Origin of the sequence: Roseomonas gilardii, from assembly GCF_001941945.1 — a bacterium.
Lineage (GTDB): Bacteria > Pseudomonadota > Alphaproteobacteria > Acetobacterales > Acetobacteraceae > Roseomonas.
Window position 1 is genome coordinate 908,471 of sequence record NZ_CP015583.1, and the last position, 113,468, is coordinate 1,021,938.

At 71.8% G+C, this 113,468-nt stretch carries 95 protein-coding genes and 1 riboswitch (2 of these 96 running past the window's edge); of the genes, 47 read left to right on the forward strand and 48 right to left on the reverse strand.

The annotated features are described in order from the left end of the window. Positions 1-640: the 5' portion of a cysteine synthase A gene (cysK, locus tag RGI145_RS03965; protein ID WP_075797319.1), read on the reverse strand. Its footprint begins 362 nt before the window's first position; 640 of the gene's 1,002 nt are visible here — the first part of the coding sequence; it begins with the start codon at positions 638-640; the stop codon falls past the left edge of the window. A 98-nt stretch (positions 641-738) separates the two neighbouring features. Between cysK and RGI145_RS03970 the strand changes: the two genes are divergently transcribed. Next, entirely contained in the window at positions 739-1,185 is a 447-nt protein-coding gene (locus tag RGI145_RS03970; protein WP_075797320.1) for an RrF2 family transcriptional regulator, read from the forward strand. A 153-nt stretch (positions 1,186-1,338) separates the two neighbouring features. On the opposite strand, the gene cobA is transcribed toward RGI145_RS03970, so the two are convergent. After that, entirely contained in the window at positions 1,339-2,178 is an 840-nt protein-coding gene (cobA, locus tag RGI145_RS03975) for a uroporphyrinogen-III C-methyltransferase (protein WP_075797321.1), read from the reverse strand. Between the two features lie 95 nt (positions 2,179-2,273). On the opposite strand from cobA, the gene RGI145_RS03980 reads away from it, so the two are divergent. From RGI145_RS03980 to RGI145_RS04000, 5 genes are all read left to right on the forward strand, one after another. Then, positions 2,274-3,998, forward strand: coding sequence for an NADPH-dependent assimilatory sulfite reductase hemoprotein subunit (locus RGI145_RS03980; RefSeq protein ID WP_075797322.1), 1,725 nt, complete (start codon positions 2,274-2,276; stop codon positions 3,996-3,998). A gap of 135 nt (positions 3,999-4,133) precedes the next feature. Beyond that, positions 4,134-5,156, forward strand: coding sequence for a sulfate ABC transporter substrate-binding protein (locus RGI145_RS03985; protein ID WP_156878427.1), 1,023 nt, complete (start codon positions 4,134-4,136; stop codon positions 5,154-5,156). Then, positions 5,153-5,992 carry a sulfate ABC transporter permease subunit CysT gene (gene cysT, locus RGI145_RS03990; RefSeq protein ID WP_075797323.1) on the forward strand — a complete coding sequence of 280 codons (840 nt, stop codon included), beginning with the start codon at positions 5,153-5,155 and terminating at the stop codon, positions 5,990-5,992. The genes RGI145_RS03985 and cysT overlap by 4 nt, the downstream gene beginning before the upstream one ends. Before the next feature lie 47 nt (positions 5,993-6,039). Next, positions 6,040-6,843 (forward strand): sulfate ABC transporter permease subunit CysW, encoded by an 804-nt coding sequence (cysW, locus tag RGI145_RS03995; RefSeq protein ID WP_075797324.1) that lies wholly within the window; start codon positions 6,040-6,042, stop codon positions 6,841-6,843. An 88-nt stretch (positions 6,844-6,931) separates the two neighbouring features. Continuing rightward, positions 6,932-7,978: a sulfate/molybdate ABC transporter ATP-binding protein gene (locus RGI145_RS04000; RefSeq protein WP_075797325.1), complete on the forward strand. Its 1,047-nt coding sequence runs from the start codon at positions 6,932-6,934 to the stop codon at positions 7,976-7,978. Positions 7,979-8,386: 408 nt separating this feature from the next. Here the strand turns inward: RGI145_RS04000 and RGI145_RS04005 are convergent, their stop codons facing one another. From RGI145_RS04005 to RGI145_RS04020, 4 genes are all read right to left on the reverse strand, one after another. After that, entirely contained in the window at positions 8,387-8,710 is a 324-nt protein-coding gene (locus tag RGI145_RS04005) for a chaperone modulator CbpM (protein ID WP_075797326.1), read from the reverse strand. After that, a complete protein-coding gene (locus tag RGI145_RS04010; protein ID WP_075797327.1) occupies positions 8,707-9,741 on the reverse strand; it encodes a DnaJ C-terminal domain-containing protein in 1,035 nt (344 codons plus the stop codon). Before RGI145_RS04010 ends, RGI145_RS04005 begins: the two co-directional genes overlap by 4 nt. 104 nt (positions 9,742-9,845) lie before the next feature. Further along, on the reverse strand, positions 9,846-10,967 hold the full coding sequence (locus RGI145_RS04015; RefSeq protein ID WP_075797328.1) for an anhydro-N-acetylmuramic acid kinase: 1,122 nt from the start codon (positions 10,965-10,967) through the stop codon (positions 9,846-9,848). 66 nt (positions 10,968-11,033) lie between these two features. Then, complete coding sequence (locus tag RGI145_RS04020; protein ID WP_075797329.1) at positions 11,034-11,843, reverse strand: MBL fold metallo-hydrolase; 810 nt, start codon at positions 11,841-11,843, stop codon at positions 11,034-11,036. 310 nt (positions 11,844-12,153) lie between these two features. On the opposite strand from RGI145_RS04020, the gene RGI145_RS26065 reads away from it, so the two are divergent. Then, positions 12,154-14,151 carry a DEAD/DEAH box helicase family protein gene (locus RGI145_RS26065; protein ID WP_075797330.1) on the forward strand — a complete coding sequence of 666 codons (1,998 nt, stop codon included), beginning with the start codon at positions 12,154-12,156 and terminating at the stop codon, positions 14,149-14,151. Between the two features lie 187 nt (positions 14,152-14,338). Continuing rightward, positions 14,339-15,061 carry a hypothetical protein gene (locus RGI145_RS04030; protein ID WP_237183198.1) on the forward strand — a complete coding sequence of 241 codons (723 nt, stop codon included), beginning with the start codon at positions 14,339-14,341 and terminating at the stop codon, positions 15,059-15,061. A 69-nt stretch (positions 15,062-15,130) separates the two neighbouring features. Here RGI145_RS04030 and RGI145_RS04035 read toward each other — a convergent pair whose 3' ends face one another. The 9 genes from RGI145_RS04035 to RGI145_RS04075 all read right to left on the reverse strand — a co-directional run bounded on the left by RGI145_RS04035 (position 15,131) and on the right by RGI145_RS04075 (position 25,864). Continuing rightward, positions 15,131-16,411 (reverse strand): aldehyde dehydrogenase family protein, encoded by a 1,281-nt coding sequence (locus RGI145_RS04035; RefSeq protein WP_075797331.1) that lies wholly within the window; start codon positions 16,409-16,411, stop codon positions 15,131-15,133. Positions 16,412-16,689: 278 nt separating this feature from the next. Further along, complete coding sequence (locus RGI145_RS26070; protein WP_075797332.1) at positions 16,690-17,817, reverse strand: glycosyltransferase; 1,128 nt, start codon at positions 17,815-17,817, stop codon at positions 16,690-16,692. Then, the gene (locus RGI145_RS04045) at positions 17,814-18,596 is read right to left on the reverse strand and encodes a lysophospholipid acyltransferase family protein (RefSeq protein WP_075797333.1); all 783 of its coding nucleotides are present in this window, start codon (positions 18,594-18,596) and stop codon (positions 17,814-17,816) included. Before RGI145_RS04045 ends, RGI145_RS26070 begins: the two co-directional genes overlap by 4 nt. A 23-nt stretch (positions 18,597-18,619) precedes the next feature. Further along, positions 18,620-20,215: a phytoene desaturase family protein gene (locus tag RGI145_RS04050; RefSeq protein WP_075797334.1), complete on the reverse strand. Its 1,596-nt coding sequence runs from the start codon at positions 20,213-20,215 to the stop codon at positions 18,620-18,622. Between the two features lie 14 nt (positions 20,216-20,229). Beyond that, a complete protein-coding gene (crtI, locus tag RGI145_RS04055; protein WP_075797335.1) occupies positions 20,230-21,822 on the reverse strand; it encodes a phytoene desaturase family protein in 1,593 nt (530 codons plus the stop codon). 152 nt (positions 21,823-21,974) lie between these two features. Continuing rightward, positions 21,975-23,108, reverse strand: coding sequence for an FAD-dependent oxidoreductase (locus RGI145_RS04060; RefSeq protein ID WP_075797336.1), 1,134 nt, complete (start codon positions 23,106-23,108; stop codon positions 21,975-21,977). 133 nt (positions 23,109-23,241) lie between these two features. Continuing rightward, positions 23,242-23,376, reverse strand: a complete 135-nt coding sequence (locus tag RGI145_RS04065) for a DUF2474 family protein (RefSeq protein ID WP_237183199.1) — start codon at positions 23,374-23,376, stop codon at positions 23,242-23,244. After that, positions 23,360-24,394, reverse strand: coding sequence for a cytochrome d ubiquinol oxidase subunit II (cydB, locus tag RGI145_RS04070; protein WP_075797338.1), 1,035 nt, complete (start codon positions 24,392-24,394; stop codon positions 23,360-23,362). The genes RGI145_RS04065 and cydB overlap by 17 nt, the downstream gene beginning before the upstream one ends. A gap of 6 nt (positions 24,395-24,400) precedes the next feature. Further along, a complete protein-coding gene (locus RGI145_RS04075; protein ID WP_075797339.1) occupies positions 24,401-25,864 on the reverse strand; it encodes a cytochrome ubiquinol oxidase subunit I in 1,464 nt (487 codons plus the stop codon). Between the two features lie 464 nt (positions 25,865-26,328). On the opposite strand from RGI145_RS04075, the gene RGI145_RS04085 reads away from it, so the two are divergent. After that, positions 26,329-27,057 (forward strand): class I SAM-dependent methyltransferase, encoded by a 729-nt coding sequence (locus tag RGI145_RS04085; RefSeq protein WP_075797340.1) that lies wholly within the window; start codon positions 26,329-26,331, stop codon positions 27,055-27,057. An 11-nt stretch (positions 27,058-27,068) separates the two neighbouring features. Here the strand turns inward: RGI145_RS04085 and RGI145_RS04090 are convergent, their stop codons facing one another. The 4 genes from RGI145_RS04090 to RGI145_RS04105 all read right to left on the reverse strand — a co-directional run bounded on the left by RGI145_RS04090 (position 27,069) and on the right by RGI145_RS04105 (position 34,158). Then, positions 27,069-28,460 carry a GntP family permease gene (locus tag RGI145_RS04090; RefSeq protein WP_208863926.1) on the reverse strand — a complete coding sequence of 464 codons (1,392 nt, stop codon included), beginning with the start codon at positions 28,458-28,460 and terminating at the stop codon, positions 27,069-27,071. A gap of 493 nt (positions 28,461-28,953) precedes the next feature. Beyond that, entirely contained in the window at positions 28,954-30,753 is a 1,800-nt protein-coding gene (gene thiC, locus RGI145_RS04095) for a phosphomethylpyrimidine synthase ThiC (protein WP_075797342.1), read from the reverse strand. 118 nt (positions 30,754-30,871) lie between these two features. Further along, a riboswitch (TPP riboswitch) is annotated at positions 30,872-30,993 on the reverse strand. Positions 30,994-31,084: 91 nt separating this feature from the next. Next, positions 31,085-31,381 (reverse strand): hypothetical protein, encoded by a 297-nt coding sequence (locus tag RGI145_RS04100; RefSeq protein WP_075797343.1) that lies wholly within the window; start codon positions 31,379-31,381, stop codon positions 31,085-31,087. A gap of 242 nt (positions 31,382-31,623) precedes the next feature. Next, positions 31,624-34,158 (reverse strand): mechanosensitive ion channel family protein, encoded by a 2,535-nt coding sequence (locus RGI145_RS04105; RefSeq protein ID WP_075797344.1) that lies wholly within the window; start codon positions 34,156-34,158, stop codon positions 31,624-31,626. A gap of 153 nt (positions 34,159-34,311) precedes the next feature. Here RGI145_RS04105 and RGI145_RS04110 point away from each other — a divergent pair, with 153 nt between their 5' ends. The 6 genes from RGI145_RS04110 (at position 34,312) to RGI145_RS04135 (ending at position 39,757) form a co-directional block, all read left to right on the forward strand. Beyond that, positions 34,312-34,506, forward strand: a complete 195-nt coding sequence (locus RGI145_RS04110) for a twin transmembrane helix small protein (RefSeq protein WP_075797345.1) — start codon at positions 34,312-34,314, stop codon at positions 34,504-34,506. A 162-nt stretch (positions 34,507-34,668) separates the two neighbouring features. After that, positions 34,669-35,418: an electron transfer flavoprotein subunit beta/FixA family protein gene (locus tag RGI145_RS04115; protein ID WP_075797346.1), complete on the forward strand. Its 750-nt coding sequence runs from the start codon at positions 34,669-34,671 to the stop codon at positions 35,416-35,418. A 28-nt stretch (positions 35,419-35,446) separates the two neighbouring features. Beyond that, entirely contained in the window at positions 35,447-36,385 is a 939-nt protein-coding gene (locus RGI145_RS04120; RefSeq protein WP_075799822.1) for an electron transfer flavoprotein subunit alpha/FixB family protein, read from the forward strand. 111 nt (positions 36,386-36,496) lie between these two features. Continuing rightward, positions 36,497-37,372: a 3-hydroxybutyryl-CoA dehydrogenase gene (locus tag RGI145_RS04125; RefSeq protein ID WP_075797347.1), complete on the forward strand. Its 876-nt coding sequence runs from the start codon at positions 36,497-36,499 to the stop codon at positions 37,370-37,372. Between the two features lie 94 nt (positions 37,373-37,466). Then, positions 37,467-38,597: a DUF898 family protein gene (locus tag RGI145_RS04130; RefSeq protein WP_083670385.1), complete on the forward strand. Its 1,131-nt coding sequence runs from the start codon at positions 37,467-37,469 to the stop codon at positions 38,595-38,597. A 2-nt stretch (positions 38,598-38,599) separates the two neighbouring features. Further along, positions 38,600-39,757, forward strand: a complete 1,158-nt coding sequence (locus RGI145_RS04135) for a M48 family metallopeptidase (RefSeq protein WP_075797349.1) — start codon at positions 38,600-38,602, stop codon at positions 39,755-39,757. Here the strand turns inward: RGI145_RS04135 and RGI145_RS04140 are convergent. Together RGI145_RS04140 and RGI145_RS04145 are read right to left on the reverse strand one after the other, a co-directional pair. Beyond that, positions 39,744-40,247, reverse strand: coding sequence for a pyridoxamine 5'-phosphate oxidase family protein (locus RGI145_RS04140; RefSeq protein WP_075797350.1), 504 nt, complete (start codon positions 40,245-40,247; stop codon positions 39,744-39,746). The two genes, RGI145_RS04135 and RGI145_RS04140, sit on opposite strands and share 14 nt — an antisense overlap. Before the next feature lie 85 nt (positions 40,248-40,332). Continuing rightward, entirely contained in the window at positions 40,333-42,186 is a 1,854-nt protein-coding gene (locus RGI145_RS04145) for an ArnT family glycosyltransferase (RefSeq protein WP_075797351.1), read from the reverse strand. Between the two features lie 187 nt (positions 42,187-42,373). Here RGI145_RS04145 and RGI145_RS04150 point away from each other — a divergent pair, with 187 nt between their 5' ends. Next, on the forward strand, positions 42,374-43,615 hold the full coding sequence (locus RGI145_RS04150; protein ID WP_075797352.1) for a transcription antitermination factor NusB: 1,242 nt from the start codon (positions 42,374-42,376) through the stop codon (positions 43,613-43,615). A 24-nt stretch (positions 43,616-43,639) separates the two neighbouring features. Here RGI145_RS04150 and RGI145_RS04155 read toward each other — a convergent pair whose 3' ends face one another. After that, positions 43,640-44,089, reverse strand: a complete 450-nt coding sequence (locus RGI145_RS04155) for a GNAT family N-acetyltransferase (RefSeq protein WP_075797353.1) — start codon at positions 44,087-44,089, stop codon at positions 43,640-43,642. Between the two features lie 206 nt (positions 44,090-44,295). Here RGI145_RS04155 and RGI145_RS04160 point away from each other — a divergent pair, with 206 nt between their 5' ends. From RGI145_RS04160 to RGI145_RS04175, 4 genes are all read left to right on the forward strand, one after another. Beyond that, a complete protein-coding gene (locus RGI145_RS04160) occupies positions 44,296-46,275 on the forward strand; it encodes an AsmA family protein (protein WP_156878428.1) in 1,980 nt (659 codons plus the stop codon). A gap of 206 nt (positions 46,276-46,481) precedes the next feature. Beyond that, the gene (rpe, locus tag RGI145_RS04165; protein WP_075797355.1) at positions 46,482-47,180 is read left to right on the forward strand and encodes a ribulose-phosphate 3-epimerase; all 699 of its coding nucleotides are present in this window, start codon (positions 46,482-46,484) and stop codon (positions 47,178-47,180) included. After that, entirely contained in the window at positions 47,177-48,982 is a 1,806-nt protein-coding gene (locus RGI145_RS04170; protein WP_075797356.1) for a heparinase II/III family protein, read from the forward strand. The genes rpe and RGI145_RS04170 overlap by 4 nt, the downstream gene beginning before the upstream one ends. 60 nt (positions 48,983-49,042) lie before the next feature. Further along, positions 49,043-50,152 carry a glycosyltransferase family 4 protein gene (locus RGI145_RS04175; protein ID WP_075797357.1) on the forward strand — a complete coding sequence of 370 codons (1,110 nt, stop codon included), beginning with the start codon at positions 49,043-49,045 and terminating at the stop codon, positions 50,150-50,152. A gap of 607 nt (positions 50,153-50,759) precedes the next feature. Here the strand turns inward: RGI145_RS04175 and RGI145_RS04180 are convergent. Genes RGI145_RS04180 through RGI145_RS04195 form a run of 4 tightly spaced genes read right to left on the reverse strand, consistent with a single transcriptional unit; the run spans position 50,760 to position 54,679 of the window. Further along, positions 50,760-51,575, reverse strand: a complete 816-nt coding sequence (locus RGI145_RS04180) for an ABC transporter permease (RefSeq protein ID WP_075797358.1) — start codon at positions 51,573-51,575, stop codon at positions 50,760-50,762. After that, on the reverse strand, positions 51,575-52,315 hold the full coding sequence (locus tag RGI145_RS04185) for an ABC transporter ATP-binding protein (RefSeq protein ID WP_075797359.1): 741 nt from the start codon (positions 52,313-52,315) through the stop codon (positions 51,575-51,577). The genes RGI145_RS04180 and RGI145_RS04185 overlap by 1 nt, the downstream gene beginning before the upstream one ends. 31 nt (positions 52,316-52,346) lie before the next feature. Next, positions 52,347-53,591 (reverse strand): hypothetical protein, encoded by a 1,245-nt coding sequence (locus RGI145_RS26075; protein WP_075797360.1) that lies wholly within the window; start codon positions 53,589-53,591, stop codon positions 52,347-52,349. After that, positions 53,588-54,679 (reverse strand): hypothetical protein, encoded by a 1,092-nt coding sequence (locus RGI145_RS04195; RefSeq protein WP_075797361.1) that lies wholly within the window; start codon positions 54,677-54,679, stop codon positions 53,588-53,590. The genes RGI145_RS26075 and RGI145_RS04195 overlap by 4 nt, the downstream gene beginning before the upstream one ends. A gap of 95 nt (positions 54,680-54,774) precedes the next feature. On the opposite strand from RGI145_RS04195, the gene rfaE1 reads away from it, so the two are divergent. Continuing rightward, positions 54,775-56,250 (forward strand): D-glycero-beta-D-manno-heptose-7-phosphate kinase, encoded by a 1,476-nt coding sequence (gene rfaE1, locus RGI145_RS04200; protein ID WP_075797362.1) that lies wholly within the window; start codon positions 54,775-54,777, stop codon positions 56,248-56,250. Between the two features lie 84 nt (positions 56,251-56,334). Here the strand turns inward: rfaE1 and RGI145_RS04205 are convergent, their stop codons facing one another. After that, on the reverse strand, positions 56,335-57,300 hold the full coding sequence (locus RGI145_RS04205; RefSeq protein ID WP_075797363.1) for a glycosyltransferase family 8 protein: 966 nt from the start codon (positions 57,298-57,300) through the stop codon (positions 56,335-56,337). Positions 57,301-57,713: 413 nt separating this feature from the next. Between RGI145_RS04205 and dgt the strand changes: the two genes are divergently transcribed. Beyond that, entirely contained in the window at positions 57,714-59,075 is a 1,362-nt protein-coding gene (gene dgt, locus RGI145_RS04210; RefSeq protein ID WP_075797364.1) for a dGTP triphosphohydrolase, read from the forward strand. 163 nt (positions 59,076-59,238) lie between these two features. Further along, positions 59,239-60,369, forward strand: a complete 1,131-nt coding sequence (locus RGI145_RS04215; protein ID WP_075797365.1) for an N-acetylmuramoyl-L-alanine amidase family protein — start codon at positions 59,239-59,241, stop codon at positions 60,367-60,369. Positions 60,370-60,415: 46 nt separating this feature from the next. On the opposite strand, the gene RGI145_RS04220 is transcribed toward RGI145_RS04215, so the two are convergent. Further along, positions 60,416-61,552, reverse strand: coding sequence for an acyltransferase family protein (locus RGI145_RS04220; RefSeq protein WP_075797366.1), 1,137 nt, complete (start codon positions 61,550-61,552; stop codon positions 60,416-60,418). A 517-nt stretch (positions 61,553-62,069) separates the two neighbouring features. Between RGI145_RS04220 and RGI145_RS04225 the strand changes: the two genes are divergently transcribed. The 3 genes from RGI145_RS04225 (at position 62,070) to RGI145_RS04235 (ending at position 67,270) form a co-directional block, all read left to right on the forward strand. After that, positions 62,070-64,625, forward strand: a complete 2,556-nt coding sequence (locus RGI145_RS04225; RefSeq protein WP_156878429.1) for a penicillin-binding protein 1A — start codon at positions 62,070-62,072, stop codon at positions 64,623-64,625. Between the two features lie 116 nt (positions 64,626-64,741). Then, a complete protein-coding gene (prfB, locus tag RGI145_RS04230; RefSeq protein WP_075797367.1) occupies positions 64,742-65,872 on the forward strand; it encodes a peptide chain release factor 2 in 1,131 nt (376 codons plus the stop codon). Positions 65,873-65,986: 114 nt separating this feature from the next. Further along, positions 65,987-67,270, forward strand: coding sequence for a DUF2254 domain-containing protein (locus RGI145_RS04235; protein ID WP_075797368.1), 1,284 nt, complete (start codon positions 65,987-65,989; stop codon positions 67,268-67,270). Between the two features lie 19 nt (positions 67,271-67,289). Here the strand turns inward: RGI145_RS04235 and RGI145_RS04240 are convergent, their stop codons facing one another. Beyond that, complete coding sequence (locus RGI145_RS04240; RefSeq protein ID WP_075797369.1) at positions 67,290-67,889, reverse strand: nitroreductase family protein; 600 nt, start codon at positions 67,887-67,889, stop codon at positions 67,290-67,292. Positions 67,890-68,071: 182 nt separating this feature from the next. Here RGI145_RS04240 and RGI145_RS04245 point away from each other — a divergent pair, with 182 nt between their 5' ends. The 3 genes from RGI145_RS04245 to RGI145_RS04255 all read left to right on the forward strand — a co-directional run bounded on the left by RGI145_RS04245 (position 68,072) and on the right by RGI145_RS04255 (position 71,467). Then, positions 68,072-69,178, forward strand: a complete 1,107-nt coding sequence (locus RGI145_RS04245; RefSeq protein ID WP_083670387.1) for an FUSC family protein — start codon at positions 68,072-68,074, stop codon at positions 69,176-69,178. A 232-nt stretch (positions 69,179-69,410) separates the two neighbouring features. Further along, complete coding sequence (locus tag RGI145_RS04250) at positions 69,411-69,773, forward strand: DUF485 domain-containing protein (RefSeq protein ID WP_237183200.1); 363 nt, start codon at positions 69,411-69,413, stop codon at positions 69,771-69,773. Further along, positions 69,773-71,467 carry a cation acetate symporter gene (locus RGI145_RS04255; protein ID WP_208863927.1) on the forward strand — a complete coding sequence of 565 codons (1,695 nt, stop codon included), beginning with the start codon at positions 69,773-69,775 and terminating at the stop codon, positions 71,465-71,467. Before RGI145_RS04250 ends, RGI145_RS04255 begins: the two co-directional genes overlap by 1 nt. A 106-nt stretch (positions 71,468-71,573) precedes the next feature. Here the strand turns inward: RGI145_RS04255 and RGI145_RS04260 are convergent, their stop codons facing one another. Then, the gene (locus tag RGI145_RS04260) at positions 71,574-72,365 is read right to left on the reverse strand and encodes a ferredoxin--NADP reductase (RefSeq protein WP_075797370.1); all 792 of its coding nucleotides are present in this window, start codon (positions 72,363-72,365) and stop codon (positions 71,574-71,576) included. 228 nt (positions 72,366-72,593) lie between these two features. Between RGI145_RS04260 and RGI145_RS04265 the strand changes: the two genes are divergently transcribed. The 4 genes from RGI145_RS04265 to RGI145_RS04280 all read left to right on the forward strand — a co-directional run bounded on the left by RGI145_RS04265 (position 72,594) and on the right by RGI145_RS04280 (position 75,986). Then, positions 72,594-72,953, forward strand: coding sequence for a hypothetical protein (locus RGI145_RS04265; RefSeq protein WP_156878430.1), 360 nt, complete (start codon positions 72,594-72,596; stop codon positions 72,951-72,953). A gap of 173 nt (positions 72,954-73,126) precedes the next feature. Continuing rightward, positions 73,127-73,738 (forward strand): GNAT family N-acetyltransferase, encoded by a 612-nt coding sequence (locus tag RGI145_RS04270; RefSeq protein WP_237183201.1) that lies wholly within the window; start codon positions 73,127-73,129, stop codon positions 73,736-73,738. Between the two features lie 115 nt (positions 73,739-73,853). Next, positions 73,854-75,266, forward strand: a complete 1,413-nt coding sequence (locus tag RGI145_RS04275) for an esterase-like activity of phytase family protein (protein WP_208863928.1) — start codon at positions 73,854-73,856, stop codon at positions 75,264-75,266. Between the two features lie 192 nt (positions 75,267-75,458). Continuing rightward, on the forward strand, positions 75,459-75,986 hold the full coding sequence (locus RGI145_RS04280) for a GNAT family N-acetyltransferase (protein ID WP_075799828.1): 528 nt from the start codon (positions 75,459-75,461) through the stop codon (positions 75,984-75,986). Between the two features lie 33 nt (positions 75,987-76,019). Here the strand turns inward: RGI145_RS04280 and RGI145_RS04285 are convergent, their stop codons facing one another. Both RGI145_RS04285 and RGI145_RS04290 read right to left on the reverse strand, forming a co-directional pair. Beyond that, complete coding sequence (locus tag RGI145_RS04285) at positions 76,020-77,522, reverse strand: MDR family MFS transporter (RefSeq protein ID WP_075797373.1); 1,503 nt, start codon at positions 77,520-77,522, stop codon at positions 76,020-76,022. A gap of 179 nt (positions 77,523-77,701) precedes the next feature. Continuing rightward, complete coding sequence (locus RGI145_RS04290) at positions 77,702-78,070, reverse strand: hypothetical protein (protein WP_075797374.1); 369 nt, start codon at positions 78,068-78,070, stop codon at positions 77,702-77,704. Positions 78,071-78,109: 39 nt separating this feature from the next. Here RGI145_RS04290 and RGI145_RS04295 point away from each other — a divergent pair, with 39 nt between their 5' ends. The 7 genes from RGI145_RS04295 to mdoH all read left to right on the forward strand — a co-directional run bounded on the left by RGI145_RS04295 (position 78,110) and on the right by mdoH (position 89,021). After that, positions 78,110-79,084, forward strand: a complete 975-nt coding sequence (locus RGI145_RS04295; protein ID WP_075797375.1) for an ArsR/SmtB family transcription factor — start codon at positions 78,110-78,112, stop codon at positions 79,082-79,084. Continuing rightward, positions 79,084-82,620 carry a methionine synthase gene (gene metH, locus RGI145_RS04300; protein ID WP_075797376.1) on the forward strand — a complete coding sequence of 1,179 codons (3,537 nt, stop codon included), beginning with the start codon at positions 79,084-79,086 and terminating at the stop codon, positions 82,618-82,620. Before RGI145_RS04295 ends, metH begins: the two co-directional genes overlap by 1 nt. Positions 82,621-82,644: 24 nt before the next feature. Continuing rightward, positions 82,645-83,538 (forward strand): cation diffusion facilitator family transporter, encoded by an 894-nt coding sequence (locus RGI145_RS04305; protein WP_075797377.1) that lies wholly within the window; start codon positions 82,645-82,647, stop codon positions 83,536-83,538. A 42-nt stretch (positions 83,539-83,580) separates the two neighbouring features. Continuing rightward, positions 83,581-84,516, forward strand: coding sequence for a TonB family protein (locus RGI145_RS04310; protein WP_156878431.1), 936 nt, complete (start codon positions 83,581-83,583; stop codon positions 84,514-84,516). 31 nt (positions 84,517-84,547) lie between these two features. Then, positions 84,548-85,108 carry a cob(I)yrinic acid a,c-diamide adenosyltransferase gene (locus RGI145_RS04315; protein ID WP_075797379.1) on the forward strand — a complete coding sequence of 187 codons (561 nt, stop codon included), beginning with the start codon at positions 84,548-84,550 and terminating at the stop codon, positions 85,106-85,108. Between the two features lie 206 nt (positions 85,109-85,314). Beyond that, positions 85,315-86,862, forward strand: a complete 1,548-nt coding sequence (locus RGI145_RS04320) for an OpgD/OpgG family glucan biosynthesis protein (protein ID WP_237183202.1) — start codon at positions 85,315-85,317, stop codon at positions 86,860-86,862. After that, positions 86,850-89,021, forward strand: coding sequence for a glucans biosynthesis glucosyltransferase MdoH (mdoH, locus tag RGI145_RS04325; protein WP_075797380.1), 2,172 nt, complete (start codon positions 86,850-86,852; stop codon positions 89,019-89,021). The genes RGI145_RS04320 and mdoH overlap by 13 nt, the downstream gene beginning before the upstream one ends. A gap of 22 nt (positions 89,022-89,043) precedes the next feature. Here the strand turns inward: mdoH and RGI145_RS04330 are convergent, their stop codons facing one another. The 3 genes from RGI145_RS04330 to RGI145_RS04340 form a co-directional block, all read right to left on the reverse strand. Then, positions 89,044-91,506 (reverse strand): putative bifunctional diguanylate cyclase/phosphodiesterase, encoded by a 2,463-nt coding sequence (locus RGI145_RS04330; RefSeq protein ID WP_083670389.1) that lies wholly within the window; start codon positions 91,504-91,506, stop codon positions 89,044-89,046. Between the two features lie 5 nt (positions 91,507-91,511). Next, positions 91,512-92,003: a putative pterin-binding protein gene (locus RGI145_RS04335; protein WP_075797381.1), complete on the reverse strand. Its 492-nt coding sequence runs from the start codon at positions 92,001-92,003 to the stop codon at positions 91,512-91,514. 95 nt (positions 92,004-92,098) lie between these two features. Then, positions 92,099-92,497 (reverse strand): 6-pyruvoyl trahydropterin synthase family protein, encoded by a 399-nt coding sequence (locus RGI145_RS04340; RefSeq protein WP_075797382.1) that lies wholly within the window; start codon positions 92,495-92,497, stop codon positions 92,099-92,101. Between the two features lie 236 nt (positions 92,498-92,733). Between RGI145_RS04340 and RGI145_RS25715 the strand changes: the two genes are divergently transcribed. Further along, positions 92,734-93,105 carry a hypothetical protein gene (locus RGI145_RS25715; RefSeq protein ID WP_237183203.1) on the forward strand — a complete coding sequence of 124 codons (372 nt, stop codon included), beginning with the start codon at positions 92,734-92,736 and terminating at the stop codon, positions 93,103-93,105. A gap of 113 nt (positions 93,106-93,218) precedes the next feature. On the opposite strand, the gene queE is transcribed toward RGI145_RS25715, so the two are convergent. The 3 genes from queE to RGI145_RS04360 all read right to left on the reverse strand — a co-directional run bounded on the left by queE (position 93,219) and on the right by RGI145_RS04360 (position 95,200). Then, positions 93,219-93,851, reverse strand: a complete 633-nt coding sequence (gene queE, locus RGI145_RS04350; RefSeq protein WP_075797384.1) for a 7-carboxy-7-deazaguanine synthase — start codon at positions 93,849-93,851, stop codon at positions 93,219-93,221. After that, entirely contained in the window at positions 93,848-94,408 is a 561-nt protein-coding gene (locus RGI145_RS04355) for a 6-pyruvoyl trahydropterin synthase family protein (protein ID WP_075797385.1), read from the reverse strand. Before RGI145_RS04355 ends, queE begins: the two co-directional genes overlap by 4 nt. Before the next feature lie 93 nt (positions 94,409-94,501). Continuing rightward, positions 94,502-95,200 carry an exopolysaccharide biosynthesis protein gene (locus tag RGI145_RS04360; RefSeq protein ID WP_075797386.1) on the reverse strand — a complete coding sequence of 233 codons (699 nt, stop codon included), beginning with the start codon at positions 95,198-95,200 and terminating at the stop codon, positions 94,502-94,504. A gap of 202 nt (positions 95,201-95,402) precedes the next feature. Between RGI145_RS04360 and RGI145_RS04365 the strand changes: the two genes are divergently transcribed. From RGI145_RS04365 to RGI145_RS04375, 3 genes are all read left to right on the forward strand, one after another. Further along, a complete protein-coding gene (locus tag RGI145_RS04365; RefSeq protein WP_083670391.1) occupies positions 95,403-96,023 on the forward strand; it encodes a DUF1194 domain-containing protein in 621 nt (206 codons plus the stop codon). 95 nt (positions 96,024-96,118) lie between these two features. Next, a complete protein-coding gene (locus tag RGI145_RS04370; protein WP_075797387.1) occupies positions 96,119-97,165 on the forward strand; it encodes an NAD(P)H-dependent flavin oxidoreductase in 1,047 nt (348 codons plus the stop codon). Positions 97,166-97,292: 127 nt separating this feature from the next. Next, positions 97,293-98,408, forward strand: a complete 1,116-nt coding sequence (locus tag RGI145_RS04375; RefSeq protein ID WP_075797388.1) for a 2-aminoethylphosphonate--pyruvate transaminase — start codon at positions 97,293-97,295, stop codon at positions 98,406-98,408. A 14-nt stretch (positions 98,409-98,422) separates the two neighbouring features. On the opposite strand, the gene RGI145_RS24635 is transcribed toward RGI145_RS04375, so the two are convergent. Next, positions 98,423-98,599: a DUF1289 domain-containing protein gene (locus tag RGI145_RS24635; protein ID WP_075823302.1), complete on the reverse strand. Its 177-nt coding sequence runs from the start codon at positions 98,597-98,599 to the stop codon at positions 98,423-98,425. A 255-nt stretch (positions 98,600-98,854) separates the two neighbouring features. Here RGI145_RS24635 and RGI145_RS04385 point away from each other — a divergent pair, with 255 nt between their 5' ends. Then, positions 98,855-100,519: a formate--tetrahydrofolate ligase gene (locus RGI145_RS04385; RefSeq protein WP_075797389.1), complete on the forward strand. Its 1,665-nt coding sequence runs from the start codon at positions 98,855-98,857 to the stop codon at positions 100,517-100,519. A gap of 59 nt (positions 100,520-100,578) precedes the next feature. After that, positions 100,579-101,739 carry a tetratricopeptide repeat protein gene (locus RGI145_RS04390; RefSeq protein ID WP_075797390.1) on the forward strand — a complete coding sequence of 387 codons (1,161 nt, stop codon included), beginning with the start codon at positions 100,579-100,581 and terminating at the stop codon, positions 101,737-101,739. Positions 101,740-101,746: 7 nt separating this feature from the next. Here the strand turns inward: RGI145_RS04390 and RGI145_RS04395 are convergent, their stop codons facing one another. The 9 genes from RGI145_RS04395 to RGI145_RS24640 all read right to left on the reverse strand — a co-directional run bounded on the left by RGI145_RS04395 (position 101,747) and on the right by RGI145_RS24640 (position 111,531). Beyond that, the gene (locus RGI145_RS04395) at positions 101,747-102,655 is read right to left on the reverse strand and encodes a flagellar biosynthesis protein FlhF (RefSeq protein WP_075797391.1); all 909 of its coding nucleotides are present in this window, start codon (positions 102,653-102,655) and stop codon (positions 101,747-101,749) included. Between the two features lie 63 nt (positions 102,656-102,718). Then, positions 102,719-104,782, reverse strand: a complete 2,064-nt coding sequence (flhA, locus tag RGI145_RS04400) for a flagellar biosynthesis protein FlhA (protein WP_075797392.1) — start codon at positions 104,780-104,782, stop codon at positions 102,719-102,721. Between the two features lie 4 nt (positions 104,783-104,786). After that, positions 104,787-106,196, reverse strand: a complete 1,410-nt coding sequence (locus RGI145_RS04405; RefSeq protein WP_075797393.1) for a sigma-54 interaction domain-containing protein — start codon at positions 106,194-106,196, stop codon at positions 104,787-104,789. Positions 106,197-106,198: 2 nt separating this feature from the next. After that, positions 106,199-106,489 (reverse strand): flagellar motor switch protein FliN, encoded by a 291-nt coding sequence (gene fliN, locus RGI145_RS04410; RefSeq protein WP_075799832.1) that lies wholly within the window; start codon positions 106,487-106,489, stop codon positions 106,199-106,201. 80 nt (positions 106,490-106,569) lie between these two features. Then, complete coding sequence (locus RGI145_RS04415) at positions 106,570-107,277, reverse strand: FliH/SctL family protein (protein ID WP_075797394.1); 708 nt, start codon at positions 107,275-107,277, stop codon at positions 106,570-106,572. After that, on the reverse strand, positions 107,277-108,260 hold the full coding sequence (gene fliG, locus RGI145_RS04420) for a flagellar motor switch protein FliG (RefSeq protein WP_156878433.1): 984 nt from the start codon (positions 108,258-108,260) through the stop codon (positions 107,277-107,279). The genes RGI145_RS04415 and fliG overlap by 1 nt, the downstream gene beginning before the upstream one ends. A gap of 14 nt (positions 108,261-108,274) precedes the next feature. Beyond that, positions 108,275-109,912 carry a flagellar basal-body MS-ring/collar protein FliF gene (fliF, locus tag RGI145_RS04425; RefSeq protein ID WP_237183204.1) on the reverse strand — a complete coding sequence of 546 codons (1,638 nt, stop codon included), beginning with the start codon at positions 109,910-109,912 and terminating at the stop codon, positions 108,275-108,277. 232 nt (positions 109,913-110,144) lie between these two features. Continuing rightward, the gene (locus tag RGI145_RS04430) at positions 110,145-110,795 is read right to left on the reverse strand and encodes a flagellar hook assembly protein FlgD (protein WP_075797397.1); all 651 of its coding nucleotides are present in this window, start codon (positions 110,793-110,795) and stop codon (positions 110,145-110,147) included. Positions 110,796-110,808: 13 nt separating this feature from the next. Continuing rightward, positions 110,809-111,531 (reverse strand): flagellar hook-length control protein FliK, encoded by a 723-nt coding sequence (locus RGI145_RS24640; RefSeq protein WP_075797398.1) that lies wholly within the window; start codon positions 111,529-111,531, stop codon positions 110,809-110,811. 1,103 nt (positions 111,532-112,634) lie between these two features. On the opposite strand from RGI145_RS24640, the gene flgE reads away from it, so the two are divergent. Continuing rightward, positions 112,635-113,468, forward strand: partial view of a flagellar hook protein FlgE gene (gene flgE / locus RGI145_RS04440; RefSeq protein WP_075797399.1) — the 5' portion only. The gene runs 471 nt beyond the window's last position; 834 of the gene's 1,305 nt are visible here — the first part of the coding sequence; the start codon lies at positions 112,635-112,637; the stop codon falls past the right edge of the window.

The window sequence follows — 113,468 nt, forward strand, 5'->3', positions numbered from 1 at the left end:
GCGCCCGGGCGATGCCGGTCAGCGTGCCGCCCGTGCCGATGCCGGCGACGATGGCATCCACCGCCCCGCCGGTATCGGCCCAGATCTCCTCGGCCGTGGTCGCGGCATGGATCTCCGGGTTGGCCTCGTTGTCGAACTGCCGGGGAATCCAGGCGCCCGGCGTGGCGGCGGCGATGGCCTCGGCCCGGGCGATGGCCCCCGACATGCCGCGCCGGGCCGGCGTCAGCTCCACATGCCCGCCCATCAGGCGGATCATCTTCTGCCGTTCCACCGAGGCGCCGTCGGGCATCACCACGGTCAGCGCATAGCCCTTGGCGGCGGCCACGAAGGCCAGGGCGATGCCCGTATTGCCGGAGGTGGGCTCGATCAGCGTGGAATGGCCGGGGCGGATCAGCCCCTGGCGCTCGGCGGCCTCCACCATGGCCAGGCCGATCCGGTCCTTCACCGAGCCGAGCGGGTTGAAGAACTCCAGCTTCAGCGCCAGGCGCGCGGGCAGGGATTCGGCGGCCTCCAGCCTCGGCAGGCGGACCAGCGGCGTCTCGCCCACGAGGTCGAGCACGCTGTCGTACAGGCGGCCCCTCCGGTGGCCCGGCCCGGCCTGGAACCGTTCCTCGGGGAGGGCGGGAGCGGGAAGCGTCATGTCTTCTTTCATCGCACCGTCTGGATTACCACGGTGCGGCGACGTATTTTAGGGGGCATCAGGGAAAGGAACGACCCCAACCCCATGTTGTTGCGCCCATGCTGCTGAAACAGGACCGAGCCCTCACCGCCATCTCCGTGATGCTGGATGTCGCCTTCCATGTCGGACGCGGCGCGGAAGTGGCGAGCGGCGGGGATATCGCCGATCGCCTCGGCGCGGCCAAACGGGGGATCGAGCCGGTCTTCCAGGCGCTGTCCCGTGCCGGGCTGCTGGACAGCAGCCGCGGCCCGCGCGGCGGCTACCGCCTCGCCCGCCGGTCGCGCGACATCCGCCTCTGGGACGTGGTGTCCGCCGTGGCCGAGGAGGATGAGAGCCCTGACATGACCGGGCAGCTCCAGGCCGCCGTGGTGTCGCCGCTCTGGGGCGAGATGGAGGGCCTGCTGCGCGAGCGGCTGGAGGGGATGACCCTGGACGACCTGCTGCGCCGCGCCCAGGCGCGCGGCCTCAAGCGCCCCTCCACGGAGCCGCTGAACTTCGCGATCTGAGGGGGCAGGATCAGAGCAGCGGCGAGATCCAGGTCATCATGGCCAGGATCGTCGCGGCGATGGCCAGGGCCAGTGGGGCCGTTTCGGCCTCCTGCAGCAACAGGGCCTCGATCTCCGCCTCCATGGCCTCTTCCTCCGGGTCCCGCACCGGGGTCAGGCCCGCTTTCCGGCCTGTAGCGCCGCTTCGGACCCGGCCACATCCTCCATGCCGGGCAACAGCGTAGCGGCAAGGCCGGCGACCTCCCCCACCACGACCAGCGCCGGCGTCGGCAGGCCGGCGGCCCGGGTGGCCAGGCTGCAACGGCCCAGCGTGGTGCGCAGCGTGCACTGGCCGGGCAGGCTGGCCTGGGCGACGATGGCCACCGGGGTTTCCGGCGCGCGGCCGGCGGCCAGCAGGCGCAGGGCGATCTCGTCCAGCCGGCTCAGCGCCATGAAGGCCACCACCGTGCCGCCGCCCCGGCCGAGCGCGGCCCAGTCCACGCTGTCCGGCAGGTTGCCCGCCTCGTCATGGCCGGTGACGAAGGTGACGGCGCTGGCGATGCCGCGCTGGGTGAGGGGGATGCCCGCCGCCGCCGGGGCGGCGAGACCGGCGCTGACCCCCGGCACCACGCGCCAGGGGATGCCGGCGGCGGTCAGCGCGGCGGCTTCCTCGCCGCCCCGGGCGAAGAGGAAGGGATCGCCCCCCTTCAGCCGCACCACGCGCTGCCCGGCCCGGGCCCCCGCCACCAGCCGGGCGTTGATCTTCGCCTGGGACAACGGCGCCGCGCCCTTGCGCTTGCCCACCGGCACCAGCGTGGCCAGCGGATTGGCCAAGCGCAGCACGCCGCGCCCCGGCAGGGCGTCATGGAGCACCAGATCGGCCCGGCGCAGCGCCTCCGCCGCGCGCAGGGTCAGCAGCGACGGATCGCCCGGCCCGGCACCGACCAGCCAGACCTCGCCCGGTCGCGGCGCATCGCCGGCGGCCAGTGCCGAGCCGCGATCCAGTTCCGTCATACGCGCACCGGCATGGAGGTTGACCTAAACTACGTTTGACAGGAGCTAATATTAGTATTTCACTCTGATCAAGAGGTTTAAGGCGCTTTTCGCATATGGCTCAGACCGGCACGACCCAGGCCAGCACCCAGAAGAAGCCGACGGGTGTGGAGATCAGCAAACTGGCGAGCCGCGGGCTGCGGGGTGGGATAGCGGCCGAGCTCGCCAGCACCGGAACCCGTGGCGGGGTCAGCGAGGACAGCTTCAACCTCCTGAAGTTTCACGGAACCTATGAGCAGTTCGACCGCGACACCGCCACCCCGCGCAAGCAGGCGGGGCTGGACAAGGAGTGGCAGTTCATGGTCCGCGTCCGCGCCCCGGCGGGGCTGCTGACGGCGGAGCAGTACATCGCCCTGGACGCGCTGGCCGACCGCTATTCCAACAGCACGTTGCGTGTGACCACGCGGCAGGCGCTGCAATTCCACGGCGTGGTGCGGGAAAACCTCAAGCCGACCATCGCGGCGATCAACCACACGCTGCTGACCACCATGGCCGCCTGCGGCGACGTGGTGCGCAACGTCACCACCACCCCAGCGCCGCGCCGGGACGCGGTCCACCGGCAACTCGTCGAGGATGCGCGGATGCTGTCGGAGCGGCTGCTGCCCCGGACCCGCGCGCATCACGAGATCTTCCTGGACGAGGAGCCGGTGTCCGCCGTGCCGGAGGAGGAGCCGCTCTACGGCACCACCTATCTGCCGCGTAAGTTCAAGATCGGCCTCGCCCATCCGGACGACAACACGGCGGACGTGCTGACCAACGACCTGGGCTTCATCGCCATCGGGGACGGGGCGGGGGGCATCGGCGCCTATCAGGTCTGCATCGGCGGCGGGCTGGGCCTGACGCACAACCGGCCCGACACGTTCCCGCGCCTGGCCTCCCCGGTGACGGTGGTGCCGCGCGAGCGGCTGCTCCATGCCGCCGAGGCGGTGGTGCGCTTCCAGCGCGACCATGGCGACCGCACCGACCGCCGCCGCGCCCGCCTGAAATACGTGATCGAGGATTACGGGCTGGACTGGGTGCGCGAGCAGCTTGCCCCCTATTTCGGCGGCGAACTGGCCGATCCCGGGCCGCTGCCGCGCCTGCGCCTGCCGGAGCTGCTGGGTTGGCACGAACAGGGCGACGGGCGCTTCTGGCTGGGCGTGCCGGTATCGTCCGGGCGGATCGCCGACCAGGGGCGGGTGCGGCTGCGCACGGCGCTGCGGGAGGTCGTGACGCGCTGGGGCGCCAATCCCGTGCTGACGCCGCAGCAGGACGTGATCCTGGCCGACCTGCCGGCCAATTCGCGTGAGGCGGTGGAATCGCTGCTGCGCGAGCATGGCGTGACCCTCACCGAATCGCTGTCGCCCCTGGCCCGCTGGGCCCTGGCCTGCCCGGCCCTGCCGACCTGCGGGCTGGCGCTGACCGAGGCGGAGCGGGTGCGCGACCCGCTGGTGGCGGAGATCGAGGCGGCGCTGGAACGGCAGGACCTGCTGGACGAGCGGATCAGCCTGCGGATCACCGGCTGCCCCAATGGCTGCGCCCGCCCCTATGCCGGGGATATCGGGCTGGTGGGCCGCGTGCCCGGACATTTCGCCATCTTCGTCGGCGGCGATTTCGAGGGCACGCGCCTGTCCTTCAAGCTGCACGAGCGGGTGCCGCAGGGCGAGATCGCGGCCCGGCTGGAGCCGCTCTTCGCCGCCTTCGCCGGCGACCGGCGGGAAGGGGAAGGCTTCGGCGATTTCTGCCACCGCCTCGGCCCCGACACGCTGCTGGCGCTGGGGGCGGAGCCCGTCCCGGCCTGATCCCGCGGCGGGACCCGGCTCGGCGGAGCCCCGCCGACGCGGACCTGAACAGGAGTTGAGCGGACACCGCTTGCCTTCGCCCATCCGGACGAAGCATCGTGCGCTTCGGTCCGAGAGAAGATAAGGAGTCGTGCCTTGCTTCGCCTGAACCGACGCCAAGTTCTCTCCACCCTGGCCGCCACGCCATTGCTGGCCGCGCGCCGGGCCTCGGCACAGCAGGTGCCGCCGCTGCTGAATGTCAGCTACGACCCGACGCGCGAGCTCTATCGGGACTTCAACGCCGCCTTCATCGCGCAATGGGCGAAGGATCATGGCGGGCAGAGCCTGCAGATCCGCACCTCGCATGGCGGCTCGGGCGCCCAGGCGCGCTCGGTGATCGACGGCCAGCCAGCGGATGTCGTGACCCTGGCCCTGGCCTATGACATCGATGCCATCGCCGAGCGCGGGATGATCGCCAAGGACTGGATCACCCGCCTGCCGCACAACAGCGCCCCCTATACCAGCACCATCGTGCTGCTGGTGCGGAAGGGGAATCCCAAGGCGATCCGGGACTGGGGCGACCTGGTCAAGGACGGCGTGGGCGTCATCACCCCCAACCCCAAGACCTCCGGCGGGGCGCGCTGGAACTACCTCGCCGCCTGGGCCTGGGCGAAGCGCCAGCCGGGCGGCTCCGACGCCACGGCGGAGGCCTTCGTGACGAAGCTGTTCCGCAACGTGCCGGTGCTGGACACGGGCGCGCGCGGCTCCACCACGACTTTCGTCCAGCGCGACCAGGGCGACGTGCTGCTGGCCTGGGAGAACGAGGCGCACCTCGCCTTCAAGGAGTTCGGCGCCGACAAGTTCGAGATCGTCTACCCCTCGCTCTCCATCCTGGCCGAGCCCTCGGTGGCGGTAGTGGACCAGGTGGTGGACCGCAAGGGCACGCGCGCCGTGGCGGAGGCCTATCTGCGCCATCTCTACACGCCCGAGGGCCAGCGGATCGCCGCGCGCAACTTCTACCGTCCGCGCGACGCCGCGGCGCTGACAGCCGCGGGCGGCATCTTCCCGAAGCTGGAGCTGATCACCGTCGATGACAGCTTCGGCGGCTGGGCAACAGCGCAGAAGGCGCATTTCGCCGATGGCGGCTCCTTCGACCGGATCTACAAACCGGGACGATGACCGCCGCCAGCCTCCGGATACCGCGTCGTGACCCCGTGGCCGGCTTCGGCCTCTCGCTCGGGGTCACGCTGGTCTGGCTGACCGCGATCGTGCTGGTGCCGCTGCTGGCGCTGGTGCTGCGGCCCTGGGAGATCGGGGTCTCCGGCGTGCTAGCCTCCCTCGCCGAGCCGCGCGTGCTGGCCGCGCTGCGGCTGAGCTTCGGCGCGGCCTTCCTGGCCACGCTGTGCAACCTGCCGCTGGGGCTGCTGCTGGCCTGGGTGCTGGTGCGCTACCGCTTTCCCGGGCGGCGGCTGATGGATGCGGTGGTGGACCTGCCCTTCGCCCTGCCCACCGCCGTGGCGGGGCTGGCGCTGACCGCGCTCTTCGCCACCAATGGCTGGCTGGGCGCGCCGCTGGCGATGCTGGGCATCAAGGTCGCCTTCACGCCGCTGGGCGTGATCGTCGCCATGGCCTTCGTCGGCCTGCCCTTCGTGGTGCGCACGGTGGAGCCGGTGCTGCGCGACCTGCCGCTGGAGGCCGAGGAGGCGGCGGCGACGCTGGGCGCCACCCGCCCGCAGGTGCTGCGCCGGGTGGTGCTCCCGGCCCTCGCGCCCGCGCTGCTGACCGGCTTCGGCCTGTCCCTGGCGCGGGCCGTCGGGGAATACGGCAGCGTCATCTTCATCGCCGGCAACATGCCGATGGTGAGCGAGATCGCCCCGCTGCTGATCGTCACCCGGCTGGAGCAGTTCGACTACGCGGGCGCCGCCGCGATCGGCCTGGCCATGCTGCTGATCTCCTTCGCCGTGCTGCTCTGCCTGAACCTGACGCAGCGCTGGCTGCGAAGGGGCCGCCGCTGAGCGGCCCCGGCACGGGAGGACGGCCGGCGGCGGAGGACCCGCGGCCGATGCGGGCCGTGCTGCTGCTGCTGGCGGTGCTCGCGCTGGGCCTGTTCCTCGTGCTGCCGACCGTGGCCGTCTTCGCCGAGGCCGGCCGGCGCGGCTGGCCGCCGGTCGCCGCGGCGTTGTCCGACCCGGACACGATCGCGGCGATGCGGCTCACCCTGCTGGTGGCCGCGATCGCCGTGCCGGTGAACACGCTGGGCGGGGTGGCGGCGGCCTGGTGCATCGCCAAGTTCGACTTCCCGGGCAAGCGCCTGCTCACCACGCTGATCGAGCTGCCCTTCTCCGTCTCGCCGGTGATCTCGGGCCTGGTCTGGGTGCTGATCTTCGGCGCTCAGGGCTGGTTCGGCCCCTGGCTGCAGGCCCATGGCGTCCAGGTCATCTTCGCCCTGCCGGGGCTGGTGCTGGCGACGGTCTTCGTGACCTTCCCCTTCGTGGCCCGCACGCTGATCCCGCTGATGCAGGAACAGGGGCGGGAGGCGGAGGAGACCGCCGCCACGCTGGGGGCCAGCGGCTGGCAGAGCTTCTGGCGCGTCACGCTGCCGGAGGTGAAATGGGCGCTGCTGGCCGGCATCCTGCTCTGCAATGCCCGCGCCATGGGGGAGTTCGGCGCCGTGGCCGTGGTGTCCGGCCATATCCGGGGGGAGACCAACACGCTGCCGCTGCATGTCGAGATCCTCTACAACGAGTACCAGTTCGTCGGCGCCTTCGCCGTGGCGGCGCTGCTGGCCTCGCTGGCCCTCGTCACCCTCTGCGCCAAGATCGTGCTGGAGCGCCTTTCCGGCCGCAGGACCCTGCTGGAGCATTGAATGTGGCGATGACACCGGGCGTGCCGACCGCCATGCCCTCCCCGTGCCGCCGCGCCGGCCCGCCGTCTCGCGGCAGGGTGGTCCGGGGATGAGCGTCGAGGTCTCGGGCATCACCCGCCGTTTCCAGGCCGGGCCGCCGGCGCTGGATTCGGTGGACCTGGCTGTCGGCGATGGCGAGTTCGTGGCCCTGCTGGGCCCCTCCGGCTCCGGCAAGACCACGTTGCTGCGGATCCTGGCCGGGCTGGACTTCCCCGATGGCGGGCAGGTGCGGATCGATGGCCGGGACGTCGCCTCGCTGCCGGCGCGGCTGCGCGGCATCGGCTTCGTGCCGCAGAACTACGCCCTGTTCCGGCACATGAGCGTCTTCGAGAACGTCGCCTTCGGCCTGCGCGTGCGCCCGCGCGCCACCCGGCCCTCCGAGGCCGGGATCGGCGAGCGCGTGCGGCGCCTGCTGTCCCTGGTGCAGATCGCCGAACTGGAGCGCCGCTATCCCGACCAGATTTCCGGCGGGCAGAGGCAGCGCGTGGCCCTGGCCCGGGCGCTGGCGATCGAGCCCGCGCTGCTGCTGCTGGACGAGCCCTTCTCGGCGCTGGACGCGCAGGTGCGCAAGAGCCTGCGCGGCTGGCTGCGGGAACTGCATGAGAGGCTGGGCCTGACCAGCATCTTCGTCACGCACGACCAGGAGGAGGCGATGGAGATCGCCGACCGGGTGGCGGTGCTGCGCGCCGGGCGGATCGAGCAGTTCGACACGCCCGGTGCCATCCTGGCCCGGCCCGCCAGCGCCTTCGTGGCGGGCTTCCTGGGAGAGGCGAACCGGCTCGACTGCGAGGTCCGGGGCGGGCAGGCGCATTTCGGGCCGCTGCCCCTGCCGCCAGTCGAGGCCGCGCTGCCGGACGGCCCGGCCCTGGCCTTCCTGCGCGCCCATGACCTTGTCGCGCAGCCTGGGGAGGGGCCCTGGGTGGTGCGGCAGGCGCGGCAGGACCCGCGCGGGTTGCGCCTCCAGGTCTCGGCGGGCGGGGAAGGGCCGGTGCTCGACGCCATGCCAGAGCCGGACTGGCGCGAGGCAAGGCGGGGGGATCGCTGCACGCTTCGCCTGCTCTCGGCCGCCGTCTTCCCCCGCTCCGCGAAGGGTTGAAGGCGGTCGGTGGTTCCTCCGGGGCCGGGCGTTGCGCTCCATGGCCGCCCACCGTGGGAGAGGCGCCGCCTCTCCCACACCCTCACCGCCGGGGACCGAAGCCGGTCCCCGGACCCCGGGCTTTCGCTGGCTCCCGTGGCAGCCGTCAGCCTGCGGCCCGATCCCTGGGAGCAGGTGGAACAGCGGGGCTCCCGAAGAAGAAAATCACCATTTCCGTGCTGGTGGCACCGGCAGTCCGCCGGAGAGCATGGCTCTCCGGCGCGATCCTGCGTCAGCCTGCGTCAACTCACCGGGTCCAGGGCGCGCAGCGTCCTGGCGGATAGGGGGTCCGGGGTGAAAGGCAGAGCCTTTCCCCCGGAGACAGCGCAACGCCCGATGCGCGGGATGCGCGTCCGGCCGGGGCGGCGGTCAGCGGCCTCCCAGCCGGCCGAGGATGTCGTGCACCTTGTCCTCGGGCCCGGCGGCGTCGAGCATCTCGCAGAGGCGGCGCATGTGGCGGCGGCTGGCATGGAGCTGATCGAGCAGGGAAAGCACCACGGGCATCGCCGTTTCCCCGACCTCCATCTGGTCGCGCAGCTCCAGGATCAGGTGCAGCCGGGCGATGTCGATCTCCTCGAACACGGGGTTCTCGCCGCGCCGTGCCGGGCGCACCCAGTCCTGCGCGATCCAGCGCCGCAGGGTCTGCTCGTCCAGGCCCCGGACCTGCTGCAGCACGGTGGTGACGGTGATCATGCCTGCCTCCTCATCTCCTGGCGGGCGTCGTCGCCGCTCCTGTCCTTCGCCCAGTCGCGCAGGAATTCCTCGATCCGGTCATCCACCGGCCCCAGCACGATGCGCAGCGTGGCGTAGAGGTCGCCGGCGGGCTGTCCGCCGTGCTCGGCCACACCGCGCCCGCGCAGGCGCAGGCGGGTGCCGGCGTCGGAACGCGGCGGCACGGTGAGCGTTACCTCGCCACGCGGCGTCGGCACGGCGATCCGTCCGCCCAGGATCGCCTCGGCGAAGGTGACAGGAACCTCCATCTCCAGGTCGCGGCCCTGGCGCCGGTAGAGCGGGTGGGGATGCACCGTGACCTCGATCAGGGCATCGCCGTCGGGGCCGCCATGGCGACCGGGCTGGCCCTTGCCGCGCAGGCGCAACACCTGCCCGTCCTCCAGCCCCGGGGGGATGCGGACATCCAGCGTGCCGCCTTCCGGAAGGGTCAGGCGCTGGGTCGCGCCGTTCACCACGTCCAGGAAGGGGACCTCCAGGTGGTAGCGGTTGTCCTGGCCCTTGCGCGGGCGGGGGGTGCCGCCGGATTCGCCGCCCCGCTGACGGAAGTACTGGCCGAAGATGTCGCCCAGATCCTCGGGGTCGATCTGTCCCCCGAAGTCACCCGCCTCGAAGCCGTGGCCGGTTCCGAAACCGGAGGCGCCGAAGCCCTCCCGCCCGGCCCCGGCCCCGGCCCCGGCCCCGGCCCCCGCTCCAGCCCCGCCCCGGTATCGGCCGGCCCCGGGGGCGTCGGCATAGTCGCGCCAGTACTGGCGCGGCGGGACCTCCTGGCCGGTGGCGTCGATCTCGCCCCGGTCGAAGCGGGCCCGCTTCTCCGGATCGGAGAGCAGCTCATGGGCGGCATTGGCCGCCTTGAAGCGCTCCTCCGCCACCGTGTCGCCGGGGTTGAGGTCGGGATGGTTCTTCTTGGCGATGGCGCGGAAGGCCTTGCGGATCTCGTCCGCGCTGGCCTGCCGGCTGACGCCGAGCGTGCTGTAGGGATCGTCTTGGGCCATGGCGCCATCGTAACGCCGGCCCTGGCCGGAAGTCTCCCCGCCGGCTCATGCGCGGCGGGAATGCGGGGTTTCCGCCCTTCGCGAAGGCCGGAGGGGGCGGTGGATCAGGTGGGGAGGGGGCGGCCCGGCACGGGGTGGTGCCGCCCGCCCGGCATCGGCGCCGGCGCGCCGGTGGTGGAGGGCAGGCTGAGCGGCAGGCCGCGCAGCGAGCGCAGCGCCAGGAAGCCGAAGCACTGCGCCTCCAGGAAGTCGCCGTTCCAACCGACCGTTTCCACCGCCTCGACCGGCACGCCGAGGCGCTGACGCAGGCCGTCCATCAGCACGGCGTTGTGGCGCCCGCCGCCCGCGACCAGCCAGCGGCGCGGCGGGCGGGGCAGGTGGCGCAGGGCGGCGGCCTGGGCCTCCACCGTGCAGGCGGCCAGCGTGGCCGCGCCATCGGCATCGGAAAGCGCCTCCACCCAGCCGAGCGTGGCGGCGAAGGCGTTGCGGTCCAGGGATTTGGGCACGGGCCGCCCGAAGAAGGGGTTTTCGAGGAAGCGCGCCACGATCGCCGCATCGGCCAGGCCGCTGCGCGCCAGCCGCCCGCCCTCGTCGAAGCCGCGGCCGGTGCGGCGGAACAGGAAGTCGTCCAGCATGGCATTGGCCGGGCCGGTGTCGAAGGCGATCACCGTGTCCCCGTCGAGATAGGTGACGTTGCCCACCCCGCCCAGGTTCAGCACGGCGAGCGGCCCCGCCTCCCCCAGCCCGGCTGCCAGGGCGCGGTGGTAGAGCGGCACCAGCGGCGCCCCCTGGCCCCCCGCGGCGACATCGGCGTCGCGGAAGCGGTCCACCACCGGCAGGCCCAGGCGCGCGGCGGCGACACCGCCGAAGACGAGCTGACGGGTGAAGCGCGCTTCCGGCCGGTGCAGCACGGTCTGCCCGTGCAGGCCGACCACGGCGACCTCCTCGCGCGGCAGGCCGGTCTCGGCCAGGAAGCGCTCCACCGCCGCCGCATGCGACTCGGTGACCGCCTGTTCCAGCGCCGTGAGCGGGTCGCGCAGCACCCGGTCCGGCTGCGCCGCCAGTTCCAGCAGAGCAGCGCGCAGGCCGGGCTCGTAGGGATAGGTGCGGCCCTCGCCCGGTTCCACCAGGGCGTCGCCGTCGCTGCGGATGGCGGCGACGTCGATCCCGTCGACCGAGGTGCCGCTGATGACCCCGATGGCGGTGGCGGCGGGATGGCTGGGCATGGGCGCACTCCGGGGCTGGGAAGGTGGGGCTGGGAGGGTGGGGCTGGGGCCGCGTGGCGGAAGCCGCTACGGGGTGCCGCCGAGAAGCTCGATATAGCGGGCCGCCGAGCGGGCGACGACCGCGTCGCCCTCCGCCATCACGTCCTGCCCCTGGAAGGCGCCATGGATGCGCCCGAAGGACCAGGGCGCCAGCCGGTCCGCGACGCGCCGCACCTCGGCGGCAGGCAGGGGCATCATGTTGGGATAGCTCCACATGAAGGAGACGCGCCGCGCGCCGGGCGTCACCTGCACGATGTCGCCGGCGAGCAGGACGCCCGTGCCATCCGCCGCGCCGCCCCAGTGCAGCACCGTCCCGCCGGGGAAATGGCCGCCGGCCCGGATCAGGGTCGCCGCCGGGGCGAGTTCCAGCGTCTCGCCATCCCAGAGCCGGATATGGGGGGAGGGGCGCATGATCCAGTCGCGGTCAGCCGCGTGCAGATGGATCGGTGCGTCGAAGGCGGCGGCCCAGTCCTGCATGGTGGTGTGGTAGTGCGGGTGGGAGATCGCGATGGCGCTCAGCCCGCCCAGGCCATGGACCAGCGCCTCGGTCGCCGGGTCGAGCAGGGCGATGCAGTCCCACAGCACGTTGCCGGTGGGGGTGGAGAGCAGGAAGGCGCGCTGGTTGATGGCGAAGGCTGGCACGGTCTGCAGGCTGAGCAGGCCGGGCTCGTGCCGGTGCCAGGCGTTGCGGTGGGTCCGGGGCAGATCCTCCCGCGCGATCCAGGCCTGTCCTTCCGCCGGGACGAACTGGCGCTCGTCCTGGCAGACCGGGCAGGCCGCCGGGGGCCTGGGGGCGGGCGGATAGGAAGTGCCGCAGGCTCTGCACAGGAAGACCATGCGCGCTTCGCTCCCTTTTCGCCGTTCCTGGGTTCTTGCGGGAAGGCTAGCGCCGGGGTCCGGGTCCGGGAAGTCCGGCTCCGCCAGCGGGCTGGTGGCGTGGTGGCCGGGATGCGCTGAAGCCTGCCGCATCGCCGCGCGGCCGGGGGAAGAGACGGGGAAATAATCCCCGTCATCCACAGAGAATCGGTGGACATGTGGATTTCTTCCTGCATGTTCATGGAATGTCTCAGGAACTTCTCGCAAACGCATGACGGTTCGCGCATGAAGGCCGCCTTCATGAAGGCTCCGGCGTGATCGTGGGGCGCTGATGCTGCCCGCGCGGCCGCTCCGCGACCACCAGCGGCGCATCCTGGCCATCGCCCGCGCCATCGCCGGCGGGGCGGAGGCGCAGGACCTGCTGGCCGCCGTGACGCCGGGAGGCGGCAAGTCGCTGCTGCCGGTGCTGATGGCGCATGAGCTGATCGAGGCGGGGATCGTCGAGCGCGTCTGCTGGGTGGTGCCGCGCGACAGCCTGCGCCTCCAGGCCGAGGAGGCCTTCGCCGACCCGCTCTGGCGGCAGGCGCTGGGGCACCGCGTTTCCGTGCGCGCGGCGGAGAACGCGCCGGACCCCTGCCGGGGCTTGCAGGGCTATGTGACCACCTATCAGGGCGTGGCGGCGGCGCCGGACCTGCATCTGGCGGAGTTCCAGCGGCACCGGACGCTGCTGGTGGTGGACGAGGTGCACCACCTGCCGGCCCTGGCGGAGCTGGACCCGGGCGGGCGGGCGCGGGGAGAGGGCGAGACGGTGGACGAGGCCGCTGCCTGGTCGGCCGCGCTGCTGCCGCTGCTGGAATGCGCGCCGGTGCGGCTGCTGCTCTCCGGCACGCTGGAGCGGGCGGACGGACGGCGGATCCTGTGGCTGCCCTATCGGCGCGGGGCGAAGGCGGCGACGCACGAGGTCGACCTGGATGCGCCGGGCTGGGCGGTGGTCGGCTATTCCCGCGCCCAGGCCCTGGCCGAGCGCGCCGTGCTGCCGGTGACCTTCGGCGCGCTGGACGGGGAGGCTTCCTGGCTCGACGCCGCCGGGCCGGACGGGGCGCGGGCCACGGTCGGGCCGCACCGGCTCTCGGCCAGCGTGCCGGGGGAGACGACGCGGCCGGCGCTGTTCACCGCGCTGCGCACCGGCTTCGCGGAAACCCTGCTGCGCTATGCCTTCGAGGCGACGCGGGACCTGCGGACGAAGCGGCGCCGCGCCCGCGGGCTGGTGTCGGGGGAGGGCGCGCGCGGCCTGGGCAAGCTGCTGGTGGTGGCGCCGGACCAGAGCTGCGCGCGGCTCTATCTCGACATGCTGCGGCGCTGGGTGCCGGCGCGGCAGGCGGAGAACCTGCGCCTCGCGACCTCCGACGAGCGGGACGCGCATGAGGTGCTGGCAGCCTTCCGCCTGCGGCCGGAGCCTTCGATCCTGGTGACGGTGGCCATGGCCTATGAGGGGCTGGACGCGCCCGAGGTCGCGGTGGTGGCGGCGCTGACGCATATCCGCTCCCGCCCCTGGCTGGAGCAGATGGTGGCGCGTGCCACGCGGGTCGATCACCAGGCCGGGCCCTATGAGGAGCAGCAGGCGCTGGTCTTCCACCCGGACGACCCTTTCTTCGGCCAGTTCCGCTGGCGGATGGAGGAGGAACAGGGCACCCGCGCCCGCGCGGCCAAGCCGCCGCGCCAGGGCGTGCTGCCGCTCTGGCTGAAGGAGATGCGGGAGGAGGCGCGGGAGCGGGAAGGCATCGTGCCGCTGGAAAGCAACGCTCTGGCGCTGCGGCTTTCCACCCTGCGGCCGGGGCCGGACCTGGCGCAGCGGCGCCCGGAATTCTCCGAGCCGCAGCAGGAGCTGTTCGAGGCGCCCTCGATCGCCGAGCGGCGGCTGCGGGCGCGGGTCGGCGAGCTGGTGGCGGCGCAGGTGGTGGAGGATGAGGGAGCGCTGCATGCGCCGCGCGGCCAGGGCACCTACCACGCCTACAACGCCGCACTGAAGCGCGTGCTCGGCAACAAGGGGCGGGCGGAGATGACCCTGCCGGAGCTGGAGGCGGCGGTGTCCTGGCTGGAGCGGAACCGGCTGTCCGACCACCTGCATCTGCTGGCGGGCGACCACCGCTATGACTGGGCGGCGCGGCAACGGCAGGACTGGCGGCCGCCGGTCGGGCGCCCCGCCGCGCGGCGCCCGATACGGGAGCCGGCCAGGGAGCCGGCCAGGGAGCCGGTTCGGGAGCCAGTTCGGGAGCCGGTCCGGGAGGACACGGCGATCGCGCGGCAGACCGGCCGCAAACAGGCTTGAGGCACGGCGCCGCTGGCTTTACCTCCCCTTCCGGAAACCCCCGGCGATGCCGGGGCGGTGTCGCGGCCCGGCCGGTGCGGGCCGCTTCCGGCCCCCTGGCCCCGGAACGGCCGGCCAGCGGGCGCCGGTATGCGATCACGATGGACCGACCGATGCCATGGGCCTTCCCGCCGGAATGCCGACGCTGATGCCGCGACGGCCTGCCCTGCTGCTCGCCCTTCTCCTGGCGGGGTGCAGCGCCGACTACACGCCCGACACTTATGCCACGCGGGCCGTGCAGCAGGCGAACAAGGTGGAACAGGGCACCATCGCCGGGCTGCGCCCGATCGGCATACGCGCCGATGGCGCCACCGGCGCGGCGGCGGGCGCGGCGGCGGGCGGCATCGCCGGTTCGACGGTGGGGCAGGGCAGCACGGCCGGGGCCTTCGGCGCGATCGGCGGCGGGCTGATCGGCGGGCTGCTCGGCTCGGCGGCGGAGCGCGCGACCGGGGACACGGATGGCTATGAGTACATCGTGCGCAAGGCGAACGGGGAGCTGCTTTCCGTCACCCAGGTGGACAAGGTGCCGCTGGCCCTCGGGCAGAAGGTGCTGGTGATCACCGGCAATCAGGCGCGGGTGGTGCCGGACTACACGGTGGCCGAACAGCCGGGGGGCGCGGCGGCTGCGCATGCGACGACAGGGCCGCAGCCCGCCGCACCGGCGGGGGGAAGCCCCGCGGCGAATCCGGTGCCGAGTGCCGCTCCGGGGGCCGCGCCGGCCGGCATGCCTGCCCCAGCCCCCGGGCCCGTGGAGACCGCACCGCTTTCGCCTCCGGCAGAGGAACCCGCCAAGCCGGCGCAGACCCCGGCGACCAGCCCGGCTCCCGCCGTGCGCTCCCTCTTCCCGGGCTTTCCGACCCTGGGAACCTGACGTTCCCAGGGGATGCATCCGGAGCACCGGGGCATCCCTCCCGGCGTCCCGGTGTTCAAGGGGCGGCGTTCACCGGACGAGCCGCCGTGCCAGGCGGCGGGCGAAATCGCCGCGCGGCGGATCGAGCAGGCGGGCCAGGGCGAAGGGCCCATGCCGCACCCGGGCGCGCCAGTCACTGAACTCCGCGAAACCGGCAAAGCCGTGGTAGCGCCCATGGCCGGAGCCCCCCATGCCGCCGAAGGGCAGGTTGGGGAAGCCCACATGGTCCAGCACCCGGCCGGTGACGATGGCGCCGGCCCGGCTTCCCGCCGCGATCCGCTCTTCCTCACTCCGGCTGGCGCCGAAGAGGGACAGGGCCAGCGGCGCCGGGCGGCCGCGCAGCCAGCCGAGCGCCGCGTCCAGATCGGCGCATTCCACCACGCCGAGCACGGGCCCGAAGCGTTCCTCGCCCGAGTCACCGCCGAGGCGCAGCGGCGGCCCCGCCGGCCCTTCCGCCAGGGCCTCGCTGCCCGGTGACAGGCGCGCCTGCCGTTCCGCCTGCCAGGGCACCACCCGGCTTTCCGGGGCGATGCCAGTGGCGCGGGCGACCTGGGCGAAGGCGTCGCGGGAATGGCCCACCAGCAGCACCGTGTCGGGGGCCACGCAGGTCTGTCCGGCATTCAGCGCCTTGGCGGCCAGGATGGCGTGGACAGCGCGGTCCAGCCTTGCCCCCGGCAGGACCAGGGCGGCGCATTGCCCGCCGAGTTCCAGGGTCAACGGCGTGAGGTTCGGCGCCGCGGCCTCGGCCACCCGGCGCCCGGTGGCCGTGCCGCCAGTGAAGACCAGATGGTCCCAGGCCTGCGCCGCGAAATCCGCCGCCACCGCGACATCGCCCTGCACCACCCGGGCGATGCCGGGGCCCCAGGCGCGGGCGACGATCTCCTCCAGCAGCGCGGCGCAGCGGGGCGTGTGCTCGCTGGGCTTGATCGCCACGCGGTTGCCCGCCGCCACGGCCTCCAGCGCCGGCCAGAGAGCGAGTTGGACCGGGTAGTTCCAGGGTGCCATCACCCCGACCACCCCCTTGGGCACAGGTTCCGTCCAGGCCAGGCAGGGCTGGAAGGGCAGGGGCGCCAGCACCGGGCGCGGCCGTGCCCACCAGCGCAGCCAGCGCCGCGCCCGCCGTGCCGCCTGCACCGTCACCAGCACGTCGCCCAGCAGAGTGTCCTCCGCCCCGCGCCCGCCGAAATCGGCATCCGCCGCCGCCACGATCGCCTCCGACCGCCGCACCAGTTCCGCCGCCAGCGCCGCCAGCAGCCTGCGCCGCTCCGCGATCGGCGGCGCCGGCCCGGCGGCCCGCAACGCTGCGAGCACCGCGGCGGGGGAGGCTTCGAATGATTGGGCCGTTGGACCGGGATGCTCTGCCTCCCGGACCCTTTGCTGAAGAAGGGGCCGCTCAGGGGCACAGTGTGCCCCCGAGACCCCGCCGTGAGCGCTCCGCGAGGAGGGGGATTCGACCGCCGTCGCGCCGTCTGGCGACCGGTGTCCCGCTCCCCCTCCTCGCGGAGCGCTCATAGGGTTCCCAGGGACTAACGTCCCTGGGCGGGTGGGGTCCGGGGAGGGCAGAGCCATTCCCGGAGCACCCGGCCCAATCACTCGAAAGCCCCGCCGCCGGCGGAGTAGGCGCGGCCTTTCCAGGCGGCGCGGTGGCCGAGGGCGGAGCGGACCAGGGCGGTCCACTGGATCGCCAGGGCAACCAGCACGGTGGCGGGGTGGAGGGGGATGGTCCAGGAGGGTTCGCGGGACATCCAGGTGATCAGCCCGCGCAGGGCGTAGCCCAGGAGCAGGGCCAGGGCGGCCAGCGGGGCGGGCAGCAGCAGCCAGGGCAGGACATGGCCGCCGAGGAGCACGATCGTCCAGACGGGCAGGCCGAGGGGGGTCGCCATGCCTTCGCGGGCGTTCTTGAGGAAGCCGTTCCAGCTTTCGCGGAAGCCCCGGTACATGCGGCAGGTGGCGAGATGCGCGCCCGCCACCACCTCCGTCCGGTGGCCGGCGGCGCGGAGGCGGCGGGCGAGGGCCAGGCCGTCATGCAGCACGCCGCGCAGCGCCGCGTGGCCGCCGCTGGCGCGATAGGCGCCGGCCTCCACCAGAATGAGCTGCCCGCAGGCGGCGGCGAGCGCCGGGTGGCGGGTGAAGGCGCGCCCGGCGCCGGGCAGGTAGCCCAGCATCAGCAGGTTGATCGCCGGGACCGTCAGCGCCTCGCCCAGCGTGCCGATCTCCTGACGGGGCACGCCGCTCGCGAGGGTCAGCCGGTGCCGGCGCGCATGGTCGGCCAGGGCGACCGCCGCCTGGGGGGCGAGGCGCACATCGGCGTCGATGAAGAGCAGGTGCCCACCCCGCGCCGCCTCGGCGAGGCGGGCGCAGGCATGGACCTTGCCGGTCCAGCCCGGAGGCAGGGGCGGGGCTCGCAGCAGGCGCAGGCGGGGGTCGCGCTCCGCCAGGGCTTCCACGATGGCGGCGGTGCCGTCGCGGGAGCCGTCGTCCATCACCAGCACCTCCACCGCCACGCCGGCCGAGGCCAGGGCGGCCTGGACGCAGGCGGCGATATGGGCGGCCTCGTCGCGGGCGGGGATGAGGATCGAGACCAGTTCACCCGCCGGTTCCGTGCCGCGATCCGGTGCCTTCGGGCGCGGAAGCAGGATGGCGTTGAGCAGGGCCATGCCGACCGGGAAGAGCACCAGCGCCAGGGCCAGGACCTGCAGGAACAGCGACAGGCTCATCGGGCGTGCCGCGCGTCGAAGCCCTGCCCGCTGGCCAGGGCGCGCAGGCGGCGCCAGAGGTCGTAGGCGCCACCCATGCCCTCCCGCCCCTGCAACAGGGTGGTGAAGCGGTCGCCGTCGCGCGCGACGGCATCGCCCGCCAGGCGGTCCATGGTGGCGGTGAGCGCCGCGCGCAGCCGCTCCGCACGTTCGTCGCGGGTCATCGCCGCCAGCTCGGCGCCGGGGATGGGGGGGCCGAAACCGGCGAGCATCTCGGGCTTGCGCTCCGTCCAGAAGGGGTATTCCAGCGCCAGCGGCAGGAAGCGCGCGGCGGGGGCGATTTCCGGCAGGCGCAGCAGGCCGGGCACGATGCCCACGGGCCGTTCCCGCACATCCTGGAAGCGGCCGGGCGCGTTGATCCACAGGGCATGGCCCGGCACGGCCAGCACCCCCCGCGCCGTGCGCAGGAAGGAGGCCGCGCCGCGTGGCGTGCCGCTTTCCACGCCGAAGACGCCGAGCCGGCGCATGAAGCGGTAGCGGGACAGGGCCTCCGCCTCCATCGGGATGAAGGTGCGCTGCCGGGGGAGCAGGGCGGTGGAGAGCAGCATGAAGGCCACGCCGTCCCACCAGGAGGGGTGGTTGGCGAAGACCACCAGCGGCGTGCCGGGCGGGCCGGGATCGGGCTGCCCCCAGCGGGCGAGGCGCAGCGCCCGCATATGGCGGCGGCCGAAGCGGGTGAAGGCCCGGCGGAAGAAGCCGTGCCAGCGCGCGTCGTAGAGCGCGAGCGGGTCCTCCGCCATGCCGCTTCCTGCCGGCATGGCGGCTACTCGGCCGCCTGCGGCATGTCGGCCTCCCGCAACCCGGCCCGCTCCGCCGCCGCACCCATGCCGCGCCCGCCGAGGTCGCGGTCCAGCGCATCCGCCGCGATCCAGCCGGACATCATCACCATCGGCATGCCGGGCCCCGGATGCGCGGTGCCGCCGGCGAGGTAGAGCCCCTTCACGGCGCGCGAGCGGTTGCCGGGCTTGAAGGCGCCGAGGAAAGTGCCGTGCGAGGCGAGGCCATAGATGGCGCCGTTCAGCACCTTGTAGCGGTCGTGGATGTCCTGCGGTGTCAGGGCGCGCTCCACCACGATGCGCTCCTCGATATCCTCCATCCCGGCGCTGCGCTTCAGCTTGTCGAGGATGGTCTGCCGGTAGGCGGGCAGCATCCGCGACCAGTCGTGATGCGGGCGCAGATAGGGGGTGTGGACGAGGACGTAGAGCGCCTCGCCGCCTTCCGGCGCCACGGAGGGATCGCTGGCGGAGGGCGCGGCAAGATAGGCGGTCGGGTCCGGCGCGGGCTCGCCCCGGCGATAGATGCTGTCGAACTCCTCCTCCGCGTCGCGGGAGAAGACGAAGTCGTGGTGGGCCAGGTGCTCGTAGCGCTTCCGCAGGCCCAGATAGAGCACCACGCCGGAACAGGCGGGCTCGTAGCCCTTGCGCGCGTATTTCCGGCCGGTGTCGCCGCCCACCAGCTCCTTGTAGGTGCGGATGGCGTCCATGTTGGAGATGACGGCGTCGCAGGCGATGTGCTCGCCATTGGCGGTGACGCCCTTCACGCTTTTCCCCCCTGGACCGTCCTGGATGTCGAAGCCGGTGACCTCCACGCCCGGGCGCAGGTCGGCGCCGAGGTCGCCCGCCAGCTTCGCCAGCCCTTCCGCCACGGCGCGCGTGCCGCCGACGGGATACCAGACACCCTCGCTCGCCTGCATGTCGCCGATCGAGCAGAGCACAGCGGGCGCCTTGTAGGGGTTGGAGCCGACATACTGGCAGTAGTGGTCCAGCATCTGCGCCAGGCGCTCGTCCGGCACGTGGCTGCGGATGATCTTCGCGACGTTCTGGCCCATGCGGAGGCTCAGCACGTCCTTCATCGTGCCGGGCTGCATGTTGCTCCGCCAGTCGATCGTGTCGAAGAGGTCCTCGACCGGCTTCCAGAAGAAGAACTTCTCCGACACGCCGTGCAGGTGGCGCGCCAGCTTCTGGAACTTCTCGTAGCCGGGGCCGAGATCGCGGCCCGGCGCGAAATCCTCCATGGCGCGGGCCATGGCAGGCACGTCCTCCCGCAGGTCGATGCGCGTGCCATCCCCGAAGAAGCAGCGCCATTGCGGGTCGAGGCGGATCAGCGGCAGCTCCGCCTGCTGGTCGCGCCCGGCCTCGGCGAAGATCCGGCGCAGCACGCGCGGCACGGTCAGGATGGTCGGGCCCATGTCGAAGCGGAAGCGGCCGGAGCCGTCCGGCGCCTCCAGCTCCAGCACCGCCGCCTTGCCGCCGAGCCAGGGGTTCTTGTCGAAGAGCGTCACCTGATGCCCGCGCGCCTGCGCCACCGCCGCCGCGGCGAGGCCGCCCAGGCCGGAGCCGATCACCACCACCCGTGCCATCGTTCCCCTCCCCCTCAGGCTTCCGCCGGCGTGGCGGCCACCGCGCCGTGCAGCCGCGTGTCCACGCCGTGCAGGCCCATGTCGCGCAGGCAGAGATCGGCGCTGATGCGCGCCCCTTCGTAGATCACCGGCAGGCCGGAGCCCGGATGCGTGCCACCGCCGACAAGATAGACGCCCTGCACGTCATTGAAGCGGTTGCCGGGGCGGAAGGCCAGCATCTGCCGCAGGTCGTGCGCGAGGTTGAAGGTCGCGCCGAAGCCCACGGAGAACTCGTCCCGCCAGTCCATGGGCGTCACCATGCGCTCGTGCCGGATGCGGGGGCGCAGGTCGCCGATGCCGAGCTTCTGCACACGGTCCAGTGCCAATTCCCGGTAGTGGCTGGCCGCCCGGGACCAGTCCAGGCCGCGGGCATCGCCCTCCCGCAGGTTGGGCACGGGGACGAGGAGGTAGAGCGCGCTGTGCCCGGGCGGGGCCATGCCGTCCTCCGTGGCGCCGGCATGTTGCAGGTAGATCGAGGGCGTCTGCGGCAGCGTGCCCTCGCCGACCTCGCGCAGGTTCCGCTCGTAATCCTCGGCCAGCAGGATGCTGTGGTGCGCGAGTTGCGGAAAGGTGCCCTCCACGCCGAGATAGAGCATGAAGGTGGAGCAGGAATAGCGCGCCGTCTCGATCTTGCGGTCCGGCCAGCGGCGGCGGAGATGGTCGGGGATCAGGCGCGGCGCGGCATGGGCGAAATCCGCGTTCATCACCACCGCATCGGCGTCGAAGCTGCGGCCGCCGCTGTCCACGCCGCGCGCGCGCCGGCCCTCGAAGCGGATGCGGTCCACCGGGCTGTCGAGGCGAATCTCCGCGCCCAGGCGTTCCGCCACGCGCGCCATGGCCAGCGCCACCGCGCCGCAGCCGCCGCGCGGGTGGAAGACGCCGTGCTCGTATTCCAGGAAGCTCAGGATGGTGAACAGGCTCGGGCAGCGATAGGGGCTCATCCCGAGGTACTTGGTCTGGAAGGAGAAGGCGAGGCGCGTGCGCGGATCGCGGAAGAAGCGCCGCATGTCGCCATCCACGGATTTCGCCGGGCGCAGATGCGGCAGGGCGCGCAGCAGGTCCGGCGCCATCATGTCGGCGGCGCGGGTGAAGGCGCGTTCCAGCACCGGGCGGAAGCTCTTCAGCTTGGCGCGGTTGTCGGCCAGGAAGCGGCGCAGGTTGCCCGCGTCACGCGGGTCGAGCTTGGCGATCTCCGCCTCCATCCGGTCCAGGTCGGAGGTCGCGTCGAGCGTGACGCCGCCGTCGCCCTGCTCGAACAGCAAGCGGTATTGCGGGTCGAGGCGCAGGAGCTCCACCTCGTCGCGAAGCTCGGCACCGCAGTCGCGGAAGATCTCCTCCAGGATGCGCGGGTAGAGGAAGAAGGTCGGCCCGAGGTCGAAGCGATAACCGCCCGGGGCTTCCAGGCGCCGGTTGCGGCCGCCGACCATGCTGTCCTTCTCCAGCACGGTGACGCGCACGCCCCGCGCGGCCAGGAGCATCGCGGCGGCGAGGCCGCCCGGTCCGGCCCCAATGACCACCGCCTGCGGACGGTCGGACCGGATCGAAGGAGCGTAGAGAGGAGCATTCATCGTGTGGCGCTGGATCCGGTCAGGCGGGGGGAACGGGTGGCGAACTGTCCATGTTCGTGCGAACCGCCGGCCCGCAAGGCCCGCGACGCCACGGGACGGGCCATGCTCCGGTTTTCGTGACCATTCCGGTGCGGCCGGGCGCGGCCCCGCCTTCAGCCTTCGGGGAGCAGGTGCGGCGGGAGATCGGCCCGCCCGGCCACCCAGGCGGCCAGGGCGGGGAGGTGTTCCGGCCGGGCGGCCGCGGCAGCCAGCGCCTCGCCCAGGACCGGGCCGAACTTGAAGCCATGGCCGGAGGTGCCGCAGAGGGCGAGGCAGCGCTCCCCGGGCCGGGCCAGCGTGATGCGCTCCTCCGGCGCGACCTCGTAGTAGCAGGCGCGGGCGCCCAGCACCCGGTAGCCCGCGGCATCGCGCAGGCGCGGGCGGGCGAGGGCCAGGATCTCCTCCGCCTCCGCCGCGCTGGCCTCGCGCGGGTCCTCCGGATCGCCGCGCATCGAGAAACGGTGGTCGCCGATCTTCAGCGGCGTGCCGGCCACCGGCGGCACGGCGTAGAAGCCGCCGCTGGGCGAGAGGTCCAGCAGCATCGGCCCGGCCTCCCAGGCGGCACGATGCGCGGCGGGCGGTTCCAGGAAGACCACGATCTGGCGCGAGGGCGTGGCGCGCGGGGCGAGTTCCGGCAGCAGGGCGGCGGTCCAGGGGCCGGCGGCCAGGACCAGCAGGTCGGCCTCCGCCACCCTGCCGTCCGCGAGCCTCGCCTGGCCCCGCGCCGGGTCCACCGCCTCCACCCGCGCCCGGCGCAGCGTGACGCCGGCGGCCTCCAGATGGCGCGCCAGCCCGGCCACGATGCGTTCCGCCAGCAGCACCCCGCCCGTGGGCACCAGGGTCGCCTCGGCGAGTCCGGCCGGGTCGAGCATGGGGAAGCGGGCGGTGAGGCCGGCGGGCGGGATCTCCTCCATCCGGTGCCCTGCCGATCCCAGGGCGGTGCGGCTGGCGGCCAGCCAACTGTCCTGCGCATCCGCCAGCATCAGCGTGCCGGTGGGGATGTAGGGCGCCTCCCCGATGGCGGCGAAGAGGCGGTCCCAGGCCCGGTGGGCGCGGTCCACCATCCGCATATAGACCGCCTCCGCCCCATAGGCGTGGCGGATCAGCCGGTGATGGTCCACCGAGGAGCCGCGCGGGTTGGGGCAGGCATCCTGTTCCAGCAGTTCCACCGCCCAGCCCGCCCGGTGCAGCGCCCGGGCGGAGCAGAGCCCCATGATGCCACCGCCGACCACCAGCGCCTTGCCCATGCCCCCACAACCCTCCTCGCCTTTCCGGCGAATCATCGCCGGGGCGGGGAAGGCTGGACCAGGACCGGGCGGGACGGAAGCCGGGTGTGGCGTGCCGCGCCCCGCCGGTTGCGCCGGACGGGGCGCGGGACGCTCAGGGATGCAGCACGCCGCGAATCAGGAAGCCCACGGCGCCGACCGCCAGCACGCCGCAGGCCCAGAGCAGCACGAACCAGCCGAGGCGGCGCCAGCGGCCGGGCGCCGCCGCCATCTCAGTGATACCCGGCACCGGCCCGGACCTTGCCCCGGAAGAGCCAGTACACATAGCCCGTGTAGCCCAGGATGATCGGCAGCAGCACCACGGCGCCGACCAGCAGGAAGATCTGCGAGGAGGCCGGGGCCGCCGCCTGCCAGATGGTGACCGAGGGCGGCACGATATGCGGGTACATGCTGATGCCGAAGCCGACATAGGTGATCAGGAAGATGCACAGCGCCAGCACGAAGGGCTTCGCATCCGCCCAGAGCCCGTGCTGGTCCGCATCCCGCACCGCGCGGAAGTACAGCCAGGCCAGCGCGACCACGATGACCGGCACCGGCGCGGCGAGGACGATGTTGGGGAAGCCCAGCCAGCGCGCCGCGAAGGCGGGTTGCAGGAAGGGCATGGTGACCGACACCACGAAGATGAAGCAGAGCAGCACGGCCATCATGCTGCCGGCCTGGTGCCGGGCGCGGTCGTGCAGCGCGCCCTCGGTCTTCCACAGCAGCCAGCAGGCGCCGAGCACGCCATAGCCGGTGACGAGCGCCAGGCCGGTAAGCAGGGAGAAGGGCGTCAGCCAGTCCCACCAGCCGCCGGCATAGGCGTTGTTCTCGACATGGATACCCTGCACGAAGGCGCCGAGCGCGATGCCCTGGCAGAAGGTGGCGACGTAGGAGCCCCAGGAGAAGGCGCGGTCCCACCATTTCTGCTGCGTCTCGTTGGCGGCGCGGAAGCGCATCTCGAAGGAGACGCCGCGGAAGACCAGGGCGAGCAGCATCAGGATGACGGGCAGGTAGAGCGCCGGCAGGATGATCGAGAAGGCGAGCGGGAAGGCGGGCATCAGCCCGACGCCGCCCAGCACCAGCCAGGTCTCGTTGCCGTCCCAGACCGGGGCGATGCTGTTCACCGCCACGTCCCGGTCCTCCTTGCGCGGCATGACCGGGAAAAGGATGCCGATGCCGAGGTCGAAGCCGTCGAGGCAGACATAGACGAAGACCGCGACGGCGATGAGGAAGGCCCAGATGAAGGCCAGGACATGGGGGTCGAGCATCGCGCCTCACTCCGCCGGTTGGGTCTGGGGACGCGGGTCCGGCCCACGCTGGGCCGAGGGAGCGGGGGTGGTGCCCGCCGAGCGGATCGGCTTGTCGGTGGGCGGCCCTTCCTCGTGCGCCTGCGGCGTCTGCGAGAAGAGGCGGAAGAGGAACCAGATCCCGGCGCCGAAGACGATGAAATAGACGATGGCGAAGGCCACGAGCGAGGTGGCCACGGCCGGCGCGCCGATCGGCGCGACGCTGTTGGCCGTGGTCAGGTGGCCATAGACGGTGAAGGGCTGCCGCCCCGCCTCGGTTACGATCCAGCCCGCCGTGACCGCGACCAGCCCGGCCGGGCCCATGGCGATGGCGGCGCGCAACACCCAGGGCGTGTCATAGAGCCGCCCGCGCAGGCGCAGCACGAGGCTGCTCAGCCCCAGCCCGATCATCAGCAGGCCGAGCGCCACCATGATGCGGAAGGCGAAGAAGACCAGCGGGATGTTGGTGGGCCAGTGGTCGCGCGGCAGGTCCTTCAGCCCGCGCACCTCGCCGGTCCAGCTATGGGTGAGGTAGAGGCTGGCGAGGTTGGGGATGCCGACCTGCAGCCGCGTGCGCTCCTCCTCCGCCGAGGGGATGCCGAAGAGGATGGCGGGGGCACCGCGCTCCGTCTCGAAATGCCCCTCCATGGCGGCAAGCTTGGCCGGCTGGTGGTGGAAGGTGTTGCCGCCATGCAGGTCGCCCAGCACCGCCTGGATGGGCGCCACGATGGTGAGCATCCACATCGCCATGGAGAACATCACCCGGGCGCGCGGATTGGCCTCCCGCGTGCCGAGCGTGTCGTTGCGCCGCTCCCGCAGCACGTGGAAGGCGCCGACCGCGCCGACGATCAGCGCGGTGGTGAGATAGGCGCCGGTGACGGTGTGCAGGAAGCGGTAGGGGAAGGAGGGGTTGAAGATGATCGCCCACCAGTCCTCCGGATGGAAGCTGCCGTCGGGGGCGATGCTGAAGCCCTGCGGCGTCTGCATCCAGGAATTGGCGGCGAGGATCCAGAAGGCGGAGAAGCAGGTGCCGATCGCGACCAGGCAGGTGGCGGTGAAGTGCAGCCCCTTGCCCACGCGCTCCAGCCCGAAGAGCATCACGCCGAGGAAGCCGGCCTCCAGGAAGAAGGCGGTCAGGACCTCGTAGCCCAGCAGCGGCCCCAGGATCGGCCCGGCCCGGCGCGAGAGCTCCGACCAGTTGGTGCCGAACTGGTAGGACATGACGATGCCCGAGACCACGCCCATGGCGAAGGCGATCGCGAAGATCTTCAGCCAGTAGCGGAAGGTATCGAGATAGACGGCATTCCCCGTCCAGAGCCAGCGCGCCTCCAGCACCGCGAGATAGGAGGCGAGGCCGATGGTGAAGGCGGGGAAGAGGAAGTGCCAGACCACCACGAAGGCGAACTGGAAGCGGGCGAGGTCCAGCGCGCTGGGCAGCAGGGACTCGATCATGGGCGGGGGCTCCACGGATTCGGGCGTCGCGCTCCAACAGTTGAGCGCGGTGGGCGGTGCAGGATGGGTCACAAACGCGAGGGCTGGCGCATCATCTCTCTTTCCCTGGAATGGCTGCCCTGGGCGGGCGCGGGCCGCGCGCGATGGAAACCAGCCGGTCCTTCGCATCCAGAAGGCGGGTGACGCGCGCGCCGGGCGACAGGAGCATGGCAAGGCGCTCCGTCTCCGGCGTCCTCACGTCATCATACCAGCGGCTGAATGCGCAGAACCGGGAGAAGCCAAGTCCCCTTTGCAGCGGCCGGAGCGGACCTGGATATCCCCTTGTCCCCGGGGTTAGCCTTCGCATTCCGGCGGCCTCGTCGATCCGTCGCTCTCCGGGTTGGCCTTGCCGTGCGGTGCCCCTCGCCACGGGCCAAGGGGCGCGGCGCCCTGGGGGCACCACCCGCCATCCCGATGGAAGAGACATGGCCCAGAACATCTATGACAAGCCGGAGTTCTTCGCGGGCTACAGCCGCCTGGACCGTTCCGTCCACGGGCTGGACGGGGCTCCCGAATGGCCGGCCATCCAGGCGATGCTGCCGGATCTGCGCGGGCGGCGCGTCGTCGATCTCGGCTGCGGCTTCGGCTGGTTCGCCCGCTGGGCGGCGGAACAGGGGGCCCGCCAAGTGCTGGGGTTCGACCTGTCGGAGCGGATGCTGGAGCGGGCCAGGGCGGAAACGTCGCATCCCGCCGTGGCCTATGAACGGGCCGACCTGGAAAGCCTGGAACTGCCCATGGCGGGCTTCGACCTCGCCTACAGCTCACTCGCCTTCCACTACATCGCGGATTTTCCGCGGCTGGTCCGGATGCTGTTCCATGCCATCGCGCCCGGCGGGCATCTCGTCTTCACCATCGAGCACCCGATCTACATGGCCTCCCTGAATCCGGGCTGGCTGCTCCGGGACGACGGCACCCGCTACTGGCCGGTGGACCATTACGCAGTGGAGGGGGAGCGCCGCACGGACTGGCTGGCGGACGGGGTGGTGAAGCAGCACCGGATGCTGGGCACCACGGTGAATGCGCTGATCGGAGCCGGCTTCACGCTCCGGGCGCTCCGGGAATGGTCCCCGGCGCCGGAACAGCTCGCGGCGCGGCCCACCCTGGCGGAGGAGATGGACCGGCCGATGATGGCGCTCCTCGCCGCGCAACGGTAGGCGCGCGCGGGTCAGCCCATCCAGCCCGCCGGGCCCCAGAGCAGGGCGGTCAGCACCAGCCCGGTCACGGAGACGATGGTCTGCAGCACCGACCAGGCCCAGACGGTCTGGCCGAGGCGCAGGCCGAAGAACTCCCGGATCATCCAGAAGCCCGCATCGTTGACGTGGCAGAAGAAGACCGACCCCGAGCCGATCGCCAGCACCAGCAGGGAGGTCTGCGCCGGGGTCAGGCCGAAGCCGCCGACCAGCGGGGCCATCAGCCCGGCCACCGCCGTGGTCGCCACCGTGGCAGAGCCGGTCGCCTGGCGCAGGCAGACGGCGATCAGCCAGGCCAGCAGCACCAGCGGCATGCCGGTGTCCTGCGCGATCTTGCCAAGCGTGCCGGTGATGCCGGCCTCCACCAGCACCTGCTTGAAGCCACCGCCCGCGCCGATGGTCAGCAGCAGGATGGCGATGGGCGGCAGGGCGGCGCTCATCACCTTGCCCACCTCCGTCCGCGTGGCGCCGCGGGCCCAGCCCAGGGCGATGGCGGCGAAGACCACGCTGGTCGCCAGAGCCACGATGGGGGCGCCGACGGCCTCCAGCAGAGTCCGCGCCGCGCCGGGCGGCAGCGCCACCTGGGCCACGGTGCGGCAGAGCATCAGCGCGACCGGCAGCAGCAGCACCACCAGCGACAGGGCGAAGGAGGGGCGGGCGCCCGGCGTGACCCAGCTCTCGCCATGCTGCTCCTCCTTCCGCCGCGTCGCGGCCTGCCCGGCCTCCCGCATCGAGGGGATGCGCACGATCACATGGCTGTAGAGCGGCCCGGCCAGAGCCACCGCCGGCACGGCGATCAGCAGGCCGAAGCCCAGGGTCAGGCCGAGATCCGCGTGGAGCTGCGCGATGCCGATCAGCGGTCCGGGATGCGGCGGCACCAGCGCGTGCAGCGTCGTCATGCCGGCCAGAGCGGGGATGGCCACCTGCATCACCGGCAGCTTCGTCTTCTGCGCCATGGCGAAGATGATCGGGATCATGATGACCAGCCCGACCTCGAAGAAGAGCGGCAGGCCGATCAGCATGGCGACCAGGGCCAGCAGCCAGGGCAGGCTGCGCGCCGTGGCATGCTGCAGCACGCCGTCCACGATGCGGTCGGCCGCGCCCCCGGCGGTGAGCAGCCCGCCCAGCATGGCGCCGAGCGCGATCACCACGCCGATATCGCCCAGCACGCCGCCCGCGCCATGTTCGAAGGCGGGGGTGAGCTTTTCGATCGGCAGGCCGGTGATGGCGGCGAAGACGCCGGCGCCGAGCATGATGGCGAGGAAGGCGGCGATCCGGCCCCAGGCGATCAGCAGGACGATCACAGCGAGCGCGACCGCCACGGCAATGAGAAGAAGCGTGTCGCCGCTGTTCCAGGCTGCCGTCATAGGCATCACTCCACCAGTCCGGGTGGAAGCTCCCGCAGCGCGGAATCCCTGTCAAAGCAGGGCAGGCATGTGCCCGCCTGCGGGACGATCCGGACGGCCAATGATCGCGCGGATCGGGGGGGACGTTGCGCTGCTGGGCCGGCCCCGGGGGAGAGGCGCCGCCTCTCCGCCCGGACCCCCTCACCGCCGGGGACCGAAGCCGGTCCCCGGACCCCTGGCCCGAGTTGGCGCCTGTGGTGGCCGTCAGTTTCCAGGGTCGATCCCGCGGGGCCGACGGATACGGCGGGTGCTGCAGGAAGAAGACATGCCGGTCGCGCTGGTGGCGCCCGCAGCCGCCGGAGAGCCATGCTCTCCGGCACGATCCGGCCGCAGCAGGAGCCAGTGAAAGGCAGGTCCAGGAGCCACCGGCTCCTGGCGGATGGGGGTATCGGGGGTAAGGCGGAGCCTTCCCCCGGGCCACAAGTGCCGCGACGGCCGGCGCGGCTTGCCGCAGCTACTCCGCGGCGGGGCTGTAGATCTGGCTGCCGCCGTCGCGGAAGCGTTCCGCCATCTCGGCCATGCCTTCCTCGGCGGCGGCGCGGATGGCCTCGTCGCGGATGTCCTGGCTGATCTTCATGGAGCAGAACTTGGGCCCGCACATGGAGCAGAAATGCGCGACCTTGTGCGCTTCCTTGGGCAGGGTCTCGTCGTGATAGGCGCGCGCCGTTTCCGGATCGAGGCCCAGGTTGAACTGGTCCTCCCAGCGGAACTCGAAGCGCGCGCGGCTCAGCGCGTCGTCCCAGGCCCGTGCCGTGGGGTGACCCTTGGCGAGGTCGGCGGCATGGGCGGCGATCTTGTAGGCGATCACGCCGGCCTTCACGTCGTCGCGGTCAGGCAGGCCCAGATGCTCCTTCGGCGTGACGTAGCAGAGCATCGCCGTGCCGAACCAGCCGATCATCGCCGCGCCGATGGCCGAGGTGATGTGGTCGTAGCCCGGCGCCACATCGGTCGTGAGCGGGCCGAGGGTGTAGAAGGGTGCCTCGCCGCAGACCGCGAGCTGCTTGTCCATGTTGGCCTTGATCTTGTGCATCGGCACATGGCCGGGGCCCTCGATCATCACCTGGCAGTCGTGCTTCCACGCCACCTGGGTCAGCTCGCCCAGCGTTTCCAGCTCGGCGAACTGCGCCGCGTCGTTGGCATCGGCGATGGAGCCGGGGCGCAGGCCGTCGCCCAGCGAGAAGGCGACGTCATAGGCGCGCATGATCTCGCAGATCTCGTCGAAGCGCGTGTAGAGGAAGCTCTCCCGGTGATGCGCCAGGCACCACTTGGCCATGATCGAGCCGCCGCGCGAGACGATGCCGGTGACGCGCCGCGCGGTGAGCGGCACATGGGCGAGGCGCACGCCGGCATGGATGGTGAAGTAGTCCACGCCCTGTTCCGCCTGCTCGATCAGCGTGTCGCGGAACACCTCCCAGCTCAGCTCCTCGGCCACGCCGCCGACCTTCTCCAGCGCCTGGTACAGCGGCACGGTGCCGACGGGGACGGGGGCGTTGCGCAGGATCCATTCGCGCGTGTCGTGGATGTTGCGGCCGGTGGAAAGGTCCATGATCGTGTCGGCGCCCCAGCGGATCGCCCAGACCATCTTGTCCACCTCCTCCGCCACCGAGGAGCTGACCGCCGAGTTGCCGATATTGGCGTTGATCTTCACCAGGAAGTTCCGCCCGATCGCCATCGGCTCGGATTCCGGGTGGTTCACGTTGTTCGGGATGATGGCGCGGCCGCGGGCGATCTCGTCGCGCACGAATTCCGCCGTCACCACGTCCGGGATGCTGGCGCCGAAATCCTCGCCGTCGCGGATGACCTCGCGCAGCATCTCGCGGCGCATGTTCTCGCGGATGGCGACGAATTCCATCTCCGGCGTGACGATGCCGCGCCGGGCATAGGCCATCTGCGTCACCGCCGCGCCGGCCCTGGCGCGCAGCGGGCGGATGCGGCCCGGGAACCGCGGCACGCGGTGGCTGTCGGAAACGTTGCCGTTGTCCTCCGGCCGGATGGCGCGGCCCTCGGTCTCCTCCACGTCGCCGCGGGCGCGGATCCAGGCGTCGCGGGTGCGGGCGAGGCCGCTCGCGATGTCCACCTTCGCCTCGGGGTCGGTATAGGGGCCGGAGGCGTCGTAGAGCGTGACGGGCGGCTCCTTGGCGGAGGGGTGCACCGCGATCTCGCGGAAGGGCACGCGGAAGCCGCGCGCCGGGCATTCCACATAGACGCGGCGGGAGCCCGGGATCGGGCCGGTCACGACCTCGCCGATCTGCATGGGGGATTTCGGGGGAAGGCTGTCTGGCACGGTCGGATCTCCTGAACCTGCTTTCGGTCGGAGACCCGGGTCGTCTGGTGTGACGTCGGGGTGGGGCGCCTACGGATGATTCCCGGCCCGTGGCGGCCCGTTCCTGTCCCTTCGCCGGCATGACCCGGATCAGGTTCGAAGGGTCAGCGCGGCGGGCGGAAGCCCCAGCGCTATCTCAGCCCCTGAACCGGGACCCCCCTTGGAACATGCGCGCATCAGGGCCACGCGGCGCCGCGGCTGTCAACGGCCGAGGCGGCCCTCGCGGCTTCGTGCGCCCGGTCTGGTGTGCGGCTTCACGCGGTCAGGCGGCGACGGCGAGCACCGCAGGGCCGCGCTCCACCGCGCCCTGCTCCACCTGGAGATCGAGCAGGCCGACGAGACGGGCGAGGTCGCCGCGGACGAGGTGCACCATCTCCGCCGGCATGGACTTCATGCCGAAGGACAGGCGCAGGGTGCCATCCTCGCGGTGCGAGGCGAAATGGTCAGGCACCAGGTCGCGCTTGGCGAAGGGCTGCATCACGCGCGGCAGCAGGCCGGGAGAGGGCTCGGCGAGCAGGCTGAAGCGGGCGGCGACGGTGGCGGAAACGAGGTCGGACATGGCTCTGGAGGCCTCCGGAAAAGCACGGCGAAGAGGGGGTGACGGATCAGTGTCCCGGCCGCTCTTCGCCCGCCTCGGAGGGGAAGCCCCCTCGGGCGGCGCTCAGGCGACCGGGCGGATAATTCGCCGCGTGGAGGTCCAGACCGTCATGCCGGCGAGCCTAGGACGCGCTTCGGGTGGCTGTACAGGCAGCCCGGTGAAAACCGGCGCGGATCTGATCCGCGCCGGGTGCATGACGGGCCTCAGGCACTCGCGCCCGCCGCATGCATCTGGTCCTCCTCCGTGACGGTCTTGCGCCAGGGGGAGGGAATGACGATGCCCAGCTCCTCGAACCTCGCCTGGATGCGGCGGTTCAGCTCGCGCGCCACCGGGGCGCGCTGCGAGGGCTCGGTCTTCAGCCGGGCGCGCAGCACCACGCCGGTCTCCAGCAGCCGCTCCACGCCCATGACGTCCATGTCGTCGCGGATCGCCGCGCTCCAGCGCGTCTCGCCCCGCATCTCCTTCGCGATCTGGCGCAGCACCTCGGCCACGCGATCCGTGTCCTCGCCATAGGAGAGCGAGAATTCCAGCATGGCGAAGGCGAAGTCGCGGGTCATGTTGGTGACGGAGGTGACGGAGGAGAAGGGGATGATGTGCACCGACCCGTCCACCGCGCGCAGCCGGATGGAGCGGATCGAGAGCCGCTCCACCACCCCGGTCTGAGGCGGCGTGCCGAGGGTGACGCTGTCGCCCACCGCCACCGCATCCTCCAGCAGAAGGAAGAGGCCCGTCACCACGTCCTTCACCAGAGTCTGCGAACCGAAGCCGATGGCGACGCCGACGACCGAGGCGCCGGCGATCAGCGGCGCGACGTTCACCCCGATCTCGCTCAGCACGTTCAGCACCAGGAAGATCAGGATCACGATCATCAGCGCCGTGCGCATCATCGGCAGCAGGGTGCGCACGCGGGCGGAACGCGCCGCCTGCCCCTCGCGCGAGGCCCGGGTGAGCTGGCGGGCGATGGCGCTGTTCGCCACCTCCCAGACCAGGATGGCCACGAGCACGCTGACGCCGATGGAGCCCAGCGCCGCCAGGATGCGCGAGCCCAGCCTGCCCTGGGTGAACCAGGCGAAGGCGCCGATGCCCCAGGCCTCCAGCAGCAGCAGCAAGGCCGCCACGGTCAGCACGCCGCTCACCAGGCCGCGCAGCAGGGGGCCGTAGCGGGTGGCGCGCAGCTCCAGCCCCGGATAGCGGGCGGCGAGGCCGGCGGGGAGCGCCATGGCACGGTCCAGGAGCTGGCGCAGGCCCACATCGAGCCCCTTCGCCACGCCGAGGATCAGCAGCGTCGCCCCGGTGCCGCGCAGCAGGCGCGTGAAGCCGTCCGGCACCTCCAGTGCCCAGACGCCCCAGAGCGCGAGCAGCCAGAGGATGACCACCACGTGCCAGATCCCGGCCAGCCGGTTGCGCAGCGTGCGCAGCACGGCGCGGGAGCCCGAGGGCTCCTCGCCCGGCGCCAGTTCCGGCGCGCGCAGCAGCCCGGCCACCACCTGCCGCTTCTGCACCACGACGATGACCAGCATCAGCGAGACCAGCAGCATGATCAGCCGGATGATGCCGTCATGCACCGCCCAGGGGACGCCGAACTGCAGGCTGGCCTCGGCCAGCGCATAGCCGAAGACCGAGAGCCCCACGATGCGGCGCAGCCAGCGGGTGAAATAGGCCGCCGTCTCGTCCGGCATGCGGATCAGCCGCAGATGCGCCGAGGCGGGCGAGAGCAGCATGCGCGAAGCCATCATGATGGCCCGGCACAGCACATAGGCGTTGTTGACGGTGAGCAGCACCAGCTCCGTGGTGGGCAGGGGATGCACCGCATCCACCATCGGATAGGCGACCAGCGCGAAGCCCAGCACCGGCAGCAGGTCGAGCAGCAGGCGCCCGGCCACGATGGGCACGCGGCGCAGCCAGTTCCAGCGGTCGCCCGGCGCCGGGGCCATGGCGTCCAGCCGCCGGCGCGGCGCGCGCAGCAGGTGATAGACCGCGATTTCCGCCAGCACGCCGAGGCCGAAGGTCAACAGCATCTTCCAGGCGGCGTCGGTGATGCGGACCCGCGCCACCGGGTCGCGCGCCACGCCGGAGGCCCAGGAGGCCACGGCCGGCAGGTCGGCGAGCACCCGTGCCCCGGCCATGACCTGGGCCACCGCGTGGCGCAGGCGTTCGGCCGCGCCGCTGGCGATCTGGCCGACCAGGTTGTTCGGCACCACGACGGAGCTGGCGGGGGCGGTCTCGGCGGCGGGCGGGGCGGCGGCCGCTGCCTCCGCGGGCGCGGCAGAGGGGGCGGCAGAGGGGGCGGATGCGGGCGCCGGGGAAGGGGCCGTCGAAGGGGCCGTCGAAGGGGCCTCGGCCGTGGCGGGGGCACCGCCCTCGCGCCTTGCCCGCTCGGCCGCGTTCAGGGTCTCCAGGCTTCGGATCAGCTCGTTGCGCCGGCTCTCGTCGCGCAGCACGCCGAGCATGCGCTCGGCCTCGCCCGGAGGCAGGCCGGCGGCGCGGCCCGGGCTGGCGGTCTGGCTGCCGTTATGGGCGGCTGGCGGCGTGGCCGGGCGTGGCGTCGGGGCGGGCTCGGCGGGCCGGGGCGGCGTTGGGGCCGCCGGGGCGGGGCTCACGGGCTGTGCCGGCGGCAGCGGCTCGGCCGGCGCCATCTGGGCCAGCGCCTCCGGTCCGGCCAGGGGAAGCGGCAGGGCCAGGGTCAGGCTGGCCAGGAACAACAGGGCCAGAAGTCTGGCGAGGGGGCGGCGAGGCATGGTGGCGCCTTGGACCGCGCCGCGTGGCGCCGGTCAATCGGGTACCGTCAATCGGGTGTCCCGCCGGGCGCCCGCGCCAGCCATGAGAGTGCCCCGGCGGCGATGCGGGCCAGGGGCGTTGCGCTCCGGCCGTTCCGGCACAACTCTGATCGCATGATCACGCTCCTCACCATCCTGACGGCACTCGCCATGCTGGCCACGCTCGGCGTCCTCTTCGCGGGCATGATCGGCATGGTGGGCGGACGCGAGGATGGGGCGCGGTCCAACCGGCTGATGCGCTGGCGCGTCGGGCTCCAGGCGCTGGCGCTGGGGCTTTTCGCGCTGCTCCTGCTGCTGACGCGCCGCTAGGGCGGGCCTCGCGGCGGCGGGATGCCCCCCATGGGAGGAGGCTGCCTTGCCAGCCCGTAATGCCCCGCCTTATGGTCCGCGGCGCCTGGTCCGCCGATGCGCGGGCCGATCCTCCGGCGGGCCATGGTCCCGTCATCGTCTCGGGAAACGGCTGGAAACACGATGAAGCTACTGGTGCCCGTGAAGCGGGTGGTGGACTACAACGTGAAGGTACGCGTGAAGTCGGACGGGAGTGGCGTCGAGACGGCGAACGTCAAGATGTCGATGAACCCGTTCGACGAGATCGCGGTCGAGGAAGCGGTGCGGCTGAAGGAGCGTGGCATCGCGAGCGAGATCGTGGCGGTCTCGGTGGGCCCGGCGCAGGCGCAGGAGCAGATCCGCACGGCGCTGGCGATGGGGGCTGACCGCGGTATCCTGGTGGAGCAGGAGGGCGCGGTGGAGCCGCTGGCGGTGGCGCGGATCCTCAAGGCGCTGGCCGAGCGCGAGCAGCCGGGGCTGATCGTGCTGGGCAAGCAGGCGATCGACGACGACATGAACGCCACGGGGCAGATGCTGGCGGCGCTGCTGGGCTGGGGGCAGGGGACCTTCGCGAGCAAGGTGGAGGTGGCCGACGGCGTGGCGAAGGTCACGCGCGAGATCGATGGCGGGCTGGAGACGGTGTCGCTGAAGCTGCCGGCGGTGGTGACCACGGACCTGCGGCTGAACGAGCCGCGCTATGCCTCGCTGCCCAACATCATGAAGGCGCGCAAGAAGCCGATCGAGACGGTGAAGCCGTCGGATCTGGGGGTGGATGCGAGCCCGCGGCTGACGGTGCTGAAGGTGGAGGAGCCGGCGAAGCGCCAGGCGGGGGTGAAGGTGGGCTCGGTGGCCGAGCTGGTGGACAAGCTGCGCAACGAAGCAAAAGTCATTTGAGCGGGGGTGATCTGAGATGAGTATCCCGGTGAGCATCCTGGTCCTGGCCGACCATGACGGCAGCCACGTCAACCAGCCGACCCGCTCGGCGATCGCGGCGGCCCGGAAGCTGGCCCAGGCGGCGGGCGGCGAGGTGCACCTGCTGGTCTCGGGGGCGGCGGCGGTGGCGCAGTCCGCCACAGCAATCGCGGGCATCGCGAAGGTGCTGCATGCCGAGGGCGACGGGCACATGCTGGCCGAGCCGCTCTCGGCGCTGCTGGTGGAGCTTGCGCCGGGCTACACGCACCTGCTGGCCCCGGCCACGGCGGTGGGCAAGAACGTGATGCCGCGCGCGGCCGCGCTGCTGGACGTGCAGCCGGTCTCCGACATCTCGGACGTGGTGGATGCCGAAACCTTCGTGCGGCCGATCTATGCGGGCAACGCGCTGGCAACCGTGCGCTCGGCGGATGCGAAGAAGGTGGTGACGGTGCGGGCGGCCTCCTTCGACCCGGTGGCGGCCGAAGGCGGCACGGCGTCGGTGGAGAGCGTGGCGGCGGTGGCCGATCCGGGGGTGTCGTCCTTCGTGGGCGCCGAGATCGCCAAGAGCGAGCGTCCGGAGCTGACGGCGGCGCGGGTGGTGATCTCGGGCGGCCGGGCGATGGGGTCGGCGGAGAACTTCGCGATCCTGGACAAGCTGGCCGACCGGCTGGGGGCGGCGGTGGGGGCGAGCCGGGCCGCGGTGGATGCGGGCTATGCGCCCAACGACCACCAGGTGGGCCAGACCGGCAAGATCGTGGCGCCGGAGCTCTACATGGCCTTCGGCATCTCAGGGGCCATCCAGCACCTGGCGGGGATGAAGGACAGCAAGGTGATCGTGGCCGTCAACAAGGACGAGGAGGCGCCGATCTTCCAGGTCGCCGACTACGGCCTCGTCGGCGACCTCTTCTCCGTCGTCCCGGAACTCGAAGCCGCTCTCGGCAAGGGCTGAGCCGGCCGCGCGTCCGGGGCCACGCCCCGGACGCGCCATTCCGGAACGGGGCCGGTCCGCCTTCCTGCGGGACCGGTTTCCGCCGCAACACCACGTGAGGGAGAAGAGGCTGTGGAGATCGCTTCCGTCGGCGTGATCGGTGCCGGGCAGATGGGCAACGGCATCGCGCAGGTCTGCGCCGTGTCCGGCCTCGCCGTCACCCTGGTGGATGTCAACGAGGCGGCGCTGGAGAAGGCGCGCGCCACCATGGCGAAGAACCTGGACCGGCAGGTCGCCAAGGGCACGATCCAGGCCGCCGACAAGGAGGCCGCGCTGGGCCGCATCGCCGCCGGCACCGACATGGCGGCACTGGGCGGCTGCGACATCGTGATCGAGGCCGCGACCGAGCGCGAGGAACTGAAGCGCAAGATCTTCGAGAGCCTCTGCCCGAAGCTGAAGCCCGGTGCGATCCTCGCCACCAACACCAGCAGCATCTCCATCACCCGCCTTGCCACGGCGACGGACCGGCCGGGGCGCTTCATCGGCATGCACTTCTTCAACCCCGTGCCGGTGATGAAGCTGGTGGAGGTGATCCGCGGCATCGCCACGAAGGAGGCCACCGTGCAGGCGGTGGAGGCGCTGGCGAAGCGGCTCGGCAAGACGGTGGCGACAGCCGAGGATTATCCGGGCTTCATCGTCAACCGCATCCTGATGCCGATGATCAACGAGGCCATCACCACCCTGCAGGAAGGGGTGGGCGGCGTGGTGTCCATCGACACGGCGATGAAGCTCGGCACCAACCAGCCGATGGGGCCGCTGGAACTGGCCGACTTCATCGGGCTGGACACCTGCCTCGCGATCATGCGGGTGCTGCACGAGGGGCTGGGCGACAGCAAGTACCGGCCCTCGCCGCTGCTGGTGAAGTATGTCGATGCCGGCTGGCTGGGCCGGAAGACGGGCAAGGGCTTCTACGACTATTCGGGCGAGACTCCGAAGCCAGCGCGTTAGGCAAAATCCAGAAAAAGAGATTTTGTCTGTACACCTTTGGGTTGCACCAATGCGATAATTCTCCGGACGAACGGTTCGGAGAGCGATTCGAAAGATGTCCAGCCAGGGACCAGTGCCGGAGCATGCCCCGGGGGCCGTGCCCGGCCACCGCCTGCGCTATGACGGGCGGCTGGGGGATCTCTACCGGATCTTCTTCCTTAATCTTCTCCTGACCGTGCTGACCCTCGGCATCTGGCGCTTCTGGGCCCGCACGCGGCTGCGCCGCCATGTCTGGCAGCACCTCAGCCTGGATGGGCAGAGGCTGGAATATACCGGGACGGGCGGGGAGCTGTTCCGGGGCTTCCTTCTCGCCCTTCTCGTGATCGTCCCGCTCCTGTTCGCCATGGGCCTGACGCAGATGCTCGCGCCGGAGGCCGCGCGGCTGGCTTCCTTCGCCCTCTACCTGCCCGCCGGCCTGCTCGGCTTCGCCGGTGCCTTCACCGCCCGCCGCTATCTGCTGAGCCGCACCCTGCTGAACGGGGTCGCCTTCCACCTGTCCGGCTCGCCCTGGCGCTATGGCGCCGGGATGCTGGGACGGATGTTCCTGAGCTTCCTGACCCTGGGCCTCTCCCTGCCCTGGATGGCCGCGACCTCGCTGCGCTGGACGCTGGGCGAGACCTCCTATGGCACGGCGCGGTTCACCTTCACCGGCCGGGGCGGTCAGCTTTTCCCGTGGTATCTGCTGGCGGCCCTGCTGGCCGCCATCCTGACCTTCGCCGCCGTGGCGGCCTTCCTGCTGCCGCCCATCCTGCAGAACGCGGCGCTCTTCCAGGGCGGGGGCCGGGTGGACCCGGCGGTGCAGGATGCGCTCGGCAAGCGGCTCATGGTGCTGATGCTGCCCGTGGGCGGGGTCTTCCTCCTGTCGCTCCAACTGGCCGGGTCGCTGATCCAGGCTGCGCAGTGGCGCCTGACGGTGCGGAGCACGAGCCTGGAGGAACTGCGCTTCCGCAGCCGGCACGGCACCCTGCGCGTCGCCCTGTTCCTGTTCGGCAATGTGCTTCTCGTCTGGCTCAGCCTGGGGCTGCTCTGGCCCCTGGCGCAGCACCGCTCCCTCCGCTTCTTCGCGGACGACCTGCTGCTGTCCGGGGAGATGAGCCTGGCGCGGGTGCGGCAGGCGGAAGGCTACCGCCCCGGCCATGGCGAGGGGCTGGCGGATGTCCTGGGCGCCGGGGCCTCGGTCTTCTGAGAATGGGCGCGGACAGGCCGGGCGACGAGGAATGGGCCGCCACCCTTTATGACGGGCGGAGCGCGGCCGGTTCCCCCGCGACGGTCCGCCTCGCCGATGGAGAGCTTCACATCCGGGTGGAGGGCGGAAACGGGCATGGGTTGGCCTGGGCGCTTTCCGGGCTGCGCGTGACCCTGGATCTGCCGGGCGAGTTCGGGCTGTCCTGCGCCCAGGGCAGTTCCCGGGACGGCATGCGCCTGCTGCTGTCCGGCGACCGGGCAAAAGCCCTTCGTGACGCCTTGCGGCGCGAGCGGGGCTGGACCCGGCAGCACCGGCGGCGACGGGTCGTGGCCGCGCTCGGCGTGCTGGCCGCCTGCCTGGTGCTGCCCGCCTTCCTCTTCGGCGGCCCGGTCCTGGCGGATATGGCGGCTCGCCTCGTTCCGGCGGCGACAGAACGGTCGCTGGCGGACCGGATCCTCGCGGACCACCTGTCCATGCCGCGCTGCACGCAGCCGCAGGGGCAGGCCGCGCTGGACGGTCTGGTGCGAAGGCTGGCGCCGGATCTGGCGAATGTCGAGGCGATGGTGCTCGATGGCCCCGCGGTGAACGCCTATGCCCTTCCCGGCGGGCGCATCATGCTGATGCGGGGGCTGCTGGACCAGGCCGGGGACAGCGCCGAGGTGGCGGGAATCCTGGCGCACGAGTTAGGCCATGTGTCCAGGAATCACGCCATGCGGGCCCTGGCGCGTGCCATGGGGCTGCAACTGCTCACCGGCTACGTGACCGGCTATGCCGGGCTCAGCGCCCCGGCCGCGGGGGCGGCCGTCCTGTCCGGAAGCCGGGGTTTCGAGGCCGAGGCGGATGCCTGGGCCGCCGCCGCGCTGGAACGCAGCGGGATCGGCACCGGGGGGCTGCGCGATTTCCTGACGCGCATCGCCGACAGGGAAGGGAGGGAGCCGGCGATCCTCGGCTATCTCGGCACGCACCCGCCCACGGGCCGGAGGTTGTCCGACCTGCCGCCGGTGCCGGCGCGTGGCCCAGTCCTGGACGATGCCTCCTGGGCGGCGCTTCGGGGGATCTGCGGATCGCGCCCGCCGGGAAGCCGGCCCGTGGCACCGTCGCGGGACGGCTTCCGGGACCGGGCCACCCTGGATCACCCGGAGGAGATCAGGCGAAGCTGACCTTGGCGTTCTCGCCGCCCTGGGGCGGCTTGCCCGTGGCCATGGCCTTCACATAGCCATAGGCGTGCAGCATCTTGGAGGATGGCGCGTCCCAGTACTCGGCGCCCGCCACCTCCACCGCGATGAGCGTGAGCGAGGGGTCCTCCGGCCCTTCCGGGAACCAGGCGCGCATGCCTTCGCTCCAGAGTTCCTTCTGCTTCGCGACATCGGTGAAGCTCTTCGCCTCCCCGGAAAGGCTGACATAGTCCTGCTTGCCCGGCTCGGCATAGGCGAGCAGCACCCGCGCATCGGCGGCGATCTCCCGCACCACGGGGGAGTCCTTGCGGGCGAAGAACCACAGAGTGGTGTCGAAGCTCTCCTGCTGCGCCCACATCGGCCGGCCGCGGAAATGGCCCTGGGCGTCCAGCGTCACCATGGTCGCCACCTTGATGTGCCGGATCATGTCCCAGACCTTGTTCTGGGCATCCCGGTCGGTGCGGGTCTCGGCCATGCGCGCTCTCCTTGGAAATCCGGATATGCGCGCTAACGCCTGCCCGGAGCCGGGGTTCCCCCCGGCCCAGGCCGCAGGGCCCCCGTCAGGGCGCCACGGTCACCAGGGCGAGGCGCACCCGCCGCCCGCGCGTGTAGTTGTAGCCCTCCACGGTTCCGGCCTCATGCGCCTGCAGCCCGGCCGCGGCCATGGCGGCCTGGAAGGCCGGCGCCTCGCGGGCCTCGACGGCCACGAGCCGCGTCTCCCCCGCATTGCGCCCGGCCGCCAGGAAGGCCACCGCCGCCTGGCCACTGTCCAGCAGGGCGACGCGCGTGCCCAGCGAGAAGATGGCGGAAGGCTCATGGAAGCCGAGCAGCCCCACGCGTTCCGGCGGCAACCCGCCGGGGATGCCCCGCCCCGCCTCGGCCACGGCCTGGGCCAAGTGCGGTGCCACCCAGGGGGCCTCCAGCCGGGGGAGGGTGGCCTGCATCACGATCCATTGCAGGGGGATCGACCAGAGCACGGCCGCCAGGGCGGCGCGCGGCCAGCCCTGGCTCCAACCCTGGGCACCACCTCGGGCCCCTCCAGCGGGCCGTGGCGCCGGGCGCGCGGAGCGCGGCGGATGGCCGTTCCCGCGCCCGGACATGCCCGCACCGGCACCGGAGGCAGCCGCGAGGCTGGCGACGTTCCCAACGGGCACGCGGTCCTCCGCGCCAGCCCTGCCGCCACGGGCATGGTGCAGCACGCGCCAGACCAGCACCGCCGCCGCCGGGATGGCGAGCAGGGCGAAGGGGTCCACCCGCCGGTCGGACAGCCAGAACACCACCGAAGGCGCCACCGCCAGCCCGGCGGCCACCACCACCAGGGCGGCCCAGCCCAGCCCGGCCAGCCAGCGCGGCGCCGGGCGGCGCAGCGGGTCCATCGCCCAGGCCCCGGCCAGCAGCATCAGCGCCGGGAAGGCCGGAAGGACGTAGTGTGGCAGCTTGGTGGAAACCGCCTCGAAGACGATCCAGGTCGGCGCCGCCCAGGCAAGCAGGAAGCGCGTGCCGGGCTGGAGGCGGGAGGCCCAGGCTCCCGCCAGGGCGCGCAGCACCAGGAAGGCACCGGGAAAGGCGGTCAGGCCGAAGATCAGCAGGTAGGTGCCGGGCGGCGCGCCATGCGCCTCCTCGCCCGAGCCGACCTTGGCCAGCATGTCGTTGCCCACGGCCTCGGAGAAGAAGCGGCCCTGGGTGGCCACGCCGATCGCCACCAGCCAGGGCACGCAGAGCAGCAGCATCAGCGGCACGCCCCAACCGGGGCGCAGCGCCCGCAGCCAGGGCGCGCGCCGGTCGGCCACGGCCAGGGTGATGCCGGCCAGCAGCGGCACCATCGGCCCGATCGGCCCCTTGAGCAGGATGCCCGCCCCCAGCGCCAGCCAGAAGCCGGCGGCCTGCCGGGGGGTGAAGGTGCCGGGCGAGAGATAGGCCCGCCCCATCAGCCCCATCGAGGCCGCCACCGTGGCGAGCAGCGCCGCGTCGGTCTTGGCGATGTGCACCTCGACGCAGAGCAGGATGCTGGCGGCCAGCAGCGCCGCGCCGAGGAAGGCCGCGCGCCGCCCGACCAGCGCCCGGCCGAACTGGAATGTCGCCAGCACCGCCAGCCAGGCCCCCAGGGCGGAGGGGATGCGGTAGGCCCAGATCCTGCCCTGGGCCGGGATGCCCACCGCCTGCAGCGCCGTGACCGCCCCGGCCTGGGCCCAGTAGATGCCGACGGGCTTCTTGTTGCGTTCCTCGTCCTGCACGCGGATGCGCACCCAGTCGCCGCTTTCCACCATCTGGCGGGAGGCCTGGGCGAAGCGGCTCTCGTCCCGGTCACCGGGTGGCAGGGTGAAGAAGCCGGGAAGCCAGAGGAGCAGGCAGAGAAGGCTCAGCAACAGCCGGGGCCGCCGCGTTTCCGGCAGCCTGTCGAGGAGATGCTGCACCAGTCGATCGATCCCTTGGGGCGACGGGATGCCGGAGGCCGGGGCCCGTCCAACGAGGCATGGTTCTTCCGCGTTCCTGCCCGGGGACCGCGCGCGGCGCCGGGACAGGGGCGGGCGCGGGGAAAAACATTCCGCGGCCCTGCCGCCTCTAGCATGCGCGGCACGGCGGGGACATACGGAGCGTGACATGCCACTCAATCCGACCCGAGACACCGCAGCGACGCTGCTGACCGCCGTGCTGGAACGCCACCGCCCGCTGGAGGAGGCGCTGGACGCGCTGCCGCCGCTGGAGCCGCGCGACCGGGCCGCCGCGCACCGCCTCGCCTCCCATGTGCTGCGCCGCCTGGGCACGATCGACGCGCTGCTGGAGCCCTGGCTGCGGCGGGAGCCGCCGGCGCCGGCGCGGCTGGCGCTGCGCATCGGCACGGCGGACCTGATCCTGCTCGGCACGCCGCCCCATGCCGCCGTCTCCGCCGCGGTGGGGCTGGCGCCGAAGCCGCTGGCGGGGCTGGTGAACGCCGTGCTGCGCCGCGTGGCCGAGGCCGGGCCGGCGGCGCTGGAAGGGCTGGATTCCGAGCGCTTGGACACGCCGGGCTGGCTCTGGAGCTCCTGGCACGCTGCCTATGGCCCGGCGGTGCGCGCCATCGCCCGCGCGCATCGCGAGCCCGCGCCGCTGGACCTCAGCCTGATGCCGGGCGCCACCCCGCCGGAGGGCGGCGAGATGCTTTCCACCGGGACGCTGCGCTTTCCCGCCGGCACCCGTTTCTCGGACCTGCCCGGGGCGGGCGAGGCGCGGTTCTGGGCACAGGACGCCGCCGCCGCCCTGCCGGCACGCCTGCTGGCGGCCCGGCCGGGCGAGCGGGTGGCCGATCTCGGCGCCGCGCCGGGCGGCAAGACGGCGCAGCTCGCCGCCGCCGGGGCGAAGGTCACGGCGGTGGAGAAGGATGCGAAGCGCGCCGGCCGCCTGGGCGAGAACCTGCGCCGCCTGGGGCTGGAGGCGGAGCTGGCGGTCGCGGACGTGCTGGACTGGGCGCCGGCGGAGCGGTTCGACGCCATCCTGCTGGACGCGCCCTGCACCGCCACGGGCACCATGCGCCGGCACCCCGACGTGCCCTTCCTGAAGCGTGCTTCGGACGTGGCGCCGCTGGCCGACCTGCAACGCCGGATGCTGGCGGCGGCGGCGCGGCAGTTGAAGCCCGGCGGGCGGCTGGTCTTCGCCACCTGCTCCCTGCAGCCGGAGGAAGGCGAGGCACATCTGGCCACGGCCGCCACGCTGGGGCTGGAGCCCGATCCGGTGCGGCCGGAGGAACTGCCCGGCCTCGCCGAAGCCGTCACGCGGGATGGCGCGGTGCGGACCCGGCCCGATCTGTGGCCGGAACGCGGCGGGCTGGACGGGTTCTTCGCCGCCCGCTTCGTGGCCAGGGGCTGAGGCCCCGCTCCTCGACCCGGCCCGTCAGCCCGCTTCGCTCCGGGGCTCGCGGCCGAGGGTCTTGCGCAGGAAGTAGCGGGAATGGCCGGCCGGATAATCCTCCAGCGTGCCGAAGACGCTGTAGCCGAGCTTCTCGTAGAAGCCCCGCGCCTGGAAGCTGAAGGTGTCGAGCCAGGCGTAGCGGCAACCGCGCCGCACCGCCTCCTCCTCCGCCGCGATCAGGATGCGGCGGCCGGTGCCCTGGCCGCGGGCTTCCTCCGGCAGGTGGAACATCTCCACGAAGAACCAGTCCCGGGCGGTGCGGCCGATCAGCCCGCCCAGAGGCTGGCCCGTCCCCGGGTCGCGCAGGATCACGGCCAGGGGGCGCATCTCCAGCGGCCCGGCGCGTTCCGTGTTGAAGGCGATCAGCCCCCGGAGGACGGTTTCGCGCTCGGCCTCGGCCGGCGAGTCGGTGACGGCGATCTGGGCATCCATGCGCCAGCGTGGCCGTCCCGGCCCCCGGGGGCAAGGCCGCCGCCATGGCGCCGGGCGCGCGGAAGCGTTCCCGGGGCGCCGCCGGGGCCCTTCCAGGAACGGCTTGTGGCCGGGTGTCTTGTGGCTGGGCGTGCCGATCCCCTACCTCTGCTGGCGCGGAACGGCGGAACCAGGCACGCGATGACGGGCGGAGTTCGGGCAGGATCATGATTCGCTGGGCCATACGGATCATGCTGTCGCTGGCGGTCCTGCTGCTTCTGGCGCTGGCCGGCGGCTGGTGGCTGCTGCCGCGCCTCGACCTCGGCTCCGTGGCGGGCCGGATCGGCGGCACGCTGCTGGGGCGGGACCTTTCCTTCACCGGGCTGAAGGTGGTGCCGGGGCACTGGACGCGTCTGGAGGCGCGGGGCCTGCGGCTGGCCGGGCTTCCCGGCGCGGCGCCCATGCTGGAAATCGCCCAGGCCGAGGGGGAGCTGGATATCCTGTCGCTGTTCCAGGGGCCGCCCGTGCTGCGGCACCTGTCGGTGTCCGGCGCGAGGCTGCGACTGGAGCGGACGCCGGACGGCACCGGCAACTGGCATTTCGGCGCGAAACCCTCGGTGGCCTCCTCAGGGGGCGCCTCCGGGGAAGTCCGGACGGCTTCCCCGGAGGCGCCCCGCGGCGCCGGCCGGCAGGCGGCCCCGGAGGCACGGGGGAACGGGCCGGAGGCCCTGCCGCCGGTCGATCCGTCCGGCCGGGCGGGCATCCCGGTGCTGCTGGACCTCGCCCTGGCCGATGGCGAGGTGGAGATCGCCACCTCCAGCGGCAACCGGCTGCATGTCCGGCTGGACCGCGTCTCCCTCGGCGCCGAGGATCTGGACCAGCCGGTGCGGCTCGGCGCCCAGGGGGCCTATAACGGCCTGCCGCTGCGCTTGCAGGCCGATCTCGCCTCCTTCCTCGCGCTGCGCGACACGGGCGAACCCTGCGCCGTCACGTTGCGCGTGAGTTCCGGGGATACCAGCCTGGGCTTCGGCGGCACCATGGTCGATCCGCTGAACCTGGACGGCGCGAAAGGGCAGCTCGTGCTGGAGGCGGCGTCGCCGGATGTCCTGCTTTCCATCGTGGGGTCGCCGCCGGCGCAGCCCGGGCAGGGCCCGGCGCTCCGCCTCGCGGGCATGCTGGAACGGTCCGGCGATCATTGGCGGCTGCGCGATGCCACGGGCAGCCTGGGCGGCGCGGCCATCACGGGCGGGCGGCTGCGGCTCGACGAAGGCGCCCGGGGCCAGCCGGACAGCCTCGCCCTCGACCTGCCCTTCGGCCGCCTGGACCTGAACCGGCTGCTCGGTGGCGCGTCCTCCGGCCGTTCGGGGGAGGCCGACCTGTCGCTGGAGGTGGACCGCTCCCCGGACATGCTGGTCTCGGCCCGGCTCAGCGCGGAACAGCTCGACTATGGCGCGCTGCGCCTCACCGGCGCGCGGCTCGCCGCCAGGCTGGAGCCGGGCCGCGTGGTGCTGGAGGATCTTTCGGGGGGCTATCTCGGCGGCAAGGTGGAGGGCGAGGGGACGGTGGAGAACCGTGCGGAGCCCGGCGGCACGGGCGGCACGGGCGGCGTCATCTCCGCCCGGCTCAACGCCAGTGGCCTGGATGTCCAGGCCCTGCGGCGGGAGCTGGGCATCGGCCAGATCGACCTCCAGGGCCGGATGGACGGGCATGTCACGCTCAGCGCCGGCGGGGAGACGCTCAACGGCGCCATGCGGGCCGCCCATGCCTCGGCCGTGGTGAGCATGGCGGGCGGCAGCATCGCGCGTGAGCTGATCGAGCTCGCCTCGCAGGACCTGCGGGGCCTCTTCCGCACCGCCCGGGGCCAGAGCGCGATTTCCTGCCTGCTGGGGGTGGTGGACCTGCGCGGCGGCGTGGCCACGGTCGCGCCCTTCCGTCTGCGGGCCGAGCACGGGACCGTCGCCGGCAATGGCCGCTTCGACCTGGGCCGCCGGCAGATGGACCTGACCTTCGGCAGCGTGGGATCGACCACCGGCGCCCTGGCGCTGGACATCCCGGTGCGGGTCAGCGGCGCCTTCGCCGCCCCCGCCATCCGCCCCGCCCGCTGGACGGCGGAAGGACGCGCCATGCTGGCCGCCGGCAACGTGCTGGGGCGCATCCCGCCGGAACTCCGGGACTTCGCCCGCCGCAGCCCCTGTCTCTCCGGCTGACCGCCGCGCCCGCCGCCTTGGGGGAGGGCACGGCTCCGCCCCGTCTCCGCTCCCGGGCCATTGCGCGGGTCCGGCACGCCGGGGCGCGGCGAAGGGCGGTTTTCCCGGGAACGTGAGCCCGCATGGGGCGGGACTCGTGGCAATCGGCCACGGCAAACCTATCTCTGGCGGTTGCCCGCCGCCGGACCGGCTGGCAAAACGGCCTCGTGTCCAGACCCGTCCGCATCGCCCCATCCCTCCTGGCCGCCGACTTCGCCCGATTGGGCGAAGAGGTCCGCGCCATCGAAGCCGCCGGCGCCGACTGGCTGCATCTCGACATCATGGACGGCCATTTCGTGCCGAACATCTCCTTCGGCCCGGCCCTGGTGCGCGCCCTGCGCAAGCACTGCACGCTGCCCTTCGACGTGCACCTGATGATCGCGCCGGCCGATCCCTACCTGGTCGCCTTCGCCGAGGCCGGGGCGCATGTCATCTCGCTGCATCCGGAGGCCGGGCCGCACCTGCACCGCTCCCTGCAGACGATCCGCAGCCTGGGCTGCAAGGCAGGGGTGGTGCTCAACCCCGCCACGCCGGTCTCGGCGCTGGAAAACGTGCTGGACCTGCTCGACCTCGTGCTGGTGATGACGGTCAATCCGGGCTTCGGCGGCCAGTCCTTCCTGACCTCGCAACTGCCGAAGATCGAGGCGCTGCGCCGCATGATCGACACCTCCGGCCGCGACATCGCGCTGGAGATCGACGGCGGCGTCACCGACCAGACCGCGCCGCTCTGCCTCGCGGCCGGCGCCGACACGCTGGTGGCCGGCACCGCCGTCTTCGGCAAGCCGGATTACGCCGCGGCCATCGCCGCGCTGCGCCCCGGGGCCACGCAGGGCGGGGGCGGCGAGACGTTGCGGAGACCGGAATGAGCGGCTGGCTGCGCGGCGCCAAGCGCACCCTGGCCGGGCTCAAGCCGCTGCGCGTGCCCGAGGCGCCGGCCCGCGCCTTCCGCGACCTCTGGCCGGGTGACGCGGCGCGCGGCCAGCGGCTGCTGAAGGGCGAGTTCGAGGTGCTCGGCACCACCGGCCTGCTGCTGCCCGCCGAGGCCGCGCGCGCCACGCCCGGCGCGCCGGAGGCGATGGGCGGCGGCAGCCCCTGCTGGCGCGCCGCGCTGCACGGCTTCGCCTGGCTGCGCGACCTGCGGGCGCTGGGCACGGACAATGCCCGGCTGCGGGCGCGGGCGCTGACCCAGGACTGGCTCTCCCGCACCGGCAACGAGGCCCTGGCCGATGCGCCGGAGGTGGTGGGGGCGCGGCTCTCCGCCTGGCTGGGGCACTGGGACTTCCTGGCCGCCACGGCGGAGGACGGCTTCCGCAAGGCGCTGATGCAGCGGCTGGCGCAGGATGCGCGGGGCCTGGTCTCTGCCCTGCCGGCGCATTGCGAGCACCGCGGCGCGCTGGTGGCGCTGAAGGGTGCCATGGCGGCCGCCGTGGCGCTGGAGGAGGAAGGCTGGCTCACCCGCTGCCTGAAGCTCCTTCCCGCCGAGCTGGAGCGGCAGTTCCTGCCCGACGGCTGCCACGCGGAACGCTCCCCGGCGGTGCATCTGGCCGCGCTGCAGGACCTGATCGAGCTGCGCAACCTGCTGCACGGGGCCGAGCTGGAGGCGCCGCCGCACCTGTCGCTGGCGCTGGACCGCGCCGGGCCGGCGCTGCGCGTCTTCCGCCATGGCGACGGCGGGCTGGCCTGCTTCAACGGCACGCGGGGGGAGGCGGCGCCGCTGCTGGACCTCGTCCTCACCCAGGCCCAGGCGCGCGGCCGGGCGCCGCTGATCCTGCCCGACAGCGGCTTCCAGCGCCTGCTCGCCGGGCGGACGCTGGTGATCGTGGATTGCGGCCCGCCGCCGCCGCACGAGTCCGGCCCCGGGCCGCTGCCGCGCGGCGCCGACCGCTGGCACCATGCCGGCACGCTCAGCTTCGAGATGTCGGTCGGGCGGGACCGGCTGATCGTGAACTGTGGCGCCTCGCCCCTGGCCGAGCCCGCCTGGCGCGACGCGCTGCGCTCCACCGCGGCGCATTCCACGCTGGTCCTGGCCGACACCAACAGCGCCGAGCTGCGCGAGGACGGGCTGGGCCGCCGGCCCGAGACGGTGGAGGCCGAGCGGCAGGAGGCCGAGGGCGCGCAATGGCTGGATGCGACGCATGACGGGTGGAAGAAGATCCTCGGCGCCGTCCACCGCCGCCGCCTCTGGCTGTCCGAATCCGGCGACGACCTGCGCGGCGAGGACGCGGTCGAGGCCGAGAGCCCGCCCGGCGGCTTCGTGGTGCGCTTCCACCTGCACCCCACGGTGAAGGCCTCGATGCTGGAGGATGGGCGCGGCGTGCTGCTCCGCCTGCCTTCCGGCACGAGCTGGCGGATGCGGGCCGAGGGCGCCGCCCTGACGCTGGAGGAAAGCCTCTACGCGGCCGGCGAGCCGCAGCCGGCGCGGCAGGTGGTGCTGCAGGCGGAACCGGGGGCCCTGAGCGTGCAATGGGCGATCCGCCGCGTGCCGCCGGGCGAGCTGCGCGGCGACACGGCTGGCAAGGTGGAAGGGGCCGCCCCGGCGGGCCAGAGGGGCATCCCGGGCACGCCGTCCCGGCCGCCCCAGGGGAGTGGCCAGGGCGCGGCACCCGGAGGAACCTCTCCGCCGGGACCGGCGCCGGCTCCCACGACGGGCGCCCCGCGAGAGGACTGAGACGACCGCCATGCATCATCCGTCCGGCCCTGCCGGCAGCCGGGCAGAGGACCGCCCGGCGTGAAGGTCCTGTTCGTCGCCAATGTGGACTTCGCCCTGCGGCACTTCGTGCTGCCGCTGATGCGCGCGGCGCGGGAGCGGGGGCACGAGGTGGTGGGTGCCTGCGCCGAGGGGCCGCTGCTGGACATTCCCCGCGCCGAGGGGTTCCGCGTCATCGGCCTGCCCATGGCCCGCTCCCTGTCGCCGGGCGCCAACTGGCGGGCGCTGCGGGCGCTGCGGGCGCTGATCCGGGCGGAGAAGCCCGATCTGGTGCACGGGCATTTCCCGATCAGCGGGCTGCTGGCGCGGCTGGCGGCGAAGCTGGAGGGCGTGCCGCGCATCGCCTATACGGGCCATGGCTTCCTGTTCAACCAGCCGGGCCGCCCCTGGCGCCGGGGGCTGTCGCTGGGCATGGAATGGCTCGGCGGCCGCATGACCGACGTCTTCATGACGGTCAGCACCGAGGAAGCGGGCGATGCCCGGCGCCTGGGGATTTCCCGCCATGCCGTGGCCTGCGGCAATGGGCGCGACCCCGCGCTGTTCCACCCCGATGCCGTCACCCGGGCCGAGGTCCGGGCGGAGCTGGGCGCCGCGCCGGAGGACTGCGTGGTGGCGGTGGTTTCCCGCCTCGTGCGGCACAAGGGCCATCCGGAGCTGCTGGAGGCCATGGAATCCGTCCCCGGCGCCACGCTCTGGGTGGTGGGGGAAAGGCTGGCCTCCGACCATGGCGAGGATCTGGGGCCGGCCTTCGCCCGGGCGGAGCGGGAGCTGGGCCCCAGGCTGAAGCGCCTCGGCTATCGCCACGACGTGGCGCGGCTGCTGCGCGGGGCGGATGTCTTCTGCCTGCCCAGCCATTTCGAAGGCCTGCCAATGTCTGTGATCGAGGCCATGCTCACCGGCCTGCCGGTGGTGGCGACCGATATCAGCGGCCCGCGCGAGATGGTGCTGGAAGGCGAAACCGGCTTCCTCGTCCCGCCCATGCAGGCGGCGCCGCTGGCCGTGGCGCTGCGCCGCCTGGCCGAGGACCCCGCTCTGCGCCAGCGCATGGGCGAGGCGGGGCGGGAGCGGGCACTGGACCTCTATGCCGAGGACAAGGTGGTGGCCCGGACCCTGGACCTGCTGGGTCTCTGATCCAACCGGCGGAACGCACCTCCCTACGGAGCGCGCCGCGCTCCCCGGCCAGCCCCGGGGGAAAGGCTCCGCCTCTCCCCCGGAACCCCCTCTCCGCCAGGACGCTGCGCGCCCTGGACCCGGTGAGCTGGCACTGGCGGCAACCGTCAGCCTGAAACGCCGATCCTTCGGCACGGACGGATACGACAGCACCGGAAAAGAGGAAGAACACCCTGTCCGCTCGCGTGGCGACGGCCGTCGCCGGAGAGCATCGCTCTCCGGCGTGATCCGGCATCAGCAAAAGCCAGCGAATGGGGTCCAGGGTGCGCAGCGTCCTGGCGGATGGGGGTATCGGGGGCAAGGCGGAGCCTTCCCCCGGGTCACGCATTCCGCCGACGGATCGGGGCGCCCCAAACATCCTTGCATCCCAGACCCCGCCCGGATATAGGAATAAAATCAACTCCACCCCAGCCTTCGTTCGCAACGCAGCCCGAATTTCTGCATCCACCTGGACCAATAAAGGTCTAAAATCCTAAAACACTAAAACCTTAAAACGGCACGCAGGACGGAAGGCGCCGGAACCGGGCCGTGACGCCTCCGAGGATGCGGGAGGACACCCGGGGAGGTGCTATTCGCCGATGCTGACCAGGGCGCCGCTGGCGCGGGCGCGGCGGAACTGGTCGAGGAAGACCCAGCCCATCGCCGCGAGCCAGAGCGCGTCGAGCCCGAAGGCGGCGGCGAGATGGCCCCAGGCGATGTGCCCGTCCAGCAGGGCGGCGCGCATCCCCTCGAAGACATGGGCGGCGGGCAGGGCCCAGGAGAGCGGGCGCACCCATTCCGGCAGCGCGGAGACCGGGTAGAACACCGCCGCGAAGGGGGCGAGGCCGAAGAGCAGCGACCAGGCGAGGCTTTCCGCCCCGGCGCCGTGGCGCAGGATCATCGCCACCACGGCGAGCGAGATGGCCCAGCCCATCAGCATCAGCGCCGCGAAGAACAGCACCAGCACCGGCCCGAGGGCGAGCACGTCGAAGCCGTAGAGCAGCCAGGCCAGCGCCGCGGCCGGGATCAGCGCCACCAGCGTGCGCAGCAGCGACATGGCCATCAGCGCCGCCAGCATCTCCCGCGGCCGCAGCGGGGAAACGAAGAGATGGCCCAGGTTGCGGGACCAGATCTCCTCCAGGAAGGTGAGCGAGAAGCCCATCTGGGCCCGCAGCGCGACCTCCCACAGCAGCACGCCGCCAATCAATGCGCCGCCGATCAGCGCCCCGGTGCCGGCATCCGGCCCCAGCGCGCCGCGTTCCGCCAGCCAGCGGCTGGTGAAGCCCCAGAGCAGGATCTGCAGGATCGGCCAGTAGGCCAGTTCCAGCACGCGCGGCCAGGAATGGCGGTAGAGGGCAAGGTGCCGGTACATCAGCCCCCAGACCCGGCGGGCGGCGGGGCGCATCAGGCGGCCTCCCGCGCCGTGCCGCGCGCGATGTCCAGGAAGACCTGCTCCAGATCCTCCCGCCCATAGCGTCGCAGCAGCTCCTCCGGCGAGCCCTGGTCCACCAGCCGGCCGCGCCGGAGCATCAGCACATGGGCGCAGAGGCGCTCGACCTCCGCCATGTTGTGGGAGGCGAGCAGGATGGCGCAGCCGCTTTCCGCCCGGTAGCGCTCCAGCCGCGTCCGCACCCAGTCGGCCGTGTCGGGGTCCAGGCTCGCCGTCGGCTCGTCGAGCAGGAGAAGCTCGGGGCGGTTGATCAGCGACTTGGCCAGGGCGGCGCGGGTCTTCTGCCCGGCCGAGAGCTGCCCCGCCGGGCGGTCGAGGAACTCGCCCAGCATCAGCTCCTCCGCCAGTTCCGCGATGCGCCGCCCGGCGCGCGGCACGTCGTAGAGATGGGCATAGACCTGCAGGTTCTCCCGCACCGTCAGCCGGTGCGGCAGGGCGACATAGGGGGAGGAGAAGTTCATCCGCGCCAGGGCGGCGAAACGATCCCCCGCCATGTCGCGGCCCAGCACCCGGACCCTCCCGGCGCTGGGCAGCAGCAGGCCCAGCAACATGGCGATGGTGGTGCTCTTCCCGGCGCCGTTGCCGCCGAGCAGGCCCCAGGTGGCGCCGCGTGGCATGGCGAAGCTCAGCGCGTCCACCGCCAGGGCCTCCCCATAGCGCTTGGTGAGCTGGTCGGCGGCGATGGCGTGTTCCATGCCCCTGGATATGCGCCTTCCGCCGCCGCCGTCAGCCCCGCCGGTGCTGGATGGCGCGGCCCTGGAAGAGCCGGATGCCCATCTTCCAGCCCCAGGCGATGGCGGCCGCGCCGTCGCAGCCCGCCAGCACCAGCTCCGTCCGCCGGTCCTCCAGCACCCGGCGAAGCGCCTCGGGGGCGGCGGGCAGGTCCGGCGAGAAGGGGATTCGCAGGGTGGCGATGCCGAGTCGTGCCGGGCGGACGGCGGCCAGCAGGCCCGGCTCCGGCACCTCCAGTGCCAGGCGGTAGCCGCGGGCCAGCAGGAAGCGGCGCAGCAGCGGCACCTCGCCCGGGGCCGCGAGCACCTCCAGCGCCGGGAGGCCGAGGGTCAGCAGGGGCTTCAGCGCCGGGGGGAGCACCGCATCCAGGTGCAGGAAGGCCGGACCGGACAGGGCCGCTAGGGAGAGCGGCAGGTGCAGCGGCCGGGGGCTGCCCTGCCAATCGCGGCGCGACAGCAGGGTCGCCAGGAGCCGGGCGGCGAGCAGGTCGCCCAGATGCGCGGCCAGGGCCGGGCTGGCCGAGGCGTCGCGCCCGCCCAGCAGGCGCTCGGAGACGCTGGCCGCGATCGGGCGCACATCCTCGCGCACCGGCTCCAACCGGCCTTCCTCCGGGATCAGGCGACAGACGGACTGCCGGGCGTGCAGTGGCCAGACATCCGCGTGGCGCAGCGCCCGTTCCGCTTCCGCCAGCCCCGCCGGGTCCAGCGGCCGGGCCCCGGCGGGCGGGGCGGAGGGCTGGCGCAGGCCCAGGCTTTCCTCCAGCGCGGCCAGGATGCTCACCGCCTCCTGCGGCAGACGCATGGTGCGCAGGACCTGTCCCAGCATCGCCTCCGGCAGGGCGCCTTCCAGCGCCGCGCGGGTGGTCTCGGCGATGCCGGGGCCGGGGCCGGGGCCGGGCGGCGCCACCACCGCGAGATCGCCGTTCGGCAGATGGAAGCTGCGGCCGCGCGGTCCCACGGGTGGCGTCGCGGCTTCCCGCAGCAGGCGGCGGTGATGCGGGCGGTCCAGCCCCGCCGGCAGGGTGGAAAGGCGCAGCCAGACCACGTCCCGGCGCGAATCGCTGGCGGTGCAGTGATGCACCAGCGCGGCGAGGTCGCGGGCCGTGCCGGCCTCGCCGCCGGGCAGCGATTCCCGGTGACCGAGGGAGAAGCCCTGCTCCTGGGGCGGCGGCGCGACGGGCAGGCTTCCGGCCGGCGGGGCGCTGGCCGGCCGTCGCGGCGTGGCGAGGGACAGGCTCACGGCACTTCCTCCTGCGGGATCAGGCGTTGCGGGGCGGCGCAGCCGGACCGTGCGCGGGGTGACAGGCCGGCGGCGCTGGCGGCGCAGGTGGCGGTGCTGCAATCCTGGCGGAAGGCGCAGTCCCGGCGCCGCACCACGGCCAGCAGGCGCGAGGGCTGGGGGCCCGTGAAGCGCCCGATGCCACGGGACAGGCCCCAGGCCAGGGCGGCCTCGTCCTCCACCTCGTCCAGTACCAGGCGGCCCGGGTCCAGCGCGGCGATGCTTTCCGGCGGCAGCGCGGCCAGGCCCGGCGTCCAGCGCAGGTGCAGCGCCGCGCCCGGCAGGCCACCCGCGTCGCAGAGGGCCAGGGAAGCGGCTTCCAGCCCCGACAGGGCGAAGGGCAGGGAGGGTGCCGGGCCGGCCAGCACGGACAGGGGCAGGACCGGCAGGACCGGTAGTTCCCCGGAGCAGCCGGAAAGGGCGGCGAGGTCGGCTGGCCGCATGTCCAGGTGCAGTGGCACCGCCAGCGCGGCGCCGAGCAGGGCCTCCCGCTGCGCGGGTTCCGCCAGGGCCTGGAAGCCGCGCCGCATCGTGTCCTCGGCCATGTGGCCGAGAAGGTGCGGGGGCAGGTCCTGTCCGAGGCGGAGCAGCGCGGCGCGGGAAGGCTTCAGGCGCAGCCCGGCGAGTCGCGGCAGGCCGCCCGGGGCGAGGCCGACGATGGGCAGGCGCTCCAGCACCTCCTCCAGCGGCGGCTGCGGCACCCGCTCCGGGGCAGGCATGCCCGTGGCGCCCGGCTGGGGCGGGGCGGAATGCGGGACGGCGGCCAGCGGCTGGGAGCCGGGCGGGCATTGCGGCCGGCGGGACAGGCTTTCGGCGCCCAGCACGCGCCAGAGTCCGGGCATCAGCCGGTCGAGCGTGGCGGGCGCCGCGCCGAGCAGCAATTCGCCGCCGGCGAGTTCCCGCAACGATCCGCCCTCCGTGGCGGCCTCGGTCAGGAGGACCCGGCCCAGCCGCCGGTGCAGCGGGCTGCGGGGGGTCAGGACAAGCCATTCCAGGGCGGTCCGCGGGCCCTCGGGGCGTGTCGCGGAGGGGAGGGAAAGGGGCTGCATCGCTCCGCAGGTTGCCGCCGATGCGCTTAACGCAGTCCTTACGCGGCGGGAGCAGCCTTGTGTCGGGCCGTAACCCTGCGCTACCGAGATGCCGCATGAACGGCCACCTGCCGGAATCTCCGGTTTCCCACGACCTCGCGGAGGCCGTGCGTAGTCTCAAGCGCGCTTCGGTCCTCGTGGTGGGCGACGCGATGCTGGACCGCTTCGTCTATGGTCGCGTGGCCCGGGTCTCGCCCGAGGCGCCGATCCCCGTGCTCACCGTGGACCGGGAGGTCGCCATGCCCGGCGGCGCCGGGAACGTGGTGCGCAACCTGACGGCGCTCGGCACGCCCACCGCCTTCCTGTCCGTGGTCGGCGACGACCAGGCCGGATCGGACCTGACCGCGCTGATCGGCGGGCAGAGCGGGGTGGAGCCCTGGCTGCTGGTGCAGGGGGGGCGCGCCACCACCACCAAGACCCGCTTCGTGGCGCAGGGGCAGCAGCTCCTGCGCGCCGACCACGAGAATCCCGAGCCGATCCAGCCGCGCCTCGCCGAGCGAATGCTGCGGATCGCCCAGGACACCATCGCCGCGACGCGGGTGATGGTACTCTCCGACTACCGGAAGGGGGTGCTGGCCGGGGATATCCCGCAGCGCCTGATCGCCGCCTCCAAGGCCGCCGGGCGGAAGGTCGTGGTGGACCCCAAGGGGCTGGACTACGGCGTCTATGCCGGGGCGGACCTGGTGACGCCGAATCGCAACGAGCTCCGCCTCGCCACCGGCCGCTCGATCGAGAGCGAGGGCGCGCTGGTGGATGCCGCCCAGTCCCTGCGTCTGCAGCACGGCTTCGGCGCCGTGCTCGTGACCCGGGCCGAGGATGGCATGACGCTGGTGCAGGCGGACGGGGTGCAGCATTTCCCCGCCGAGGCGCCGGAGGTCTATGACGTCTCGGGTGCCGGGGACACGGTGGTGGCGGTGGTGGCCGCCGCCATGGCCGCGGGCCTGCCGCTGGAGGTGGGCGCCCGGCTGGCGAACATCGCCGCCGGAATCGTGGTCGGCAAGGTCGGCACCGCCGTGGCGCGGGAGGACGACATCCTCGATGCGCTGAAACCCGAGCGGGGCACGCTGCGCAAGGTGGTCTCGCGCACCGCCGCGGCCGAGCAGGCAGAGCGCTGGCGGCAGAGGGGATACCGGGTCGGCTTCACCAATGGCTGCTTCGACCTGCTGCATCCCGGCCATGTCCACCTGCTGGAGCAGGCGCGCTCCTGGTGCGACCGGCTGGTGGTGGGGGTGAACTCCGACGCCTCGGTGAGCCGCCTCAAAGGGCCGACGCGCCCGATCCAGGGGGAGGCGGCGCGCGCCGCCGTGCTGGCCTCGCTGGCTACGGTGGATCTCGTCGCGGTCTTCGAGGAGGACACGCCCACCGAGCTGATCCGCCTGATCCGCCCGGACGTGCTGGTGAAGGGCGCCGACTACACGGTCGATCAGGTGGTGGGCGGCGACCTGGTCCAGGAATGGGGCGGCGAGGTGAAGCTCGCGGAACTGCTGCCCGGCAATTCCACCACCGCCACGGTGGCGCGCATCAAGGGCTGATCCCGGGGGCTATCCCCCATCTCCGGAAGCCCGGGGCCTTCGCGCCCCCGTGGTGGGCGGGGAGGACCTTGGGCCCATCCCGCCTCAGCCGATCGCCGGATCCACGTTCACCCGGCTGCGGCGGCCCAGCATGGTGCGGGCGGCGCGGCAGAGATGCGGGAAGTGCCAGTTGGCGCGCTCCTTGAGCTTCTTCAGCCGCAGGGCCTTGCGGATGACGTTGCTCATCGTCTGGTCGGCCGGAGGGCGCGCCCAGGGGGTGAGGCGCGCGGCCTCGTGGTACCAGCTCTTGTAGTGGGGCTCCTGCATGTAGAACCAGGGCTTCGAGCTGCCGGTATAGTGGATGATCTTGGGTGCGCGACGGAGTTCCTGGAACTCCTCCTCGGACAATCCCATCTCCGCGGCCGAGAAATCCGCGAAATTGGGCTGGAAGTTCCAGCAGGACGGGACGGAGGTGATCCGGTCGCGGAAGACGTTGTTGATCACGTCCTGGTCATGCGCGGTCAGATGCTCGGCATTCTCCACGGTGAAGGTCAGCAGGGCGGGCAGGACGTTGTCCTCACGCCACTTCCGCACATTCACCACCAGCACGCCGGAGTTGTAGTAGGTATCGTCCTTGTCGAAGCCCGGGTGATAGGCCTTGTAGGGCTCGGGCACGGCCGCGAGGTAGGCATCGTCCAGCGGGGTTTCCCAGAGCGCCCGGATGTCGTCGCGGACGATGATGTCGCTGTCGAGATAGACGACCTTCTCGACCGAGGGGTCGAGGAATTCCGTGACGAAGAGGCGCAGGTAGGCGGAGACGGTGATGTGCTTGCTGACCGGCAGGTTGGTCTTCACCTGCTGCAGGTCGAAGCACACGAACTCCACGGTCGCGTTCCGGTGTTCCCCCACGAAGCGCGCGATCTGCTGCTCGCTCGCCACGTTGCGTTCCGTCGAGCAGACGATCAGACGGAACGCGTTGTCCGGATTGCTGGACAGCAGCGAGGCCATGGTGGCAGCCATGTAGGGGAAGTACCGCGCATCGGCACAGAACAGGACCGGGATCTTCTCCAAGACATGCGCTCCTAATTCGCCAAAGATTGCCAAAAAACTGGACTCGGGTCGATTTTTTTTCTGGTGCTGAAGCACGCTTGGGTGAGGGATCAAATTAGATACGGAACCGAAATTTTCAGCGACTTGGGTATCAGTGCCGAGTCCAGACCTCTTCTAATGTGTGCACCGCACCAAAGCAAACCAAACTGGTGCGAATTCCATAATGATACTGTGACCGATTTCTATAAGGTTGTTGAGCGAATTCTATAATCAACTGACGGTTGTTTCCAGTCCATTCCAAACGGGCTTTCGCTGTTTCTTCGCATGCCGTCATCATGCTGTGGCGTCTCGTTTTTTCCGCCGATCCTGGCACCGCCTCTGGCCATTGGCCGGATCGCGCTGCTACTCCCGTCCAGGCGACAAGGAGGTGCCCCTTGCACTGGATCACGCTGCTGGACACGCGACGCCTGGGGCCCGGCAGCATGTCGCAGGAAGAGCTTTTCCCTGGCGACGACGAGCCGGACGGCAATCCCTTCCAGACGGATGGCGACCGGATCGTCTTCTCGCGGCCCTTCCGGCGCCTCCAGCAGAAGACCCAGGCCCATCCGTTGCCCTTCAACGCGCATGTGCGCAACCGGTTGGTGCATACGCTGGAGGTCGCGGCGGTCGGCCGTTCCCTGGGTTATGCGGTCGGCGTCCGGCTGGGGGAGGAACTGCGGGCCACCGGCCGCTCGGCGGACGACCTGGGTTATCTCGTCCATGCCATCTGCCTCGCCCATGACATCGGCAACCCGCCTTTCGGCCATGCCGGAGAGGAGGTGATCGCCGCCTGGATGAGCCGCTGGCTGCGGGAGGTGGGGGAGGGGAGCGGGCTGGAGCTCGATCCGGACCTCGCCTATTTCGACGGCAATGCCCAGGGCTTCCGGGTCCTCACCCGGGCGGACGGGCATCGTGGCGGCGGCGGGCTGCGGCTGACCGTGGCGACGCTGGGCGGCTTCCTGAAATACCCCTGGGAGGCCGGGGACCCGCGCGCCGCCCGTGACGGCGTGCAGGGGGTGAAGTTCAACGTCTTCGCCACGGAGCGCGGCATCTTCGAGGAGGTGCGCAACGCCTGCCACCTGTCCGGCCCGCTGCCGCGCCACCCCGCAGTCTGGCTGATGGAGGCGGCGGACGACATCGTCTACACCCTGGCCGACCTGGAGGACGCGCTGGAGCTCGGCATCCTGCGCTTCGCCGACTATGCCGCCATCGTCGCGCCGCTGGCCGAGATCTCCATGGCCCGGCTGGAGCGTGAGGCGGACGAGGGCGGCCGCGTGACCCTGCTGCGTACCCTGGCCACCCGGCGCCTGCTGCGCGCGGTGGCGGAGGTCTTCATGGCGCACCGGCAGACCATCCTGGCCGGAGATCTGCGGCCCGGGGAGAGCCTGACCCGGCTGATGGGTCCGGTGGCGCCGGCACTCTTCGACGCGCTCGGCATCGCCGCGCGGCGGACCGAGGAGGTCATCTATTTCAACGCCCGCAAGGTGGAGTTCGAGATCGGCGCCCATGACGTGCTGGGCAAGGCGCTGAGCGTCTTCGTGCCCGCCTGCCTGGCCTTCGCCCGTGCCAATGGCGATGCGGCGAAGCTGAACCTGCGGGAGCGCCAAGCCCTTTCGCTGCTGCTCGACTACCACCCCCGTCCGGGGATGAGCGTCAGCGAGGTGATGCGCTGCGCCGTCGATTTCGTGGCGGGGATGACCGACAGCTACGCCTCCTGGCTGGCGGCCAAGCTGCGGGGGCTCGACACGCGGGTCTGACGCTGGCGCGCAAGGGGGCCGGCGTCCACGCGCCATCCGGCCGCGCCCGGACCGCCTTCGCCCGGGTGTGGCCGGATGGCGACAGCGCCACTCGTCCCGGCTGCGAAAACGTCGAAAGCCCGGCCGGCCTGCGCTAGGTTGTCCCGCAGGGGGACTATTGGAGATGGATGGACAGACTGGCCGGCGCGGCTTCCTGCGCTTCGGCCTTTCGATGCTGGCGATGGGGCTCGGGGGGGCTTCCATCGCCGGACGGGCGCTGGCGGAGGCCGTGGCCTTGCGCGCCGATGGAAACGGGGCACGGCTCACCCTGCCTCTGGGGCCCACTGAGCGATGGCGGCTGACCGCCACCGCGCGGCCGGCCCGGCTGCGCCTCTATTTGCCGGGCGGGTGGAAGGGCCCCAGCCGGATCGCCGGTGCCGGCCCCGTGCGGGGCGGGCGCTGGGATGCCCGTTCCGGTTCCCTGCTGCTGGACCTGGAAGGGCCGGTGGCCGCTCCGGGCGTGGACCGGCAGGGCGGCAGCCTGACGCTGACCGTCCGGCCCGGCAGCAGCGCCGGCTTCGCCCGCCTGGCGCGGAGCCGCACGCTGGCGGAAGGCGGTCCCGCGGCCGCGCGGCGCAGCCTGCCGGTGGTGGTGCTGGACCCCGGCCATGGCGGCAAGGACCCGGGCACGATCGGCGTCGCGGGCACCTATGAGAAGCGCGTGGTGCTGGCGACGGCGCACGAGTTGCGCAAGCGGCTGGAAGCGAAGGGGCTGTGCCGGGTGGTGATGACCCGCTCGAACGACACGTTCATCCCCCTGGCCGGGCGGGTCGAATTCGCCCGCAAGCGCAATGCCGCGCTGTTCATGTCCATGCATGCGGACAGCGCGCCGGGGGCACGGGGTGCCAGCGTCTATACCCTCTCGGACCGGGCCACGGATGCGCTCTCGGCCGGGCTGGCAAAGCGGGAGAACGCGGCGGACGCGGCCGCGGGCCTGCATCTCCCCCCCGTCTCGCCGGAGGTGGCGCGTATCCTGATGAGCCTCGTGCGGCAGGAGACGCGGCAGGGTTCGGACCAGATGGCGCAGTTCGTGGTCGGCTCGCTGCGGGGCGACGTGCCCTTGCTGCCCAACACGCACCGGCAGGCAGCCTTCGCCGTGCTGAAGGCGCCGGACATCCCGTCGGTGCTGGTGGAGATGGGCTTTCTCAGCAATGCCGCCGACGAGACGGCGCTGAACCGGCCGGCGCACCGCGCCAAGCTGGCCAGCGCCCTGGCCGATGCCGTGCATCGCTTCATCGCCAACCGGACGGCCTGAGCGCCTGCCCGGTCCCGCGTCGCGACGCGGGACCGGGCAGGGAACGTCACATCGTGTTGTCGGCCATGGCCACGGCCGGTGCGTCGCGGCGGCGCGGCATGCTGTCCGCGAGGCGACGGCCGAGGGAGATCATCGGCTTCTCGACCCAGTAATAGGTGAGGGCGCTGATCCCCACGGTGATGCCCATCACCACGGCGATGTAGAGATGCGCGCCATAGGGGATGGGGAAGGGGGCCAGGCCCAGGATCGAGGTGAGGCCCCAGATCGGCGACTGCAGCAGGTAGATCGAGTAGCTGACCGCGCCGAGCCAGGCGAGCGGCCGCAGGTTCATGCGCAGGACGGTGGTGCAGAGGGCGAAAAGGCCCAGGCTCACGAAATAGGTGACCAGATACCGCCACCACGTCTCGTTGTAGCCGAAGTCGTGGTTGTAGGCGAGGAGGCAGATCGGCGGCAGCAGCACGGCGAAGGCCAGCAGCGCCCGGAAGGAGGCGCGCCGCGCATCCGCGCGGTCCTCGATCACATAGCCGCGCCAGAGGCAGCCGAAGAACATCACCGAGAGCGCCAGCGGCAGGGCCACGGGCAGCTTGAGCACCAGCATGTAGCGCAGCACCGCCAGGGCGAGCCCGGCGGCAAGGAAGGCCATCACCGCCAGGAACTGGGACTGGACGGAATCCAGCCGGCCGCTGAGGAAAAGCCCCAGGCAGAGGACGTAGAAGACCATCTCGATCTGCAGGGTCCAGGCGACACCGTTGATGTCCGGGAAGCCCATGAAGCCCTGGACCATGGTCAGGTTGGCCAGGATGGTCCGCAGGGGCCAGTCATGGGCCTGCAGCAGCGACACCAGCAGGCACAGGGCCAGGGCGAGCCAGTAGAGCGGGTAGAGGCGGAAGAAGCGGCTGAACAGGAAGCGGCGCACGGGGGCATGGCCACCGCGGGACAGGCTGATCGGCACGATGAAGCCGCTGATGGTGAAGAACAGCACCACCGCCGCCTTGCCCAGGTCCAGGCCCAGGGTGAGCAGGTCCATCACCGGCGCCTCGCCGGGCGACAGGGGCAGGCCCTGCTCGCGGATCGACATGGCCATGTGGAAATAGCCGACCGCAAGCGCCGCCAGTCCGCGCAGGGCGTCCAGATAGTCCAGACGCAGCTTCGGGCGCGGGGCAGGGTTTTCCGCTGTCGCCATGGAATGTGCCTCGCTGATGGTGGGGCGGACATTAACCGCAATCTCGCAAGCGCGAAAAACTATTAATCAGCCGGATACTGATTTTTGAGATTTCCGGCGCCCTGCTAGCGTCCGCGGCCACTGGCGGCAAGCATTCTCTGCGCCTATCTGCGGGTCACTGCTGTGGGAGCGGCGGCCATTCGCACCCTTCGGAGGGGCGGGAATGCCTGTCGGGGAGGAAGGCGGGGATTGGTGCTGTGGCGGAACGCGGGTTCCGATGCCGGCCCTGCCTCGCCTATCAATCTCCCGCCTGCGGAGCCTGTCGGGTGTCCGCGGCGAGCGGTGAAGATGGGCGGTCCGGCATGGGCCGGGAAGGGATATCTGGTGGGTCGGTCTCCGGCCGGCCTCGTTCCCGGGGGATGGTCCGGGATGGTTCGGGAGCGTCCTGCGGGATGCGCCGCACAGCAATGCGTGATGGGGGCGGCCCCGGCGCAGGATGCGCAACACCGGCGGGGCGCGAGCATGTATTGGGGCGACGATGAGTGATGACAGCCAACGGGAGCGCGCTCCCCTGAGCGGCGACGCCCCGCAGCAGGATGGCCGGGACGGGCGCCCGCGGCCCGGCCGGGACAGGCGCGCGCGCCGCGACGCACGGCAGGCCCGGCCGCGTCACCGCTGGCTGCGCCGCATCCTCGGCGGCATCGTGGCGCTGGCCCTGGTCGGCGTCGTGGTGGGCGGCATCGCCGCCTTCGCGCTCTGGCAGACGGCCGCCAAGGACCTGCCGGACTACAAGTGGCTGGCGGACTACCAGCCGCCGCAGATGAGCCGGATCTATGCCTCGGACAGCCAGCTCATGGCGGAGCTGGCGCTGGAGCGCCGGGTCTTCGTGCCGATCGAGGCGATCCCGCCGCTGCTGCAGCAGGCCTTCATCTCGGCCGAGGACCAGAATTTCCGCAGCCATGGCGGCGTCGATCTGCTCGCCATCGCCCGGGCTGCGGTCACCAACCTGGAGCAGATGGGTTCCGGCCGGCGGGCCGTGGGCGCCTCGACCATCACCCAGCAGGTCGCCAAGAACATGCTGGTCGGCAACGACCGCACCATGCTGCGCAAGATCCGCGAGGCCATCCTGGCCAACCGGATCGAATCCGCCATGTCCAAGGACCGCATCCTGGAGATCTACCTGAACGAGATCTTCCTGGGGCAGCAGTCCTATGGCGTGGCCTCCGCCGCCTGGAACTATTTCAACAAGAGCCTGAGCGACCTCAGCATCGGCGAGATGGCCTTCCTGGGCGCGCTGCCGAAGGCGCCGAACAACTACAACCCGGTGCGCTATCCGGAGGCCGCCAAGGCCCGGCGCGACTGGGTGATCGACCGCATGGCCGAGGACGGCGCCATCACCCGCGACCAGGCGGAGCAGGCCAAGCGGGAGCCGATCCGTCCGCCGAACCGCGGCCGCCCCGAGGTCCTGGCCGTGGGCCGCTACTTCACCGAGGAGGTGCGGCGGGAACTGCTGGCCCGCTTCGGCGACGAGCAGACGACCATGGGTGGGCTCGTGGTCCGCACCTCTCTGGAGCCGAAGCTGCAGCAGGCGACCGAGGACGCTCTACGCCGGGGCCTGCTGGAGTATGACCGGCGCCGGGGCGGCTGGCGCGGCCCCGTCACCCAGATCTCCGCCGCGGCCTCGGAATGGATGCCGGCGCTGGAGGCGCTGCCCCGCCCCGCCGGGCTGATGCCGGAATGGCGGCAGGCCGTGGTGCTGGACGTGAAGGATCGCGAGGCCCGGGTCGCCTGGCTGGAGCGCCCGCCGGGCAGCCAGGCGTCGCAGCCGCGCCAGGCCACGCTGAACTTCTCCGATGTCAGCGGCTGGGCCCGGGCGGTGAACGCCCAGGGCCGGATCGGCGCCGCGCCGCGCCGCATGGCGGATGTGGTGAAGGCGGGCGACGTCGTGATGGTGGAGCCCGCCGGCAACGGCCGCGCACAGCTGCGCCAGGTGCCGCAGGTCGAGGGCGCCGCCGTGGCGCTCGACCCGGCGACGGGGCGCGTGCTGGCCATGACCGGCGGCTTCTCCTTCGACAAGTCGGTGTTCAACCGCGCCACCCAGGCGATGCGGCAGCCGGGCTCCTCCTTCAAGCCCTTCGTCTATCTGCCGGCGCTGGAGATGGGCATCCCGCCGAACCAGCAGCTGCTGGACGCGCCGCTGGAGATCATGACGCCGCAGGGCCCCTGGCGGCCGGGCAACTATTCCGGCCGGGCCTCGGGCGGCTATGTCACGATGCGGACGGCACTGGAGAAGTCGCTGAACCTGCCGACCGTGCGCATGGCGCAGGAGATCGGCATGGACAAGGTGGCCGATTCCGCCGCGCGCTTCGGGGTCATCCAGAACATGCCGCGCGTGCTGGCCATGTCGCTCGGCGCCGGGGAGACCACGGTGCTGCACATGGCCGGCGCCTATGCCGCCTTCGTCAATGGCGGGCGGCAGGTGACGCCGACCCTGATCGACAGCGTGCAGGACCGGCTGGGCCGGGCGGTCTGGCGCAACAACATCCGTTCCTGCGCCGGCTGCGACGCCGACATCTCCGCCGGCCCGCCGGTGCTGAAGGACGAGCGCAAGCAGATCGCCGACCCGATCGCCGCCTATCAGATGGTGAACATCCTGACCGGCGTGGTCGAGCGCGGGACCGGCACGGCCGCCGGCAAGGGGCTGGACCGGCCGGTGGGCGGCAAGTCGGGCACCACCAACGACTTCCGCGACAACTGGTTCGTGGGCTTCACCCCGGACATCGTCGTGGCGGTGTGGATGGGCTTCGACGACAGCCGCTCGCTCGGCAATGGCGAGGCCGGTGGCGGCAATGCCGCGCCGATCGTGCACGACATCCTGGCCGCGGCGCTGAAGGACAGCCCGCCGGTGCCCTTCCGCGCCCCGCCCGGCGTAGCGCTGGTGCGGATGACGGATTTCAATGGCGCGCCGATCACCGAGGCCTTCCGCCCCGGCACCGAGAACAGCGCCCGGGCGCCGCTGGGCGGCGGCGGCGGGGGCAGCGGAGACCCGCCCACCGCTTCCGCCGTGGACAGCAGCCTGGGCGGGCTCTACTAGACCCGCTTTCGCCCCGCTCCCCGCCGGGGGGTGGGGCGTGCCTGGATGACCATTTCGTGTGAGACGCGGCCCGGCCCCGACCTTGGGGTGGAGGGCCGCGCCAGTCGGGGCCCCCCATGCGTGCCGATGCCGAAGCCCTGAAGGGCCAGATCGAAGAATCCGTCTCCCTGCTCCGCCGTCACCTGGACTGGGACGCGGCGACCATCCGCCTGACCGAGCTGAATGCCCGGGCCGAGGACCCGACTCTCTGGAACGATGCCGACGAGGCCGGCCGCGTGATGCGCGAGCGCGGGCGGCTGGCCGACCAGATCGAGGGCGTGGCGCGGCTGCAGCAGGATGTGCGCGATGCGCTGGACCTGATCGAGTTGGCCGAGGCCGAGGGCGATGCCGCCACGGCGGATGCGGCGGTGGCCGATCTCAAGGCGCTGGCCGCCGAGGCCAAGCGGCGGGAGATCGAGAGCCTGCTGTCCGGCGAGGCCGATGCCAACGACGCCTTCCTGGAGGTGAATGCGGGCGCTGGCGGCACAGAGGCGCAGGACTGGGCGGAGATGCTGCGGCGCATGTACATGCGCTGGGCGGAGAAGCGCGGCTACAAGGTCACGATCACCGAGGAGAGCGAGGGCGAGCAGGCGGGCATCAAGTCCGCCACCCTCCAGATCAGTGGCCCCAACGCCTATGGCTGGCTGAAGACCGAGAGCGGGGTGCACCGGCTGGTGCGCATCAGCCCCTTCGACGCGGCGGCGCGGCGGCAGACCTCCTTCGCCTCCGTCTATGTCTATCCGGTGATCGACGACCGGATCGAGATCGAGATCAATCCGGCCGACCTGAAGACGGACACCTTCCGCGCCTCCGGCGCCGGCGGGCAGCACGTGAACAAGACGGAATCCGGCGTGCGCTTCACCCATATCCCGACCGGGATCGTGGTGGCCTCCACCCAGGACCGCTCGCAGCACCGCAACCGCGCCATCGCCATGGATATGCTGCGCGCCCGGCTCTACGAGCTGGAGCTGAGCAAGCGCGAGGCCATCTCGGCGGGCGTCGAGGCGGGCAAGACGGATATCGGCTGGGGCCACCAGATCCGCTCCTATGTCCTTCAGCCCTATCAGATGGTGAAGGACCTGCGGACCAGCGTGGAGAAGGGCAACCCGGCCGCCGTGCTGGATGGCGACCTGGACGAGTTCATGGCCGCCGCCCTGGCCCAACGCGTCGGCGGCACCCGTTCCGAGGCCAGCGCCTCCGCCATCTGACCCGCCATCTGACCTGGGCCTTTCCCCTGCAACGCTTGCCCCGCCTCCGGCGTCTTTGCCGTGACGGGAGGAGGGGAGAGAGGGGATGCGGCACCGCTGTCCGGCCATGGCGGCATGAGGGCCCGGCTGCGGGCCTGGATGGAAAGCCTCCAGGAAGTCTTCTGGCTGCGCCCCGCGGTGCTCGTGACGCTGGGCGTCGTGGCGGCGGAGGTCCTGGTCCGGCTGGATGGCGCCTTCTCGGATCATGAATGGGCGCCCTCCGGCTGGATCTATGCCGGGGGCGAGAGCGGCGCCCGGGCGCTGCTGGGCGCCATCGCCTCCTCCGCCATCGGCGTGGCGGGCACGGTCTTCTCCATCACCATCGCCGCGCTGTCCCTCGCCTCGGGGCAGATGGGGCCCCGGCTGCTGCGCAACTTCATGCGCGACCGGGGCAACCAGATGGCCCTGGGCATCTTCCTCGGCACCTTCGCCTATGTGCTGATGGTGCTGCGCACCGTCCGCTCGGTGGAGGAGGACGCCTTCGTGCCGCATCTGGCGGTCACCGGGGCGCTGCTCCTGGCCCTGCTCTGTGTCGCGACCCTGGTCTGGTTCGTCCACCACATTGCGAGCGGCATCAATGTCGAGAGGGTGATCGAGGACGTGCACCACGAGCTGGTGCAGACCATGGACCGGCTCCTGCCGCGGGAGGAGCCGCCGGAGCCGGGAGCGGCGCGTCCGCCGGAGGGTGGCAGGCCGGTCCGGGCAACCAGCGGGGGCTATATCCGCTCCCTGGACACGGAAGGGCTAGCCGACTGGGCGGCGGAGAGGGGGCTCGTCGTCTGCCTCCTCATGCGGCCGGGCGAATATGTGAGCCAGGGCATGCCGCTGGCCGAGGTGGCGGGGGAGGTGGATGGGGAGGAGGCCGCCGGCAGGGTTTGCGACGCCTTCATCCTGGGCGAGCGGCAGGCAGCAGGACAGGACCTGGAATTCGCCGTGCGGCAGCTCGTGGAGATCGGCGACCGCGCGCTCTCGCCCAGCAGCAACGACCCCTTTACCGCTATCGCCGTGATCAACCGGCTGGTGGACATCCTCTGCCGGGTCGCCGACCGGCCCATGCCGGCACCGGTGCTGTTCCGGGAAGGGCAGGCCAGGGTCTTCCGGCGCGTGACCACCTATGACGGGCTCTGCGACGCCATGTTCCATATCCTGCGCCAGGACATGGCGGGCAGCGCCCCGGTGCTGATCCATCTGCTGGAAAGCCTGGGCCAGGTGAGCGGCGTGGAGCACCGTCCGGAGCGGCTGGCCGCCCTGCGCCGCCATGCGGGGTTCGTGCTGGAGGCCGGGCGCCGCACCATCGAGGACCCGGCCGGGCTCGTGGATTTCGAGCGGCGGCGGGCGCGCTACTTCCCGGCGCTGTGAGCGCGCGCCGCCGGGCCGGTCAGCCGGCCCAGTCCGTCACATGGGCCGAGAGATCCGGGCGGCGGGGCTGGCGGGCCTCCCCATCCGGCGTGCCCACGAAGACATAGCCAAGAAGCCGCTCGTTCTCGCCCAGCCCGAGGCGGAGGGCCAGGGCGGGGTCATAGCCGTTCGCGCCGGTCAGCCAGATCGCCCCGAAGCCCTCGGCATGGAAGGCGTTCAGCAGGTTCATCACCCCGGCCCCGACCGTGAGGATCTGCTCCACCTCCGGGATCTTGCCCTCGCGGATATGGGCGGCCACGGCGATGGTGAGCGGCGCGTTCAGGATGCGGCCGCATTGCTTGTCGATCATCGGCTGTGTCACCGAGGGGTCGCGGGCGCGCATCGCCTCTTCGACGGCGGCGGCCCAGCGGGTCCGCGCCTCGCCCCGGATCAGCACGAAGCGCCAGGGATGCAGCCCGCCATGGTCCGGCGCGCGCAGGGCGGTCTCCAGGATACGGTGCAGCCGTTCGCCCTCCGGTCCCGGCGCGCGCAGCATCTGGGCCGGCACGGAATGGCGGGTCAGCAGGGCTTCCAGCGCCGGCGAGGCGGTTCCGGAGGAAAGCGGGCCAAGGTCGTTCATCGCGAGGTTCCGGGGCAGTGGCGGCGGGCAGGACCGGCGGATGCTTTCCGGACCTGAGCGGTCCCATTTCTCGCGCCTTTCGCGCAGCGACGCAAACCCGGCGTTGCAACGAAGCGTTCCGGCGAGCCTTTTCCCGGAAGCGCCGACGGGGACCATACCAGGGGGACCATACCAGGGGGACCATGCCGGAAATCTTCCGCCAGCGCCTGCCGGACTTCCAGCCACCGGGCGCGATCTTCCACCTGGACTGGAAGGCCCGGCAGATCCGGATCGCCTGGCTCTGCCTGCCGGCACTGGCGCTGGCCTTGTTGGCGGGGCTGCTGAGCGGGCATCCGGCGGATGGGCTGGTGGCGGCCAGCGGCGCCATGTCGGTCGGCTTCGGGGCGCTGCAACGCTTCTCCCGCGGCTGGGCGATGCCGATGCTGGTGGCGATGCTGGGCATGGCGGCCTCGGCTGCCGTGGGCTCCCTGGTGGGGCACTGGCTGCCGCTGCTGCTGTTGGCCAGCGGGTTCTGGGCGGCGGCCTGCGGCCTGCTGGCGGCGGTGGGGACCGGGGCCTGGTGGCTGGGGCTGCAATGGAACATCGCCCTGGCGGTGGCCAGCGCCTTTCCGTCCAGCCTGGAGCATGCGCTGGGCCGGGGCGGCCTGATCCTTGTGGGGGGCGCCTTGCAGTGGGTGATCCTGGTGGCATGCCGGCGCTACCTGCCTTCGCCCCAGGGCTGGCCCTCCGACCTGCAGATCCCCGAATTCCTGGAATCCCTGCGCCTGCTCGCCAGCCGCCGGAATCCGGACCGGGCCTATGCACTGCGGCTGGCCTGCGCCGCCATGGGGGCCGTGGTGGCCAGCCGGCTGCTGGACCTGCCGAACGGCTACTGGGCGCCGATGACGGCGGTGATGGTGCTGAAGCCGCGGCTGGACGAGACCTATTCCCGGGGTCTGCAAAGGGTGGCCGGGACCCTGCTGGGGGCAGGCGGTGCGACCCTGGTGGCGGCGCTGCTCCAGCCCGGGCCCTGGGCCTTGTCTCTGCTGGTCCTGGCCCTGGCCTGGGCGAGCTATGCGCTGCAGCGGGTGAACTACGCCGCGCTGTCCACGGCGATCAGCGCCTATGTGGTCTTCCTGCTGGCGCTGGTGGCCATGCCGGAGCCCGAAGCGGCGGGCCATCGCATCCTGGCGACCCTGGTCGGCAGCGCCCTCGCCTTCGTGGTGGACCTGCTGGGGTGGCTGTCCGCGAACCCCGGGAGGACGGGCGGGGATGCGGCGGGCGACGCCCCCGGAAAGCGGGAACCTTGACCTTCCCGGTCCGGAATGTGTCGCGTTTCTGAAACAGTTCCGACAGCCGATCATCGGGCCGCCCCACCCCAGGGGAGGCTCCGGCCCTTTTCGCGATTGACCCTGTCGCCATGCCGAACGAACATGGCAGGGTCCGAACCGGGGCGCCTTTCGCGGCCATGTCCGCAGGGATGGCCGCTCTGGCCACCGCCAACAGCAAACGGGCCACAGACCCGCGAATCGAGGAAACAGAATGGCGATCCCGCTGGGAACAACGATACCCGTCACCGGTGCCACCACGGCCGATGCCAGGGACAGCGAGGTCAACCGCATCCTGCGAAACCCGACCTTCCAGGAACTGGTGAAGGAGCGTTCGGGTTTCGCCTGGACGCTCTCCATCGTGATGCTGGTGATCTATCTGGGCTTCATCCTGTTGGTGGCCTTCGCCCATGGGCTGATGGCGACCCCGATCGCCGGGGGGGCGACCTCCACGGGCATCATCCTGGGCCTGGTCGTCATCGTCTCGGCCTTCGTGCTGACCGGCATCTATGTCGCGCGCGCCAACACGCGCTTCGACGCGATGACGCAGCGCCTGCGTCAGGAGCTGAGCCGCTGATGCGCCTCCTCAAGCTCCTCACCGTCACCGCCGGGACGCTGGCCCTCGGCCTCGGCGGCATGGCCTATGCCGCGGACGCGATCTCCGGGCCGGTGCAGCGTCAGGCGCTGAACTGGGCGGCGATCGTCATGTTCGTCGCCTTCGTGGCGATGACGCTGGTCATCACCTACCGCGTCGCTTCGCAGAACCGCTCGGCCGCCGACTTCTACGCGGCGGGCGGCGGCATCACAGGGTTCCAGAACGGGCTCGCCATCGCCGGCGACTACATGTCGGCGGCCTCCTTCCTCGGCATCTCCGGCCTGGTCTTCGCCAGCGGCTTCGACGGGCTGATCTATTCCATCGGCTTCCTGGTCGGCTGGCCCATCGTGCTGTTCCTGATCGCGGAGCGGCTGAGGAACCTCGGCAAGTTCACCTTCGCCGACGTCGCCTCCTTCCGGCTGGACCAGACAGCGATCCGCATCCTCTCGGCCAGCGGCACGCTGGTGGTGGTGGCCTTCTACCTGATCGCGCAGATGGTCGGGGCGGGGAAGCTGATCCAGCTCCTCTTCGGGCTGCAATACCTCTACGCCGTGGTGATCGTCGGCCTGCTGATGATCGTCTATGTCGCCTTCGGCGGCATGAAGGCCACGACCTGGGTGCAGATCATCAAGGCCTGCCTGCTGCTGGTTGGCGCCACCTTCATGGCGCTCGCCGTGCTCTGGCATTTCGGCTTCAACCCGGAGCGCATGTTCGCCACCGCCGTGCAGGTGCACCCGGCGGGCGTCAGCATCATGGCGCCGGGCAACATGGTGGCGGACCCGGTCTCGGCGATCTCGCTGGGCCTCGCGCTGATGTTCGGCACGGCGGGGCTCCCGCATATCCTGATGCGGTTCTTCACGGTGTCGAACGCCCAGGCGGCGCGCAAGTCGGTCTTCTACGCCACCGGGCTGATCGCCTATTTCTACATCCTCACCTTCATCATCGGCTTCGGCGCCATCACCTTCCTGATGAACGACCCGGCCTACTACACCAACGGGGCCTCGGGCGTTTACAACAAGATCAGCGGCCTTCTGGGCGGCACCAACATGGCGGCGGTGCACTTGGCCAATGCGGTGGGCGGCTCGCTCTTCCTGGGCTTCATCTCCGCCGTGGCCTTCGCCACCATCCTGGCCGTGGTCGCGGGCCTGACGCTCTCGGGCGCCTCGGCGGTCAGCCATGACCTCTATGCCAGCGTGATCGCCCGTGGCCGTGCCACGGAGAAGAAGGAGGTGCGGCTGTCGAAGATCTCCGCCGTGGTGATCGGCCTCGTTGCCATCTATCTCGGCTATATCTTCGAGAACCAGAACGTCGCCTTCATGGTGGGCCTCGCCTTCGCCGTGGCGGCGAGCTGCAACTTCCCCGTGCTGCTGATGTCCACCATGTGGCGCGGCACGACCACGACCGGCGCGCTCTGCGGCGGGCTGCTGGGCCTCGTCGCGGCGGTGGCGATGGTGGTGCTGAGCAAGGCGGTCTGGGTGGACACCTTCCACCATGCCGCGGCGCTCTTCCCCTACGACAACCCGGCGATCTTCTCGATGCCGCTGGCCTTCGTGGGGATCTGGGCCTTCTCGAAGATGGACAACAGCCTGCGGGCGCGGCGCGAGATCGCGTCCTTCGACGCGCAGTATGTGCGCTCGGAGACCGGGATCGGTGCCTCCGAGGCGCACGTCCACTGACCGCGCGGCCGGGGGGGTGTCCTCCCCGGCCCCGGCTGGCAGGAACGAAGAAGGGGGATGGCCGGCTGGCCATCCCCCTTTTCCGTTTTCGCCCGGTGGCGGGCGGCTACTTCTCGACGAAGGCCTTCTCGATCACGAACTCGCCCGGCTCGTGCTGGCTGCCTTCGTGGAAACCGCGCTCCTCCAGGATCTTGCGGCAATCGGCCAGCATCTCCGGGCTGCCGCAGAGCATGACGCGGTCATGCTCGGGCGAGATGGGCGGCAGGCCGAGATCCCCGGTGATCTTGTCGGAGGTGATCAGGTCGGTCACGCGGCCCTGGTTGCGGAAGGGCTGGCGCGTCACGGTCGGATAGTAGAGCAGCTTGTCGCCGATGATCTCGCCGAGGAATTCGTGCTGCTTCAGCTCGGCCTCGATCATCTCGCGATGGGCCAGCTCGTCCACCTGGCGCACCCCATGGACCACCACGACCCGCTCATACTGGTCATAGGCCTCGGGCTCGCGGATCAGGCTCAGGAAGGGGGCGAGGCCGGTGCCGGTGGAGAGCAGCCACAGCGTCTTGCCCGGGCGCAGGTTGCTCAGGATCAGCGTGCCGACCGGCTTGCGCCCGACCAGGATCTTGTCGCCCGGCTGGAGATGCTGGAGCCGGGAGGTGAGGGGGCCGTCCTGCACCTTGATCGAGAGGAAATCCAGCTCCTCGTCCCAGGGGGCGGAGGCGATGGAATAGGCACGCAACAGCGGCCGCCCCTCGACCATCAGGCCGATCATCACGAACTGCCCGGCCTGGAAGCGCAGGCCCGGGTCGCGGGTCGTGCGGAAGGAGAAGAGCCGGTCGGTCCAGTGATGCACGGACAGGACCGTCTCGTGGAAGAAGGCGGCGTTGGGTGCGGGGGCGTTCATGACGGCGGAAGCTATGGGGTGCCGCGCCAAGGAAGGCAACGTGGAATGAACGTTCCTGCCCTGTGGTTTGCGAATATTCGCAATGCCGCGGGCGGGGATGGCTCCCGCCCCGGCTGCCCATGGGGCGCATCTTCACGCTTTCTCAACCTCCCCATGGTCCCTTGCGCCGCGCGCCGGGTCCGGCCGGAGGGGTCTTCGGCCATGGGGCGGGCGCGGGAGACCTTGGCCATGACCAGCATCACCGCCACCACGGGCACGCAGGGCTATCCGCTGTCCTCCTCCGCCAGCAATGCGCGGACCGGTGCCACCCAGGCGGCCTCCTCCGGCACCGCCACCGGCGCGTCGCAGGGCAGCGCCGCCGGAGCCAGCCAGGGCGGCAGCGACACCTCGGAACTCGAGGCCGCCCTGGAGGAGGCGAAGGCGGAGGAGGCGAGGGCGCAGCAGCAACTGGCCGCCGACCAGCAGGCCCAGGCGAGCGCGAGCCGGATCGCCGAGGACCAGGCGGCGCTGACCCAGGCCCAGCAGGCCGTGACCCAGGCCCAGACCAAGCTCACCGCCGCCGCCTCGCAGGTGAACATCCTGGCCTGAATCCTGTCCGAAGGCCCATGTCGCGGCGCATTGCCGAAGTGCCGCTTCGGCGCCAGGATCACACCCCGATGATCACGCCATCCACCGTTTCACTTCAGGGGCCTCCGCTGGGGCCTGTCGTGGACGACACCCCGCGGCCCCTGCCAGCCAGGATCCCGCACCACGGACAGAACGTGGACCTGGAGCCGCTGCATCCCCGCCACGCTCCGGACCTGTTCCGGGCGGCGACGAATGCCGAGGATTCCTGGGCCTATCTGGGCTATGGCCCGTTCCGGGACGAGGAGGCGATGCGCCGCCACGTGGCCGGCCTCGCCAGCCATCACGACCCCATGGCCTGGGCCATCCGGCAGCACCGCACCGGCACGGCGGATGGCTGGCTGACCCTGATGGAGATCTTCCCGGCCGATGCGCATATCGAGCTGGGCAACATCTGGTTCGGCCCCCGGCTGCAGCGGACCCGCGCGGCCACCGAGGCGATGTTCCTGCTGATGCGTCATGCCATGGACGATCTCGGCTATCGCCGCCTGACCTGGAAGTGCCATGCGCTGAACGCCCCCTCGCGCCGGGCGGCGGAACGGCTGGGCTTCACCTATGAGGGCACGCTGCGCAGCGTGAAGATCGTGAAGGGCCGGTCGCGCGACACCGCCTGGTTCTCGATCCTGGAGGATGAGTGGCCGGCGCGGCGGGAGGTGATCGCCGCCTGGCTGGACGACGCCAACTGGGATCATGCGGGGCGCCCGCGCCAGTCGATGGGGGAGATCGCGGGCACCAACCCCGTTCCCTGACGGGCGCCTTCCGACAGGTGTGGGTGACGTCTGCGTCATCCCTGTGTCATGGGTCTGTCACCGGTTTGCAGCCTGCGGAGGCTAAGCGCGCCCCATGAGAACAGGGGCGATTCGCTTGCCGAACTTCATCCGCGGGACTTTCCGCGCCTCCCTCCGTGCCCTGCTGCTGGGCAGCCTCGTGACCGCCGCCCTGGCCCTGCCCGGCCAGGGACAGGCGGCGGAACGGGATTTCGAGGCCGTGCTGGCCGGCCATGCCGTGCTGCCGGCCAACACCATGGTCCCGGCCCCCGGCGACGCGCCTGCCGAGACCCGGATGTCCGGCCGCTTCACCGGCCCGGGCAACCTGCGGACCGACCAGGCCGGCAGCATTCCCGGCACCACTGGCCCGGCGCCCGATGGCCGGCCGACCGGCCTTTCGCTGCCCTTCCAGGGGCAGCCGGTGCAGGGCTTCTCCGGTATCAAGCCGGTGGCAGGCGAGCCCGGTGCCTATTGGGTGCTGACCGACAACGGCTTCGGCAACAAGCGCAACAGCTCCGACGCGCTGCTGGCCTTCCGCAAGATCCGGCCGGATTTCGCGACCGGCGCGGTGCAGGTGGAACAGACGATCTTCCTGTCCGATCCGGAGCGGAAGGTGCCCTTCCGCATCGTCCATGAGGCGACGGAGCGGCGCTACCTGACCGGAGCCGATTTCGATCCGGAAAGCATCCAGCCCGTGGCCGACGGCTTCTGGATCGGCGAGGAGTTCGGCCCCTTCCTGGTGCATGTGGACCGCGAGGGCCGCGTCCGCCGCGTGGTGGAAACGAAGCTGGACGGGCAGGTGCTGATGTCGCCCGACCACCCTGCGCTGAGCACCGCCGCCACGCCGAACGGCGTGCTGCCTTTCCGTTCGCGCCGTTCGGGCGGCTTCGAGGGCATGGCGCTGACGCCGGATGGCAAGACGCTCTGGGCGATGCTGGAGAAGCCGCTCTTCAAGCCGGGCAGCGACCAGGGGGAGGGGAACTTCCTGCGGGTGCTGGAATTCTCGGTTGAGAAGGGGGAGTGGACGGGCCGCTCGAAGCGCTTCCGGCTTTCCGAAGGTGCCGTGTCGATCGGCGACTTCAACTTCATCGACGACCGCCGGGCGCTGGTGATCGAGCGCGACGACGGCGAGGGCGATCCTTCCCGCGCCTGCACCGGCGGGGCGAAGCCGCCGGCCTGCTTCGCCACCCCGGCGCGGGTGAAGCGGATCACGCTGGTGGACATGGGGGCGGACGAGGGCGACGGCGAGATCCGGCGCATCGGCGGCATCGACCTGATGGCGATCCGCGATCCCAAGGGGCTGGCGCGGCAGCGCGGCGACACGGGGCTGGAGGCCGGCCGCTTCTCCTTCCCCTTCCTCACGATCGAGAACGTGGCGCGGGTGGACGACACGCACATCATCGTGGCCAACGACAACAACCTGCCTTTCAGCGCCGGCCGGCAACTCGCCAAGGCGGACGACAATGAGTTCATCCTCCTGTCGGTGCCGGAACTGCTCCAGGCGCGCTGATGCGGACCGCGTGACGCCTGGGGCGGGGGGGACGCAAGCCCCGGGCGCCATGCCTCCCTCCCACCCGGCCCCGACGGCCGGGTGGGAGGGCTGTTTCGCGGGTTTCCCGAAAGAAAGACGCGGCCGTGCGGACGGTATGGCTTGTTTCCCGCGCCGCCCGCCGACAAGTTCGTCGCGAATATGGAGATCTTGATGCCTATTCGCGACGCGCGACCGACCGACCTGCCGGCGATCACCGCCATCTATGCCCATCACGTGGCCCGCGGCACCGGGACCTTCGAGGAGGAGGCGCCGGACGAGGCGGAGATGGGGCATCGCCTGGAGCATGTGCAGAAGGCGGGCTGGGCCTGGCTCGTGGCGGATAACGAGGCGGGCGAGGTTGTCGGCTATGCCTATTACGCGCAGTTCCGCGACCGCTCCGCCTATCGTTTCGCGGCGGAGGATTCGATCTACATCCGTGACGACGTGCGCGGCCAGGGCGTCGGCAAGGCGCTGGTCGCGGAGCTGCTGAGCCGCGCCGAGGCGGCCGGTTTCCGGCAGATCTTCGCGGTGATCGGCGATGCCGAGAATGTCGGCTCCATCGGCCTGCATCTGTCGCTGGGCTTCCGGCAGACCGGCGTGCTGCGGGCTGCCGGGCTCAAGTTCGGCCGCTGGCTGGACGTGGTGTTCATGCAGCGCCCGCTCGGCGACGGCGACCGCAGCCTGCCCAGCGACGCCTGAACGGCTGGCTCATCCGCGCGGGATGGGCCGGGGTCATCCTTCCTGAGGCCGGGCGCTGTCGCCCAGGCGGGGCTGGGCGGCCGGGTGCGGGATGCGCAGCGCCAGCAGGAAGCTCAGCACCGCCAGGGCGAAGACGGCCCAGAAAGCCCAGTGCAGCCCGTGCAGGAGAGCGCCGCGCAGGGCCGGTTCGATGGGGCCGGCCATGCCGCCCTCGCCCAGGATGTTGCGGATCTTCCCGGCGGAATCGCCACTGCCCGCGCTCCGCAGGGCGCTCTGCGCCCCCAGGTTCAGGATGCCGCCCAGCAGCGCCACGCCGAGCGTGCTGCCCAGCAGGCGCGAGAAGACGTTGGAGGCGGTGGCCGCGCCCCGGCGTGACCAGCCGGTGCTGCCCTGGACCAGCAGCACGCAGGTGGTGGTGAACAGCCCCATGCCGAGGCCGACCAGGAAGGAGGCCAGGGCTGCCAGCGGCAGTGGCGAGTCCGCATCCAGGAAGAGCAGCGGCACGGTGCCCAGCACGAAGAGGCCCGTGCCCAGCCGCGTGGTGTTGCGCATCCCGAGATGCCGGTTGATGCGGCCGGTCTGGCTGGCGGCCAGGGGCCAGCCGAGCGACATGGCGGTCAGGGTGAAGCCGGAGGCTAGAGGCGAGGCGCCGACCACCCCCTGCACATAGACGGGCAACAGGGCGGAGAGCCCGATCAGCCCCATCCCGGCGAGCAGGGTGGCGCCGTTGGCGGACTGGATGATGCGCTCGCGCCAGAGGTCCAGGGCGATCATCGGGGCGGCCACGCGGGATTCCTGCCAGAGCAGCAGCGGCACCCCTGCCAGCAGCGCCAGCCCTGCCACCAGCATCCCGGGGCCGCGCCAGGAGGCGTCGCCCCCGGCCAGGGTCAGCAGCATCAGCAGCGCCCCGACGCAGCCGGCGAAGATCAGTGCGCCAGGATAGTCCACGCTGGCGGTGCGGCGCTCCACCGTCTCGCGCAGTGCATAGGCGAGGCCGGCGATGGTGAGGAGGCCGATGGGCAGGTTGATCCAGAAGACCCAGGACCAGGAGACCCGCTCCACCAGCACCGCCCCGGCCATGGGGCCGATCACCGCGGAAACCGCCCAGACGCTGGCCAGCAGCCCCTGCACCCGGGCGCGTTCCTCGGGCGGGTAGAGGTCGCCGACCACGGTGGTGCCCACCGGCAGGATGGCGCCGGCGCCCAGGCCCTGGAGCAGCCGGAAGAGGATCAGCGAGGGCATCGACCAGGCGAAGCCGCAGAGCAGGGAACCGGCCAGGAAGACCGCGATCCCGGCGAAGAGCACGGGGCGGCGGCCATGGATGTCGGCGAGGCGGCCATAGATGACCGTGGTGGCCGACTGCGCCATCAGGAAGGCGGAGAAGACCCAGGAATAGAGGGAGAAGTCCCCGAGCTGCCGGACAATGCGCGGCATGGCGGTGGCGATGATGGTGGATTCGATCGCCACCATGAACATCGACACCATGATGCAGGCCATCACGAGCGGGCGCCGGGCGGGTATGGGCGGGGTGGTCATGGTGTTTCCTCGGCGTCCCTGGCGGGCCCACGCGCATGGGCCGCGCGGGTCGTCACCCGGATGATCTGGGCAGGCTTTCCCGGAAGGATAGTGCGTGGGGCCGATCCGGCATGGCCCATCGCCATCCGGTCAGCCATGCCGGCAGGGCTGAGCCTCGGCGTAAAGCCCCGGGGGTGGGTTCAGGAGGCCGCGCGAAACCGGGCCGCGACCACCGCATCCTGGCGCAGCGCCCCTTGCAGCATGGCGGCTGCCTCCGGCGTGTCCGCCAAGGCCAGCACGCGCTCGAACCAGGGGCAGGTGCCGCGCACGCGGTCCAGGAAGAGGCGGTCCAGCGCCTGGGCCACGGGAGATCTGCCACCACAGCAGGCGCAGGCCGCCGCATGGCTGGCGAAGGGCTGGAAGCGGGCGGTGGCCACCGCTCCGCCGAAGCCGGGATGGCCCTCCGGCAGAAGCAGCGCGGCGGGCGGACCCGACTGGAGCGTCTGCCGCAAGGCCGCAGCGTCCGGTAGCGGCGACAGGGGGATGCGGGCGTCGAGGGTCCAGGCCATCTGCTGGACATAAGGATATCTTTATGTCATTGTCCAGTCGTGGAAGAACTCCTCGCCCAGCTCCGTGCCGCCGCCGAACCGACCCGCCTTCGCCTCCTGGCCCTCTGTGCCCGGGGGGCCTGGTGCGTGTCCGATCTCTGCGCCCTGCTCGGCCAGTCCCAGCCCCGCCTGTCGCGCCATCTGCGGCTGCTGACCGAGGCCGGGCTGCTGCACCGGACGCCGGAAGGAGCGAATGTCTATTTCCAGGTCCCCGCCGAGGCGGGCCTCGCCCATATGATCGTGGCCCGGCTGCCGGAGGAGGATGCCCAGCTCGCCGCCGACCGGCGCGCCGCCGCGCGGCTGGCGGCGGAACGGGCGCGCGAGGCTTCCGAGACCTTCCAGCGCCAGGGCTCCGACTGGGACGAGATGCGCGCCCTGGGCCTGCCCGCCGCGGGCATCGAGGCGGCGCTGCTGGAGGCGCTGCCGGCCCGCCCGGGGCGTCTGCTGGATATCGGCACGGGCACCGGGCGCCTGCTGGAACTGGCGGCGGGACGGGCGGAGAATGCCCTGGGCGTCGATGCCTCCCGCGCCATGCTGGCCCTGGCGCGTGCCCGGCTGGCCGAGCGCGGCCTGGCGCAGCGCTGCGCGGTGCGGCAGGCGGACATGTACCGGCTGCCGATCGCCGACGGGTCCTTCGACACCGTGACGCTCCAGATGGTGCTGCACTATGCCGAGGACCCGGCCGCCGTGCTGGCCGAGGCCGCGCGCGTGCTGGCGCCCGGCGGGCGGCTGCTGATCGCCGACCTCGCCCCGCATGAACGCGGCGAGCTGTTGGAGCGGCAGGCGCATCGCTGGCCCGGCTTCGACGATGCCCAGATCGCCGGCTGGCTCGGCGCCGCCGGCTGCGCCCCACTTCCCGCCCGGACGGCGGCGGCCATGGAGGGGGTGGGGGCGCTGGAAGTGCGCCTCTGGCCCGCCACACGCCTGCCGGCCGACCATTCCCTTTCCGTGCCCGCCGTAACCGAGGCTCCGTGATGTCCCGTCCCCATCTGCTCGAAGCCCTGCGCGACCGTGTCCTGCTCTGCGACGGCGGCATGGGGTCGCGCGTGCAGGCCCTCACCCTGGATGTCGAGAAGGACTACTGGGGCAAGGAGAACTGCACCGAGGTACTGAACCTCTCCCGTCCCGAACTGGTCCGCGAGATCCATCGCGGCTACTATGAGGCCGGGTCGGACATGGTGCTGACCAACAGCTTCGGCGGCTCCCCGATCACGCTGGAGGAGTTCGAGCTCGGCGACCGCGCCTTCGAGATCAACAGGCTCTCGGTGGAACTGGCGCGCGAGGCGGCGGAGAGCTTCGCCGACGGGCGGCACCGCTGGGTGATCGGCGATATCGGGCCGGGCACCAAGCTGCCGAGCCTTGGGCATATCGAATACGACCGGCTGGAGGCAGCGCTGCTGGAGCAGTGCCGCGGGCTGATCGCCGGCGGCGCCGATGCGCTGCTGACCGAGACCAACCAGGACACGCTCTTCATCAAGGCGGCGGTGAACGCCGCCAAGGCGGCGAAGCGCGAGGCGGGGAGCGACATCCCCATCTTCGTGCAGGTGACGGTGGAAACCACCGGCACGCTGCTGGTCGGCCCCGACATCGCCGCCGCCGCAACGGTGATCGACGCGCTGGACGTGCCGCTGGTCGGCCTCAACTGCGCCACCGGACCGCAGGAGATGGCGGAGCATGTGCGCTACCTCGCCGGCAACTGGCGCGGGCTGATCTCGGTGCAGCCCAATGCCGGCCTGCCGGAGCTGGTGGACGGCAAGACGCATTACCCTCTGGGCGCGGCGGAGATGGCGACCTGGATGGAGCGCTTCGTCACCGAGGACGGGGTGAACCTGATCGGCGGCTGCTGCGGCACCTCCACGCCGCATATCCAGGCGCTGGACGCGATGCTGCGGCGGCATGGCGGGGCTTCGCACCGGCCCGCGCCGGTGCCGCGCAGGCCGGTCTGGGTGCCCTCGGTCGCCAGCCTCTACGGCGCCACGGCGCTGCGGCAGGAGAATGCGTACTTCTCCATCGGCGAGCGCTGCAACGCCAACGGCTCCAAGGCCTGGCGGGAGCGGCAGGCGGCGCATGACTGGGATGGTTGCGTCGCCATGGGGCGGGAGCAGGTGGGGGAGGGCTCGAACTCCCTCGACATCTGCACCGCCTTCGTCGGCCGCGACGAGATGGCCGAGATGAACGAGGTGGTGCGCCGCTTCACCGGCAGCGTGAACGCGCCGCTGGTGATCGATTCCACCGAGACCCCGGTGATCGAGGCGGCGCTGAAGCTGCACGGCGGCAAGCCGATCATCAACTCGATCAACTTCGAGGATGGCGAGGGCCATGCGACGGACCGCATGATCCTGGCGAAGAAGTTCGGCGCCGCCGTGATCGCGCTGACCATCGACGAGGTCGGCATGGCGAAGACGGCGGAGGACAAGCTCCGCATCGCCGAGCGGCTGGTGGATTTCGCCTGCAACCGGCACGGGCTGCCGCAGTCGGATCTGATGATCGATCCGCTGACCTTCACGATCGCCACCGGCAACGAGGACGACCGCAAGCTGGGCCTGTGGACGCTGGAGGGCATCCGCATGATCCGGGAGAGGTTCCCGGACATCCAGATCATCCTCGGCCTGTCCAACATCTCCTTCGGCCTGAACCCGGCGGCGCGGCATGTGCTGAACTCGGTCTTCCTGGACCACGCGGTGAAGGCGGGCATGACCGGCGCCATCGTGCATGTCAGCAAGATCAAGCCGCTGCACCTGATCCCGCCGGAGGAGGTGAAGGTCGCCGAGGACCTGATCTACGACCGGCGCGCGGAGGACTACGACCCGCTGCAGAAGCTGCTGGAGATGTTCCAGGGCCGCAAGGCCGCCGAGGTCGGCACCCGCAAGAAGGCCGAGACGGTCGAGGGCCGGCTGAAGGAGCGGATCGTCGATGGCGACCGCAAGGGGCTGGAGGAGGACCTGGCCGCCGCCATGGCGGCCGGCCACGCGCCGCTCGCCATCATCAACGAGCTGCTGCTCGACGGCATGAAGACGGTGGGCGAGCTGTTCGGCGCCGGCAAGATGCAGTTGCCCTTCGTGCTGCAATCCGCCGAGACGATGAAGACCGCGGTCGCCTGGCTGGAGCCGCACATGGAGCGGGCCGAGGGGCAGGAGAAGGGCACCATCGTCCTCGCCACCGTGAAGGGCGACGTCCACGACATCGGCAAGAACCTCGTGGACATCATCCTGACCAACAACGGCTACAAGGTCGTCAATCTCGGCATCAAGGTGCCGTTGCAGCAGATGGTGGAGGCGGTGCGGGAGCACCGCGCCAATGCCATCGGCATGTCCGGCCTGCTGGTGAAGTCCACCGTGGTGATGCGCGAGAACCTGGAGGAGATGGCCCGCCAGGGGCTGGAGGTGCCGGTGCTGCTCGGCGGCGCGGCGCTGACGCGCAACTATGTCGAGGATGACTGCGTCCGCGCCTATGCCCCTGGTGGGGCGAAGGAGGGGGCGAAGGACGGAACGACGGGCCGCGTCGCCTATGCCCGCGATGCCTTCGACGGGCTTCACCTGATGGACCGGGTGATGGGCAACGACTTCGACGGCTATCTCGCCGCCCTGCAATCGCGCCGGGCGGGCAAGTCGAAGAACGAGAAGCGCACGCTGGGCGTGGCGGACCCGCGCGGCTTCGCGCCGGTCGATGTCAACGAGGCCCAGGCGCGGCGGAAGCGGATGGCGGAGAGCGAGGCGGTGCCCGCGCCGCCCTTCTGGGGCGCGCGGGTGATCGAGGCGCCGCCCAAGGCGATCATCCCCTTCATCAACGAGCGCTCGCTCTACCAGTTCCAGTGGGGCTTCCGGAAGCAGGGCCGCTCGCTGGAGGATTTCCTCGGCTGGGCGAAGCAGGAGCTGCGGCCCGTGCTGAAGCGCATGCTGGCGCTGACCGAGGCGGAGGACATCCTGAAGCCGCAGGCCATCTACGGCTATTGGAAGTGCGCCGGGCAGGGGAACGACCTGATCCTCTTCGAGGAGGATGGCATGACCGAGGCTTGGCGCGTCACCCTGCCGCGCCAGCCGAAGCAGGATGGCGAGTGCATCGCGGATTTCGTGCGCGACGTGGAGGAAGGGCCGGAAAGCCGCGACGTCATCGGGTTGCAGGTGGTGACGGTGGGGCAGAAGGCCTCCGACGTGGCGCGGGAGTGGTTCGAAGGCAACCGCTACCAGGACTATCTCTACCTGCACGGCCTTTCGGTGGAGATGGCGGAGGCCATGGCGGAATACGTCCACAAGCGCATCCGCGCCGAATGGGGCTATGCGGGCGAGGACGACCGGGACATGGACCGCATGCTGCAGCAGGGCTACCGGGGCGGGCGCTACTCCTTCGGCTATCCGGCCTGCCCGAGGCTGGAGGACCAGGAGGGGCTGCTGAAGCTGCTGGGCGCGGAACGGATCGGGGTGAGCCTGTCGGACGAGCACCAGCTTCATCCGGAGCAGTCAACCTCTGCGATCGTGTTGCACCACCCCCGCGCGAAATACTTCTCAGTCTGACCGGGGACGGGCTATGCCCGCCTCATGTCGCTCTCGCTGACCGAACGCACCGCCTGGACCAGCCTGGCTGTGGGCCTCTTCGTGCTGTCCCTGAAGGGGACGGCCTGGTGGCTCACGGGCAGCACCGCCTTCTTCGCCGAGATGCTGGAGACGGTGGTGAACGTGGCCGCCGCCTCGGCCGCGTTGATGGCCGTACGCTATTCGGCCATGCCGGCGGACGACAACCACCCCTATGGCCATGCCAAGGCGGAGTATTTCTCCGCCGTGCTGGAGGGGGCGCTGATCGTGGTGGCGGCGACGCTGATCCTGCAGGAGGTCTGGGCCGCCTGGCAGAATCCGCGCGCGCCGGACCAGCCGGTGATCGGCCTGGTGCTTTCCAGCGCCGCGGCGGCGGTGAACGTGGTCTGGGCGACGATCCTGCGCCGGCGCGGCAAGCGGCTGGGCTCGCCGGCCCTGGTGGCCGATTCGCACTACCTGATGGCGGATGTCGTCACCTCGGTCGGGGTGGTGATCGGCGTCTTCCTGGTCACGGTGACGGGGCTGCTCTGGCTCGACCCGCTGATGGCGGGGGTGACGGCGGTGATGATCCTCTTCTCCGGCCTGCGCCTGCTGCGGGAAAGCGTGGGCGGGCTGATGGACGAGGCTGCGCCGCCGGAACTGGTGGCGCAGATCCGTGAGCATGTCTCCGCCAACGCGACCGGGGCGCTGGAGGCGCATGACCTGCGCACCCGCCGGGCCGGGCGCTTCACCTTCATCGACTTCCATCTCGTGGTGCCGGGCGGCATGTCGGTGGACGAGGCCCATGGCATCTGCGACCGGATCGAGGGCACGCTGAAGCAGGAACTCGGCAGCGTGGTGATTTCCATCCATGTTGAGCCGGACGGGAAGGCCAAGCACAGCGGCGTCGTGGTGCTGTGAGCCGGGGGTGCTGACAGGCGCCGGTTCCGGGCCGTGAGGGCGATGCGCCCCCTGCCGGGAGCGGCCGTGCGGGCGTTGCGGCCGGGGGCGCGGCCTCCGCGCCGGGCCGCCGGTCGTTCCCTGGCCTGCCTCCCTGCCTGGGCGCCGCCGCTTTCGCTGCTGCTGCATGGCGCCGTGCTGGCGGCGCTGCTGGGGCTGCTGACGCCGGAAGCGGTGCATGAGCCGGTGCGGATGACAGGCATCCCCCTGGTATGGATCGGCGAGGGGGAGGGCAGCACCGCCCGGCGCCCCGCCGAACTGCCGCCCCCGGTGGCGGCGGCACCGCCCGAGGCGCCGGAGACCCCGCCTGTGCCGCCCGCGCCGGATGCCGCGCCCGTGCCGCCGCTGGCCCAGGCCGTCACCGCGGCCGGGCTGGAGGCGCCGCCCGCTCCGGAGGCGGGGAACCTCCCCATGCCGCCCCCCGATGCGCCGGTGCCCGTGACCTCGCCCGCCCCGGCGGCGGGGCTCTCGCCGCAGCCGCTGGATGAACTGCCCCTGCCGCCTCCGCCGCCCGGCCCGCCGCAGCGCCGTCCCGCGCCGCCGCAGCCGCCCGCCCAGGCCGCGCCGTCGCCCGACCCGGGCCGGGCGAAGCTGGCGCTCGATGCTTCCGTGGGCGGTATGCGGCTCGGTGCCGGCAGCGGTGGCATGCCGGGGGAGAGCCGGGGCCCCGGCATGCCCGCCGCCGGCTGCGCGGAGGCCATCGGCCTGCCGCCGGGCGGGGCCGGGCATCACAATGCCGGCTTCGTCGGGTTGCGGCTGCGCCTTTCCGACAACGGCCGGGTGGTGGAGGCCAGGGTGGCGGTCAGCAGTGGCTTTCCCGCGCTGGACGACTGGGCCCGGACGCGGATCAAGCGCTGCCGCTTCACCCCCGCCCTGCGCGATGGCCGGCCGGTCTGGTCCAGCTACAACACCTCCGTCTATTTCGACGAAGCCCAGTGACTCTGGGCCCACTGACTTCGGAGAGGCCCTCATGGTGAAGCTCGACGTCATCACCACGCGTGGCGGCGATGGTGGAGAGACCTCGCTAGGCGACGGCACGCGGCTCCGCAAGGACGCGCTGCGGATCACCGTGATCGGCACGGTGGACGAGCTGAATGCCTGCCTGGGCCTGGTCCGGCTGCACACGGGCGGAAGGCCGGAGGCGGACGCCATGCTGGCACGCCTGCAGAACGATCTCTTCGACCTGGGCGCCGATCTTGCCGTGCCCGGCGGCGATCCCGGCCGGCTGCGGATCAGCGACCGGCAATGCGCCCGGCTGGAGGCCGAGGTCGCGGCCATGAATGCGGCGATCCCGCCCCTGCGCTCCTTCGTCCTGCCCGGCGGTACGCCGGGGGCAGCGCAGGCCCATCTGGCGCGTACCGTGGCGCGCCGGGCGGAGCGCGAATTCGTGCAGCTCGCCGGCCAGGAGGTTCTGAATCCGGCGGCGCTGCGCTATCTGAACCGGATGTCCGATCACCTCTTCGTTATGGCGCGGCATCTGAACAAGAACGGGGCGTGCGATGTCCTGTGGATTCCGGGGCAGAACCGTTAACGGACAACGCTCTTTCGTGATGCGTCACGAAATTGCCCAACCCTTGCCAAACGTCCGCGATCTAAGCCGTTAGCAACCTTTCCCGCCCAGCCTGTGCTGGCCGGGTGGGCCACCACCATTCCTTGCGGATGGTGGACCGGGTCCACCGCCCCATGCGAAGGGCGGGACCCAAACACGACGTTCCTGTGTTCCTTTCGGAGGTGCCGGTGCTCCGCCGCGATCTGCTCACCACGATTCCCGCCGCCTTCGCCCTTGCCGGGATGGCGCGCGAGGCCGCCGCCCAGTCCCCGGCCCCTTCCGGCGGGGCCCAGCCATCCAATGCTCCGGCGCCCTTCGACGGGAATGCGGTGCGCGGCATGGCGCGCGACCTCGCCGCCAGGCCCTTCCGCGCGCCGGACAGCGATCTGCCGCGTGAACTGGCAGACCTGACCTATGACAAGTACCGCGACATCCGCTTCAACCCGCAGCGTGCCTGGTGGCGCGATGGCGGGCTGCCCTTCCAGATGCAGCTCTTCCACCGCGGCTTCCTCTACAAGCAGCGGGTGGAGATGTACGAGGTCGCGGAGGGCAGGGCGCAGCGCATCCTCTACAGCCCGGACCTGTTCAACTTCCAGAACCTGGAGCCGCCCAAGCCTGCCGATCTCGGCTTCGCCGGCTTCCGCCTGCATGCGCCGATCAACCGGCCGGACTATTTCGACGAGGTCTGCGCCTTCCTCGGCGCCTCCTATTTCCGCGCCGTGGCCAAGGACCTGATCTATGGCCTCTCGGCACGCGGCCTCGCCCTCAAGACGGCGGAACCCTCGGGCGAGGAATTCCCCTTCTTCCGGGCCTTCTGGGTGGAGCGGCCCCGGCCGGGGGTAAATTCCATCACCGTCTGGGCCCTGCTCGACAGCCAGAGCGCCGCGGCCTCCTACCGCTTCACCATCCGCCCGGGCACGGACACGGTCTTCGACACGGAGGCCACGATCTTCCCGCGCGTGGACATCGCCGCTGCCGGCATCGCGCCGCTGACCAGCATGTTCTGGTTCGCTGCCAATGACCGGGGCGGGGTCGATGACTACCGCCCCGCCGTGCACGATTCCGACGGGCTGATGATGCTGTCCGGCCGGGGCGAGCAGATCTGGCGGCCGCTGCACAACCCGCGCGACCTGCAGGTGAGCTATTTCGGTGACGTGAACCCGCGCGGCTTCGGGCTGATGCAGCGCAAGCGCGCCTTCACCAATTTCGACGACCTGGAGGCGCATTACGAGCGCCGCCCGAGCGCCTGGGTGGAGCCGATCGGCGACTGGGGCGAGGGGGCGGTGCAACTCGTCGAGATCCCGACAAGTTCCGAGATCCACGACAACATCGTCATGGCCTGGCGGCCGAAGGAGCCGCTGAAGGCGAAGGGGGAATACGGCTTCGTCTATCGCCTGCACTGGCTGCCGCAATGGACGGGCCGGCCGGAGCTGGGGCGGGTGACGGACACCCGTGTCGGCGCCGGGATCAACAACCCGAACGCGCGGCTCTTCGTCATCGGCATGGCGGGCGGCAAGCTGGATTCGCTGCCCGCCGACGCGAAGCCGGCGCTCGACGTCACCGCCGACAAGGGGCAGATCCGCAATCCCGTGGCGCAGCCCAATGGCGAGACCGGGGGCTGGCGCGTTTCCTTCGAGCTGGAGCCCGGCAGAGAGACGCAGGTGGAGCTGCGCGCCGTGCTGCGCCTGGGTGACGAGCCGCTGGCGGAGAGCTGGGTGTACCGATGGACGGCGTGACGACGGACACGCCGCGCCAGCTCCATCCCGCCGATCCCGGCTGGCATGCCCTGCCGCCCGAGGCGCCGCTCGCCATGCCGGTGCAGGACCTGCGCGGCCCTACGCCGCCGGGCGGGCCGGCCAGCCGCCCTTCCGCGCCCCGCCTGATGGCGTTGCGCCGGCTGCTGGTGATCGGGGGCGCCGTGGCGCTGACGGCACTGGGCGGGCGGGAGATGTATCTCGTGCTCGATCTCAGCCGCCCGACCACGTTGCAGATCGTGCTCTTCCTGCTCTTCCTTGTGCTCTTCGCCTGGGTGGCGCTCAGCTTCACCTCTGCCCTGGCGGGGTTCTTTCGCATGCTGGCCGGACCGGACCGGCGGCTCGGCATCTCCGCGCGCGATCCGCTGCCGGAGCTGCGCGGCCGCACGGCGCTGCTGATGCCCGTCTACAACGAGGCGCCGGAGCGGGTGATGGCGGCCTTGCAGGCGATGCACGAATCCCTGGCGGCGCTGGGCAAGGGCGAGAGCTTCGACATCTTCATCCTCAGCGACACCACCGATGCCGATGCCTGGGTGGCGGAGGAGGCGGCCTTCCTGGCGCTGCGCGGGCGCACCGGGGACCATGACCGCATCTTCTACCGCCGCCGCCCGAAGAACACCGAGCGCAAGTCGGGCAACATCGCCGAATGGGTGACGCGCTTCGGCGGCGCCTATCCGCAGATGCTGATCCTCGACGCCGACAGTGTCATGGAGGGCGGGACGCTGGTGCGCCTCGCCGCCGCGATGGAGCGGCACGAGGATGTCGGGCTGATCCAGACCTTGCCGGTGATCGTCAACGGCCGCTCGCTCTTCGCGCGGATGCAGCAGTTCGCGGGCCGCGTCTATGGGCCGTTGATCGCCGAGGGCATCGCCTGGTGGCATGGCACGGAAGGCAACTACTGGGGCCACAACGCCATGATCCGCACCCGTGCCTTCGCGGAACAGGCGGGCCTGCCGCATCTGCGGGGACGCAAGCCCTTCGGTGGCCATATCCTGAGCCATGACTTCGTCGAGGCGGCGCTGATGCGGCGCGGCGGCTGGGCGATCCACATGGTGCCCTCGCTGCGGGGCTCCTACGAGGAAAGCCCGCCCTCGCTCACCGATCTCGCCATCCGCGACCGGCGCTGGGCGCAGGGGAACCTCCAGCACATGGCGGTGCTGCCGGCGCGGGGCCTGCACTGGGTCAGCCGGCTGCACCTGCTGACGGGCATCGGTTCCTACATCACCGCGCCGCTCTGGTTCCTCTTCCTGGTGGTGGGCATCCTGACCTCCCTGCAGGCGCGCTTCATCCGGCCGGAATACTTCCCCTCCGGCCCAAGCCTCTTCCCTGACTGGCCGGTGGTGGACCCGGTGCGCGCCATGTGGGTCTTCATCGGCACGATGGGACTGCTGCTGCTGCCGAAGCTGCTCGCCTGGATCGCGCTGGCCTTCCGCCCGGCGGACCGTCGAGGCTGCGGCGGGGCCATCCGCGCCTTCGCCAGCATGCTGGTGGAAACGGTGATCGCGGGGCTGATGGCGCCGATCACCATGCTCACCCAGTCGGTGGACGTGGCCTCCATCCTGCTCGGCCGGGATAGCGGCTGGAACGCGCAGCAGCGCGAGGATGGCAGCCTGCCCTTCCGCGAGGTGCTGCGGCTCTATTGGCGGCATACGGTGTTCGGCCTGCTCTTCGGCGGGGCCGCCTGGCTGGTCTCGCCCTATCTGGCACTCTGGATGCTGCCGGTGGTCCTCGGCCTCGCCCTGGCGGTGCCGCTGGCGGGCTGGACGGCGCGGCGCGGGGCGGGGGAGGCGTTGCGTCGGCTGGGGCTGCTGCTGATCCCCGAGGAGCGGCAGGTTCCCGCCGTGCTGGATCGCGCCAATGCGCTGTATCGCGAATGGCGGGACCGGCCCGCCGCGCCGGCGGAAGCCGTCCGCCACCTGGCGGGCGATCCGGTGCTGGCCGAAGCGCATCGCCGGATGCTGCCGCCGCCGCGCCGCCCGCGGCTGGACCCGCTCGATCCCGCGCTGCTGCTGGGCCTGGCGCGGGTGGAGGAGGCGGAACGACTGGAGGAAGTGCTGCCGGTCCTGTCACGGGCGGAAAAGGCCGCCGTGCTCGGCGATGCCCGTGGGCTGGACCGGCTGCTGGCCCTGGCGGGGCGGTGATGGGGCGGGGGCGCGCCCCCGCTCAGCTTTCCGCCAGGGCGGGCATCCAGTGCGCGAGCTGGCCCGGCTCGCTCGGCCTGCCCAGCAGGAAGCCCTGACCCTGGGTGCAGCCGGCCTCGCGGAGCTGTTGCAACTGGTCCTGGCGCTCGATCCCCTCCGCCGTGGTGGTCATGCCCAGGGTATGTGCCAGGGCGGCGATCGAGTTGACGATCGCCAAGGAATCCGGCCGCACCGACATCTCCCGCACGAAGGACTGGTCGATCTTGATCTTGTCGAAGGCGAAGCTGCGCAGGTAGCTGAGCGAGGAATAGCCCGTCCCGAAATCGTCCAGCGCCGTGCTGATGCCGAGGTCGCGGAACTGGCGGAGAATGGCCATGACGCGCTCGTTGTCCTGCAGCAGCGCGGATTCCGTGATTTCCAGCTCCAGCCGCCGCGGCGGCAGGCGGGAGGTTTCCAGCGCCGTGCGGACGGCCTGCACGATGTCGCCGCGCTGGAACTGCAGGGCGGACAGGTTCACCGCCACCCTGATCGGGTCGGGCCAGCGCATCGCCTCGGCGCAGGCGCAGCGCAGCACCCATTCGCCGATGGGCACGATGAGCCCCATCTCCTCCGCCAGCGGGATGAACTGCGCCGGGGAGATCGGGCCGCGCTGCGGGTGGCGCCAGCGCAGCAGGGTCTCGAAGCCGTTGAGCTTGCCGCTCTCCAGATCGAAGATCGGCTGATAGGCGAGGGCCAGCTGCTCCTGGGCGAGGGCCGTGCGCAGGTCGGCCTCCAGCAGCGCGCGCTCGTGGATCTCGGCCTCCATCGCATCCTCGAAGATGCGGTAGGTGCCGCGCCCGGATTCCTTGGCGCGGTAGAGGGCGAGGTCGGCCTTGCTGAGCAACTGGTCCGGCGTGACCTGGCTGTTCTGCGCCGCGGCGATGCCGATGCTCACGCCCACCACCACCATTCGGCCGGACAGGCTGTAGGGGGCACCGATCACCTCGATGATGCGCTGGGCCAGAAGCTCCGCCTGGTGCGGCTGGTCGAGCGAGCGGTGCAGCACGGCGAACTCGTCGCCGCTCAGCCGCGCCACGACCTCCGTGGAGCGCAGGCAGCCCTGCAGGCGCTGCCCCACCAGCTCCAGCAGGGCATCGCCCGCCGGATGGCCCAGCGTGTCGTTCACCAGCTTGAACTGGTCGAGGTCGAGGCAGAGCACGGCAATCTCGTCGCGCCCCTGCCGCAGGTCCTGGAGCGCCTCCTTCACCTGGCTGCGGAAGAGGTGCCGGTTGGGCAGGCGCGTGAGCATGTCGTGATGCGCCATGAAGCGGATGCTGGCCTCGGTGCGGCGGCGCTCGGTGATGTCGTCATAGGTCGCGATCCAGCCGCCATCCGGCATCGGCTCCTGCGTCACCTCCAGGGCGCGGCCCTCGGGCACCTCCACCACCAGCTCGGCGCGCCGCTGCTGCTCCGAGAGGCGACGGTGCTCTTCCAGGCTGCGCTGCGCCAGCTCCTGCCCCGAGCGCTGGTGCCCGGCGAGGCGGAACAGCTCCTCCGCCCGCATGCCCTGCCGCACCGAGGCGGGGGGAATGTCGAAGAGGTCGAGGAAGCGGACATTGCAGACGATCAGCCGCTGCGCCGCATCCACCATGCACAGGCCCTGCGACATGTTGTTCAGCGCGGCATCGAATCGCGTGTTCTGCATGTGGAGGTCGCGGTCGCGCTGGTGCAGGACCTCGTTCTGCGCCTGCGCCTCCAGCATCGCCTCCTGCACGTTCTCCTTGGCCTCGATCAGCTCCTGCCGGTTACGGCTGAGGTCGGAGACCAGCGCCTGCATCCGCGCATAGGTCTGCCGCAGCAGCCTGTTGTTGCCGACCAGGAAGCCGACGAGGCCCAGCGAGCACAGGATCAGTCCGAGCAGGACGCCCGAGAAGGTCCAGTGCAGCACCGTCAGGTCGTGCAGGTCCTGGGCATTGCGCTCGGAACTGTCGCCATAGGCGGCGGCCGAGACGCGCAGCAGGTCCTGGTTGAGCGGGCTCAGCCGCTGGAGCGCCTCCTGCGGCACGCCGGCCTCGCCCAGGCGGGGCAGCAGGTCCTGGACCTGCGCGGTGACCTGGTGCGCCCTCGCCAGGGCGGGCTCCAGCTCCGGGTGCCGGTCGAAGAACTCGCGTCCCTCGCCATTGCCGAAGAGCTGCAGCCGGTTCTTGAAGATGTCGAGCCAGAGCTGGACCTGCTCCTCGTCCCGGTCGCCGTCGGGAAGGGCATACAGGGCCAATACGGTCTGCAGCCGGTTCAGCTCCGGCACGGACTGGGTCACCAGCCAGGTGAGGTTGTAGCGCGACACGTTCTCCAGCGCGTGCTGGCGCTGAACGATCAGGACGGACAGGTAGAAGGCGGCACCGATCAGCAGGATGGTGGCCGCCAGCAGCACGGATCGCGAGCGGGAGGCCCAGGCCGGCAGGGCGATCGATGCCGGGAGCGCAGGATGGCCGGCGGCAGGCTCCATCGGGGCTACTTGACGATCAGCCGCGTCACCTGCCAGACGGAGCGCCCATAATAGCGCTGCGCGCGGAGATCGGGATTGCTGTCATAGGGATAGACGATGAAGAAGGGTCCCTTGTCGCTGACCGGCATGTAGTTGCCGTCCCGCTTGAAGGCGAGCAGCGTGCCGAAGCGGGAGAAATCCTCCATCGGCAGCTCGGTCGTGTATTCGTTGAGAGCCACCGCCTGCACCGCGCTGCCGGAGGCGCCCAGCTCCTCCATCAACCGGGCCATCAGCACGCCCTCGAAGCGCACCGGCTGCTCGTACCAGGGCGTCTGGGTCACGATGGCGCTCATGCCCATGGCCTCCAGCATCGGACGGTCGAGCCGGGCCAGTTCGCCGTCGTTGAAGGTCTTGATCTTGCCCGAGACTGTCAGCACGGGCTTGGAGGACGGCGTTCCGAGCGGGCCGGCGGCTCCGGTCAGCACGGCGCCCGTCAGGCCCGTCAGGAGTCTTGTCATGGACCTTCGCGTCAGCCGATCGTCCATCGTCATCCTCTCCATCAGCGAGCGCCCGGGGCCATTTTCGCCTAGCATACGTGATGTTGGCGGAACTATCACCCTCCCAGGTTGTATATTTCTCCGGCTCCGCGCTTTTCGCCGCTGGTGCGGCCGGAATAGGTGCAACCTTCCGCCAGGCCATCGGGGCCACGCCGCACCACGACACGGTCCAGCCCGTCCAGGTCGCTGGCCAACTGGGTCCAGATCCAGCGCGCCACGTTCTCCAGGCTGGGATGCTCCAGCCCCTCGATATCGTTCAGGTAGGTGTGGTCGACCTTCAGCCGGACCTTCTCCACCACCTTCTCGACCTCGTAGAGGTTGTGGGACCAGCCATAGACCGGGTCCGGCTCGCCACGCAGGAAGACCTGCACCAGGAAGGAATGCCCGTGCAGTCCCGAGAAGGGGGGGAGCTGATGCGCGGCCTCGAAGGTGAATTCCTTCAGGGTTTCAATCATGATCGTTCCCGAGCCGCAGGATGCGGCAAGCAGGATGATTGTATCATAGGCCTAAATTCAACTCTAAGATTATAATTTACAGAAAAATCAACCTTAAGTTGGAATGTGGTAAGTTTTCCACTCTCTGTGGCGGCCTACTTCCTGGCCGGGGCCCTGAATCGTTTCCCAGGGATGGAGGGGTCTTTGCCGTCGCATGCCGCGGCGCGCGGATATGGTAGGGACAGGAAATTGGCCAAATGAAAGAAATTCTCATTCTCGCTTCTGGTCCTGTTCTTGTGAAGGAAGCGATTGTTCTTCGGGATTGTTATTTCTCCATTGCGGGGAACAAGGTGAACCCGTTCCGCGATGCATGGCGAAGGCCACGCCGTATCGACCGCGCTTTGGAGGACCACATGTCTGCTGCCTCGATGAATCATGCCGCCTGCGAGAAGTGCAGCTTCTTCGACCTGCATATGGCGGGGCAGGCCGCGCCGAAAGACGGCGAGAAGCTGGGTCTCTGCCGCTACAACCCGCCCGTGACGCAGCCCAGTGCCGAGGCCCATGGCCTCTGGCCGAAGGTGTCCAACGACGACTGGTGCGGGCACTACGAGCCGGAAACCAAGCACTGAGATTTCCGGCTCCGGACCGGTAGCTTCCTGACCGCTCCGTGCGCGCCCCAGTCCTGGGGCGCGCACGAGGCGTCGTCATACCGCCCGGGGTAGCCGTCTCCCGGACTCGTGGATCAGGGGATGCCGATCAGCTTGTGGGTCTGCAGGGACAGCCGCCATTGCGGGTGTTCCAGGCAGTATCGTACGGCCGCTTCGGTATGGGCCAGCCGGTCGGGGCCATCCATCGGCTGAAGATAGAAGTACCGGAATTCCAGCGGCGGTAGGGAATCGGGCATCAGCGCGGGCTGCGGGAAGACGAGCTTCAGCTCGGAGCCGCGCCGGACCCTGAGCGGTGCACCGGCCTTGGGGCTTACGCAGAGCCAGTCGATCCCCTCCGGCGGCTCCACCGTCCCGTTGCTTTCCACGGCGATCTCGAAGCCCCGCGCATGCACCGCTGCGATCAGTGGGGCGTCGAGCTGCAACAGCGGTTCGCCCCCCGTGAAGACCACGTAGCGGTGCGACGGGCCGCCGGGCCAGGCGGCCTCGATCGCGGCGGCCAGGGCTTCGGCATCCGCGAAGCGCCCGCCGCCCTCGCCATCCATGCCGACGAAGTCCGTGTCGCAGAACTGGCAGACCGCCCCGGCGCGGTCCTCCTCCCGCCCGTTCCAGAGGTTGCAGCCGGCGAAGCGGCAGAAGACCGAAGGGCGGCCAGCCTGCGCGCCCTCGCCCTGGAGGGTCGCGAAGATCTCCTTGACGGCGTAGCTCATGCGCCAGCCACGGCGCGCAGGGGCGAAGGCAGGTCGTTGATGCTGTCATCCGCCCGCTGCCACCAGCGCGGCGTCCCGTCCAGGACCGCCGCAGGCAGGAAGGCCAGGGGGTCGCCGTCGAAGGTGACGGTGTTGGTCGGCGTTTCCTCGATCCGGATGCCGGCGCAGCGCAGCCGGCCGCCATCCTCCGCCAGGAAGGCGCCCAGCTTGCTCATGAAGAGGCAGGCCAGGATCTCGGTGGTCGGGTCGCCGGGCGTGACCAGGAGCTTGCCCAGGCGTTGCGGCTCGTTCTGGCGGAACCAGGGCAGCAGCGGGTCCTGCTCCGAAATCTGGAAGGCGTGGTCCACCGCCCCGTCGATCCAGCGGTGCCAGCGGGATTTCGCGCGCTCGAAGGGCTCCACCATGTTGGCATGACCGTCCAGCGGCGCCGGGCGGGCTGCCTCCAGCCGCACCGTCACCGTCTCGTTGTGCCCGTGCGGCACGGCGCATTTCTCCGACCCGCCCGACAGCAGGCGGTGCCCCATGGCATAGCGGCGTGAAAAGACGAGACCGAACATGCGCGGTCCTCTAGACCAAGGCGGGCCCGTATAGAAGCGAGGAGCGCCCGGCCCGGCTCCGCGTGCGCGGCAGGGCGGCCCAAAGGAACCAGGTCAGAGAAACCAGGACAGACCCTGGAAGCCGAGCCAGCAGATGGCGACGAGCACCGCCGCCGCGAAGAGGCAGCCCGCCGCGGTCAGCGCCACACCCCAGCCGACCAGCCGGTTGTCCCGCTCCACCACGCCCAGGGCCATGACGATGTTGCCGAAGGCGGGCGGGCCGTTGGTGCCGGGGCCGGGCAGGATCAGCATCACGGCGCAGAGCACGGTAAGCCAGCCGACGAGCCGGTCGCCGGCGGGGGAAGTGAACCAGCCATCATGCGGGTGCAGCCGCGCCTCGAAGCGCCGCAGCCAGCGGGAGGAGCCGCCCGACAGGCGGAGAAGGTCGGCCCGCTTCACCGAGCGCCGCGCCAGGAAGCCGGGCAGGGCCGGCACCTGGCGGCCCAGGCCCATCTGCATGCCGAGCAGCAGCAGCGGCAGGCCGAAGACGCTGGCCATGCCGGGCAGCAGCGCCGGCAGGCAGAGCAGCAGGATCAGCAGGCCGAAGGCGCGGTCGCCGAAGGCTTCCGCCATTTCGCCCAGGGTGATCCGCTCGCCCGGACAGGCGGCCGCGACCTCCGCGATGATGCGGGAAATGGGCGCGCCCTCATGCGGATCGCCGTCATGGGAGGCACCGCCTGCAGTCGTGGAGGGGGTGGGCGTGGAAGGGGGGCGCTGCGGCCGCAGGACCGCCTCGTCGGAAACACCATCCATGCGGAAAAGCCTGCTCCTCCTTGCGGGTCGTCGGGGCGACGTCTGCCGGGCACCGGCACGCAAGCTGGGGGCTGGCGGTGGCGAAAGCGAGATCGAAAGTGGATTTTTCTCCATCCTATTACAATCGGTCACCCTCCGCCTGCCCCCGGTGGGATCGGACAGGGCTTCCCGCGCGGCCGGGCGGCATGCTCCAAGCGAGGCCATGCGGGACGTTGATCTGGCGCTCTGCCTGGCGGTCGATGTGTCGGCTTCGGTGGATTTCGATGAGTTCGGGCTGATGATGGGCGGGCTGGCCGCGGCCTGGCGGCAGGAGGCGCTGGTCTCCGCCGCGACCTCCGGGCCGCGCGGCGCGGTGGCGGTGACGCTGCTGCAATGGTCCGGACCGGGGGCACAGGCGTTGGCGGTTCCCTGGCACCTAGTGACGGATGCGGCCTCCGCCTCGGCCCTGGCCGATGCGATCGACAACTCCCCCCGCCTGCCGCCGCCGGGTGCCACTGCCCTCGGCGAGGGCATGGCGGCCGCGCTGGCGCGTCTGGCGGCCTTTCCGGCCCGGGCGGAGCGGCTGGTGCTCGATGTTTCGGGCGATGGGGCGGGCAATACCGGCCGCCCTTCCGGCCCGGTGCGGGATCTGGCGGTGGAGGCGGGCGTGGTGGTCAACGGGCTGGCGGTGCTCAACGAGGAGCCGGACCTGCTGGCGCATTACGAGGCGGAGGTGATCGGCGGCCCGGGCTGCTTCGCCATGACCTGCGCCAGCTATGCCGATTTCGCCGAGGCCATGGCCCGCAAGCTGTTCCGCGAGATCCGCGGCAGCCTCTCCGTCTGATCTTCGGGTCGGGCGGCCCCGCCTGGGATGGCCCCGCCTGGGATGGCCAGGCCGGAAGGTCTATCAGCGGATGACTGACTGGAGGAAAGAAAGCCATGGACAATCCGCTTCTGGCCCGGCTGGGAGTCCGGTATCCGATCATCCAGGCACCGATGGCGGGCGTCTCCACCCCCGCCCTGGCCGCCGCCGTCTCGGAGGCCGGCGGGCTGGGCTCCATCGGGGTCGGCGCCGTGGCGGCACCGGCGGCGCGGGAGATGATCCGGGCGATCCGGGACCGCACCGCGGCGCCCTTCAACGTCAACCTCTTCTGCCACCGCCCGGCCGCGCAGGACCTGGCACGGGAGGCCGCCTGGCTGGCGCGCCTGCGCCCAGCCTTCGCGGGTTTCGGCGCGGAACCCCCGGCGGCACTGCGGGAGATCTACGCCAGCTTCCTCACCGACGAGGCGATGCTGGCCATGCTGCTGGAGGAGCGGCCGCCGGTGGCGAGCTTCCATTTCGGCCTGCCCGATGCGGACCGGCTGGCAGCGCTCCGCGACGCGGGCATCACGCTCCTCGCCACCGCCACCAGCCCGCGCGAGGCCGCCCAGGCCGAGGCAGCGGGCGTTCATGCGCTGGTCGCCCAGGGCATCGAGGCCGGCGGGCATCGCGGGGTCTTCGACGGTCTGCCGGACGAGCGGATCGGCACCTTCGCTCTGGTGCGGCTGCTGGTCCGCCAGTCCCGGCTGCCCGTGGTCGCCGCCGGAGGGATCATGGACGGCGCCGGGGTTGCGGCGGCCCTGCGGCTGGGTGCCGCTGCGGCGCAGCTTGGCACCGCCTTCATCGCCTGCCCGGAATCCTCGGCCAGCCCCGGCCACCGCGCGGCACTCGTCGATGGGCGCGGCACGGTCGTCACCGCGGCCATCTCCGGACGCCCGGCGCGCGGGCTGGAGAACCGCTTCACCGAGGAATTCGGCGCGGGCGAGGACGCGCCCGGCTATCCGTTCACCTACGACGCCGGCAAGGCCCTGCATCAGGCGGCCATGGCGCGTGGCGAGGAAGGCTATGCCGCCTGGTGGGCCGGACAGGGCGCGCCACTGGCCCGCGCGATGCCGGCCGCGGCACTGGTCGATACCCTGGTGCGGGAGGCCGGGCTGGAGGGCTGATCCCGGACTCCGGGAGGGCCATGCGGGGAAAAACCCCGGGCCGAGGCTTCCCTCGGCGCCGGGGCTGGCGCAGCCTGCCGCGCGTCCGTTCATCCAGATCCGGCCATCCAGATCCAGAGGTACTCCCATGCTGCTGCTCACCCCCGGCCCCGTGCAGACCGATCCACGGGTGCGCGCCGCCATGGCGGTGGACATCGCGCCCTGGGACCTCGACTTCCGCGCCGAATATGCCGAGATCCGCGAGAAGATCGTGGAGGTCGCCGGCGGCACGCCCGGGCATCATGTGACCCTGCCGCTGCAGGGCTCCGGCCATTTCGTCGTGGAGGCCGCGATCCGCACCTTCGTGCCGGCGGGCGGCGCCTTCCTGGTGCCGATGAACGGGCAGTACGCGGAACGGATCTGGCGGCTGGCCAGCGAGGCGGGGCGCAGGCCCATCGCCATCCCCGTGCCCGACACGCGGCCGGTGACGGCGCGGGAGATCGCCGCCGGCTTCGCCGCGCATCCGGAGGCCAGCCACCTGATCGCCGTGGTCAGCGAGACCGGCAGCGGCATCGTCAACGACCCCGCCGTGATGGGCGAGGCGGTGCGCAAGGCCCGGCGGCACATGATCCTGGACATGGTGAGCGCCTTCGGCGCCTGGCCCTTCCGCCTCGCCGAGCATGACGAGATCGATGCCGTTACCTTCACCTCCAACAAGTGCCTGGAGGGCATGCCGGGGCTGGGCTTCGCCGTCTGCCCCGCCGACCGCACGCGCGAGCGCGCCGGGCAGGCCGGGAGCTGGAGCCTCGACCTGGGGGACGTGATGCTGACCGCCGAGCGCGCCGGCTGGGGCTCCTTCCGCTTCACGCCCCCGGTGCAGGCGCTGCGCGCCTTCGGCGTGGCGCTGGAACTCTATGAGGCGGAGGGCGGGCAGCGGGTCCGCCTCGCCCGCTACCGCGAGAACATGCGCGTGCTGATGGATGGCATGACGGCGCTGGGGCTGCGCCCCTATCTGGCGCCCGAGCACCAGGGGCCGGTCATCGCCACCTTCCACCAGCCGCCCGGGCCGGAGGCGGGCGGGCGCTTCGTGCTGCAGGACTTCGTCGATGCGCTGAAGCAGCGCGGCGTGCTGATCTCCAACTTCCACACGACCCAGGCCCCGACGCTGCGCATCGGCTGCATCGGCGCGATCACCCCGGACGACATGCGCCACGCCGTGGCGGTCATGGGCGAGGTGCTGGAGGAGATGGGCGTCCTCGCCTGAGGCGGCGGCGGGTGCTACCGCCGCCCGGCCTCCCGCAGGGCGCGCATCCGGTCCTTCAGGCGGCGCAGGATGCCCGGCCGGGTTTCCGGGCGCCGCTTCCAGTCGCGGCAATCGGCCCGGGACCGGCCGCAGCCCTTGCACCACCCGGTTCCGGAGTCGAAGCGGCACAGTCCGGTACAGGGGTTCTTCACGGGGCGGGCTCCTCCGGCGGACGATCGGATGCTGATCGGATTCGGGGCAGAAGATGGGGTGGGTGACGGAGGATTCATCGGCGTCCCGTCCGGGGCCTGCCATTCGCCGCCCGCGAGCCTCTCCGGCGTCTTGCCCCGCCCGGCGGCGCGTCGTAACCGCGGGGCGCAGCCGCGGGAAGCCGCCGTGATGGGGCGCCGCGCCCGGGCCGGCCTGCCCGGAGATGCCGGAACCGCCGGAGGGAGAACGCGCCCCGCATGACCACCGACCTCGCCATCGCCAGGGCCGCGACACTGCGCCCGATCGCGGAGATCGCCGCCCGCGCCGGCATCCCGGAGGAGGCCCTGGAGCCCCACGGCCGCTTCAAGGCCAAGCTGGACCCGGCCCGCATCCCCGATTCCGGCCGGACCGGCGCGCTGGTGCTGGTGACGGGCATCAGCCCCACCGCCGCCGGGGAGGGCAAGACCACCACCACCATCGGGCTGGGCGACGCGCTGAACGCACTGGGCACGAAGGCCATGATCTGCCTGCGCGAGCCCTCGCTCGGCCCCTGCTTCGGCGTGAAGGGCGGGGCGACGGGCGGCGGGCGGGCGCAGGTGGCGCCGATGGAGGAGATCAACCTCCACTTCACCGGCGACTTCCACGCCATCACCAGCGCCAACAACCTGCTCTCCGCGATGGTGGACAACCACATCCACTGGGGCAACGCGCTGGGCCTGGACCAGCGGCGCGTCACCTGGCGCCGGGCCATCGACATGAACGACCGCGCGCTGCGCGACGTGCTGGTCGGGCTGGGCGGCATGCCGAACGGGCTGCCGCGCGAGGACGGGTTCGACATCACCGTGGCGAGCGAGGTCATGGCGATCCTCTGCCTCGCCCGCGACCTGGAGGACCTGCAGGAGCGGCTGGGGCGGATCATCGTCGGCCAGCGCCGCGACGGATCGAGCGTCACCGCCGCCGACATCAAGGCGCATGGCGCCATGGCGGCGCTGCTGCGGGAGGCGATGTTTCCGAACCTGGTGCAGACGCTGGAGGGCAGCCCGGCCCTGGTGCATGGCGGGCCCTTCGCCAACATCGCCCATGGCTGCAATTCCGTGGCGGCGACGCGGCTGGGCCTGCGGCTGGCCGACGTGGTGGTGACGGAGGCCGGCTTCGGCGCCGATCTGGGCGGCGAGAAGTTCTGCGACATCAAGTGCCGCCTGGCGGAGCTGGCGCCCTCCGCCTGCGTGGTGGTGGCGACGGTGCGGGCGCTGAAGCTGCATGGCGGCGTGGTGCGCGCCAACCTGGACCACGAGGATGTCGCGGCGGTGCGGCGCGGGGCGGTGAACCTGCAGCGCCATGTCGAGAACATGCGCCTCTTCGGCCTGCCGGTGGTGGTGGCGCTGAACGAGTTCACCTCCGACACCGAAGCCGAGTTCGCCGTGGTGCGCGAGGCCATGGCGCCGCTGGGCGCCGAGGTCGTGCTCTGCACCCACTGGGCCGATGGTGCGGCGGGGGCCACGGAGCTCGCCCGCGCGGTGACGCGGCTGATCGAGGGCGGCACGGCACGCTTCGCGCCGATCTATCCCGACGCCATGCCGCTGGAGGACAAGGTCCGCAGCATCGCCCGCAAGATCTACCGGGCCAGCGAGGTCAACTTCCCGCCCGCCGTGCATGCGCGGCTGAAGCGCTTCGAGGAGGCGGGCTACGGGCATTTTCCCGTTTGCATCGCCAAGACGCAGTATTCCTTCTCCGCCGATCCCGCGCTGCTGGGCGCCCCCACCGGCCATGTGCTGCCGGTGCGGGAGGTGCGGCTGTCCGCCGGCGCGGGCTTCATCGTCGTGATCTGCGGCGAGGTGATGACCATGCCCGGCCTGCCGCGCTCCCCCGCCGCCGAGCGCATCCACCTGGATGCGGAAGGGCGGATCGAGGGGCTGTTCTGAAGCCGCCGCGCGACCCCCGGGGGGCGCTGGCCGAGGCGCAAGCCCTGCTGCGCGAGGGCGTGGCGCGGCACGGGGCCGGCGAGCTCGACCGGGCGGCGCGCTTCTATGCCCGGGCGCTGCGCCTCGTGCCGGAGGAGCCGAACGCGCTGAACCTGTCCGGTGTGCTGGCGCGGCAGCAGGGGGATTCCCCGCGCGCCGCGGCGCTGACCGGGCGCGCCCTGGCGCTGCGGCCGGATTCGCCCGTCTTCCTGGCCTCGCATGGCGCCTCTCTGGCGGAGCTGGGCCGGGCGGAGGAGGCGGTGCCGCTGCTGCGCCGCGCCCTGGCCGCGCGCCCCGGCGATGCCGTGTCCCAGCGCAACCTGGGGCAGGCGCTGCTGGCACTGGGGCATGTGGCGGAGGCGCTGCCGCCGCTGCGCGAGGCGCTGCGCCTCGCTCCGGAAGCGGAGGCGCATCTGGCTCTGGCCCATGCGCTGCACCAGGCGGGCGACCGGGCAGAGGCGGGGCGGGAAGCCCGGGCGGCCCTCGCGGAGGCGGTGCCGGAACTGGCGGAGCAGGCCCGCTTCCTGCTGGCCGCGCTGGGCGAGGACCCGGCCCCGGACCGCGCCCCCGTCGCCTATGTGCGCGACCTCTTCGACCGTTATGCGCCGCGTTTCGACGCGCATCTTGTGGAAGGGCTGGAATACCGCACCCCCGACGCGCTGGCGGCGCTGCTGCGGCAGGCCGGGGTGGCGGCGGATGGAAGCCACGCGGTGCTGGACCTGGGCTGCGGCACCGGCCTGTCCGGGCGGGCGCTGAAGCCCTTCGCGTGGCGCTTGGAGGGGGTGGACCTGTCCCCGCGCATGCTGGAACAGGCCCGGCTGACGGGGCTCTACGACGCCCTGCACGAGGCCGATCTGCTGGGCTTCCTGCCGGGGTGCCCCGGGGCTTTCGGCCTTGTCGCGGCGGCGGACGTGCTGAACTACCTGGGCGACCTCCGCCCCGCTTTCTCGGGGATGGCCGGGGCGCTGTCGGATGGCGGCGGCGCCGGCTTCAGCCTCGAACTGGGGACGGTGGCGCCCTACGCACTGGGCGAGGGGATGCGCTACCGCCATCATCCGGACCATGCGCTCGCCTTGCTCGCCGAGGCCGGGCTGCGCCCTCTCGCGCGGCAGGAAACCGTGCTGCGGCGGGAGAAGGGGGAGCCCGTGGCCGGCCTCCTGCTGGTGGCCGGCCGCGCCTGAGGGTGGTTCAGGCGGCTTCGTACTCACGCTGCAGGATGTTGCCATTCAGCCGGGTCGCGAGCCAGTCCGGCGTGATCGGCACCAGGTCGTTGGCGACGTTCGGCCCGACCCCGGCCTCGCTCAGCGCCAGCGGGCCCGCTTCCGCCGCCGCCAGCACCGAGCCCAGGCGGCGCGCCTGGTCCAGCCGCGTGGCGATCATGCAGCGGGCGCCCAGCGCGGCATAGGCGCGCGCGATCTCCGTGGCCTCCGCCACGTCCAGCCCGGCCGGCAGCACCAGCACCGGATGCGCGTCGGCGGCGCGCAGCACGGCAAGGAGATGCTCGGCCTGCGCCCGCTCGAAGGGGTCGCAGCCGGCGGTGTCGAGCAGCACGGGCTGGCCGGCGGTGCGCCGGGCCACGGCGCGGGAAATCTGCCCCGGCGTGACGGCGGCGGAGAGGGTGAGGTCGAGCACCCGGGTGAAAGCAGCGAGCTGCTCGGTGGCACCGGCGCGGGCGGCATCGGCGGTGATCACGGTGGGCGCCTGGCCGGACATCACCAGCCGCGTGGCGAGCTTGGCGCAAGTGAGGGTCTTGCCCGCCCCGGGCGGCCCGACCAGCGCCAGGGTGCGGGTGGCCGGGTCCGGCAGGCCGGCGAAGGGCAGCGCGTCCTCCAGAGCCTTGGCCATCGGACCGCGCAGCCGCGCCGCGAGATCCGGCGGCAGGTTGTGCCGCAGCAGCTCGGGCGGGATGACATGCCGTGGCTTCAGCGCGGAATCGGGCGGGATCAGCAGCGGTTCGTCGCTGTCCAGCACCGCGGTGACCTCGACGCCGTTCTCCGTGTGGCGGGAGGAGAGGATGACGGCATCGTCACCCATTTCGAGGCGCAGCACGCGCATCGCCTCGGTCATGCAGGAGCCGTTGAATACGCGGATCTTCATGGGTTCAACCTTGCAACGAATTCTGTTGATGAGAGGTGAAGGCAACACGAAAATTCCTGCGCATCAGATGGCGCCCACCGTGCGGATGCGCGCGCGCGGATGGATCTCGGCCTGCGACAGCACCACCGTCGCAGGCCGGAAGCGTTCGACGATGGCGCGCACATGCGCGCGCGCCGCGCCGCTGCAGACCAGCACGGGCGTCTCGCCCGCCGCGCTGGCCTTGTCGAAACTGTCGCGCACGCGCTGCATGAAGTCCTGCAGGCGCGAGGGCGCCATGGCGAGCTGGCGGTCCTCCCCGGGGCCGATCAGGGATTCGGCGAAGGCCTGTTCCCATTCGGCGGACAGGGCGATCATCGGCACATAGCCGCTGGGGCCGCGCGCCGCCTCGCTGATCTGGCGGGCCAGCCGGGCGCGCACCACCGAGACCATGCCGGGCACCGAGCGGAGGCCGCCCGAGACCGCCTCCCCGATGCCCTCCAGGATGGTGGGCAGGTCGCGGATCGAGACACGTTCGGCCAGCAGCGCCTGCAACACGCGCTGCACCGTGCCGGTGGAGATCTGCGAGGGGATCAGGTCCGAGACCAGCCGCGACTGCTCGCGCGGCAGCTCGTCCAGCAGCTTCTGCGTCTCCGCATGGCTCAGCAGCTCGGGCACATGCTCGCGCACCACCTCCGTCAGGTGCGTGGCCAGCACGCCAGCCGGATCGACCACCGTGCAGCCCAGGGCCAACGCCATGTCGCGGTGCTGCTCCTCGATCCAGCGGGCGGGCAGGCCGAAGCTGGGCTCCTGGCAGGGATCGCCCGGCAGGTCGGGCGTCTGCCCCGAGGGGTCGATCGCGAGATGCATGGGCAGGCGGAGCTGGCCGCGCCCGGCCTCGATCTCCTTCACCCGGATCACATAGGTGTCGGCCGGTAGTTCCAGGTTATCCTGCAGCCGCACGGCGGGCAGCACGAAGCCCATCTCGGTCGCCACGCTGCGGCGCAGGTTGCGGATCTGCTCCGTCAGGCGCGGCCCATCCCCCGCCGCCAGCGGCAGCAGCCCATAGCCCAGCTCCACGCGGATCGAGTCCATCCGCAGGGATTCCGAAACGGGTGCTTCCGGGGCCGGACCGGCGGCGGGCAGGGTGTTCTCGGCCTCCGCCCTCGCCGCCGCGGCCTTGCGACGCGACCAGGCCAGCGTGCCCGTGCCGCCCGCCAGCGCCAGGAAGGGCAGCATCGGCATGCCGGGCAGCAGGGCGAAGGCGACCGCCGCACCGGAGACCAGCGCCAGCGGCTTGGTGCCGGTGGCGAGCTGCCCGATCAGCGCCTGGTCCGCCGTGCCCTCGGTGTTGCCCTTGGTCACCACGATGCCGGCGGCGACGGAGACCAGCAGCGCCGGCACCTGCGACACCAGCCCGTCGCCCACGGTGAGGACGGAGAAGGTGGTCACCGCCTCCCCGAAAGGCAGGCCCTGGCGCACCACGCCGATGGCGATGCCGCCGAGCAGGTTGATCGCGGTGATGATCAGCCCCGCGATGGCGTCGCCGCGCACGAATTTCGCGGCGCCGTCCATGGCGCCGTAGAAACCGCTCTCCGCCTCCAGGTCGCGGCGTCGGCGCTTGGCCTCGGTCTCGTCGATGATGCCGGCGGAAAGGTCCGCGTCGATCGCCATCTGCTTGCCCGGCATGGCGTCGAGCGAGAAGCGCGCCGCGACCTCGGCGATGCGGCCGGAGCCCTTGGTCACCACCATGAAGTTCACGACCAGCAGGATCGCGAAGACGATCAGCCCCACCAGCACGTCGCCGCCCATCAGGAAGGAGCCGAAGGCGGACACCACCGCGCCCGCCGCGCCATGGCCCTCGTGCCCATGGGTCAGGATGATGCGCGTGGTGGCGACATTGAGCGCCAGGCGCAGCAGCGTGGTCAGCAGCAGGAGCGTGGGGAAGGAGGTGAAGTCCAGCGGACGCTGCAGGAACAGCGCCGTCATCAGCACCAGCACGCTGAGGGTCAGCGAGATGGCCAGCGCCGCGTCGAGCAGGAACGGCGGCAGCGGCACCACCAGCACCGCGATCAGCGCCGCCACGCCCAGGGCGAGGCCCGTGTCGCTGCCGGGGCTGAAGGTCTTCAGACGTTGCGCGAGGGCCTGCATCGGCTCAGGCGGGCTCCGGCCCGGCCCAAGCGGGCATGGCGGCGGGCAGGGCCGGCAGCGGCGCCTGTCCCGGCGCCGCCGGCACGCTGGCGCCGGCGGCGCGGTACTCGTGCAGCTTGTTGCGGAGGGTGCGGATGGAGATGCCGAGGATCTCGGCGGCGCGCGTGCGGTTGCCCAGGCAATGGCCCAGCGTTTCCAGGATCAGGTCGCGCTCCACATCCTCCACCCGCCGTCCGACCAGCGCGACGATCCCGGCCGGCGTGGCGGGCCGGGGCACGGCCTCCGCAGCGGTGGCGGGTTCGGGCACGGATGGCAGCGGCTGGTCCAGCTCGATCGCCAGGGGGCCGATCTCGTCGCCCTCCGCCAGCAGCACGGCGCGATGCACGGCGTTCTCCAGCTCCCGCACATTGCCGGGCCAGGGATGGGCCAGCAGCATCGCCCGCGCCTGCGGCGCGAAGGGGCGGTGCGGCAGCCCGTTGGCCTCGGCATAGCGGGCGGCGTAGTGCTCGGCGATCGGCAGGATGTCGCCGGTGCGGTCGCGCAGCGCGGGCAGGCGCAGGCTCACCACCCGCAGGCGGAAGAGCAGGTCCTCGCGGAAGCGCCCGGCCCGCACCTCGGTGCCGAGATCGCGGTTGGTGGCGGCGAGGATGCGGACATCGACCTTCACCGGCGCCGTGCCGCCCAGCCGGTCCACCTCCCGCTCCTGCAGCACGCGCAGGATCTTGGCTTGCAGGCGGACATCCATCTCGCCGATCTCGTCGAGCAGCAGCGTGCCGCCATCGGCCTGCTCGAACTTGCCGCGCCGCGCCGCGACGGCGCCGGAGAAGGCGCCCTTCTCATGGCCGAACAGCTCGGATTCCAGCAGTGTCTCCGGCAGCGCGGCGCAGTTCAGCGCGACGAAGGGGCCGTTGGCGCGGCGGGAATGGCGGTGGATGTGGCGCGCCAGGACCTCCTTGCCCGTGCCGCTCTCCCCGGTGATCAGCACGCTGGCCTCGGCCCGCGCCACGGTCTCGGCGCGGGACAGCACGGCGGCCATGGCCGGGTCGCGATGCACCGGTGCGTGCTCCTCGCCGGCGGCGGCGCGCAGCATGGCGGCGATCAGGTCGGGCTCGGCCGGCAGCGGCAGGAACTCCCGCGCCCCGGCCCGGATCGCCCGCACCGCCGCCGCCGCGTCCGAGGAGCGGCCGCAGGCTACCACGGGGCAGGCGATGCGCTCGGCCTCCAGCGCCTGCACCAGCCAGGCGACATCGTGCAGCACGTCGCAGAGCACGAGGTCGCAGCCATCCGCCCGGGCATGGGCGATCGCGGTGGAGACGCCGTCGGCCTGCGCCAGCCGCGCCCCGCCGGCCCGGGCGATGCGCGCCGCCTGGCCGAGTTCGCCCTCCAGGCTGCCGACGATGAGGAGGCGGGTCATCCTCAGCTCCGGTCCGTCTTGACGATCTCGGTCATGGTCACGCCAAGCCGGTTGTCGTCCACCATCACCACCTCGCCGCGTGCGACGAGGCGGTTGTTGACGTAGATGTCCACCGCCTCGCCGAGCTTGCGGTCGAGCTCCACCACGGCGCCGCGCCCGAGCTTGAGAAGCTGGCTCACCTGCATCGTGGCATGGCCCAGCACGGCGCTGACCTGGACCGGGATGTCATAGACCGCGCCCAGGCCGGGCTGGGAAAGACCGGGGGAGGCGGTCTGGCCCGCCATCTGGCCCATGGCGCCGCGCTCCTGCGCCAGCGTGCCTGGGGTCGTACCCTGGGTGCCGCCCTGCGGGGCGAGGGGCTCGAACTGTCCGCTCATGACGGGATTTCCTCATCGGTGAAGCCGAGCGAGGCCATCGCCTCGCGAATGGCGGCGCGACGCTCCGCCAGAACCAGAGCGAGGCCGCCGCCGCGCCAGGAGATGCGTGCGTCGCCAGGCGGCAGGGCGGGATCGGCCTCCACCGTCAGGCCGGTGCCGTCCAGGCGCGCCCGGGCCTGTTCCAGCAGGACCGGGGGCACCCGCAGCACGGCGCCGGCCGGCGCCTCCGTGACCGGGCCCAGGAGTTGCAGCAGGCGCTCTAGCATGGCCGGGGCCTCCCGCGCTGCGGCCAGCGGCAGGGCGAGGTCCAGGCTCCGCAGCAGCAGCAGGGCGAAGGCCTCCGCCTGTTCCGCCGCTTCGGCCCGCATCCGTGCCAGGGCGGTGTCCACCTGCGACAGGGTGGCGGCCAGCAGGCCGTCCAGCCCGGCCTCGCGTCGCGCCGCCTCTGCCTCGCATCCGCGCCGCTCGCCTTCCGCCAGGCCCTCGGCGAAGCCCGCCTCGCGGGCGATCTCGATCAGCGCGGCGGTTTCCGCCTCCCGATCCGGCGCGGGATCGGGCTGCGGCACGGGGGGGGCCGGGGCAGGGCGCGCGGGCGGCGCATCCAGGTCGGGGAATTCCAGCGCCGCCCGGCCGGGGGGCATGGGCTGCGCGGATTCCGGCGCGCGGGTGCCGAGCAGGAGGGGGAGGAAGGCGTCGTCCCGCATCAGGACACCATCGCGTCCTGGGTCTTGCTGATCTGGATCTGCCCCTGCGCGGCGAGATCCTTGGCCAGCGCGACCATCAGGGCCTGGGCCTCGTCCACGTCGCGCAGACGCACGGGGCCGAGTGCCGCCAGGTCGTCCTTCAGCATCTTGCCGGCACGTTCGGAGAGGTTGCCGAAGAAGAGGCTCTTCATCTCCTCGCTCGCCCCCTTGAGCGCGAGAGCGAGCTTGTCCTTCTCCACCGTGCGCAGCAACACCTGCACCGCCGGGCCATCCAGGCGCCGCAGGTCCTCGAAGGTGAACATCAGCGTGCGGATGCGCTCGGCGCTCTCGCGGTTGCGCTCCTCCAGCGCCGCCATGATCCGGCCTTCGGCGGAACGGTCGAGGTTGTTGAAGATCTCCGCCATCGATTCATGGGCGTCGCGATGCGTGGAACGGGCGAGGTTGCTCATGAACTCCGCCTTCAGCGTCCGCTCCACGCCCTCCAGCGCTTCCTTCTGGATGGTCTCCATGCGCAGCATCCGCATGACGACCTCCATGGCGAAGCCTTCCGGCAGCAGCGCCAGCACCCGCGCCGCGTGGTCGGGGCGGATCTTGCTCAGCACCACCGCCACGGTCTGCGGGTATTCGTTCTTGAGGAAGTTCGCGAGCAGGGCCTCGTTCACGTTGCCCAGCTTCTCCCACATGGTGCGCCCCGCCGGGCCGCGGATCTCCTCCATGATCTGGGACACGCGGTCGGGCGGCAGGGTGCGCAGCAGCATGCGCTCCGTCGCCTCGTAGCTGCCGGTCAGCGTGCCGGTGGAGCCCATGCTCTCGGCGAATTCGCGGCAGACCTCCTCGACGGCCTCGGCCCTCACCGTGCCGAGCCGTGCCATGGCGAGGGAAAGGTCCCGGATCTCGTCCTTGTCCAGCCGGGCGATCAGCGCGCCCGCCTTCTCCTCGCCCATCGCCAGCATCAGCGTGGCCGCCTTCTGCGGACCTTTCATGCCCATGGTCCTGCTCAGCCTTCCACTTCGGCGGGCGCCAGCCAGCGCCGCAGCAGGGCCAGCGTCTCATCCGGATAGGTGTCCACCAGCTCCCCCAGCTTGCTGATGCTGGATGCGCGGATCTGCCCGTCCACCTGCGTCAGGCTGATCATCGCCTCCGTGCCATCGCCTCCCGCCGGAGGCAGGGCGGGCCGGCCCTCCGGCGCGTCCAGCGCCGCGGTCGCCGTCGCCGCGCCAGCCGCCGGGAGCGTAGCGGTGCCCGCCGGCAGGACGGTGATGCGGCGCACCAGGGGGCGGGCCACCAGCAGCAGCGCCAGCAGCACGATCAGGGCATAGACGCCGCTCTCGATCAGCCGCGCGGTGAGGGCCGGGGACAGGTTCAGGAAGCCGCCCGCAGCCTGTGGCATCTCTGCCTCCGAGGCGGCGAAGCGCATGGAGACGAGTTCCACCCGGTCGCCGCGCCGCTCGTCGGCGCCGACCGCGCCGCGCACCAGGGCAGTCAGGCGCTGCAGCTCCTCCGCCGTGCGCTCGCGGAACTTCGGCGCGCCCTCGGGCTGCGGCTCGTACACGCCGTCCACCAGCACGGCGACGGACAGGCGCCGGAGCACGGGGCCCTCGCGCAGCGCGGAACGGACCGTCTTGCCGATCTCGTAGTTGGTGGTCTCCTCGGACCGGTTCTCCTGCGAGCGGTCGCCATTGCCGCCCGCGGCCTCGGCGCCGGGGAGCTGGTTGGCGACGGAGACGCTGTTGTTCCCGCCCTCGCTGCTGCGGGACTGTTCCTGCGTGCTCTGGGTGGAACGCGCCACCTGGTTGTCGGGGTCGTAGCGTTCCTCGGTGGTCTGCACGCGCTCGGAGTCGAGCTCCACCGCGGCCTCGGCACGGACCTTGCCGGCGCCCAGCGTGCGTTCCAGCAGCTCCTCGACGCCCCGGGCGATGCGCAGCTCCTGCGCGTGCCGCATCTCCTCCTGCGTGCTGGCGGCCGCCGGGCCGGTCAGGGCCTCGCCGCCCCGGGCCAGCAGCTCGCCACGGCTGTCGATGATGGAGATGGCGGAGAGCTTCAGCCCCGGCACGGCGGTCGCGACGAGATGCAGCACCGCCTGCACGCCTTCCTTGTCCAGCCGCTGCGAGCCCAGCATGCTCAGCACCACGCTGGCCTGGGCCTCGTTGGTGCGGCGGGAGAAGGCCTCGCGCTGCGGCAGGACGAGGTGGACGCGGGCGTTGCGGACGCCGGACAGGCCGCGGATGGTCCGCGCCAGCTCGCCCTCCAGCGCGCGGATCCGGTTCATGTCCTGCTGGAAGGGGGTGGTGGTCAGGCTCTCGCCCCGGTCGAAGATCTCCCAGCCGACATTGCCGCCGGCGGGCAGCCCCTCGCGCGCCAGGGCGAGGCGCAGCTTCGGCACCATCTCCTCCGGCACCATCACGCTGCTGCCGCCGGCGCCGAGCTGGTAGGGGACGCGCTGCTTGTCCAGCGACTGCACCACCGCGCCCGCGTCGCGCGGGTCGAGATCGGCGTAGAGCAGCGCCATCGGCGGGCTGCCGGCGCGCAGGGCCAGGAAGGCGATGCTGCCCAGCAGCAGCAGCGCGACGCCCGCCAGCGCGGCCAACTGCCGGGGGCCGAGGGCGCGGAACTGCGCCAGAACCTGGCTCAGCACCCCGACCTGTCCTTCCATCCGTCCCGCAACCCGTGCATCGCCTGTCTCCGCTCCAGCCTTGGGCCAGCGGGGCAAGTTTTGCCGGGGGCAGGTTAATGGGCGGTTTCCCGTGCGGCGGTGCGGGAGGAAATCGCGCCGGCCCGACTCAGCCGTACCGGCACCTCTTCCCGCCGGGCGACTCCATCCGGCCCGGGCAGGCGTGGCCCGCCGCCACGCCCGGACCGGCGGCGCGCTAGTTGGTGATGGAGCGGATGTCGTTGAAGTCGTAGGACGCCTTTCCGGCCAGCAGGGTCATCGAGGTGCCGTCGCGTTCCACCGAGGTCGCGCGGGCGAGGACCGTGAAGCCGAGATCGGTGGCGTTCCCGGCCGAATCGGTGCCGGTGACCTTCAGCGTATAGGCACCGTCGGCGAGTTGGGCGCCGCCACTGGTCTTGCCGTCCCAGCTCCAGACCGTGCTGTCGCTGCCGAGCTTCACATCCTCCTCGTAGAGGGTGACGCCGCTGCCGTTCTGCACGGCCACATGCGCCGTCGTCACCGAGCCCGCGGCGGGCAGCTTCGCCTGCGCCGCGCCGTCCTGCAGCGCGAGTTGGCTGCTCTCGACCTCGATGGTGCGGCCCAGCACCTGCGTCGCCGCGAGCTGGGAGGTCTGCTGCAGCGAGATCAGCGTCTCCAGGTTCTTGTTCATGGCGATCTGCTGCTCGACCGAGGAGAACTGCACGAGCTGCGAGGTCATCTCGTTGGTGTCCATCGGATCGTCGGGCGACTGGTTCTTCAGCTGCGTTGTCAGCAGGGTGAGGAAGTTGGTGTAGTTCTCCGACAGAGCGCTGCTGGCCGAGGAAGAGACGGAGCTGCTGGCGGAGGTGGTGCCGCTGACCGTGGTCATGGCGCTGGTCCTTTCAGATGGCGATGTCGAGGAGGCCGCGGGCGGCGAACCGCGCCGTGGCCGGGATGCCGGTGCCGGCGGGCGTGGCGCCGAAGGCTGGCGAGGGCGGTCCGGAGGAGCTGTCGCGGCGCGTGCCGTTGCCGGAATCGCCGCCGGACAGCGAGAAGCTCATGCTCAGCCCGCCTTCCGGGGCGAGGCCGGCCTGCGACAGGGCGCGGTTCAGCTCCGCGCCATCGCGTTGCAGCAGGGCCAGGGTCTCCGGCCGCTCCGCCTGCACATGCAGGCTGGCCTTGCCACCGTCGCGTTCGAGGCGGATCTCCACACGGCCGAGCTCCGCCGGCTCCAGCACCACTTCCACCCGCCCTTCCGCCTCCGTGCCCAGGCCGAGGCCGACCACGACCGGGGCGATCTGGCCGGCGGGTGGCAGGGGCAGGGGGCGTGCTGCGCTGGCCTGCCCCGCCGGTTGCGGCGAGGCCGGGGTGGGGGAGGGAGGGAGCGTGGAGGCCGCTCCGGAGGCCTCCGTGGCGGACGGACCACCCGGCATCGTCGGACCCGCGTTCGTGGCGATGTCGGGAGCGGCCAGGGTGACGGGCGATCCGGGGAAGGTGCCCTGCGCCGCCCCGGTAAGTGATGCGGGGGCCTTGTCGCCGCCCGCCTCGGCCGGCGTATCCGTCGGATGCGCCGGGGCGTCCCGGATCGTGACCTCCCGCTCCCCGGCCGCCCGCCGTTCCGCCAAGGCGCGGTCCGGAGAAGCCAGAGTCTTTCCGGCCTGTGCCGGGCGCGCTGCGCCAGCGGCACGCGATGCTGTGGCGTTGGATTGCCCAATGGATTGTCCGGTGGCCTGGGAAGGCGCGGCATCGGGCTTCGCCGTCACGGACCCGGCCGGCTGAGGTGCCGGAGAGGCCGTGGCAACCGGGACCTGCGCCATCCCCGTGGGCAGGGCCATGGGCGCGGCGACGGAAATTCCGGGCGGGGAAGCGGCGTCCGGGGCCTGGGTGGCTTCCGGCGTGGCTCCCGCAACGGGGGATTCACGCTCTTCCGGGGCGTCGCCGGACACAGGGACGCTATCCTCCGTCATGGCCGTGCCGCTTTCCCCGGATGGTGCGGGGCGGACGGCTCCCTTTGTCGCCGTTGGCGGCGCGGCATCATCCTGGCCCGGGTTCGCTGCGCCCAAGGCGGCGTCGCCGGATGGCGGGGCGGGGCTCGCAATGGGGGTCGTTTCCGGTGCCCCCTTGGCGAAGGCAGAACCGGGCGTCCGGAGGCCCTCCCCAGAAACGGAAGCGGGAATGGCAGGCGCGCCATCGGGCATCGCCACGACGCGGGGAAGGGCCTGGGCCGCCATGCCCGGGACGGACGGCGCCGAGGCCTTGCCCATCGCCTCGGCCCGATCCTGGGGGTTCTGTGCCTGTGCCTGTGCCTGTGCCTGTGCCTGTGCCTGTGCCTGTGCCTGTGCCTGTGACGTCGCCGGGCCGGGGGGCGCTCCGTTCTCCGCCTCCGCCTGTCCCCCGGCGCGGCCCAGCACCGTGGCGAAGTCGTCCCCGCCCGTCGCGACGGGCTGCTTACCGGCCCCGCCACGCTCCCCGGCGGCGGTGTCTCTCGTGATGACGGCAGGCAGGGCACTGAGCACTTCGGCAAGGTCCTTCGGGTCCCGACCGCCTCCAGGCAAGCGGCCTGCCAGCCCGCCGGCCCGGGCGGGCGGCAGGAGATGCCGTGACGGAGGCGGGAATCCGGCAGGCTTTGCCGGGCAGGGGCAGGGAAGGCCGCGATCCCGGGCGGCCACGCCTGGCACGGGCGTTGCGGTGAGCGGCACGCAGTTCATCCGCCAGGGGAAAGCGCCCGATGTCGCTCTACGGATCCATGTTCACCGCCATCAGCGGGCTGAGCGCGCAGTCCAGCGCTCTGAGCAACGTCGCCAACAACATCGCGAACAGCCAGACCACCGGCTACAAGCGCGTGGACACGAGCTTCTCGGACTATGTGACGGCGACGAGCGTGCCCACCGCCTCGGGCGTGCCGATCAGCTCCAGCACGGTGCTCGCGAGCGGCAGCGCCACCAACAGCGTGCAGGGTTCGATCCAGCAGACCGACAATGCGCTGGACCTTGCCGTCTCCGGCCAGGGGTTCTTCTCGGTCTCCTCACCGATCAGCGGCACCACCGCCGACAACATGAGCTTCGACCCACGCTCCTTCTACACCCGTGCCGGCGACTTCAGCCTCAACAAGCAGGGCTACCTGGTGAACAGCCAGGGCTACTACCTGAACGGCTGGAGCGTGGACGGCAGCGGCGCGGTGAACCGCACCGAGATCTCGGCGATCCGGGTGGATCAGGGCGTCTTCGACCCGGTGGCGACGAGCGACATCTCGCTTTCGGCCAACCTGCCCAACGATGCGGAGACCGGCGATGTGGTGAACACCCAGTTCCAGGTCTATGACAAGCTCGGCACGCAGCACAGCCTGGCCGTCGCCTTCACCAAGACCGGTGACAACAGCTGGAGCATGGCCGTCACCAACCCGGACGGCACGGCCGGCAGCACCAGCCTCGGCAGCGTCACGCTGAACTTCACCGAAGGCAAGCTGTCGAGCTTCAGTGACGCGACGGGCAGCCTGTCAGGCAACAGCGGCGCGGCCGGCGAAGCCGCCAGCGTGTCGCTGGACGGCATCGACTTCGGCCAG

What these genes read in the sequence shown, in the direction of transcription:
- RGI145_RS03970 (WP_075797320.1), top strand. Translation starts at nt 739, where the DNA reads ATGCTGCTGAAACAGGACCGAGCCCTCACCGCCATCTCCGTGATGCTG.
- cobA (WP_075797321.1), bottom strand. Translation starts at nt 2,178, where the DNA reads ATGACGGAACTGGATCGCGGCTCGGCACTGGCCGCCGGCGATGCGCCG.
- RGI145_RS03980 (WP_075797322.1), top strand. Translation starts at nt 2,274, where the DNA reads ATGGCTCAGACCGGCACGACCCAGGCCAGCACCCAGAAGAAGCCGACG.
- cysT (WP_075797323.1), top strand. Translation starts at nt 5,153, where the DNA reads ATGACCGCCGCCAGCCTCCGGATACCGCGTCGTGACCCCGTGGCCGGC.
- cysW (WP_075797324.1), top strand. Translation starts at nt 6,040, where the DNA reads ATGCGGGCCGTGCTGCTGCTGCTGGCGGTGCTCGCGCTGGGCCTGTTC.
- RGI145_RS04000 (WP_075797325.1), top strand. Translation starts at nt 6,932, where the DNA reads ATGAGCGTCGAGGTCTCGGGCATCACCCGCCGTTTCCAGGCCGGGCCG.
- RGI145_RS04005 (WP_075797326.1), bottom strand. Translation starts at nt 8,710, where the DNA reads ATGATCACCGTCACCACCGTGCTGCAGCAGGTCCGGGGCCTGGACGAG.
- RGI145_RS04010 (WP_075797327.1), bottom strand. Translation starts at nt 9,741, where the DNA reads ATGGCCCAAGACGATCCCTACAGCACGCTCGGCGTCAGCCGGCAGGCC.
- RGI145_RS04015 (WP_075797328.1), bottom strand. Translation starts at nt 10,967, where the DNA reads ATGCCCAGCCATCCCGCCGCCACCGCCATCGGGGTCATCAGCGGCACC.
- RGI145_RS04020 (WP_075797329.1), bottom strand. Translation starts at nt 11,843, where the DNA reads ATGGTCTTCCTGTGCAGAGCCTGCGGCACTTCCTATCCGCCCGCCCCC.
- RGI145_RS26065 (WP_075797330.1), top strand. Translation starts at nt 12,154, where the DNA reads ATGCTGCCCGCGCGGCCGCTCCGCGACCACCAGCGGCGCATCCTGGCC.
- RGI145_RS04030 (WP_237183198.1), top strand. Translation starts at nt 14,339, where the DNA reads ATGCCGCGACGGCCTGCCCTGCTGCTCGCCCTTCTCCTGGCGGGGTGC.
- RGI145_RS26070 (WP_075797332.1), bottom strand. Translation starts at nt 17,817, where the DNA reads ATGAGCCTGTCGCTGTTCCTGCAGGTCCTGGCCCTGGCGCTGGTGCTC.
- RGI145_RS04045 (WP_075797333.1), bottom strand. Translation starts at nt 18,596, where the DNA reads ATGGCGGAGGACCCGCTCGCGCTCTACGACGCGCGCTGGCACGGCTTC.
- RGI145_RS04050 (WP_075797334.1), bottom strand. Translation starts at nt 20,215, where the DNA reads ATGGCACGGGTGGTGGTGATCGGCTCCGGCCTGGGCGGCCTCGCCGCG.
- crtI (WP_075797335.1), bottom strand. Translation starts at nt 21,822, where the DNA reads ATGAATGCTCCTCTCTACGCTCCTTCGATCCGGTCCGACCGTCCGCAG.
- RGI145_RS04060 (WP_075797336.1), bottom strand. Translation starts at nt 23,108, where the DNA reads ATGGGCAAGGCGCTGGTGGTCGGCGGTGGCATCATGGGGCTCTGCTCC.
- cydB (WP_075797338.1), bottom strand. Translation starts at nt 24,394, where the DNA reads ATGCTCGACCCCCATGTCCTGGCCTTCATCTGGGCCTTCCTCATCGCC.
- RGI145_RS04075 (WP_075797339.1), bottom strand. Translation starts at nt 25,864, where the DNA reads ATGATCGAGTCCCTGCTGCCCAGCGCGCTGGACCTCGCCCGCTTCCAG.
- RGI145_RS04085 (WP_075797340.1), top strand. Translation starts at nt 26,329, where the DNA reads ATGGCCCAGAACATCTATGACAAGCCGGAGTTCTTCGCGGGCTACAGC.
- RGI145_RS04090 (WP_208863926.1), bottom strand. Translation starts at nt 28,460, where the DNA reads ATGACGGCAGCCTGGAACAGCGGCGACACGCTTCTTCTCATTGCCGTG.
- thiC (WP_075797342.1), bottom strand. Translation starts at nt 30,753, where the DNA reads ATGCAGATCGGCGAGGTCGTGACCGGCCCGATCCCGGGCTCCCGCCGC.
- RGI145_RS04100 (WP_075797343.1), bottom strand. Translation starts at nt 31,381, where the DNA reads ATGTCCGACCTCGTTTCCGCCACCGTCGCCGCCCGCTTCAGCCTGCTC.
- RGI145_RS04105 (WP_075797344.1), bottom strand. Translation starts at nt 34,158, where the DNA reads ATGCCTCGCCGCCCCCTCGCCAGACTTCTGGCCCTGTTGTTCCTGGCC.
- RGI145_RS04110 (WP_075797345.1), top strand. Translation starts at nt 34,312, where the DNA reads ATGATCACGCTCCTCACCATCCTGACGGCACTCGCCATGCTGGCCACG.
- RGI145_RS04115 (WP_075797346.1), top strand. Translation starts at nt 34,669, where the DNA reads ATGAAGCTACTGGTGCCCGTGAAGCGGGTGGTGGACTACAACGTGAAG.
- RGI145_RS04130 (WP_083670385.1), top strand. Translation starts at nt 37,467, where the DNA reads ATGTCCAGCCAGGGACCAGTGCCGGAGCATGCCCCGGGGGCCGTGCCC.
- RGI145_RS04135 (WP_075797349.1), top strand. Translation starts at nt 38,600, where the DNA reads ATGGGCGCGGACAGGCCGGGCGACGAGGAATGGGCCGCCACCCTTTAT.
- RGI145_RS04140 (WP_075797350.1), bottom strand. Translation starts at nt 40,247, where the DNA reads ATGGCCGAGACCCGCACCGACCGGGATGCCCAGAACAAGGTCTGGGAC.
- RGI145_RS04150 (WP_075797352.1), top strand. Translation starts at nt 42,374, where the DNA reads ATGCCACTCAATCCGACCCGAGACACCGCAGCGACGCTGCTGACCGCC.
- RGI145_RS04155 (WP_075797353.1), bottom strand. Translation starts at nt 44,089, where the DNA reads ATGGATGCCCAGATCGCCGTCACCGACTCGCCGGCCGAGGCCGAGCGC.
- RGI145_RS04160 (WP_156878428.1), top strand. Translation starts at nt 44,296, where the DNA reads ATGATTCGCTGGGCCATACGGATCATGCTGTCGCTGGCGGTCCTGCTG.
- RGI145_RS04170 (WP_075797356.1), top strand. Translation starts at nt 47,177, where the DNA reads ATGAGCGGCTGGCTGCGCGGCGCCAAGCGCACCCTGGCCGGGCTCAAG.
- RGI145_RS04180 (WP_075797358.1), bottom strand. Translation starts at nt 51,575, where the DNA reads ATGCGCCCCGCCGCCCGCCGGGTCTGGGGGCTGATGTACCGGCACCTT.
- RGI145_RS04185 (WP_075797359.1), bottom strand. Translation starts at nt 52,315, where the DNA reads ATGGAACACGCCATCGCCGCCGACCAGCTCACCAAGCGCTATGGGGAG.
- RGI145_RS04195 (WP_075797361.1), bottom strand. Translation starts at nt 54,679, where the DNA reads ATGCAGCCCCTTTCCCTCCCCTCCGCGACACGCCCCGAGGGCCCGCGG.
- rfaE1 (WP_075797362.1), top strand. Translation starts at nt 54,775, where the DNA reads ATGAACGGCCACCTGCCGGAATCTCCGGTTTCCCACGACCTCGCGGAG.
- RGI145_RS04215 (WP_075797365.1), top strand. Translation starts at nt 59,239, where the DNA reads ATGGATGGACAGACTGGCCGGCGCGGCTTCCTGCGCTTCGGCCTTTCG.
- RGI145_RS04220 (WP_075797366.1), bottom strand. Translation starts at nt 61,552, where the DNA reads ATGGCGACAGCGGAAAACCCTGCCCCGCGCCCGAAGCTGCGTCTGGAC.
- RGI145_RS04225 (WP_156878429.1), top strand. Translation starts at nt 62,070, where the DNA reads ATGAGTGATGACAGCCAACGGGAGCGCGCTCCCCTGAGCGGCGACGCC.
- prfB (WP_075797367.1), top strand. Translation starts at nt 64,742, where the DNA reads ATGCGTGCCGATGCCGAAGCCCTGAAGGGCCAGATCGAAGAATCCGTC.
- RGI145_RS04235 (WP_075797368.1), top strand. Translation starts at nt 65,987, where the DNA reads ATGAGGGCCCGGCTGCGGGCCTGGATGGAAAGCCTCCAGGAAGTCTTC.
- RGI145_RS04240 (WP_075797369.1), bottom strand. Translation starts at nt 67,889, where the DNA reads ATGAACGACCTTGGCCCGCTTTCCTCCGGAACCGCCTCGCCGGCGCTG.
- RGI145_RS04245 (WP_083670387.1), top strand. Translation starts at nt 68,072, where the DNA reads ATGCCGGAAATCTTCCGCCAGCGCCTGCCGGACTTCCAGCCACCGGGC.
- RGI145_RS04250 (WP_237183200.1), top strand. Translation starts at nt 69,411, where the DNA reads ATGGCGATCCCGCTGGGAACAACGATACCCGTCACCGGTGCCACCACG.
- RGI145_RS04255 (WP_208863927.1), top strand. Translation starts at nt 69,773, where the DNA reads ATGCGCCTCCTCAAGCTCCTCACCGTCACCGCCGGGACGCTGGCCCTC.
- RGI145_RS04260 (WP_075797370.1), bottom strand. Translation starts at nt 72,365, where the DNA reads ATGAACGCCCCCGCACCCAACGCCGCCTTCTTCCACGAGACGGTCCTG.
- RGI145_RS04265 (WP_156878430.1), top strand. Translation starts at nt 72,594, where the DNA reads ATGACCAGCATCACCGCCACCACGGGCACGCAGGGCTATCCGCTGTCC.
- RGI145_RS04280 (WP_075799828.1), top strand. Translation starts at nt 75,459, where the DNA reads ATGCCTATTCGCGACGCGCGACCGACCGACCTGCCGGCGATCACCGCC.
- RGI145_RS04285 (WP_075797373.1), bottom strand. Translation starts at nt 77,522, where the DNA reads ATGACCACCCCGCCCATACCCGCCCGGCGCCCGCTCGTGATGGCCTGC.
- RGI145_RS04290 (WP_075797374.1), bottom strand. Translation starts at nt 78,070, where the DNA reads ATGGCCTGGACCCTCGACGCCCGCATCCCCCTGTCGCCGCTACCGGAC.
- metH (WP_075797376.1), top strand. Translation starts at nt 79,084, where the DNA reads ATGTCCCGTCCCCATCTGCTCGAAGCCCTGCGCGACCGTGTCCTGCTC.
- RGI145_RS04305 (WP_075797377.1), top strand. Translation starts at nt 82,645, where the DNA reads ATGTCGCTCTCGCTGACCGAACGCACCGCCTGGACCAGCCTGGCTGTG.
- RGI145_RS04310 (WP_156878431.1), top strand. Translation starts at nt 83,581, where the DNA reads ATGCGCCCCCTGCCGGGAGCGGCCGTGCGGGCGTTGCGGCCGGGGGCG.
- RGI145_RS04315 (WP_075797379.1), top strand. Translation starts at nt 84,548, where the DNA reads ATGGTGAAGCTCGACGTCATCACCACGCGTGGCGGCGATGGTGGAGAG.
- mdoH (WP_075797380.1), top strand. Translation starts at nt 86,850, where the DNA reads ATGGACGGCGTGACGACGGACACGCCGCGCCAGCTCCATCCCGCCGAT.
- RGI145_RS04330 (WP_083670389.1), bottom strand. Translation starts at nt 91,506, where the DNA reads ATGGAGCCTGCCGCCGGCCATCCTGCGCTCCCGGCATCGATCGCCCTG.
- RGI145_RS04335 (WP_075797381.1), bottom strand. Translation starts at nt 92,003, where the DNA reads ATGACAAGACTCCTGACGGGCCTGACGGGCGCCGTGCTGACCGGAGCC.
- RGI145_RS04340 (WP_075797382.1), bottom strand. Translation starts at nt 92,497, where the DNA reads ATGATTGAAACCCTGAAGGAATTCACCTTCGAGGCCGCGCATCAGCTC.
- RGI145_RS25715 (WP_237183203.1), top strand. Translation starts at nt 92,734, where the DNA reads ATGAAAGAAATTCTCATTCTCGCTTCTGGTCCTGTTCTTGTGAAGGAA.
- queE (WP_075797384.1), bottom strand. Translation starts at nt 93,851, where the DNA reads ATGAGCTACGCCGTCAAGGAGATCTTCGCGACCCTCCAGGGCGAGGGC.
- RGI145_RS04355 (WP_075797385.1), bottom strand. Translation starts at nt 94,408, where the DNA reads ATGTTCGGTCTCGTCTTTTCACGCCGCTATGCCATGGGGCACCGCCTG.
- RGI145_RS04360 (WP_075797386.1), bottom strand. Translation starts at nt 95,200, where the DNA reads ATGGATGGTGTTTCCGACGAGGCGGTCCTGCGGCCGCAGCGCCCCCCT.
- RGI145_RS04365 (WP_083670391.1), top strand. Translation starts at nt 95,403, where the DNA reads ATGCGGGACGTTGATCTGGCGCTCTGCCTGGCGGTCGATGTGTCGGCT.
- RGI145_RS04370 (WP_075797387.1), top strand. Translation starts at nt 96,119, where the DNA reads ATGGACAATCCGCTTCTGGCCCGGCTGGGAGTCCGGTATCCGATCATC.
- RGI145_RS04375 (WP_075797388.1), top strand. Translation starts at nt 97,293, where the DNA reads ATGCTGCTGCTCACCCCCGGCCCCGTGCAGACCGATCCACGGGTGCGC.
- RGI145_RS04385 (WP_075797389.1), top strand. Translation starts at nt 98,855, where the DNA reads ATGACCACCGACCTCGCCATCGCCAGGGCCGCGACACTGCGCCCGATC.
- RGI145_RS04395 (WP_075797391.1), bottom strand. Translation starts at nt 102,655, where the DNA reads ATGAAGATCCGCGTATTCAACGGCTCCTGCATGACCGAGGCGATGCGC.
- flhA (WP_075797392.1), bottom strand. Translation starts at nt 104,782, where the DNA reads ATGCAGGCCCTCGCGCAACGTCTGAAGACCTTCAGCCCCGGCAGCGAC.
- RGI145_RS04405 (WP_075797393.1), bottom strand. Translation starts at nt 106,196, where the DNA reads ATGACCCGCCTCCTCATCGTCGGCAGCCTGGAGGGCGAACTCGGCCAG.
- fliN (WP_075799832.1), bottom strand. Translation starts at nt 106,489, where the DNA reads ATGGGCCAGATGGCGGGCCAGACCGCCTCCCCCGGTCTTTCCCAGCCC.
- RGI145_RS04415 (WP_075797394.1), bottom strand. Translation starts at nt 107,277, where the DNA reads ATGCGGGACGACGCCTTCCTCCCCCTCCTGCTCGGCACCCGCGCGCCG.
- fliG (WP_156878433.1), bottom strand. Translation starts at nt 108,260, where the DNA reads ATGAAAGGTCCGCAGAAGGCGGCCACGCTGATGCTGGCGATGGGCGAG.
- RGI145_RS04430 (WP_075797397.1), bottom strand. Translation starts at nt 110,795, where the DNA reads ATGACCACGGTCAGCGGCACCACCTCCGCCAGCAGCTCCGTCTCTTCC.